117 protein-coding genes, 4 pseudogenes and 1 riboswitch (2 of these 122 only partly in view) are annotated in these 115,343 nt (G+C 34.0%); of the genes and pseudogenes, 27 read left to right on the top strand and 94 right to left on the bottom strand.

The features are described from left to right. On the bottom strand, nt 1–212 hold the 5' end (the start) of the coding sequence (locus ACONDI_RS09645; protein ID WP_241078332.1) for a hypothetical protein. The gene continues 670 nt to the left of window position 1, outside the view; 212 of the gene's 882 nt are visible here — the first part of the coding sequence; the start codon lies at nt 210–212; its stop codon lies beyond the left edge, outside the window. A gap of 182 nt (nt 213–394) precedes the next feature. Here ACONDI_RS09645 and ACONDI_RS09650 point away from each other — a divergent pair, with 182 nt between their 5' ends. Further along, a complete protein-coding gene (locus ACONDI_RS09650) occupies nt 395–1,405 on the top strand; it encodes a polysaccharide deacetylase family protein (RefSeq protein ID WP_241078333.1) in 1,011 nt (336 codons plus the stop codon). 9 nt (nt 1,406–1,414) lie between these two features. Here ACONDI_RS09650 and ACONDI_RS09655 read toward each other — a convergent pair whose 3' ends face one another. The 5 genes from ACONDI_RS09655 to ACONDI_RS09675 form a co-directional block, all read right to left on the bottom strand. After that, nucleotides 1,415–2,155: a sulfite exporter TauE/SafE family protein gene (locus ACONDI_RS09655; RefSeq protein ID WP_241078334.1), complete on the bottom strand. Its 741-nt coding sequence runs from the start codon at nt 2,153–2,155 to the stop codon at nt 1,415–1,417. Between the two features lie 53 nt (nt 2,156–2,208). After that, nucleotides 2,209–3,882, bottom strand: coding sequence for an FAD-dependent oxidoreductase (locus ACONDI_RS09660; protein ID WP_241078335.1), 1,674 nt, complete (start codon nt 3,880–3,882; stop codon nt 2,209–2,211). A 400-nt stretch (nt 3,883–4,282) separates the two neighbouring features. Then, a complete protein-coding gene (locus tag ACONDI_RS09665; protein WP_241078336.1) occupies nt 4,283–5,311 on the bottom strand; it encodes an ABC transporter permease in 1,029 nt (342 codons plus the stop codon). A 225-nt stretch (nt 5,312–5,536) separates the two neighbouring features. After that, on the bottom strand, nt 5,537–6,505 hold the full coding sequence (locus ACONDI_RS09670; protein ID WP_241078337.1) for a hypothetical protein: 969 nt from the start codon (nt 6,503–6,505) through the stop codon (nt 5,537–5,539). 147 nt (nt 6,506–6,652) lie between these two features. Next, nucleotides 6,653–8,212: a sugar ABC transporter ATP-binding protein gene (locus ACONDI_RS09675; protein ID WP_241078338.1), complete on the bottom strand. Its 1,560-nt coding sequence runs from the start codon at nt 8,210–8,212 to the stop codon at nt 6,653–6,655. 249 nt (nt 8,213–8,461) lie between these two features. On the opposite strand from ACONDI_RS09675, the gene ACONDI_RS09680 reads away from it, so the two are divergent. After that, a complete protein-coding gene (locus ACONDI_RS09680; protein WP_241078339.1) occupies nt 8,462–10,471 on the top strand; it encodes a methyl-accepting chemotaxis protein in 2,010 nt (669 codons plus the stop codon). A gap of 233 nt (nt 10,472–10,704) precedes the next feature. On the opposite strand, the gene ACONDI_RS09685 is transcribed toward ACONDI_RS09680, so the two are convergent. The 6 genes from ACONDI_RS09685 to ACONDI_RS09710 form a co-directional block, all read right to left on the bottom strand. Beyond that, entirely contained in the window at nt 10,705–11,376 is a 672-nt protein-coding gene (locus tag ACONDI_RS09685) for a DUF1638 domain-containing protein (RefSeq protein ID WP_241078340.1), read from the bottom strand. 33 nt (nt 11,377–11,409) lie between these two features. Beyond that, nucleotides 11,410–13,584 carry a sensor domain-containing diguanylate cyclase/phosphohydrolase gene (locus tag ACONDI_RS09690; protein ID WP_241078341.1) on the bottom strand — a complete coding sequence of 725 codons (2,175 nt, stop codon included), beginning with the start codon at nt 13,582–13,584 and terminating at the stop codon, nt 11,410–11,412. Between the two features lie 134 nt (nt 13,585–13,718). After that, nucleotides 13,719–14,504 (bottom strand): enoyl-CoA hydratase-related protein, encoded by a 786-nt coding sequence (locus ACONDI_RS09695; protein ID WP_241078342.1) that lies wholly within the window; start codon nt 14,502–14,504, stop codon nt 13,719–13,721. Between the two features lie 63 nt (nt 14,505–14,567). Next, the gene (locus ACONDI_RS09700; RefSeq protein WP_241078343.1) at nt 14,568–15,866 is read right to left on the bottom strand and encodes a DUF362 domain-containing protein; all 1,299 of its coding nucleotides are present in this window, start codon (nt 15,864–15,866) and stop codon (nt 14,568–14,570) included. Nucleotides 15,867–15,910: 44 nt separating this feature from the next. After that, complete coding sequence (locus ACONDI_RS09705; RefSeq protein WP_241078344.1) at nt 15,911–16,687, bottom strand: 4Fe-4S binding protein; 777 nt, start codon at nt 16,685–16,687, stop codon at nt 15,911–15,913. A 129-nt stretch (nt 16,688–16,816) separates the two neighbouring features. Further along, on the bottom strand, nt 16,817–17,260 hold the full coding sequence (locus ACONDI_RS09710; protein ID WP_241078345.1) for a DUF2889 domain-containing protein: 444 nt from the start codon (nt 17,258–17,260) through the stop codon (nt 16,817–16,819). 236 nt (nt 17,261–17,496) lie between these two features. Here ACONDI_RS09710 and ACONDI_RS09715 point away from each other — a divergent pair, with 236 nt between their 5' ends. The 4 genes from ACONDI_RS09715 (at nt 17,497) to ACONDI_RS09730 (ending at nt 21,835) form a co-directional block, all read left to right on the top strand. After that, a complete protein-coding gene (locus ACONDI_RS09715) occupies nt 17,497–18,555 on the top strand; it encodes a TRAP transporter substrate-binding protein (RefSeq protein WP_241078346.1) in 1,059 nt (352 codons plus the stop codon). 125 nt (nt 18,556–18,680) lie between these two features. Continuing rightward, nucleotides 18,681–19,190: a TRAP transporter small permease gene (locus tag ACONDI_RS09720; protein WP_241078347.1), complete on the top strand. Its 510-nt coding sequence runs from the start codon at nt 18,681–18,683 to the stop codon at nt 19,188–19,190. Continuing rightward, on the top strand, nt 19,187–20,488 hold the full coding sequence (locus ACONDI_RS09725) for a TRAP transporter large permease (RefSeq protein WP_241078348.1): 1,302 nt from the start codon (nt 19,187–19,189) through the stop codon (nt 20,486–20,488). The genes ACONDI_RS09720 and ACONDI_RS09725 overlap by 4 nt, the downstream gene beginning before the upstream one ends. A gap of 51 nt (nt 20,489–20,539) precedes the next feature. Further along, entirely contained in the window at nt 20,540–21,835 is a 1,296-nt protein-coding gene (locus ACONDI_RS09730; protein WP_241078349.1) for a CapA family protein, read from the top strand. Between the two features lie 131 nt (nt 21,836–21,966). Here the strand turns inward: ACONDI_RS09730 and ACONDI_RS09735 are convergent, their stop codons facing one another. The 4 genes from ACONDI_RS09735 to ACONDI_RS09750 all read right to left on the bottom strand — a co-directional run bounded on the left by ACONDI_RS09735 (nt 21,967) and on the right by ACONDI_RS09750 (nt 28,671). Next, nucleotides 21,967–24,441: a hypothetical protein gene (locus ACONDI_RS09735; protein ID WP_241078350.1), complete on the bottom strand. Its 2,475-nt coding sequence runs from the start codon at nt 24,439–24,441 to the stop codon at nt 21,967–21,969. 250 nt (nt 24,442–24,691) lie between these two features. Beyond that, nucleotides 24,692–25,342 (bottom strand): response regulator, encoded by a 651-nt coding sequence (locus tag ACONDI_RS09740; RefSeq protein ID WP_241078351.1) that lies wholly within the window; start codon nt 25,340–25,342, stop codon nt 24,692–24,694. Continuing rightward, nucleotides 25,311–26,732, bottom strand: coding sequence for a sensor histidine kinase (locus ACONDI_RS09745; protein ID WP_241078352.1), 1,422 nt, complete (start codon nt 26,730–26,732; stop codon nt 25,311–25,313). The genes ACONDI_RS09740 and ACONDI_RS09745 overlap by 32 nt, the downstream gene beginning before the upstream one ends. Nucleotides 26,733–26,772: 40 nt before the next feature. Then, nucleotides 26,773–28,671: an ABC-F family ATP-binding cassette domain-containing protein gene (locus ACONDI_RS09750; RefSeq protein ID WP_241078353.1), complete on the bottom strand. Its 1,899-nt coding sequence runs from the start codon at nt 28,669–28,671 to the stop codon at nt 26,773–26,775. Nucleotides 28,672–28,879: 208 nt separating this feature from the next. On the opposite strand from ACONDI_RS09750, the gene ACONDI_RS09755 reads away from it, so the two are divergent. Then, entirely contained in the window at nt 28,880–30,154 is a 1,275-nt protein-coding gene (locus ACONDI_RS09755) for a tetratricopeptide repeat protein (RefSeq protein WP_241078354.1), read from the top strand. A 93-nt stretch (nt 30,155–30,247) separates the two neighbouring features. Here the strand turns inward: ACONDI_RS09755 and ACONDI_RS09760 are convergent, their stop codons facing one another. The 12 genes from ACONDI_RS09760 to ACONDI_RS09815 form a co-directional block, all read right to left on the bottom strand. Beyond that, complete coding sequence (locus ACONDI_RS09760; protein ID WP_241078355.1) at nt 30,248–30,877, bottom strand: flavodoxin family protein; 630 nt, start codon at nt 30,875–30,877, stop codon at nt 30,248–30,250. A 102-nt stretch (nt 30,878–30,979) separates the two neighbouring features. After that, nucleotides 30,980–31,447 carry a helix-turn-helix domain-containing protein gene (locus ACONDI_RS09765; RefSeq protein ID WP_241078356.1) on the bottom strand — a complete coding sequence of 156 codons (468 nt, stop codon included), beginning with the start codon at nt 31,445–31,447 and terminating at the stop codon, nt 30,980–30,982. Between the two features lie 108 nt (nt 31,448–31,555). Beyond that, a complete protein-coding gene (locus tag ACONDI_RS09770; protein WP_241078357.1) occupies nt 31,556–34,174 on the bottom strand; it encodes a sensor domain-containing diguanylate cyclase/phosphohydrolase in 2,619 nt (872 codons plus the stop codon). A gap of 224 nt (nt 34,175–34,398) precedes the next feature. After that, nucleotides 34,399–34,854 (bottom strand): gamma-glutamylcyclotransferase family protein, encoded by a 456-nt coding sequence (locus ACONDI_RS09775; protein ID WP_241078358.1) that lies wholly within the window; start codon nt 34,852–34,854, stop codon nt 34,399–34,401. A gap of 97 nt (nt 34,855–34,951) precedes the next feature. Beyond that, nucleotides 34,952–36,853, bottom strand: coding sequence for an ATP-binding protein (locus ACONDI_RS09780; protein WP_241078359.1), 1,902 nt, complete (start codon nt 36,851–36,853; stop codon nt 34,952–34,954). Nucleotides 36,854–36,940: 87 nt separating this feature from the next. After that, complete coding sequence (locus ACONDI_RS09785; protein WP_241078360.1) at nt 36,941–37,885, bottom strand: phospholipase D family protein; 945 nt, start codon at nt 37,883–37,885, stop codon at nt 36,941–36,943. Between the two features lie 25 nt (nt 37,886–37,910). After that, nucleotides 37,911–39,710: an ATP-binding protein gene (locus ACONDI_RS09790; RefSeq protein ID WP_241078361.1), complete on the bottom strand. Its 1,800-nt coding sequence runs from the start codon at nt 39,708–39,710 to the stop codon at nt 37,911–37,913. After that, nucleotides 39,710–41,122, bottom strand: a complete 1,413-nt coding sequence (locus ACONDI_RS09795; RefSeq protein ID WP_241078362.1) for a DEAD/DEAH box helicase — start codon at nt 41,120–41,122, stop codon at nt 39,710–39,712. Before ACONDI_RS09795 ends, ACONDI_RS09790 begins: the two co-directional genes overlap by 1 nt. 366 nt (nt 41,123–41,488) lie before the next feature. Continuing rightward, nucleotides 41,489–45,199, bottom strand: a complete 3,711-nt coding sequence (locus ACONDI_RS09800; RefSeq protein ID WP_241078363.1) for a hypothetical protein — start codon at nt 45,197–45,199, stop codon at nt 41,489–41,491. Beyond that, nucleotides 45,196–46,116 carry a DUF4007 family protein gene (locus tag ACONDI_RS09805; RefSeq protein ID WP_241078364.1) on the bottom strand — a complete coding sequence of 307 codons (921 nt, stop codon included), beginning with the start codon at nt 46,114–46,116 and terminating at the stop codon, nt 45,196–45,198. The genes ACONDI_RS09800 and ACONDI_RS09805 overlap by 4 nt, the downstream gene beginning before the upstream one ends. Nucleotides 46,117–46,118: 2 nt before the next feature. Then, a complete protein-coding gene (locus ACONDI_RS09810) occupies nt 46,119–47,807 on the bottom strand; it encodes a phosphoadenosine phosphosulfate reductase domain-containing protein (protein ID WP_241078365.1) in 1,689 nt (562 codons plus the stop codon). Between the two features lie 164 nt (nt 47,808–47,971). Then, on the bottom strand, nt 47,972–48,298 hold the full coding sequence (locus ACONDI_RS09815) for a nucleoside triphosphate pyrophosphohydrolase (RefSeq protein ID WP_241078366.1): 327 nt from the start codon (nt 48,296–48,298) through the stop codon (nt 47,972–47,974). A gap of 298 nt (nt 48,299–48,596) precedes the next feature. Here ACONDI_RS09815 and ACONDI_RS09820 point away from each other — a divergent pair, with 298 nt between their 5' ends. After that, nucleotides 48,597–49,475: a glycine betaine ABC transporter substrate-binding protein gene (locus tag ACONDI_RS09820; RefSeq protein WP_241078367.1), complete on the top strand. Its 879-nt coding sequence runs from the start codon at nt 48,597–48,599 to the stop codon at nt 49,473–49,475. Nucleotides 49,476–49,583: 108 nt separating this feature from the next. Here the strand turns inward: ACONDI_RS09820 and ACONDI_RS09825 are convergent, their stop codons facing one another. Next, nucleotides 49,584–50,132, bottom strand: coding sequence for a DUF3793 family protein (locus ACONDI_RS09825; protein WP_241078368.1), 549 nt, complete (start codon nt 50,130–50,132; stop codon nt 49,584–49,586). A gap of 207 nt (nt 50,133–50,339) precedes the next feature. On the opposite strand from ACONDI_RS09825, the gene ACONDI_RS09830 reads away from it, so the two are divergent. Next, nucleotides 50,340–51,515 (top strand): fasciclin domain-containing protein, encoded by a 1,176-nt coding sequence (locus ACONDI_RS09830; protein WP_241078369.1) that lies wholly within the window; start codon nt 50,340–50,342, stop codon nt 51,513–51,515. A gap of 71 nt (nt 51,516–51,586) precedes the next feature. On the opposite strand, the gene ACONDI_RS09835 is transcribed toward ACONDI_RS09830, so the two are convergent. The 4 genes from ACONDI_RS09835 to ACONDI_RS09850 all read right to left on the bottom strand — a co-directional run bounded on the left by ACONDI_RS09835 (nt 51,587) and on the right by ACONDI_RS09850 (nt 53,045). Next, nucleotides 51,587–51,907, bottom strand: a complete 321-nt coding sequence (locus tag ACONDI_RS09835) for a DUF6199 family natural product biosynthesis protein (RefSeq protein WP_241078370.1) — start codon at nt 51,905–51,907, stop codon at nt 51,587–51,589. A gap of 29 nt (nt 51,908–51,936) precedes the next feature. After that, nucleotides 51,937–52,317 carry a hypothetical protein gene (locus ACONDI_RS09840; protein WP_241078371.1) on the bottom strand — a complete coding sequence of 127 codons (381 nt, stop codon included), beginning with the start codon at nt 52,315–52,317 and terminating at the stop codon, nt 51,937–51,939. An 83-nt stretch (nt 52,318–52,400) separates the two neighbouring features. Next, on the bottom strand, nt 52,401–52,610 hold the full coding sequence (locus tag ACONDI_RS09845; RefSeq protein WP_241078372.1) for a hypothetical protein: 210 nt from the start codon (nt 52,608–52,610) through the stop codon (nt 52,401–52,403). Between the two features lie 135 nt (nt 52,611–52,745). Beyond that, nucleotides 52,746–53,045 (bottom strand): DUF3343 domain-containing protein, encoded by a 300-nt coding sequence (locus ACONDI_RS09850; protein ID WP_241078373.1) that lies wholly within the window; start codon nt 53,043–53,045, stop codon nt 52,746–52,748. A gap of 246 nt (nt 53,046–53,291) precedes the next feature. Between ACONDI_RS09850 and ACONDI_RS09855 the strand changes: the two genes are divergently transcribed. After that, nucleotides 53,292–53,801, top strand: a complete 510-nt coding sequence (locus ACONDI_RS09855; RefSeq protein WP_241078374.1) for a GNAT family N-acetyltransferase — start codon at nt 53,292–53,294, stop codon at nt 53,799–53,801. A 56-nt stretch (nt 53,802–53,857) separates the two neighbouring features. Here the strand turns inward: ACONDI_RS09855 and ACONDI_RS09860 are convergent, their stop codons facing one another. From ACONDI_RS09860 to ACONDI_RS09920, 14 genes and pseudogenes are all read right to left on the bottom strand, one after another. Further along, complete coding sequence (locus tag ACONDI_RS09860; RefSeq protein ID WP_241078375.1) at nt 53,858–54,196, bottom strand: hypothetical protein; 339 nt, start codon at nt 54,194–54,196, stop codon at nt 53,858–53,860. Between the two features lie 54 nt (nt 54,197–54,250). Further along, a complete protein-coding gene (locus ACONDI_RS09865; RefSeq protein ID WP_241078376.1) occupies nt 54,251–54,754 on the bottom strand; it encodes a hypothetical protein in 504 nt (167 codons plus the stop codon). Nucleotides 54,755–55,173: 419 nt separating this feature from the next. Then, the gene (locus ACONDI_RS09870; RefSeq protein ID WP_241078377.1) at nt 55,174–55,806 is read right to left on the bottom strand and encodes a GNAT family N-acetyltransferase; all 633 of its coding nucleotides are present in this window, start codon (nt 55,804–55,806) and stop codon (nt 55,174–55,176) included. 231 nt (nt 55,807–56,037) lie between these two features. Then, a pseudogene (locus tag ACONDI_RS15835) lies at nt 56,038–56,199 on the bottom strand (type II toxin-antitoxin system HicB family antitoxin); the annotation flags it as partial. 8 nt (nt 56,200–56,207) lie between these two features. Next, nucleotides 56,208–57,812, bottom strand: coding sequence for an ABC transporter permease (locus tag ACONDI_RS09875; protein ID WP_241078378.1), 1,605 nt, complete (start codon nt 57,810–57,812; stop codon nt 56,208–56,210). After that, nucleotides 57,812–58,705, bottom strand: a complete 894-nt coding sequence (locus ACONDI_RS09880; protein WP_241078379.1) for an ABC transporter ATP-binding protein — start codon at nt 58,703–58,705, stop codon at nt 57,812–57,814. The genes ACONDI_RS09875 and ACONDI_RS09880 overlap by 1 nt, the downstream gene beginning before the upstream one ends. Nucleotides 58,706–58,757: 52 nt before the next feature. Then, complete coding sequence (locus ACONDI_RS09885) at nt 58,758–59,267, bottom strand: hypothetical protein (RefSeq protein ID WP_241078380.1); 510 nt, start codon at nt 59,265–59,267, stop codon at nt 58,758–58,760. Between the two features lie 211 nt (nt 59,268–59,478). Then, complete coding sequence (locus ACONDI_RS09890) at nt 59,479–59,859, bottom strand: GerW family sporulation protein (protein ID WP_241078381.1); 381 nt, start codon at nt 59,857–59,859, stop codon at nt 59,479–59,481. Between the two features lie 50 nt (nt 59,860–59,909). After that, complete coding sequence (locus tag ACONDI_RS09895) at nt 59,910–60,617, bottom strand: hypothetical protein (protein WP_241078382.1); 708 nt, start codon at nt 60,615–60,617, stop codon at nt 59,910–59,912. 449 nt (nt 60,618–61,066) lie between these two features. Then, the gene (locus ACONDI_RS09900) at nt 61,067–62,116 is read right to left on the bottom strand and encodes an RNA-guided endonuclease InsQ/TnpB family protein (RefSeq protein WP_241078383.1); all 1,050 of its coding nucleotides are present in this window, start codon (nt 62,114–62,116) and stop codon (nt 61,067–61,069) included. A 71-nt stretch (nt 62,117–62,187) separates the two neighbouring features. Next, nucleotides 62,188–62,589 (bottom strand): cation efflux transmembrane domain-containing protein, encoded by a 402-nt coding sequence (locus ACONDI_RS09905; protein ID WP_241078384.1) that lies wholly within the window; start codon nt 62,587–62,589, stop codon nt 62,188–62,190. A gap of 223 nt (nt 62,590–62,812) precedes the next feature. After that, nucleotides 62,813–63,619, bottom strand: a complete 807-nt coding sequence (locus ACONDI_RS09910) for a CPBP family intramembrane glutamic endopeptidase (RefSeq protein WP_241078385.1) — start codon at nt 63,617–63,619, stop codon at nt 62,813–62,815. A 55-nt stretch (nt 63,620–63,674) separates the two neighbouring features. Further along, nucleotides 63,675–64,316: a hypothetical protein gene (locus tag ACONDI_RS09915; protein ID WP_241078386.1), complete on the bottom strand. Its 642-nt coding sequence runs from the start codon at nt 64,314–64,316 to the stop codon at nt 63,675–63,677. A 166-nt stretch (nt 64,317–64,482) separates the two neighbouring features. Beyond that, complete coding sequence (locus ACONDI_RS09920) at nt 64,483–65,154, bottom strand: hypothetical protein (RefSeq protein ID WP_241078387.1); 672 nt, start codon at nt 65,152–65,154, stop codon at nt 64,483–64,485. Nucleotides 65,155–65,199: 45 nt separating this feature from the next. Here ACONDI_RS09920 and tnpA point away from each other — a divergent pair, with 45 nt between their 5' ends. The 3 genes from tnpA (at nt 65,200) to tnpC (ending at nt 67,480) form a co-directional block, all read left to right on the top strand. Continuing rightward, nucleotides 65,200–65,508, top strand: a complete 309-nt coding sequence (gene tnpA / locus ACONDI_RS09925) for an IS66 family insertion sequence element accessory protein TnpA (protein ID WP_241078388.1) — start codon at nt 65,200–65,202, stop codon at nt 65,506–65,508. Continuing rightward, complete coding sequence (gene tnpB / locus ACONDI_RS09930) at nt 65,502–65,858, top strand: IS66 family insertion sequence element accessory protein TnpB (RefSeq protein ID WP_241078389.1); 357 nt, start codon at nt 65,502–65,504, stop codon at nt 65,856–65,858. Before tnpA ends, tnpB begins: the two co-directional genes overlap by 7 nt. 65 nt (nt 65,859–65,923) lie before the next feature. Continuing rightward, on the top strand, nt 65,924–67,480 hold the full coding sequence (gene tnpC / locus ACONDI_RS09935) for an IS66 family transposase (RefSeq protein WP_241078390.1): 1,557 nt from the start codon (nt 65,924–65,926) through the stop codon (nt 67,478–67,480). 3 nt (nt 67,481–67,483) lie between these two features. Here the strand turns inward: tnpC and ACONDI_RS09940 are convergent, their stop codons facing one another. The 11 genes from ACONDI_RS09940 to ACONDI_RS09990 form a co-directional block, all read right to left on the bottom strand. After that, the gene (locus ACONDI_RS09940; RefSeq protein WP_241078391.1) at nt 67,484–67,678 is read right to left on the bottom strand and encodes a hypothetical protein; all 195 of its coding nucleotides are present in this window, start codon (nt 67,676–67,678) and stop codon (nt 67,484–67,486) included. Nucleotides 67,679–67,731: 53 nt separating this feature from the next. After that, nucleotides 67,732–68,319, bottom strand: a complete 588-nt coding sequence (locus ACONDI_RS09945) for a hypothetical protein (protein ID WP_241078392.1) — start codon at nt 68,317–68,319, stop codon at nt 67,732–67,734. Between the two features lie 39 nt (nt 68,320–68,358). Further along, on the bottom strand, nt 68,359–69,567 hold the full coding sequence (locus ACONDI_RS09950) for an InlB B-repeat-containing protein (RefSeq protein WP_241078393.1): 1,209 nt from the start codon (nt 69,565–69,567) through the stop codon (nt 68,359–68,361). A 119-nt stretch (nt 69,568–69,686) separates the two neighbouring features. Continuing rightward, nucleotides 69,687–70,133 (bottom strand): hypothetical protein, encoded by a 447-nt coding sequence (locus ACONDI_RS09955; protein ID WP_241078394.1) that lies wholly within the window; start codon nt 70,131–70,133, stop codon nt 69,687–69,689. Nucleotides 70,134–70,280: 147 nt separating this feature from the next. Beyond that, a complete protein-coding gene (locus ACONDI_RS09960) occupies nt 70,281–70,496 on the bottom strand; it encodes a hypothetical protein (protein ID WP_241078395.1) in 216 nt (71 codons plus the stop codon). 106 nt (nt 70,497–70,602) lie between these two features. Next, nucleotides 70,603–71,412, bottom strand: a complete 810-nt coding sequence (locus ACONDI_RS09965) for a TolB-like translocation protein (RefSeq protein WP_241078396.1) — start codon at nt 71,410–71,412, stop codon at nt 70,603–70,605. Between the two features lie 44 nt (nt 71,413–71,456). Then, the gene (locus tag ACONDI_RS09970; RefSeq protein ID WP_241078397.1) at nt 71,457–71,648 is read right to left on the bottom strand and encodes a hypothetical protein; all 192 of its coding nucleotides are present in this window, start codon (nt 71,646–71,648) and stop codon (nt 71,457–71,459) included. 37 nt (nt 71,649–71,685) lie between these two features. Then, nucleotides 71,686–73,050, bottom strand: a complete 1,365-nt coding sequence (locus tag ACONDI_RS09975) for a hypothetical protein (RefSeq protein ID WP_241078398.1) — start codon at nt 73,048–73,050, stop codon at nt 71,686–71,688. 301 nt (nt 73,051–73,351) lie between these two features. Continuing rightward, complete coding sequence (locus ACONDI_RS09980; RefSeq protein WP_241078399.1) at nt 73,352–74,521, bottom strand: right-handed parallel beta-helix repeat-containing protein; 1,170 nt, start codon at nt 74,519–74,521, stop codon at nt 73,352–73,354. Between the two features lie 171 nt (nt 74,522–74,692). Further along, on the bottom strand, nt 74,693–75,592 hold the full coding sequence (locus tag ACONDI_RS09985; protein ID WP_241078400.1) for a hypothetical protein: 900 nt from the start codon (nt 75,590–75,592) through the stop codon (nt 74,693–74,695). Between the two features lie 232 nt (nt 75,593–75,824). Further along, nucleotides 75,825–76,346, bottom strand: a complete 522-nt coding sequence (locus ACONDI_RS09990) for a hypothetical protein (protein ID WP_241078401.1) — start codon at nt 76,344–76,346, stop codon at nt 75,825–75,827. Nucleotides 76,347–76,628: 282 nt separating this feature from the next. Between ACONDI_RS09990 and ACONDI_RS15840 the strand changes: the two genes are divergently transcribed. Together ACONDI_RS15840 and ACONDI_RS09995 are read left to right on the top strand one after the other, a co-directional pair. Further along, on the top strand, nt 76,629–76,958 hold the full coding sequence (locus ACONDI_RS15840) for a DUF2975 domain-containing protein (protein ID WP_476739061.1): 330 nt from the start codon (nt 76,629–76,631) through the stop codon (nt 76,956–76,958). Nucleotides 76,959–76,975: 17 nt separating this feature from the next. Further along, nucleotides 76,976–77,188 (top strand): helix-turn-helix domain-containing protein, encoded by a 213-nt coding sequence (locus ACONDI_RS09995; protein WP_241078402.1) that lies wholly within the window; start codon nt 76,976–76,978, stop codon nt 77,186–77,188. On the opposite strand, the gene ACONDI_RS10000 is transcribed toward ACONDI_RS09995, so the two are convergent. From ACONDI_RS10000 to ACONDI_RS10040, 9 genes are all read right to left on the bottom strand, one after another. Further along, a complete protein-coding gene (locus tag ACONDI_RS10000; protein ID WP_241078403.1) occupies nt 77,185–77,913 on the bottom strand; it encodes a DUF3153 domain-containing protein in 729 nt (242 codons plus the stop codon). The two genes, ACONDI_RS09995 and ACONDI_RS10000, sit on opposite strands and share 4 nt — an antisense overlap. A 145-nt stretch (nt 77,914–78,058) precedes the next feature. Further along, nucleotides 78,059–78,271 carry a hypothetical protein gene (locus ACONDI_RS10005; protein WP_241078404.1) on the bottom strand — a complete coding sequence of 71 codons (213 nt, stop codon included), beginning with the start codon at nt 78,269–78,271 and terminating at the stop codon, nt 78,059–78,061. 223 nt (nt 78,272–78,494) lie between these two features. Further along, nucleotides 78,495–79,100, bottom strand: a complete 606-nt coding sequence (locus tag ACONDI_RS10010) for a hypothetical protein (protein WP_241078405.1) — start codon at nt 79,098–79,100, stop codon at nt 78,495–78,497. Nucleotides 79,101–79,329: 229 nt separating this feature from the next. Next, the gene (locus ACONDI_RS10015) at nt 79,330–80,232 is read right to left on the bottom strand and encodes a DUF7847 domain-containing protein (protein WP_241078406.1); all 903 of its coding nucleotides are present in this window, start codon (nt 80,230–80,232) and stop codon (nt 79,330–79,332) included. A gap of 124 nt (nt 80,233–80,356) precedes the next feature. Continuing rightward, nucleotides 80,357–80,524, bottom strand: a complete 168-nt coding sequence (locus tag ACONDI_RS10020) for a hypothetical protein (protein ID WP_241078407.1) — start codon at nt 80,522–80,524, stop codon at nt 80,357–80,359. A 74-nt stretch (nt 80,525–80,598) separates the two neighbouring features. Then, nucleotides 80,599–80,946, bottom strand: coding sequence for a type II toxin-antitoxin system death-on-curing family toxin (locus ACONDI_RS10025; protein ID WP_241078408.1), 348 nt, complete (start codon nt 80,944–80,946; stop codon nt 80,599–80,601). Between the two features lie 39 nt (nt 80,947–80,985). Then, nucleotides 80,986–81,153 carry a hypothetical protein gene (locus ACONDI_RS10030; protein ID WP_241078409.1) on the bottom strand — a complete coding sequence of 56 codons (168 nt, stop codon included), beginning with the start codon at nt 81,151–81,153 and terminating at the stop codon, nt 80,986–80,988. A gap of 286 nt (nt 81,154–81,439) precedes the next feature. Further along, nucleotides 81,440–82,063, bottom strand: a complete 624-nt coding sequence (locus ACONDI_RS10035; protein WP_241078410.1) for a DUF4367 domain-containing protein — start codon at nt 82,061–82,063, stop codon at nt 81,440–81,442. 173 nt (nt 82,064–82,236) lie between these two features. Continuing rightward, on the bottom strand, nt 82,237–82,509 hold the full coding sequence (locus ACONDI_RS10040; RefSeq protein ID WP_277397854.1) for an RNA polymerase sigma factor: 273 nt from the start codon (nt 82,507–82,509) through the stop codon (nt 82,237–82,239). Between the two features lie 108 nt (nt 82,510–82,617). Then, nucleotides 82,618–82,811: riboswitch (cobalamin riboswitch) on the top strand. A gap of 170 nt (nt 82,812–82,981) precedes the next feature. Between ACONDI_RS10040 and ACONDI_RS10045 the strand changes: the two genes are divergently transcribed. Both ACONDI_RS10045 and ACONDI_RS10050 read left to right on the top strand, forming a co-directional pair. Continuing rightward, nucleotides 82,982–83,305: a 4Fe-4S dicluster domain-containing protein gene (locus ACONDI_RS10045; protein WP_241078412.1), complete on the top strand. Its 324-nt coding sequence runs from the start codon at nt 82,982–82,984 to the stop codon at nt 83,303–83,305. Beyond that, a complete protein-coding gene (locus ACONDI_RS10050) occupies nt 83,298–85,175 on the top strand; it encodes an aldehyde ferredoxin oxidoreductase family protein (protein ID WP_241078413.1) in 1,878 nt (625 codons plus the stop codon). Before ACONDI_RS10045 ends, ACONDI_RS10050 begins: the two co-directional genes overlap by 8 nt. Before the next feature lie 130 nt (nt 85,176–85,305). Here the strand turns inward: ACONDI_RS10050 and ACONDI_RS10055 are convergent, their stop codons facing one another. Further along, nucleotides 85,306–86,073 (bottom strand): DUF975 family protein, encoded by a 768-nt coding sequence (locus ACONDI_RS10055; RefSeq protein ID WP_241078414.1) that lies wholly within the window; start codon nt 86,071–86,073, stop codon nt 85,306–85,308. Nucleotides 86,074–86,089: 16 nt separating this feature from the next. After that, nucleotides 86,090–86,962, bottom strand: a complete 873-nt coding sequence (locus ACONDI_RS10060; RefSeq protein WP_241078415.1) for a superinfection immunity protein — start codon at nt 86,960–86,962, stop codon at nt 86,090–86,092. A 197-nt stretch (nt 86,963–87,159) separates the two neighbouring features. On the opposite strand from ACONDI_RS10060, the gene ACONDI_RS10065 reads away from it, so the two are divergent. Then, on the top strand, nt 87,160–87,873 hold the full coding sequence (locus tag ACONDI_RS10065) for a hypothetical protein (RefSeq protein ID WP_241078416.1): 714 nt from the start codon (nt 87,160–87,162) through the stop codon (nt 87,871–87,873). Between the two features lie 80 nt (nt 87,874–87,953). Here the strand turns inward: ACONDI_RS10065 and ACONDI_RS10070 are convergent, their stop codons facing one another. The 3 genes from ACONDI_RS10070 to ACONDI_RS10080 are packed head-to-tail and all read right to left on the bottom strand — an operon-like array spanning nt 87,954 to nt 89,183. Beyond that, on the bottom strand, nt 87,954–88,403 hold the full coding sequence (locus tag ACONDI_RS10070; RefSeq protein WP_476739057.1) for a DUF8058 family membrane protein: 450 nt from the start codon (nt 88,401–88,403) through the stop codon (nt 87,954–87,956). Beyond that, nucleotides 88,334–88,972, bottom strand: coding sequence for a DUF998 domain-containing protein (locus tag ACONDI_RS10075; RefSeq protein WP_241078418.1), 639 nt, complete (start codon nt 88,970–88,972; stop codon nt 88,334–88,336). Before ACONDI_RS10075 ends, ACONDI_RS10070 begins: the two co-directional genes overlap by 70 nt. A 58-nt stretch (nt 88,973–89,030) precedes the next feature. After that, a complete protein-coding gene (locus ACONDI_RS10080) occupies nt 89,031–89,183 on the bottom strand; it encodes a heavy metal-binding domain-containing protein (protein WP_241078419.1) in 153 nt (50 codons plus the stop codon). A 138-nt stretch (nt 89,184–89,321) separates the two neighbouring features. Here ACONDI_RS10080 and ACONDI_RS10085 point away from each other — a divergent pair, with 138 nt between their 5' ends. Both ACONDI_RS10085 and ACONDI_RS10090 read left to right on the top strand, forming a co-directional pair. Then, nucleotides 89,322–89,534, top strand: a complete 213-nt coding sequence (locus ACONDI_RS10085) for a hypothetical protein (RefSeq protein WP_241078420.1) — start codon at nt 89,322–89,324, stop codon at nt 89,532–89,534. Further along, nucleotides 89,531–89,983, top strand: coding sequence for a type II toxin-antitoxin system VapC family toxin (locus tag ACONDI_RS10090; protein ID WP_241078421.1), 453 nt, complete (start codon nt 89,531–89,533; stop codon nt 89,981–89,983). Before ACONDI_RS10085 ends, ACONDI_RS10090 begins: the two co-directional genes overlap by 4 nt. A 58-nt stretch (nt 89,984–90,041) precedes the next feature. Here ACONDI_RS10090 and ACONDI_RS10095 read toward each other — a convergent pair whose 3' ends face one another. The 17 genes and pseudogenes from ACONDI_RS10095 to ACONDI_RS10180 form a co-directional block, all read right to left on the bottom strand. Further along, nucleotides 90,042–90,350 carry a YbjQ family protein gene (locus ACONDI_RS10095; RefSeq protein ID WP_241078422.1) on the bottom strand — a complete coding sequence of 103 codons (309 nt, stop codon included), beginning with the start codon at nt 90,348–90,350 and terminating at the stop codon, nt 90,042–90,044. Next, nucleotides 90,350–90,667, bottom strand: coding sequence for a hypothetical protein (locus ACONDI_RS10100; RefSeq protein ID WP_241078423.1), 318 nt, complete (start codon nt 90,665–90,667; stop codon nt 90,350–90,352). Before ACONDI_RS10100 ends, ACONDI_RS10095 begins: the two co-directional genes overlap by 1 nt. Nucleotides 90,668–90,717: 50 nt before the next feature. Next, a complete protein-coding gene (locus tag ACONDI_RS10105) occupies nt 90,718–91,038 on the bottom strand; it encodes an ABC transporter permease subunit (RefSeq protein ID WP_241078424.1) in 321 nt (106 codons plus the stop codon). An 89-nt stretch (nt 91,039–91,127) separates the two neighbouring features. After that, nucleotides 91,128–91,346, bottom strand: coding sequence for a hypothetical protein (locus tag ACONDI_RS10110; protein WP_241078425.1), 219 nt, complete (start codon nt 91,344–91,346; stop codon nt 91,128–91,130). A gap of 80 nt (nt 91,347–91,426) precedes the next feature. Next, nucleotides 91,427–91,588, bottom strand: a pseudogene (locus ACONDI_RS10115) (GntR family transcriptional regulator); the annotation flags it as partial. Nucleotides 91,589–91,624: 36 nt separating this feature from the next. After that, nucleotides 91,625–92,203: a hypothetical protein gene (locus ACONDI_RS10120; protein ID WP_241078427.1), complete on the bottom strand. Its 579-nt coding sequence runs from the start codon at nt 92,201–92,203 to the stop codon at nt 91,625–91,627. Between the two features lie 64 nt (nt 92,204–92,267). Then, complete coding sequence (locus ACONDI_RS10125; protein WP_241078428.1) at nt 92,268–92,660, bottom strand: DUF6608 family protein; 393 nt, start codon at nt 92,658–92,660, stop codon at nt 92,268–92,270. A gap of 127 nt (nt 92,661–92,787) precedes the next feature. Beyond that, nucleotides 92,788–93,627 (bottom strand): hypothetical protein, encoded by an 840-nt coding sequence (locus tag ACONDI_RS10130; protein WP_241078429.1) that lies wholly within the window; start codon nt 93,625–93,627, stop codon nt 92,788–92,790. Nucleotides 93,628–94,438: 811 nt separating this feature from the next. After that, nucleotides 94,439–95,302 carry an ABC transporter permease gene (locus tag ACONDI_RS10135; RefSeq protein WP_241078430.1) on the bottom strand — a complete coding sequence of 288 codons (864 nt, stop codon included), beginning with the start codon at nt 95,300–95,302 and terminating at the stop codon, nt 94,439–94,441. A 268-nt stretch (nt 95,303–95,570) separates the two neighbouring features. After that, nucleotides 95,571–95,882, bottom strand: a complete 312-nt coding sequence (locus ACONDI_RS10140) for a retropepsin-like aspartic protease (protein WP_241078431.1) — start codon at nt 95,880–95,882, stop codon at nt 95,571–95,573. Between the two features lie 68 nt (nt 95,883–95,950). Continuing rightward, nucleotides 95,951–96,211 carry a hypothetical protein gene (locus tag ACONDI_RS10145; RefSeq protein WP_241078432.1) on the bottom strand — a complete coding sequence of 87 codons (261 nt, stop codon included), beginning with the start codon at nt 96,209–96,211 and terminating at the stop codon, nt 95,951–95,953. A 259-nt stretch (nt 96,212–96,470) separates the two neighbouring features. Next, nucleotides 96,471–96,926, bottom strand: coding sequence for a YaiI/YqxD family protein (locus ACONDI_RS10150; RefSeq protein ID WP_241078433.1), 456 nt, complete (start codon nt 96,924–96,926; stop codon nt 96,471–96,473). A 44-nt stretch (nt 96,927–96,970) separates the two neighbouring features. Then, nucleotides 96,971–97,849 carry a protease complex subunit PrcB family protein gene (locus ACONDI_RS10155; protein WP_241078434.1) on the bottom strand — a complete coding sequence of 293 codons (879 nt, stop codon included), beginning with the start codon at nt 97,847–97,849 and terminating at the stop codon, nt 96,971–96,973. Nucleotides 97,850–97,924: 75 nt separating this feature from the next. Then, nucleotides 97,925–99,739, bottom strand: a complete 1,815-nt coding sequence (locus tag ACONDI_RS10160) for an InlB B-repeat-containing protein (protein WP_241078435.1) — start codon at nt 99,737–99,739, stop codon at nt 97,925–97,927. A 254-nt stretch (nt 99,740–99,993) separates the two neighbouring features. Then, nucleotides 99,994–101,044: pseudogene (locus ACONDI_RS10165) on the bottom strand (RNA-guided endonuclease InsQ/TnpB family protein). 207 nt (nt 101,045–101,251) lie between these two features. Beyond that, on the bottom strand, nt 101,252–101,977 hold the full coding sequence (locus ACONDI_RS10175) for a hypothetical protein (protein ID WP_241078437.1): 726 nt from the start codon (nt 101,975–101,977) through the stop codon (nt 101,252–101,254). A gap of 137 nt (nt 101,978–102,114) precedes the next feature. Continuing rightward, complete coding sequence (locus ACONDI_RS10180; RefSeq protein ID WP_241078438.1) at nt 102,115–102,354, bottom strand: 4Fe-4S binding protein; 240 nt, start codon at nt 102,352–102,354, stop codon at nt 102,115–102,117. A gap of 55 nt (nt 102,355–102,409) precedes the next feature. Here ACONDI_RS10180 and ACONDI_RS10185 point away from each other — a divergent pair, with 55 nt between their 5' ends. Continuing rightward, nucleotides 102,410–102,634: a hypothetical protein gene (locus ACONDI_RS10185; RefSeq protein WP_241078439.1), complete on the top strand. Its 225-nt coding sequence runs from the start codon at nt 102,410–102,412 to the stop codon at nt 102,632–102,634. Nucleotides 102,635–102,941: 307 nt separating this feature from the next. On the opposite strand, the pseudogene ACONDI_RS15845 reads toward ACONDI_RS10185, so the two are convergent. Continuing rightward, a pseudogene (locus ACONDI_RS15845) lies at nt 102,942–103,103 on the bottom strand (molybdenum cofactor biosynthesis protein MoaE); the annotation flags it as partial. A gap of 242 nt (nt 103,104–103,345) precedes the next feature. Between ACONDI_RS15845 and ACONDI_RS10190 the strand changes: the two are divergent. Further along, nucleotides 103,346–103,579 carry an LDCC motif putative metal-binding protein gene (locus ACONDI_RS10190; RefSeq protein ID WP_241078440.1) on the top strand — a complete coding sequence of 78 codons (234 nt, stop codon included), beginning with the start codon at nt 103,346–103,348 and terminating at the stop codon, nt 103,577–103,579. 98 nt (nt 103,580–103,677) lie between these two features. On the opposite strand, the gene ACONDI_RS10195 is transcribed toward ACONDI_RS10190, so the two are convergent. Beyond that, nucleotides 103,678–104,496, bottom strand: coding sequence for a hypothetical protein (locus tag ACONDI_RS10195; RefSeq protein ID WP_241078441.1), 819 nt, complete (start codon nt 104,494–104,496; stop codon nt 103,678–103,680). Then, nucleotides 104,486–105,073 carry an RNA polymerase sigma factor gene (locus tag ACONDI_RS10200; protein ID WP_241078442.1) on the bottom strand — a complete coding sequence of 196 codons (588 nt, stop codon included), beginning with the start codon at nt 105,071–105,073 and terminating at the stop codon, nt 104,486–104,488. Before ACONDI_RS10200 ends, ACONDI_RS10195 begins: the two co-directional genes overlap by 11 nt. Before the next feature lie 320 nt (nt 105,074–105,393). Between ACONDI_RS10200 and ACONDI_RS10205 the strand changes: the two genes are divergently transcribed. Both ACONDI_RS10205 and ACONDI_RS10210 read left to right on the top strand, forming a co-directional pair. Continuing rightward, the gene (locus tag ACONDI_RS10205) at nt 105,394–105,768 is read left to right on the top strand and encodes a desulfoferrodoxin (protein WP_241078443.1); all 375 of its coding nucleotides are present in this window, start codon (nt 105,394–105,396) and stop codon (nt 105,766–105,768) included. A 114-nt stretch (nt 105,769–105,882) separates the two neighbouring features. After that, nucleotides 105,883–107,853 carry a sensor domain-containing diguanylate cyclase gene (locus ACONDI_RS10210; RefSeq protein WP_241078444.1) on the top strand — a complete coding sequence of 657 codons (1,971 nt, stop codon included), beginning with the start codon at nt 105,883–105,885 and terminating at the stop codon, nt 107,851–107,853. A 6-nt stretch (nt 107,854–107,859) separates the two neighbouring features. Here the strand turns inward: ACONDI_RS10210 and ACONDI_RS10215 are convergent, their stop codons facing one another. Together ACONDI_RS10215 and ACONDI_RS10220 are read right to left on the bottom strand one after the other, a co-directional pair. Further along, nucleotides 107,860–110,229, bottom strand: a complete 2,370-nt coding sequence (locus tag ACONDI_RS10215; RefSeq protein ID WP_241078445.1) for a PAS domain S-box protein — start codon at nt 110,227–110,229, stop codon at nt 107,860–107,862. A 270-nt stretch (nt 110,230–110,499) separates the two neighbouring features. Next, on the bottom strand, nt 110,500–112,230 hold the full coding sequence (locus tag ACONDI_RS10220) for a methyl-accepting chemotaxis protein (RefSeq protein ID WP_241078446.1): 1,731 nt from the start codon (nt 112,228–112,230) through the stop codon (nt 110,500–110,502). 278 nt (nt 112,231–112,508) lie between these two features. On the opposite strand from ACONDI_RS10220, the gene ACONDI_RS10225 reads away from it, so the two are divergent. The 3 genes from ACONDI_RS10225 to ACONDI_RS10235 all read left to right on the top strand — a co-directional run. Beyond that, the gene (locus tag ACONDI_RS10225) at nt 112,509–113,051 is read left to right on the top strand and encodes a hypothetical protein (RefSeq protein ID WP_241078447.1); all 543 of its coding nucleotides are present in this window, start codon (nt 112,509–112,511) and stop codon (nt 113,049–113,051) included. An 89-nt stretch (nt 113,052–113,140) separates the two neighbouring features. Then, entirely contained in the window at nt 113,141–115,210 is a 2,070-nt protein-coding gene (locus tag ACONDI_RS10230; protein ID WP_241078448.1) for a molybdopterin-dependent oxidoreductase, read from the top strand. Nucleotides 115,211–115,243: 33 nt separating this feature from the next. Continuing rightward, on the top strand, nt 115,244–115,343 hold the start of the coding sequence (locus ACONDI_RS10235; RefSeq protein ID WP_241078449.1) for a GGDEF domain-containing protein. It continues 1,445 nt past the right edge of the window; 100 of the gene's 1,545 nt are visible here — the first part of the coding sequence; it begins with the start codon at nt 115,244–115,246; its stop codon lies beyond the right edge, outside the window.

The raw sequence follows: 115,343 nt of genomic DNA on the forward strand, positions 1-115,343 counted from the left end.
CTGGCAATACGAAATCCTGGATTTAATTCTCCAACCACAGTATTAGCATTAACCTCATAATCCCCTTCTCCCATAATATTAGGCAATCCTAACTTAATATTTTTTAAATTTTCCTCAATTCCAATTGATTCTATTCCTTCCCTAAAGTACTTAGGCATTAACCTTGACCCAATACCAATAGAGGCTTTGTCTATCATACCATGATAATTCATAATATTATCCCCTTTCTAAATTACGAAGAGATTCTAATTACAATATTCTAATTATGTTCTAGTTGGAATTATTTACTTTGAAAGAATTTTGTTTTCTTAGCGACAAAATAAATATATTTACGTTTTAATATATAGGAGTACAACAAACAAGGCAATAGATAATATAAAGGGGGGGAGCCAAAATGCATCCAAGAAAAAAAGTTCTTTTCATCCTTTCGCTAATACTGTTAATTATTTTAGTAACTACTAGTTATGTTATGGCTAACATGTTTAACAGGACAGAAGAGTCAGATTATGCTTCAAAGTTGGACGAGCTCTATCAGAAATACCAGTTGTTAAATGAAGAGAATTTGCTTCTTCAGGAAAAATTAGATTCACTAACAGAAGAAAAATATAATAGCACTAGCGTCTATGAAGAGAAAATAGAAGAAATAGAAGAACTAAGGTCAGGGAAAGAAAGTATCATTAACAAATTAATTCAGACAAAAGAAGAGTTAAAAAAGATCAAAGAAACTAATACTAATAAAAGTGATGATAATAGCAATAATCTAAATGAAAAAAATAATGTTGCATATTTAACTTTTGATGATGGACCAACCCACAATACAGAGAAAATCCTAGACATCTTAAAAACTTATGATGAAAATGCTACTTTTTTCTCTATCGGAGATGACACACCTTTTGGTATTAATATGTATCATAGGATAGTTGATGAAGGCCATGCTCTAGGAAATCATACCTACACTCATGATTACGAAAAAATTTATAACTCTCCTGAAGATTTTATGAAAGACTTTCGAGAAATGGAGGAGTTTTTAAATAACACAGTAGGTATAAAACCAAACATTATGCGGTTTCCTGGAGGCTCAAAAAGTGCAAGTGCTCTTCAAGCTGCAGGATATGATGTTATTGAAGATATAATCGAATTATTAAATAAAGAAGGTTATGTATACTTTGACTGGAATGTAACATCTGGCGATGCATCTTACCCTCCTCCAGATAAAGATGAGATTGTTAATAATGTATTAGAGGGAGCCACAAATCAAGAACACACAGTAATTTTATTTCACGACGGGCCATCCCAAGATGCCACAGTAAAAGCTCTTCCAAAAATAATTGAAGGTCTAAAAGAAATGGGCTTTTCATTTGATATTTTATCAGAAGACTCCTACAGAGCGCAGTTTAGTAGATAAAATGAAATATTAACTAAGAAGAAATCTTATAGCCATGGCTATAAGTACTAACCCAATAACAAATTTAACAACCCTATCTCCCTTTCTCACAGAAACTTTAACCGAAATAAATGCTCCTATAGCAGAACCTAGAGCAAGGGAGATAGCATAAATATAATTTATATTTCCTGTAAAGCCAAACAAAAACAAAATCGGTATATTGTATATTAAAACAATAAACACTTTGTGCATATTAATTTCCACAAAGCTTATCCCTTTAAGGTATTTCAAAACAAAAATAATTAAAAATCCTATACCGGCCTGTACAAACCCTCCATATAAACCAACTATGAACATGCCAAGCCATAACAAATATCGGCTTGGCTCTTTGCTACTCTTCTTAATCTTATCTGTTGGGACAAACAAAGAAATAATCACAAATATAATTACGCCAGACAATATGTTTTGAAAAGCATCATCACTTATATTAACAGCCAAAAAAGCTCCTATAACTGCCCCAGGTATTGTCAAAAGACCTAAGATTATACTCTCTCTTATACTCTTATCTAACTCGTAAGCATAGGTGCTAGCCCCGGAAGTACTCTCAACTAATAACCCTATTCTATTAGTTCCATTTGCAACCGGGGCATCAACACCAAGAAGCATCATAGTAGCCAGGGTAAGTGCCGAACCTCCCCCTGCCATCACATTTACAAAGCTTGCTACAACTCCTGCAAAAAAAATTAATAACATTCTTAGTAGTTCGTCCAATTTTTCCCCTCCTGAACGCCAAAGCTACTGACCATTGACCTTTAACCTTAAACCTATTTAGATTCTAATTTTCTTTTCGCATACTTATAGGATTGATAGCCACCGTCCAAATTATATACCTCATAATTATTCTGCAAGAGTATCCTTGATACAAGATATGAATTTAGCCCCTGATCACAGTATACTACAATTTTTTTGTCCTTTGGTATCTCTGATAATCTATCCCTTACTTCATTAACCGGTATATTTAGCGCCCCTTCAATAATACCATTTTCTTCTGCTGCATTCTTATCTCTCACATCAATTACAAGAATATTTTTTTCATCAATATCCATTGAAATAAAATCATTAGCATCTATTGATTTAACAAGATTATTAACAATATTTTCAGCTACGAAACCCAACATGTTAACCGGGTCCTTAGCAGAGGAATAAGGCGGTGCATAACAAAGATCAAGTTCCTTAAGAGTATACACAGATAATCTACCTTTAATTGCAGTAGCAATTACATCGATTCTTTTTTCTACACCTGTTTTACCCACAGCTTGAGCCCCATAAATCGTACCATCCTCAGGATCAAAAAGAAGTTTAAGTGACATTTTATTTGCACCTGGATAATATTTAACCTGGTTAAAAGGGTGAATATGAACAGTTCTATAGTTTTTGTTAAGTTCTTTAAGCTGTTTTTCATTTGCACCAGTTGAGGCAGCAGTTAGCTCAAATACTTTAATGACTGAAGTACCAAGGGTACTTTTTACTTTGTCCGTGTCACCATAAATATTGTTTGCAACCCCTCTCCCCTGCCTGTTAGCAGGTCCTGCCAGGGGTATAACTGCAGGTTCTGTATTTACATTTTCTTCAACTTCTACAGCATCGCCGACAGCATAAATACTAGGGTCACTAGTCTGCATGTATTCATCTACTTTGATTGAGTTTTTGACCCCCGCTTCTAGATTAGCATCAAGGGCAAATTTACTTTCAGGTACAACTCCTACAGACATTACAATCATATCCGTTTTAATTTCAGTGTTGCTATTAAGAATTAGAGTTTTACCATCTTCTCCTACTTCTTTTAGTGCATCACCCAAAATTAGCTTTATACCCTTTTCCTCTAAATGTTCTTCTACTATGGATGCCATCTCAAAATCTAAGTTAGGCAATACTTGAGGTAACATTTCTACAAGATAAACATCCAAACCTTTTTCTTTTAGGTTTTCGGCAATCTCTATTCCGATAAATCCTCCACCTACAACTACAGCTTTTTTAGCATTGTTATTTTTTAAATAATCCTTTATCTTGTCAGAGTCAGAGATAGTTTTCAAGGCAAACACGTTATTAGCTTTATCTAAGCCAGGAATTGGCGGCATAATAGGTTTTGAACCAGGCGACAAAACAATATAATCATAAGATTCTCTGTACGTTTCATCTGTTTCTAAATTTTTTAAAGTTAATTCTTTTTTGTCCCTATCTATAGATACAGCTTCAGTCTTTATTCTTACGTCCAGATTAAACCGCTTTTGCATGTTTTCTGCACTTTGAACCAGAAGATCCTCCCTATTTGAAATCACATCTCCAACATAATATGGCAAACCACAATTAGCAAAAGAAACATGTTCTCCTTTTTCGATGAGTAAAATTTCTGCGTTTTCATCTAATCTCCTTAATCTTGCTGCAGTACTTGCACCTCCTGCAACACCACCTACAATAATTACCTTTTTGTTACTCATGTTTAACCCCTCCTCTATTCTAATTGAAGTACTAATTCAAGATGTTATATACCCCCCAGGGGTATTATAAGATTATGTTATCATTCTATTATACTTTTGTCAAATCAAGGTTATATCAAGGTTATATCTAGTATCATAGTTTATGAAGGTTTAATTATATTTGGGATGGTCTAAATGCTAAGTCTAGAGCATTTTGGGAACGAATATGTTTTAGCGGGAGGCATAATAGGGTTTTCCCATTGAAGGGAAAACCCGGGGTGGCTGTTGGGGTAAGCGGAACAGGAAAATCTAGTTGCACGGTAGGCGGATATATAGAATAGCTGAGGCTGGACAAAAACTACTTGATAAGATTAGTATATACTAATTTCGAATAGAAGCTCCGGGTATTCCTTCAAGAGCATCAGTCATTATTACATTGTTTTATATTTTCACTCTCTTCAAGCTGTTTGGCCTGTTCTTTGTACAACAGGTTAGATCTAACCTTAATTTTTACCCTATCAATTATAATCGCAAGAAAAATCAAAGCACCTTTGGCAGCTTCAACAAGGGTCACCTCCACTCCAAGAAGGTTAAGTGAGTTTGAAAACATACCAAGCAAAAGTGCTCCACCTAACATTCCAATAGCAGTGCCTTTGCCCCCATGAAGACTTGCGCCACCAAGAATAGCACCCGCAAAAGATAAAAGTACATTGCCATCACCCATAGAATTAGTAACAGAACCCTGTCTACCTGCTGTCATTATACCAGCTATAGCTGCTAACACCCCAGCTACAGCATAGCCATACATTACCATCTTAGTCGTATTTATCCCCGAAATATAACTTGCCTTTGGGTTCCCACCTGTTGCTAAATACCTTCTTCCAATTGTAGTATATTGAAGCACCACGTGAAAAATTAAATATGTAACTAGCATCAAAACTACTGCAAAAGGAATATTGCCTGCAATCCTAGCACTTCCCGCAAACCTATATACATCAGAAAGGGGATATATCGAAAAAGGTACCAAAAATAATACTACCCCTCTTAAGATTATCATTGTTGAAAGAGTTTGTAACAAAGGATTCACTTTTATCTTAGAGATAAAATACCCGTTAAACATACCTACTAGAAAGCCTATTATTAGAGTTAAGATCAAAGTCAGCACAGGGTGAAGCCCAAAAGGAAGCCACCTAACCGCAAAAAGCATTGCCATCCCCGGCGCAAAAGCAAGAGTTGATTCTAATGATAGGTCAAGATTACCACTCATAAGTATTAGACCCTGCCCAAGGACAAGCATACTCATTATTGATGAATGATAAAGGATATTAACTAAATTCCCATAGGTTGCAAACTGCGGCGTGATAAACATATTAATAAGAAAAAAGCCTAACAATATTACCCAGATAAGATTGTCAAGCAAAAATAGTTGAGCTCTAAGTGTTCTAGACATTAACTTTTCCTGGTTACTAAAATATGCACAAATCTAAACATTGTGCCCTGAAACCACCGCCGCCGAACCAAGAAAAGGCGACTTACCGCAGAGATTTTCACTCTGTTTCGCCAGTATAGGGTCATCTATCTAAAGTAGAAGACAGACCAGCGACTCCCTGTTAGGGACGGCAGATGCGATAGGCCTTTCCTTCCCATGGTATTAACCTATCGCAGGAAAAGAACTTTAGTAACTCAGGATTTTCACCTCCTGCCTTTTTAGTTTATGATCGCTCAGATTAAATTCCAAAAACTTATTTGCCATGTTCCACAATGTCCAGAGATGATAATGTTTAAAGTTATCTATCTTTTGGATAATATCTTTTAAATATTTTATCTTGTTGGATTCTTCCTTTGATCCAATAAGATTTTGTAAATATGGTTTTAGTTCTTGTAATTTTTGAATTAGCTTCACTGGGAGCTTTTCTCTGTAGCCAAGACCCCTGCGGCCAATTACCAAGGCTGCAGCCTGGTGAACTGAGAGGACCCTGGATTTTATGAAGTTACCCTGTTTTGTCATAATGGTAACGGCTGTACGGTCAATATTTACGTCTATCCCGGCTATGAGTTGAGCACTAATTGGATGTTTTGGTTTTAAGTTACCTTTTTTAGTTTTGTCACCCCTTGAGTAGAGCTGGTTAGTTCGAAGGTCTTTCCATTCCTGGTTTGTTATATGGCCTTTTGTTCTTGCACAGAAGTTTTTCTTGCCACCAAAGATGGCTGGTGGGATAGTGTGATTATCTATATGATTTTCAAGTTCTGTTTGCTTTTGTTCTAGTTTTTTTACTCTAAACTCTAGTCCTTCTAGGCAGGTTTTTAAGTCAACTTTTCGGGGTGTTTTTTTGCCGGTTTTGTAAGTTTCGATTTTCCGCCGGGTTTTTATTAACTTGGCTTTGGTTTCTTCTAGATACAAAACCAAAAGCTCTTTTTGGCTCTGTATGATAGTTTTTGCCTGAAGGGTAGCATCTTCTGAGTAGCGTTTGTTTAGGCGAAAAACCCGCTGAAGTAATTTGTTTGTCTCGTTTTGATCTAAGCCATTTAGTAACCTGTTATAGCTGTAGCGTTTTGCTGCACAGAATTCCCTCATTAAATTATCTAGCTTAACCTTGAACTGCGGTGATATGTTTTTAAGTTTGAGCATCCTGGTGGTTTTCATATTTTGTAGCCTCCAATTTTATTATGGCGGTTATTGTTTGCGAACTGATGTTCTGGCTATATTATACTGTTTTTTCGCAGGATAATCAACTTAAATACAGAAATATTTAGTTTTTTCTAAAATTGTGCAGAAATTTTTAGGCTGTTTTCAACCTCCTCCTTTGTTTTCACGTTTTTTGCCCTGTATTGCTATATAAATATTTTCCTCATCAAATTCATCTTTAGTAAACTCGTCAATCAATCTGCCCTCATGCAAAATTAAAATCCTATCACACACTACCATTAGATCCTCCACTCCTGGTGCAGTAAGTATAATTCCAGCATCAGCTGACAACTCATCCTTAATTATTCTCAAGATACTCTCCTTAGCTCCAACATCTACCCCTTTTGTAGGTTCATCCAATAGGTAAACAAGCGGTTCATTTGACAATATCTTACCTACTACCACCTTTTGTTTATTACCACCGCTCAAATTCTCTATCTCCTCTTCAGGAGAAGCAACTTTTATTTCAAGAAGATCAATTAAATCCTGGACCTGTTTGTCCTCTTTTTTCTTACTTACAAATAATTTGCCAGCAATTTTGTGAAAAGCGTTCAAAACAAGGTTTTTGCGCACACTTAACACTTTTATTATACCTTCCTCTTCCCTATCTTCAGGTAGATAAACCACACCGTTACGAAAAGCCTCATAAGGTGTTTTAAATAAAGTTTTATTCCCTAAAATTTCAATCTCACCACTATCTGACGGGTCTATTCCGGAGGCAGCCTTCATTATTTCTGTCCTTCCACTACCCCTAAGCCCTGCAATCCCAACTATCTCATTTCGCCTTAATTCAAGATCTATATCCTGAAAACAATCTAGTTTATTAAAGTCCTTTATTTTCATAATCACTTCTTTTTCTTCTCTAGTAGGAGAAACCTCTTTTTCTGTAAATTCCTTTTCTTTTTTTATTTGGTCAATATTATTTTTCTTTTCACCAATTATCAAATGGGAAAACTTTTCTTCATCAAGATCACAGCAGTTTTCAACCCCTGCAATCATCCCATCTCTTAATACAGTGACTCTGTCGCAGATATCAAGTATTTCCGATGTAATATGGGAGATAAATAAAATACATTTGCCCAAGTTTTTATTTTTATTTATTATTTCGAACAAAAAACTAATATCCTCACGAGTTAGTGATGAGGTGGCCTCATCAAGAATTATAATCTCAGGCTCCTCCACATAAAAGGCTTTAACAATCAGAAGCAACTGCTGTTCACTAGGGGATAGGTCCCCTCCTGTAACCCTAACATTAATATTAAGGCCAGCTGTATCAATTATTTCTTCTGCTTTCTCGAAAAGGTTTTGCCAGTTAAGTATTCTGCCTTTAGAAGCATACTCAGGCAAGAATAGATTCTCTGCCACAGTTATATCCTCAATAATATTAGGTTCCTGAGGAACTATGGAAATATTTGCTTCTCTGGCTACTTCCCTAGATAAAGAACTGTAATTCTTATCTTTTATTACTATCTCACCATCAGTAGGTTCTATAATACCAGACATAATATTTACGAGGGTTGATTTTCCGGCACCATTTTTCCCTATTATCCCGTGAACTTCGCCTTTCTTTGCTTCAAAATTCACATTGTTTAAGGCAATAGTGCCCGGGTAAAATTTTGAAAGTTTATTTATCCTGAGGATTTTTTCGCTGTTATTGCTGCCCAAGCTTTTCACCCCTCTACTTTAACTCGAATTTAAACACCACCAACAATATCCTATTATTCATAAGAGTCAAAAAATCCTTCATCCATATAATAAAATATCCTTTTAAAACTTTCTTTTAAATATAGGACTTTAGAATCAAGGGAATTATACGGATTTAAAGAATATTTTGTCGTTGTATTGTCAAAGCATATTGTCATAATATTATTATTTTATAGAAAAATCATACACAAAAAAGGGGTTGAAGCCACATTGACTGGATTTTTTAACATCAAAAACAAAATAATGTTAAGTGTAATCTGTTCAGTTATAATATGTACCATTATTCTTGGATTCTTTTTAATCCAAAGAAGCGATAATTTTATTGAACAACAAGCTATGGAAGATGTACAAGCTGATTTGAATTCTTTTGAAACAGCTTTGGATCAAGAACACTCTATTTTAGAAACAATTTTCCAAACTTTACGTAGAGATGACGAAATAATTGAAGGTTTAGCAGAAGATGATACTAGAAACATAGCCATTATCTCTTCTGCATTACTCACGGATTTAAGAGGCAGTTATGACGTGACTCATTTTAGTTTTTATAATTCGGACCTAGAGCCCTTACATCATACTGAAGGGGACGACCCAGTTCTAGAGGAGACAGAAACTTTAAGAACTTCCTCTGCTCAAAATATGAGAGTTGAACAGGGATTTTATGCAAGGGAAGACGGGTTATACCTGGCAACAACAGGCCCTGTAAGAGATAGCGGTGGAAGTATGGTTGGCGTGATAGAGCTAGGAAAGTATATAGATAATCAGGATCTTGATATTATTTCAGAAAATATGGAATCTGAGTTAACAATTTTCATGGATAATGAACAAATCACTACCACACTACAAGATGAAGAGGGAGAAAGAACCATAGGAACAACTTTAGAACAGGAAGATATTATTGATCTTGTTTTGAACGAAGGAGAAGTTTGGACTGGAAGACAGCAGCAGTTACTTAATGATCAAGTGGGTTATTTTTCTGCTTACGGGCCTTTATCAGGACCTGATGGTGATACTATCGGAATGCTATTTGCCGGCATGCCTACAGCGGAAGCCGATAATTTAATGTTTGATAATATAACAACAGCTGCTCTTATAGGAGTTATAGTATCAATCGTAGCTGCCATTGCTGCATTTATTATATCTAAGAAAATTTCATCACCGATAATAGAATTAAGCAGTGCTGCCGAAAGGGTTGCAGAAGGCGACCTAAATGTGGAATTAGATGACAAATATACAAAAGACGAAGCAGGAAATCTAAAACGAGCTTTTAAATTAATGGTTAATAACTTAAATGAAATGATCCATAAAGTAAAAGACACCTCAACAAATATCTCTTCTTCTGCAGAAGAACTAAGCGCAACTACTGAAGAAATCACCAGCGGCATAAATGAGCTTTCGAGCTCAGGAGAGAAGTTAGCAGAAAGCGCTAACAAACAAAAGCAGAGTATCAATAACATAACAAGCGCTACAGAAGAAACTTCTGCTTCAATAGAAGAGATGTCAGCTACATTTGAGCAGGTTACAGCTTCGGCAAATGAAACCAGTGAAATGGCCAAAAGAGGACAAAAGGAAATGGAAAATGCTGTAAGACAAATGGAAGAAATAAGCAATGCTACTGGGAATGCTTATGAGAACATTGAACAGCTAAAAGATTATTCAAGTGAAATTGAACAAATTATCGAAATGATAAGCGATATCTCTGAGCAGACCAACCTGCTTGCCCTAAACGCAGCTATTGAAGCTGCAAGAGCAGGTGAGCACGGTCAAGGGTTTAGCGTTGTTGCAGATGAGGTCAGAAAACTTGCAGAAGAATCTAGAGATTCAAGCGAAAAAATATCAGGTTTGATAAGCAAAGTCAGAGCACAAACCACAGAAGCAGCAAGTGCAATGGAACAAAATACCAATAAGGTCAAAGAAGGTATGGAAGTTATCAAAAATGGCGCTAGCTCTTTTGAACAAATAACAAATTCAATAAATGAAGTTGCGGAGCAGATGGACAATACCACAAAAACAGCAGAAGAAGTTAGCAAGTCTGGAGAGCAAATAGCCAATTCAATTAAAGAGATTGAGGAGAGCACATCCGAAGTTGCCAATTCTTCAGAACTTGTATCAAACGGTATAGACCAACAATCTTCAGCTACCGATGAAGTAGCAAAATCGGCAGAGAATCTTGCTAACATAGGAGAAGACCTGCAGAATTTAATAGAGAAATTTAAGGTTTAAAAGTTCCACGATTGATTCAGCTGCAAAAAGTCTATTCACATATGTAAGTGTTTTTTATTGATACATCTAAGATTCGTCCGCAGTCGAAATAAGGTCTAACGACCTCCTGGTCATTAGACCTTATTTCTTATTTCGACTGATTTCTCATCAAGATGTATTGCAATTAAAAACAAAACTTTGCTCATATGACTTTTTGCAGTAGAATCACAGTTTAATTTCACAAAAAAGTTAAATCATTGTAATATATCTTGAAACTTTATCTCACTATTTGGCTCTAACACTACAAAATCGCTATCATAAGGACCTGTAAGAAGCTTCTTAAAATATTCTAAAGTTCCAGGTAAGATAAAATGTTCAAGCTTTAGAGCTTTTGCAATCTGTTTAGTCGTTTTTGAAAAGTCTTCAATATCATCAATCCCTGTATCAACAATGCCTAATCTACTATAATTTTTAAGCATCATCTCATATATCCTATCAGCTTTTTCTTCACCATATTTTTCTACTGTTTGAGAGTACTCATACCAGATATTTTTTTCATTATCTAACCATCCTCTAGTCAAAAAATATGTTCCACCAGAGTCACTAACCTCTTTTCTTTTGTCATCAGAACCTAACAGCAAAGTTATACAGTCTTCCACACCAGGTAATATTAATTCAAAGTTTCTAGACTTAAGACCAAGAACAGAATTGCCACAAAACCCAAAAGCAAGTAGTACCCTCTCAACGTTATTATTCTCATTATCAAGCTTATCTAGCTCTTCTTGTAATCTGCTCTTTAGAAATTCGGGTGTATTGTGAAGACCCGATTCCACCCAAATAATTTCATAATCAACTTCAGTCTCTTCTATAGAAGCCTCTAGTTCTTTTTTCAGGGTTTCACATGCAACTAGTACTGTATTATTCACTATTTATCAACTCCAAAAAAGCGGTATAACTACCTACCTCATCATTTTTTCAAAAGCCACAGCCAAATTTGGGTCAAATTGGGTTCCTGCACATGCTTTGATCTCATCAAGAGCCTCATCTTTAGACATTCTCTTTTTGTAAGATCTCCCATTTGTCATCACATCATACGCATCGATGATAGCTATTATTCTCGCCAAGTAAGGTATTTCTTCACCTTTTAAACCATATGGATAGCCCTTACCATCCCAGCGTTCATGATGACTCAAAATTTCCTCTGATATATATATTAAACTTTCAGAAGTTCTGGCAATTCTTTGTCCTGTCTCTGGATGTTCTTTTATTTTCTCCCATTCATCCTTTGTTAATTTTCCTGGTTTTTTCAATACTTCCTCAGATATAACTACCTTTCCGATGTCGTGCATTGTTGCTAACAACGATAGCTTATCAAGATCTTCTGCACAAAGATCCAGTACTTCCCCAAATTTAAAACTAAGCTCTGTCATCCTCCAGGCATGCTCTTCTGTTTCATCGCTTTTTTCTTTAAGAGTCCCCAATAGCGCCGAAATTATATTACTCCTAGCACTATTAGACTCTGTAAGTTTGTTCTGATACATACGATCTTCTGCTCTCTTAAAAGCATCCTCAAGAAGTTCATAAGTATTTCTTTTAGTTGCCGATCCAAGGGCTATCCTTACAGGCAGAGATTCAACCTGGAAATTCTCGCTTTCTTTTTTTATTCTTGTAAGAATTTCTTTTGCTTCTTCTTTATCTGTCTGGGGCAAAAATATAACAAACTCATCACCTCCCCAACGGACAATTATATCATCCTTGCGACAAGTTTTTTTCAATATCTCTCCGGCGCGTACTAAAAGCTCGTCTCCAACTTTGTGTCCATAGGTATCATTTACAAGCTTTAGACCGTTAACATCTGCCATAATAACACTTATAGGCAAATTTCTATTAACGTCAAGGCGCTTCTTTTCTTCTTCCAAAAAAGAACGATTATAAAGCCCTGTTAAATCGTCATGATAACTTAAATAAAGCAATTTTTCTTCTACTTTTTTTCTTTCAGATATATTTCTAGAAGTTACAACAAACCACTTCTCATAAGGCAAATCGGAATAGCGAATAGATATTTCAATAGGGAAAACATTACCGTCTTTTCTACAATGATAAGTTTCAAAAGTTACATCAGAATATTTCATTGACTGATAAAACTTTTCCTTCAATTCTTCATTGGAAATCTTTGATTTTATATCAAAAGGAGTTAATTCTAAAAGCTCATTCTTTGAATACCCAAGTTCAATACAGGCAGTTTTATTTACATCCAAAAGTTTAAAAGAGGGATAGTCAATAATAAATATATTATCTGCAGAACTATCTAAAGCATTTCTAAATCTTATTAAAGACTTCTCCGTTTTTTTCCGCTCTGTAATATCTATAAATGTCGCAACTATAGTAATAAGACTATGTTCTTTACTTTTTTCATCAGTATAGATAAGACTAGCAGAAAGATTAACTTCCATCATCTGACCATCTTTTCTTTTGATAGCCAGATCTCCACTCCAACTGCCTTCTCTAAAAAGATTTTCAATTATATTTTTAGCTTTTTCCTCTTCATGCCAATAATCTGACAATATAGTTCCAAGTACTTCATCCTCATCCTCATAGCCAAGCAGCTCCAAAAATGAAGGGTTAACATACGTGATCTTTCCTTCTGTATTGACAAGAGCAACAGCATTAATAGATGATTCTATAGCTTGTCCTTTGATATCTAGCTCCTTTTGTATATGCTGTTTTTGTTCGGCGACCTTCTTTCCGGTAATATTTTCATGAACAATTACAACTTTTCGTTTAGAAGATGAAATTGATCCAATATAAGGTGTAACACGCCCCACAAACCACCGTTCCGTATCAGGAGAGTGACAGGAATATTCTAATTCAAAGAAATCAATTTCACCATTAATCACAGCTCTAACGCCTCTGGCAAATTGACTAGCACTATCCATTTCATCGCCTTCTACCCTATCACAAACATCAATGTAATTAACTCCAGGACCTACTTTTTCGGGGTTAATACCATTGTCTTTAGCAAACTGTTCCCACGACTTATTGACTTCTTCTATGTAACCTTTTTCATCCAAAAGACAAATATTTGCGTTTAAAGAGTTAAGAATAGCCTGCATTTTATTATTTCTATTGCTCATACAAATCACCAATTAATATTCTATCACATATTGACATAATTTTGAATGAAAAAACCGGCAATTGATATCAGATTGCCGGTGATCAACACTTATTACTTATTAAATCCTTTACATATTACAATTTATCCCTATATTTATTTATCCTTAAATTCTGGTTTTCTTTTCTCCATAAAAGCTTTCATACCTTCTGTTTTGTCCTCTGAAGAAAAACACACTCCAAGGGCACTGCTTTCTATAACCGTACCAGACTCAATCGTTTCCTCATAAGCACTATTAATTGTTTCTTTGGCAAGTGACATTGCAACCATACTCTTTGATGCAATCTTCTTAGCCATTTTAGTCGCAGTCTCCATCAATTCATCTTTACCAACAACTTTATTAACTAGATTTAACTCTTTTGCCTCTTCTGCCCCAATAATATCCCCTGTGTAAATCAGTTCTTTTGCCTTAGCCATGCCAATTAGTTTAGGCATTCTTAAACAACCTCCAAAACCAGGGAAAATTCCAAGGGTAATCTCAGGAAGTCCCATCTGGGCATCTTCTGATGCTATCCTTATATCAGTAGCAAGGGCAAGCTCCGTACCCCCGCCCAGGGCATAACCGTTTATTGCCGCTATCACAGGTTTTTTAAGGTCCTCTATAAAATTCATTATCTCATGCCCATATAGAGAAAACTTCTTGCCTTCAGAAGCATCCATATCTTTCATAGCCTTGATATCCGCTCCACCTACAAATGCTTTGTCACCAGCACCAGTGATAATCACACATTTAATACTATCCTCATCTTTTATTTTCTTGAAGTTTTCATAAAGCTCATTCATAACATCAGCATTCAAGGCATTCATTGCCTCCGGGCGATTGATTGTCAAAAGTGCAATACTATCCTCAATTGTTTCTCTAAGAACCAGACTCTCTGACATTTTAAAATTCCTCCCTTTAATTTTTTATTAATATTTCAACAAATTTCTTGCTTAGCAGGTATCTTACAGCAAAAAATCTCCTTCTCTAAACTTGTCTTTATCTACTTCATATTGTTTAAACAGGCTTTTTCTATACTGGTAATATGCCTTTTCTTTTACTTCTATTCCATTTTCTTTTAGGGTGCTAGCAATTTTAGATAGAGTTGGAGGACACCCCTTGATCTCAATTTTTTCGTTTATTTTAGAATTATCTTTGTTAAGATTAACTGCACACTTACCAAGAAGTACTGTTTTGTCATATCCGCCTTCAGAAACCATCCTCTTACCAGACAAAAACTCCATATCCTGAAAAGGACCTCTTTGATAAGCATCAAGCAGTAATATAAGCATAGCATTATTTAAAAAGGAACATCCTGAACAAAGAGTATTATCATATTTAGGATAAAACAAGTCCTCTACGCCTAACTTTTTAAAAACAGGTGGACCAGAGTTATCCTCTAACCACTCCCAGTCCCACTCCAAAGGTGTTTTGACATCCTCTATGTCCTCACCGGTTATTTTTATTTCATCAAAACTTCTATCATAATTTTCTTGATAATCTTTCAGGTGAAAGATATCCTCTGGTGAAAAACCCAAAATCTCACTTCCCACTACATCTGCACCAAAGCAATCTTTTGAAGCAACCAAAATATCAGTCCTATGTGCTTTGCCATTTATGAAAGGCCCTTTTTCCAAACTGTATATTCCATCTATGATTGTAAGATCTGGTGATATCTTTTTCCCCAGTTTACTTATGAAGTGATCAAGAGAAATCTTATCATGGTGACAGAACATCTTAGAGCGGGTATCGATACAACCTTTTAGGTTCTTTAGGCCCAAAGAAACCTTTGTTGTGCTGTGAGTTTTTAGAACGGGTAGGTTAATTATAAAGTCCGCATTTAACACATGATCACTAACATCTAAGCTTATGTCCCCACCATCAAGGTCAACCTTTGTAAAAGGCCCATCATTAAAATCAATCAACTCGACACCATACTTTTCTTCTAATTTGCTATAGCCAAGACCATCAAAAGCCTCCTTAGTACTAGAACCTAGCTCCTTAAACTCCATGCTCCCTTCCCCAACAGTAATGTTAGAACAACCATGCTCCTTTAATAATTTAATAACTTCTTCAACCAATATAGTAGTTGTCAAAACACCATATTTAGGGAAAGGATAAACCCTATCCCAAAAAACTAAGTTTGGCTTAATAAGTACTTTATCGTCTGTTCTTAGCTCACTAAGACCATCACATTTTTCAACTGCTTCTTTTATGCTTTCGCTGTTTTCGTTGAATTTAACAACACTTACAGCAGTCGACATCTTTGAAAACACCCCACATAAATGCTTTGTTTTATTAGCTTTTTCTATTTCATCTCTCCTGCAGGACAATTCTTAAAACATTCAAAGCAAAAATATTGAAATCCTAGAAAACCTGCTTGGTAAAGGCGCCAAAAATGCACATCTCTTACCATCTTCTGCCTTTCTTCTACAGATGCCTCTGCAAAGCGACTCCAAAACTTAACCTGGCTTGCAATACCATATGGCTGGCTATTCTTTAGACATCTCATTGCATCTGTTTTTCCTTCTTTTTCAAGTGCATTTGCCGGGCATTTTTTTACACAAATATTACACCCGGTACAAAAGTCCTCCATAACATCAGGATCTGATGCAAGTTTCAAATTTGTTAATATTGCTGTGAAAACAACCTTACTTCCAAGCTTTGGGTGTATAATTAGGTTATGTCTACCAAAATTACCTAAACCTGCTGCTTTGGCAGCATGCCTAAGAGAAACATCTCCTACAGTACCTTTAGTTTCATAGCTCATCTCTAAAGGATAGGAAGGAGAAACAGTCATAGCTTTCACTCCGAATTCTCTCTCAATAAACCTGCCTAGCTTATAATTACAAGAACGTGAAAACTCCATCACATCCAAACGACCGCCAAAGGCCATCTGCATATTCTCGCTTTCACAATTACTTAGCTCTTTATAAGCCAAAACCACTATAGACTTAACATCTGGATAAATCGATTTCAAGTCAGGAGAATTAGGGCTTTGATAATCACTAACATCTGCTATACCAACATCATCCACCCCGAGATCCATAGCAACCTTTTTAATCTCTTCTTTCAGAACTAGCACCTCCTATCATATCAGTTTAAAAACATATTTTCGTTCACTTTTACGAAAGAGTTAATTTCCTCAAAATTCTTTCGATTAAAATTCTTCGTTAATAAAATGAAAATTCCTGCCAAGGAGTAATACAACTTTTTATTCTTTCACAGGATATGCAAGACAAGCCCCTCCAAGAACATCACTTAACAAAATTTCAAGTTCTTCTTTTGTTAAGTTTTCATTCTTTTTGTCAACTGTTGCATTTACATTCAAGGCTAAAGGAGCCGAAATTAAAAATAAGTTCACCAGGTTAGGACACCCCTTGCTTCCACCTAAAGTAGAAGTCACAGATTTGGTGAACCCTTGAGATACTCTAACCCCTTCCATCTTTTTTACAAGAGTTTTCAATTCTTCACATTCCTCTTTAGGTTTTTTATTTAATTTTAACTGAACATTCTCAATAATGAACTCAGAAGTCTCAACATCTAACGTCAACAAAAAATCATGATACATATCCTTCATAGTAACATCTAATTGATAAGTAGATGAGTCCTTTTCCTTAATATCGACATTAAAGTTCCTATTGAATAGGCTAGTCATATTTAACCCCCCTAGATATTTTAGAAGATAATTCTTATACATTTCTTTCAATTATATCCATTTTCACTCAACTTTTCTAGGACATAATTATTAGATTTTTGGCAGATTAATCAAGTTAGTAAAATTTTTTTCTAATAGGCAGGATTAGATGTAGCATTATAGAAGGTTATATTGTTTCAAAGAAGTAAATACATTAAATACAGGATATTATCCGAACAAGGGGGCTTGATTAGTTAATGAAAATTAGACTTTTACTTACCTTATCAATTGTAGCCATATTAACCCTAACACTACTTTCTTTCACTGGGTGTGATGGTGACGGTGACGGGGTTTATGAGCTGCAAATGGCTACATTTTGGCCAGCGGAAGATGCTCAGGTAGCAGAAGGCCATCAAGCATGGATTGATGAGATAGAAGAACGAACTGACGGACAAGTTCAAATAACGCTGCAGGCAGGAGAAGCTTTACTGGGAGCTGATGAAATTTACGAAGGTGTTGCTGATGGTGTGGCAGATATAGGTACAACCTGTCCATCTTATACTCCAGGGTTTTTCCCGGTAACAGAAGCTTTTGAGCTTCCTGGATACAACAATGACAACGCTCTTGTGGCTTCACTGACCATGCAAGAAGGATACGAAAGGCTTAAAGAAGAAGGATTGATGGATGAATATGATGACAGTAAAGTATTGATGTTTTGGGCAACAGGCCCCGGTGATATCAAAACCACAGATCCAGTAGAGAGCTTAGATGATCTTTCTGGAATGGAGATCAGATCTGCAGGAGGTACAGTTGCAACACTTAGAGCCCTTGGGGCCGAGCCTACAGGGATGCCTATGTCAGAAGCATATGAGAGTTTAGATTCAGGAGTGGTTGACGGCATTCTAGGTCCTACTGATACTCTTAAAGGATTTAGGCTTGCAGAAGTTTTGGATTATATTACTAAAACCCCATATTTGTATAATGTAAGCTTTATAAAAACCATGAACTTAGATACCTGGGAGTCATTACCTCCCGATATTCAAGAAGTATTTGAAGAGGTTAATGAAGAATTTGTATATGAATATGGGAAGTTAATGACCGATCTTACTAGAGCAGGACAGGAATACGGTATTGAAGAAGGTATGGAAAAAATTGAACTTTCCTCTGAGGAAGAGGAGAAGTTTTTGGACAGCATAGATGGTGTTGTCGAAGAGTGGATTGAAGAAAAAGAAGACGAAGGTTTGCCAGCTAGAGAAATAGTAGATATTATTGAAGAATTAGATGAAAAATATTCAGAGGAATATGGGGATTATTAATAAAACAGCTAAATTAATTAAACAGATAAATAATAATAAATCATGGAGAAGGGCTACCCCCTCTCCATGATTTAATGATAAAATAAACATTTCTAGGATACATACCAACACGGAGGCTAAAACATATGAAAAAATTCGAAAAGATTGTTCAAACGCTTACGTTGTGGGCATCTTACATCGGTCAAGTTGCACTTTTTAGTGCAACGGCTTTGGTAGTAGGAAATATTTTGCTACGCTGGTTGTGGAGGCCTATACCAGGAACTCATGAATTAACAGAAATCTTTGGAGCTATTCTTCTCGCTATGGGTATAGCTTACTGCGCTTTATTAGACGGGCATATATCAGTTGATTTTCTTGTAGAAAAGCTACCTCCGAAGCGAAGAGCTATTGTTGATAGTATTACAAGTTTAATCGCATTTGTTTTTATTACTTTAATGTCAGGTCAAATGATTAATTATGCTGGTAACCTACTGTCAAGAGGAGCAGCTAGTTCACATTTAGGTATCCCTAATTTTCTAGTTGCATACCTTGTTGCTTTTGGTTTTGTAATGTTATCATTAGTTCTTCTATTAAATTTTATAAAAAAAGTACTAATAATTGCAGATAAATCGCAGAAAGGAAGTGAAACACAATGAGCGATATAGGAATTGGACTACTATCTATAATAGTTATTTTTATTTTTCTCTTTGCAAGGATGCCTGTAGCTTATATTATGATTGTGGTTGGCATGGCAGGGTATGCTATAATAACCTCTATTCCTGCAGCACTCTCTGTAGGGTCATCCACTATGTTTAGCACTTTTACCTCCTATTCTCTCACTGTGATACCTCTTTTTGTCTGGATGGCATATATTGCATATTATGCTGGTATAAGCCGCAGAGTTTTTGATGCTACTTATAAAGTTACAGGCAGGATACCTGCAGGGCTAGCTTTAGCTACTATTGGAGCAAGCACCGCATTTGGTGCTATATGCGGTTCAACAACAGCTACTGCAGCTACTATGAGTACTGTCTCGCTTCCGGAAATGAAACGATACGAATATAATGATTCGCTAGCTACTGCAACTGTTGCTTCCTCAGGAGTCCTTGGCATAATGATACCGCCAAGTGTAATATTCATTATATATGGCATATCTACCGGGGAATCTATCAGACAGTTGTTTATGGCAGGTGTTGTACCCGGTATAATGCTAATGCTTTTATTTATGTTAGTAATTTTTGTCCAGGCATGGAAAAATCCATCTCTTGCTCCTAATGGCCCAAAAGTCTCATGGAATGATAAGTTCTCATCCATATTAAATGGTAGTGTAGAAGTTGTCATTATATTTATTGCTGTTGTAGGAGGGTTATTTGCTGGTTTGTTCACTGAAACAGAAGCTGGTGCAGTAGGTGCTTTTAGTACCCTGTTGGTAGCAGTTATAAGGAAGCAAATTGACTGGGAAGGTTTTAAAAATTCTTTAACCGATGCAATACAAATCTCGGCAATGATTTTGTTTTTGGTAGCAGGAGCTACAATCTTTGGGCGTTTTCTTGCTGTTACAGGATTACCTACTGCTATGGCCAACTGGGCAGTTGAGCTTCCACTTCCCTCTGTCGCTGTACTGGCGATAATACTGTTTATTTATCTAATTCTTGGATTTTTCATTGATGCCCTTGCCTTGATTCTTCTAACAGTTCCAATATTCTATCCTGTTGCTGTAGAACTTGGCTTTGATCCTGTCTGGTTTGGTGTAATTATCGTTTTGGTAGTTGGCATGGGAGTTATCACACCTCCCGTTGGGGCAAATGTCTATGTAGTAGCCGGTATAGATAAAGACACCCCGGTAATGACAATTTTCAGAGGTATCTGGCCATTTCTGGGTGCTATAATATTTTTGTTAGCTATCTTAATGGCTTTTCCACAGGTTGCGCTTTTTCTTCCTGGCCTTATCTGAGCCTAATTATCTTCTTTCAAAAAACTTTATATAAGGAGCTAGGATCTACAAATGATAATTCTATACTACAAAAAGGACAATATATATTATACCCTGTTATTGATGTTAGTAATAACACTATTCACTTTACCGGCCATATCGGGATGTAATGATGAACCAACAGATTATAACGAAAAAGACAAAAGTAAATCAGGGGAAAAAATAGATGAAAATAAAGCAGAAGACGAAGAGGAAATTAACGAAACCACCGAACTTACAATCTCTGCTGTTGGAGATATCATGGTACATGACCCTCAATTAGACGCTCAATATGATCATGAAACAGATAAATATGATTTCAAAGACAATTTTCAGCATGTTACCTCACATATACAAAATTCTGATCTGGCTTTAGCCAATTTGGAGACGGTTCTGGCTGGTGAAGAAGAGGAGTTTACGGGGTTCCCACTCTTTAATTCTCCTGATGCTCTAGCAGATGCTTTGAAACAGGCTGGGTTTCATGTTCTCTCTACAGCTAATAATCACAGCTTAGACCGGGACAAGCCGGGAATCAAAAGGACAGTAGAAGTAATAGAAGATAGAGGCATGAAAGCCATTGGTACTAGAAAAAACACCGATAAAAAAAGTTACATAATAAAAGAAATAGAAGGAGTGGATATTGGTTTATCCGCTTATACTTATGAAACTCCCCGTTACAACAATCAGAGAACCATCAATGGCATCCCTATGTCAGAGGAAGTTAATGAACTGGTAGATAGTTTTAATCCAGAAGAACTTGATAATGACATGAATGAAATGGTAGAACGAGTAGAACTGCTGCAGGATGAAGAGGTTGACCTGGTTGTATTTTTCTTGCACTGGGGGCAAGAATATCAACGCTATCCAGATGAGTATCAAAAGAAAATTGCCCAAGAATTAGTAGAAAACGGAGTAGATGTGATCTTTGGAAGTCATCCTCATGTAATTCAGCCCGTAGATAAAATAAAAACAGATTCAGGCAAACGTGGTATAATTATTAATTCCATGGGGAATTTCCTTTCAAATCAGCGTTCTAAATACTTGAATAATCCCTATACCGAAGATGGCATTATATTTCATATAGATATTTTGTCCGATGGTGATGAAGAAGTATCTATAGATAAAGTCAGTTATACTCCTACATGGGTACACAGATTCCAGGAAGATGGACAACGAAACTATAGCATTCTTCCTCTTCCCCACGCTTTAGAAGATAAGGAGGAATACGGTCTATACAACGAAACAGATATAGAAAGAGCAGAGAGAGCCTGGGATAACACCCGCTCTATTCTAGAAGAAGGTTCTTATGAACCCGAGCTATTAAAATAATTCGAATCGATTAATTATATTAAAAGCTTGCTATCCCTCAATTTGATTTCTCGAATGATATAATCAAAAAGGTTCCAGTCATTAAACTGGAACCTTTTTGATGTAATTAGTCTTATAACTTGTAAACCAAACTACTCTCTATAAACGCCTCTGTTAATTCCATCTACTATAGATGAAATAGTTTTGTTAGATCTCAAAGTAGCTCCAGTCACTGTATCATAATCTTCTACAATCCCGTCAGCATCGTATAAATCAACTAGTGTAACTCTTATATCTTCCCCTTCCAAATACTCTAGAAGCTGCTCATACTGCTCTGCTACATCGCCTGTTACTCCATCGTCATCTACATCGTATTCTTCTCCACCATAGTAGAGATGTCTATAACCCGCATCTGTTACTACATTGTCTTCTAAAGTAAACTGTACATTTACCTGCATATCTCCACCGTCGGAGAATATTCCTCTGTAAGTTCCATCTTCAAAACCTATACCTACAGGTGAATATCCTGCAGCTATTTCATCTTCACTATAGATACCACGATTAAGTCCATCCTTAATTGCTGAAAGTGTCTTATTAGCTCTTAGAGTAGCTCCTGTAACTGTATCATAGTCCTCTACTATTCCATCTGCATCATACAAGTCAGCAAGTTTAGCTCTTACATCTTCACCTTCTAAATGCTCGCCTAACTGCTCATACTGTCTTGCTACATCACCCAATGCTCCATCGTCATCTACGTCATACTCTTCTCCACCATAAGCAAGATGTCTGTAGCTAAAGTCAGTTATTACATTGTCTTCTAAAGTAAACTGTACGTTTACCTGCATCTCGCCGCCATCATTGAATATACCTCTGTACGTACCATCCTCAAAGCTCATTCCTACAACTGGTGAATACCCTGCGGCAATTTCGTCATCTCTATACAACCCGCGGTTAAGACCGTCCTTAAATGCCGAAATTGTTTTGTTAGCTCTTAGGGTAGCGCCGGTAACTGTATCATAGTCTTCTACTATTCCATCCGCGTCATATAGATCTGCTAAATTTGTTCTTATATCTTCACCTTCTAAATATTCTAGAAGCTGCTCATACTGCGCCGCTACATCTCCTAATGCTCCATCGTCTTCCTCATCATACTCTTCGCCGCCATAGGCTAGATGCCTGTAGCCTGCATCGGTTACTACATTATCCTCTAAAGTAAACTGCACATTTACCTGCATCTCGCCGCCGTCTTCAAAGATACCTCTATAAGTTCCATCTTCAAAGCTTAGGTTCAGAGGTGAGTATCCTTCTGGCACTCCATTTTCGAACCTATAAGCTCCTCTATTCAAGCCATCAACAAAAGCTGATATTGTTTTGTTAGCTCTTAGAGTTGCTCCTGTAACTGTATCATAGTCTTCTACTATTCCGTCTGCATCATATAAGTCAGCGATGCTATCTCTAATATCTTCACCTTCTAGATACTCTAATAACTGCTCATACTGCTCTGCTACATCGCCTACTGCTCCATCGTCTTCCACATCATATTCTTCGCCACCATAGGCTAAGTGCCTATAACTTGCATCGGTTACTACATTATCTTCAAGAGTAAACTGCACGTTTACCTGCATCTCGCCTCCATCTGCAAATACTCCTCTGTAAGTTCCATCTTCAAAGCTTAATCCAGCAGGCGAATATCCTTCAGATATCTCATCATCTCTGTATAGTCCACGGTTAAGACCGTCAACAACTGCTGATAAAGTTTTGTTAGCTCTTAATGTAGCTCCTGTTACTGAATCATAATCCTCTACTATACCATCTGCATCATATAGATCAGCTACTGCATCCCTTATATCTTCACCTTCTAGATAGTCTAAAAGCTGCTCATACTGCTCTGCCACATCGCCTGTTACTCCATCATCATCCACGTCATATTCTTCCCCACCATAATACAGATGCCTGTAACTTGCATCAGTTACCACATTATCTTCTAAAGTAAACTGTACGTTTACCTGCATATCTCCACCATCAGAGAATATACCTCTATAAGTCCCGTCTTCAAAACTTTCTCCTTTAATAGGAGAGTATCCTTCTGGTGCTTCATCTTCAAAGCTATAAGCTCCTCTGTTTAGACCATCAACCATTGCTGACAATGTTTTGTTAGCCCTTAGAGTAGCTCCGGTTACAGAATCGTAATCTTCTACTATACCGTCCGCATCATATAAGTCAGAAATACCCTCTCTAATATCTTCACCTTCCAAATGCTCTAAAAGCTGCTCATACTGCTCTGCTACATCGCCTGTTACTCCATCATCTTCAACATCATATTCTTCGCCGCCATAGGCTAGATGCCTGTAGCTTGCATCTGTTACTACATTGTCCTCCAAAGTAAACTGTACGTTTACCTGCATCTCTCCGCCGTCTTCAAAGATACCTCTATAAGTTCCATCTTCAAAGCTCTTGTTCTCAATTGCTTGCCAATCTAACATATCCTCTTCTACCGCTTCTTCTGGCAGCTCTTCTTTTTCTTCTTCCTTTTCTTCATCAATATCAATGTCATCAGGTTCACAACCAACAATAAAAGTAGCTGCGACTAATACAGCTAGCAAAATAAGTATTCCTTTTTTAAACAAAATTTGTCCCCCCTTGTAGCTATTTGTTGTAATATCGTAATTCTAACAATGCTCATTCTTAATTTTTGTTTATCCCCCCCTCCCTTATGATTCTTTTAACAATAACTTAAACAAAATTATCTAATTATAATTTCTAAATAATTAGTTGTTTGTGACAACATTATCATATCATGTAATTAAGGGGGTTTAACACTATGTTCTTTGTCCTAACAAAAAGGACAAATGTCCTTAGTGTGTAGGTACATTTGTCCTAGTCAGAATCTAAACTTCTACTACGAACCCAGTAGCTAGCAGCTTCTGTCCTGTTAGAAACATTAAGTTTTCTTAAAATGCTGCTCACATAGTTTCGAACCGTTTTGTCCGAGATGTCTAGTGCCTCTCCTATTTCTTTATTGGCTTTACCTACACTAATCATTTGTAATATTTCAACTTCTTTCGGACTTAACTTACTGCTTATTCGATTCTTGACATCTTTTGTTTTCAAATCGTTTATGACATTTTTCGTAACTGAGGGATCTAGTACAACTTTTCCTTCTTGTACCTGCTTTATTGTTTTTATTAACTCGTCACTATCGATATTCTTAAGTAAATAGCCCTCTGCACCAGCTTTAATGGTCTCTGTAACAATATGCCTGTCAGCATATGCTGTTAATATTATGACTTTAATCTCAGGAAACATTTTCTTAATATTACCGCAGCCTATTATTCCATCTGCATCCGGTAGTTTAAAGTCAAGTAGTATTACATCGGGGGCATTTTCTTCAATAGAGCCCATAGCTTCGTTTAATGTCCCCACTTCCCCACAGACTTCAATAGAATCATCTAGGTCTAGTATTAACTTCAAACCGTTTCTAACTATGCCGTGGTCTTCAACTAACAATACTTTTGTTGAGTTCTTCATCCTCTGTTCCCTCCCAGGGTATTACTGTTTCTACCATTGTTCCATTTTGCAATCTTTTTATTTTAAAAGAACCTTCAGCTCTTTCTGCCCTTTCCCTCATGGATCTTATGCCAAGCTGTTTATTTTTATGCAAATCATCCTTAGATATCCCGATACCATTATCAGTTACTCTAACTAATAGATAGTCATAATTACTGTACATGAAAACTTCAGCTTTAGTAGCCTTAGAATGTTTCAACACATTACTAATAGCTTCCTGCACAATATAGTAGACTTGTGTTGATTTTTCCGGTGATAATTGCCCTAGAGTGTAAGAGGGCATTTCGCTTTTCAAACTTATATCCATATCATGACTATTATTAAACTCATCCACTAACTTCTGTAGATTACTCTGCAAATCTTCAAACTCAACGGTTTGGGTAGCTGTGGATTCTAGAAACTCCCTTGTTTTATCAACAGCGCTGTTCAAGTCAGCCTTAACTTCCTTTAATAGTTCATCTGCTTTCTCCCCGGTTTTATTTTTCATGATATACTCAACTTTTAACCCTGCTGAATAAAGGACTTGAATAATACTGTCATGAATCTCCATTCCCAACTTTCTTCTTTCTTCGCTGATAGTTCTTTGCTTTTGTAACAAGTTGAGTTTTTCTTTCTGCTCCCAGCTAAAGGTTTCTATCACCTTAACTAACAAAATATTAATCCCTATACCTGTGGCAATTTTGCCTACCTGGATAGGAAATCTAAAAATATTTTCAAACAAGTCGTTGTTAATAACATTTGCGGGGAAAAAGTTATCAGGGCTAACAAAGAGACCATCTATAATTCCATAGATTAATATAATAACAGCTAACTTTTTATATTTACTTGCTATCTTACCAAGCTTTCTCTTCTCCATCAAATTTCCGTTCAAATATAAAGCTAGAGCGGAGCTAATACCCCCCAGAAAACTTAAAATATACCGCAGGAAAATTGTATTGTATTCGGGGTGAATAATATGGTAATCAAAACTGTAGTAGCTCATTAAAAAAATAAATCCACCAAACCAGCTTGCTAGTAGAATAAAAGGTATTTTGTTAGTCCATTTTTTTAACTTTTCCTTCAAAGGTAACAAGATAAAACCAAAATACATTAAAAATGCAAAAGAAACAGCTTTTAGTACTTGTTTAATAATAAAAATTGTTGTGTAGGAATCAGGGTATAAGTCAGCAATTACAACCATAGTAACCCATTCAGAAAGCCCGTGGGCAATGCCAAATATCCCTAAATATTTCATGGCTTTCACTAACTGAAAATTGCTCACTTTTACATCTTTTCTTTGTATGGCAAACAATCCCATAGTAATAAATACACTACCATATATTAAATATAAAAAGAAATATTCCTCTGGCATATAAAGATCTCCTTATTCATGAAAAATTTTTCAACATTATTTAAGCCAACGATTCCAATTTTTGATATTTCTCTTCCAAAAGATTTAAAGTCTCTTGATAAGCTTCATTAGTAGCTTTTGCCTTTTCCCCGTCTTTGTATAGTTCAGGGTCACTTAAGGATGCTTCTAAATCCTGCTTCTTTGCTTCTAGCTTATCAATCTGCTCCATTAATTCATCTACCTGCAGTTCTTTTTCTTTATTACTTTTTGTCTTAGTGGAGGTGCTATTAGCTTTTCTGGCTGTTTTTTTGCCTGCTTCTTTCTTTTGTTCTTCTTTTTCTCTTTCTTTTTTTATATCTTTTAACTTTTGGGCTTTCTCCATATATTCTGAATAATTACCCCCAAAGACATCTACTTCCTCCCTTGAAAGATAGATGATTTTATTTGCCACTTTGTCTAAGAAATAACGGTCATGAGATACAATAATTAGAGTACCTTCAAAGTTTAATAAAGCATCTTCTAGCGCTTCACGGCCCATAATATCGAGATGATTAGTAGGCTCATCCAAGAGAAGTAGGTTTGGCTTTCTCATAAATAATTTGGCAAGCTTCAAGCGTACCTGCTCGCCTCCACTAAGGTTTGAAACATATTCTGTCATTTGCTCTGCAGAAAAATAAAACCTACCAAGGATACTCCTAACGTACTCTTCTCTCCCAAAAGGTTCTTCAGTTCTTAGCTCTTCAATTAAGGTGTATTCAGGAGTTAAAAGTTCTTGTTCCTGGTCCAAATATCCAAGCAAAACACCACTGCCATATTTAACTTCTCCTGTAGTACTTTTGTCATAATCAGCTATTATCTTTAGAAGTGAAGTTTTGCCAGCACCGTTTGGACCAATTATACCTATTTTTTCTCCTCTAAAGATTTTACAAGACAAAGGTGGAAATAACCTTTGCTCTTTGATACTCTTACTCACCTTTTCTAATATAAGTGTCTCATCACCGCTTCTTTGATCTGTATCAATGCTAAGATTCATAGAGGAGTCTTTTTGGGGTTTTGCTGTTAGAGTCATTTTTTCTAGCTGTTTTCTTCTACTTTGGGCTTGTTTGGTCTTTTGGCCTTCGATATTTCTCCTGATAAACTCTTCTGTTTTTTTAATATATTTTTGCTGTTTTTCATATTCTTTTTCTTGCCTTTCTTCTAATAGCTTTTTTTGTTCTATATAAGAACTATAATTACCTTTATAAACCGTCAATCCTTGTTCAGACAATTCCCAGATTACATTAACTGTATTTTCTAAAAAATAGCGATCGTGAGTGATAATTATAAAGTTTTCCTGATAATTAGTCAGATAATCTTCAAGCCATGACAGTCCATCCAAGTCAAGGTAATTAGTAGGCTCATCAAGTATCAAGATATTAGGCCTTTGTAGTAGTTTCTTGGCAAGAAGTGCCCTTGTCTTCTCTCCACCGCTGAAGTTATTTAAGGGTTTACTGAATTCTTCATCACCAAAGCCAAGACCCTTTAATACACTTCTAATATTACGATCTACTTGATATCCACCTTTACTTTCAAACTCATCTCTTATTTTACTGTACTTATTCATAATATTATCTAATTTTTCACTGTTTGTTTCCTCTGCCATCTTATTTTCTAGGCGGATTAATTCTTTTTCTAATACATGGATATTTTCAAAGACCTGCTTTAGCTTATCATACAAAGTATCATCACTGCTAAATTCAGGTTGTTGAGGTAGATATCCAATATTAATATTATTACGTGTTTCTATATATCCTTCATCGGGTGATAGTTCTTCTGTCATAAGTTTTATTAAGGTTGTTTTGCCAATACCATTTTTCCCGACAAGTCCGATTTTCTCACCTGGATTAACCTGTGCTGAGATATCTTCTAGTATCCTGTTACCACCATAATCTTTGGTGATCTTATGAGTTTTGATTAACATGATTCCCCACCTTATAATAAAGCTATAATTAAATTTCGATATATATTTTATCATACCTGCAGCAGTTGTCTCCTCTTTTTAATGTAGTTGATTTATATTTAAGCATTTAACACTTTTAAGCTTATTGCCAACTAATGTATAATTAACTTAATAATTAACTATTAGCATATCTTTCGTAAATTTATTAAAGAAAGGACAGAACTTTTACATGACTTGTTATGTTTGCGGCAAAGAAGACTCAAAGTTATTATCATGTCATATAAAAAATAAAAAGATTTGCCATAGCTGCTGTATAGAGCTTCAAATAAACAGCGAGCCAAATTTTAAAAAGTGCCTTTCTTGTGTGGGCCTTGTAAAAGAGGAACCACTATTTGTCGATTCTTCTACAATATCTGTCGACAACACATCTGTTACTACTTATAGCTATAGGGGTGGCTTCGTTCACAGTAAACACCCTTCTCATATCCCGTTCAAAGCAATAGAACTTATTAACAGAAAAGGAGCTTATACAGCCAGGGATTATTTAGAACTTGGAGAAATGTATCTGCAGGTAGATAAAATTAAAGAGGCTATCTCGGCTTTTCTAGAATCTTTAACACTTAAAGAAGATGGATACACTTATCTACAGTTAGCAAAAGTATATCATCTAAACCCGGATTTTGACAGTGCCATCGATTGTTATTACAACAGTATTAGAATGATTAATAACAGTGAATTATTATATGGAAAATTAATCGACGAAAAAAAGTTAGAAGAAATGGCCAAAGATAGGAACCCAAAAAAAGATAAAAATCAAAAAGTGGATTTGGTTAATGAAAATACAAACACCGACGAAAAAAGAATTAGAGAAAAGTTAAAAAAAGAATTACAGAAGTTAGAGAGTGAAGCATATAGAGATCTGGGCATTATTTACAGGTTACATGACAAACCAGAACAAGCTATTCTTTATCTAAAACGAGCCAAAAAATTAAACTCAGCCTGTAATTTGACTCTATTAGAACTGGCTTTTACAAATTATCTCCTTGAAAAATATGAAAAAGTTATAGAACACACAGAATGGCTAATAAAGAAAAATTCATTTGTCATAAAAAACGTAAAAATCTCATGCTACCATAGCTTATTAAATGAATACAAAGGTTTGGAAGAAGGTCCTCAAAGCTCAGAAAAAGCCTTCAGTGAGTTAATGTCAGAAGACTATAAAGGTTATTATGATATCATACTAAGCCTAGCATTATCTTTACATGCCCTTACAAACTTGAAATCATCTGAAGAGATGGAAACAACAAATGAAGCAAAGATAAATGAAGCATATGAATCGCTTAATATAGCTTCAGTTATATGCCCTAATTACAAACAGATTATTTTTGCAAAAAAAGATCAAAATGAAGTCCTAGAAGATAGTGCAATTGAGCTAATAATAAGAGATCTCAACTTTTTGAAGAAAAGAGAGTACACATTTAGGAGAAGTTTGGTAAGGACATGAATAATTAACACCCCTGTATAATAGGAAAAGTCGCAGTTAAAAAAATACTGCGACCTTAATGGTTTTAAATCTATTTTTTTCAATCTATTTTCATCAGTTTTTTAGTTCTTCTGCCAGCTTAACACCCAAATTATATGCCTCTTCTTGAAGTTCAGGGATATTCTCAAAGTTTCTAAACATGCTTTCATCAATTTTATCACAACCGTATACCGCAGGTACATTAGATACTTTGCATGTTTCACCAGAACCACATACTAGACAGGTTGCATTACCACAGGTGTGCATACTCCCTACCACATCCATTTGCTGAGCTTTACAAAATAACTTTAACCAATCTTCTACCGGTTGATTACCTTTAAACCCGCCTGCTACAATGGCTGCTTTTTTTCCAGCAGTCAAAATTTCATTATGTCGTAAAGAATATGTCCGCTCCAAAAATGTTTTGGTACCTGCATCAACCGAGGCAAATGTTGGATAAGCCCCAATTATTAAAGCATCTGCCTCCCTAAATTTCTCTTCTAGTTCTTTGCTATAGTCATCTCTAAGTACACATTTATTATCATCCACACAACCAAGACAGGCCCGGCAGGGTTTTACATCATGCTGGCTTAGTTTTACAAATTCACCCTCTTCTCCTGAACCTTCTAAGACTTTCTTGATAGTTTTGTCAATGTTACTGTCTTTAATCGGACTCCCACTGACAGCCAAAATTTTAGCACTCATAAATACAAAGCCTCCCCCTATTCTCCTCCCCTTGGAAAGAAAATATTATTTATTGCATATCATAATCCAACGTGTACGTTTATGTCAAGTTTGGGCAAAAAATTATAAAATTGCTTTAAGAGGTAAAGGAATCCTATCCTTTTTAAGTAAAACACTACACCCAGAACAAGTTTCTCTAGTTGGCTTATTAGTACAGCCAAGGCAATTCTCTACAAGCTCTTTAGTTTCCATAATCTCTTTTTTTAGCTGTTTGTACTCCTGAATTTTTTGATCAATCTCTTCAACTTGTTCTTCTAGGTTTTCAAGGACTTTAGAAGCAGCTTCATTCCCAGAATCACTGCTATTTCGTATAGAAAAAAACTCTTTTATCTGTGATAGAGGATAATCCATCTCCTGTAAATTCCTAATAACCTTTATCTTAATCAAATCATCACTAGTGTAATATCTAAATCCACCTGAGCTTCTATCAGCAGGTGAGATAAGCCCTATTTCTTCATAATACTTTATTGTCCTGGTGGAAACACCAGCCATTTTGGCAAGATCCCCTATTCTTATTAGTTCATTATCCATTCATAGTCACCCTTTATCTAAGTTGATTCTACTACCGATATTAAATTATAATTCATTGTATATCTATAAAACCAGAATAAAATAAAAAAGTCAAGGTCTAGGGCTAAGCTATATTTTCATTAATTTAATAAATTCCTCGACCAAATCAGGGTCAAACTGACCACCAGAACAGCGTTTTATTTCCTCTAACGCTTCTTTTTTTGATTCAGGAGATTTGTAAGCTCTTCCGTTAGTTATAACATCATAAGTATCTATAATTGCTATCACACGTGCAAGGTATGGTATTTCTTTTTCTTTCAATCCTCTGGGGTATCCCTTACCATCAAAGCGTTCATGATGGGACAAAATTTCCTCAGCTATGTGTATAAGGCTATTAGATGATTGTGCAATTCTATATCCCCTTAGTGGATGCTCTTTTATTATTTGCCATTCCTCTTCTGTTAATTTTCCAGGTTTTTTTAGGATGTCTTCTGAGATAGCAACCTTACCTATGTCATGCATAGCGGCCAATAGTGATAATTTATTCATTTCCGTATCCGACAAACCAAGTACCTTGCCAAAGTCCAAACCAATATTTTTCATCCTCAAGGCATGTTCTTCAGTTTCATCACTTTTTTCTTTTAATATTCCTGATAGAGCCCAAATAACATCGCTTCTTGCACTTTCTGTTTCCATAAGCTTGTTTTTATACAAATCATCTTCTGTTTGTCTTAATATATCTTTTAAATTTTCTTCAGAATCTATCTTTGTAGCTATTCCAAAAGCAATCTTAACCGGCAGTTTAGTATTAATATTTATGTTCTTACATTCTTTTTCTACTGTAGATATAATTTTTTCTGCTTTATTATAATCAGCACCCGGCATCAAAACTACAAATTCATCACTACCCCAGCGCCCAATAACATACTTTTCTCCACACACCCTTTTTAAGGTTTTACCAACCTCAATCAACAGCTCATCCCCTGTTTCATAACTATAATTTTCATTTATTAATCTAAGACCATTTATGTCTATCATAACGATACTCACTGGAAGATCTCTTTCTTTCTCATAACGCCTTATTTCTTCTTCCATATAAGCTCTATTGTAGAGACCGGTCAAGCTATCATGCAAACTCATATGTCTTAACTTCTCTTCACGTTCTTTTCTTTCTGTGATATCCCTGACTAAGGCAAGCATATAATAATCTTCACCAATGATGACTTTATTAGTAGTAACCTCTACCGGGCAAAGCGAACCATCTTTGTGCTTATGTTTCGTTTCAAGGGTTAGAGGCTTGTCTTCAGCTTTCATTTCTGACCACCTATTTATTATAATTTCTGGGGTGTTTTCTTCACCATGAGGGTGTAAATCAAACACGCGCATTTTTAAAAGTTCCTCTTCTGTATAACCGGTTACTTTAACCGTCTTGTTATTTACTTCTAAAATATTTCCCTGCAAATCATGTAAAAATAACATTTCTGAAGACTGGTTTACCAAAGCTCGGTATTTTTCTTCTCTTTTTCTTAGCAGTTCTTGTTTTTCGTACTTTTCTGTTACATCTGCAAAAACTAAAACTACTCCTTTTATTTTCCCTTTTTTATCAATTATAGGTGAAGCGCTATCAGCTATTTGATATCTATCTCCACTAGAAGAAATCAAAGCAGTGTGATTAGCTAGGTCTTTTCTTTTTCCTGTTTTAAGTACAGTATTTACTGGGTTGTTGACAGGTTCATCTGTCTTTGAATTTACAATATTAAATACTTCTTTAAGGGGCTTTCCTACAGCTTTATCAAGCGGCCACCCAGTGAGTCGCTCTGCCTGAGGGTTCATAAAGGATATAGCACCGTTAGAGTCTGTCGATATCACTCCATCACCTATAGAGCTAAGTGTGATATACAAATTTTCTTTAGTATCAGCTAATTCTTCTTCATTTTCTTTCCTCGTAATCACATTTGCTAATTGGTTAGCTACCGAACTTAGTAGTTTTTTCTCTTCTTCTAAAAAAGAAGTCTTCCCATCAAATTCAAAATCTTCAGAATACAATATCTCTATCTCACAACTTGTCTTATTATTGATATCAGCATTAACTTCAGCTCTTTTAGTAAGTTTTAGTTCACTTTCAAAAGTAATCTCAGAAGTAAATACCTTTCCATTATATTCGATCTTAGAGCAGGCTTTTTCTGGACACTGCCAGTACATAGGAAGCAGATTAGCGGTTTTTTGTAAAATTTCATCGAGTGAGTAATCTTGTACTATTAATGAGCTAAGTTCATTAATACAGTTAAGCTCTTTTATTCTTTCCCTTAACAAAGATAAGTTTTTTGTTTGTTCTCTTTCTAATAGCTTTTTCTCTGTTATCTCTTGGTGAGTAACGATCACTTTATTTTTAGATTTGTTATTAACTTTGTAATAAGGGGTTACTCTAGCATTAAACCACCGTTCTTTAGTTGGAGAATGACATGGATATTCCATCTCAAAATTATCCATGCGACCTTCTATAACTTGTAAAAGCCCTTCATTAAATTTAAAAGCATATTGTTTATCATCATAAGCGGCGCTGTTACAAATCTCAATGTAGTTAACACCCTGTTTAACTCTATCTATGTTAGCGTTATTTGCCCTTGCAAAATCTAGCCAAGAATTATTAACCTGTTCGATATATCCATCCTCATTTAGCAGGCAAATATTCTCTTCAAAAGCATCGATGATAATACCATATTGATCTAAATGATGACCTGAAAACATAAGACCCCTCCACTATAAAGTTAATTATATTGAATAGCTTATTGTTAATATTTTCTTGTGGGTTATATTTATTGTACCATATGGATTTTCTTTTTTATACAACAGAATTCGACAATGTTTTGAAATAAAATCAACAAATTCATTCGGAGTGAAACAAGCAAATAAAAAAAGTCGGCTGTTATACCGACTTAGGATTTTATATATTTTTTAACGAGATAACGTTTTTAAGCATTGTCACCTTTAGAAGGAAGTTTCTCTAAATATTTTATATAGCCTTCCGGGAGGTTATGTTCTTTTGCACCATCTACTATATACTTTTTGTACCACTCAAAGGCAGGTTCATCAGTATACTTATCTGATTGATATAACAGTGCTTCGTGTTCTTTTCCTTCGCTGTCTATAACAGTCTTTAACACCCTATCGTAACCTGCTTCAGCTCTGTCAAGATTACTAAGTTCTGACTCATTAAGTTTAAATAAAACACCCCATACTTCATCACTCTTTGATTCAATTATATTTCCTTTTCCAGAACCGTCAGATCTACTGTATTTACTAATCTCAAGTTTATAATCTTTTAATTTAGCAATACCAACTGGATTAGCTGATGGGGTCCTCGCCTGTAATCTAGATGTTTTCATGTTCGAGCCAAAGGCGAAGTAGAGGATTTGGGTTTTGGGCATTAGAGGTCTCCTTTAATATGCGTAATTAATTATATTAAAGCTATAAAATGCTAATTTATAGCTTTAAGTGTGGAATAATACATCATTTACATAAGCTTTATTCCACAGTATAAACATTTAAAAGATCTTTTAGCAAAACGACCTGTACTTCAGAGCCTTCTCTGGCATCATATATGAATTTTGTAACATTTGGAAATACTTTTTTGGGAGAGACTCTGTACGCATTACTTTGGTCAATATCATAAATACTATAATTTTCACTTCCTGAATAATTACCTTCTTCCCAAGCGATTAACAAATCCAGTTCTTTTGCATCTTTTTGTTCTCTATCAAAATCACGTATGACTTCTGTTGCTTCTTTTTTGAATTCTATTTTTCTCAATTTTGCGTCATCAGTTGGATTAAAATATTTTTCTTCATTATCTTCATCGGCTTCTCTTATTATAGCCGCCCTTCCATCAAATGTATCAATTTGAGAAAGACCAAAAATCTTATAACCCGGAAATAGACATTTCCCTGCTAGTTCAAAGAATAATCCAATAACATCATTTTCATCATGGGGCTCTTTTTGGGAAATCAAATCTATACTTAAGTCACCAACTATATCTTCTAAATTCTTTCTCCCAACGTAGGTGACTTCATCATCTTCATCATCAATCATCGCCGGAAACTTTCCTACCCAGATTCCTGCTGCTTTTTGAAGCACTCTAGTATAAGCATCATTAATATAATCTCTTATAAGCTTTACTAAATGCATATTTGTTAATTGAGTTTTTCCATAATTTAAATTCGCTTTTACATCTATTACCAAGTCAAGGCATCTTACATAATGTTGGTTACTCCCACTAGTAATATCTAAATCATGATTTGTTACTACTCCATTACAAGATATAACGCGACGACTTGAACCTGGTAAGTAAATTTCAAACTCTGGAATTCTGCCTATAGTTATCATTATACCATTTATACTAGGAAATAATTTTTCTTCATACTCTTTTAATTGTTCAGGTAATTTCCCTCTACTATTACGTAATAGCTCCCTATAATCTTCAATCTTGTCTAATTTCAAATGGTTAAAACCATCAGTACGCTGTACACCTTTGCCTCCTCTCCCTAGTTTGTCATCAAATATACTAGGAGCCTTCTTCCCTTTAGGCACCCAATTTAAGCTATCTTCTACAGTAAAATATTTCGGTTCAATTTTAAAAGTTTGTTCTTCTTTATCTCCAAACCATTCAGATAAACGCGCTGGCAACCGATTCTTTGAATCCCTACAGCTTATTGTTAAGTTAATGTCAATTCCTTCTTCCGGATAGTTATCTTGCATATTCAAAGTGTTTAGAACATCTCCTATATAAGTAAATCTCTGTAAATAAGCAGCTAATAACGCAGCAAAAATGGAAGGATAACTAGTGTTATACTCACTTACAGCTTTATCAAATTTGCTATCTTCTAAGCAAGACGTATATAATTCGTTAATAAAATTATCAAAAGTTTTTTTCTCTAGCTTATAAGCCAGCTCTGTTCCTTTTTCTTCTAATGGTTCTAAATCTTTAGGCAATTCCTCAGGAATGTTTAATTCGCTCATATCCTCAAAGTTGTTTGCATTATTTATTTCAATTTTCCAATTATCATCACCTAGATTACTTCTAATACAAAAAAATTCACTAGAAAATAGAGTCACTTTAATCCCTACTCCTATTTTACCTTTTCTGTTTTTTGTAGTTTTGTCTGTTCCGCCTAAAAATAACAAAGAAAGCTCATTGGGAAATCCAAGCCCATTATCTCTAACCTTAACTAAATTATCATCAAAATCTAATAGTATATCTACTTTCCCCTTCTTAATATTAGGATTATCACAAACAGCATCGACTGCATTTTGTAAAGCTTCTCCCAAAACTATCATTGAATCTGAGTAAGCTTCTATTGTTTCTCGTATTTGATTTATATAATTTTCTCTCATAAATCTAGAAGGGTTGAGCAAGTCAATTTTTGACAATTAAGTTCACCTCTCGATAATAATAACCTATTAATTATTTAACTTTTTTTAAATTGTTTACTTATTTACATTTATCCAAAAGTTGGCTTATTGATTATCTTTTAAATAAAAAACTTCCGTATAATTAGGAACAAAGTAACCATATCTATTAGGTAAGAAATAAAGCAACCATCTCATGAGGTTTTGCCATATAAAAGTACAATTTAACTCTAACTCACGATAGTGGTCTTTTATAAAATGTTTCATCTCCCCAAATTTTCTAGGTTTCATTAAAAAATTATCAATTTCTCCAACAATAGGTTTTTGCATTATTTGACTTGCAATATACTTTTCAAAACCATATTTGTCCAAGCCTTTGGGGACAACAAAATTCTTCAAATCATTTTTCCCTGCATTAACTTCAACTTCAGTTAAATCTTCAAAATTCTCAATATAGATATCGTATAAATATTTAGGCTCACGAAGTTCCGGAGACCACATATCATACTCTTTATTTGGGGTAATGTTAAGATTCCCACATTTACTAGATCCTAAATCTCTAAAGCTTATATTCGTACAATCAAATTCATCCACTATATTTTTCATTTGTTCGTAAATATTCTGGTTTACTTTTATTGACGAATCAATTAACAAATTTTCAAATTCATAAATTTTATTGTCTACTGGTATATCTATCATCAATTCAAGATTAGAACGGTCTGACCATTCCAATGCAGAAGCCGTCAAATTTGCCGAACCTATAAAACATTTAGAATCAACTCTATAATATTTTGCATGTAAAAAACTATTTAATAATAACAACGAATTATTTCTTCTTGTAATTACATCCCAAACTTCCATGTCACTTACTCCACTAATTATTTCATCCGGTCTCCAGCGTGTAATGCAAGTTACTGTAATATCTTCTGAAACATCCTCTAATAATTTTTCAATAACTCCTCTTTTAATAAAAGGTGCAGCAATCACTAAGTTTTGCTGCACAACGTTAAATTCTTGTAGTAATTTATCTCCAACTCTTTGAAAGTACACCATATTAGATCCTCTTCTCAGTTATAATTTATGATTTTTTTAGAAATCTTTTAGCAATTCTTCCCCAGTCATTACGTATTTCTTGAGCTTTTTCTTTATCAGGTCCATCAGGCAACTCATCTTCATATCTAGCCCAAGCCATTAACAATAATTTCAGTCCTTCAGAAGCATTATGCAATCGAGTTTGAAGCTCATCTTGGTCGTTCTCATTAATATCACTTAATAATACCTCAACTAAGTGTTTATAGGCATCATGTTTCATATTCAATTTCACGTGTATTGCTCCTCCTCGAGGCCTAACAGTAAAAAAAGCATCACTTTCTAAATCATCTTCAGTAAAAAAATATTTGAGATTATTTGAAACTGTTGTAGCAGCAAGTTCTGAGGCAGTTTTTTCATCATATCCTGTAGAAACAAAGGCTTCTTTAATATCTTTTTCTCTATCTTTTGGTGGTTTAATTTCACCTTCATCACTAGCACCCTTATATCCTTGTTCCATTCTCTCACGGGTAATCTGCGATGCAGTTTGTTCCGGTTTTATTTCATATCTTTTCTTATCACTTTGAGTCCCTTCTTTTTGTTTACGAATAATATCCATCATTGATGAATGGTTATTTTTAATAATATTCGCTATTTCAATTAATGGAGCCCTAGGATCTCCCTCTTCTTCCATCTCTTCTTTGGTTTGATTATAAGTTTTATCACTTCTAAAGATATTTTCTGAGTCATTTGCAACCATATCGATTACATCGGAAAAATTTCTAGCATATTGTTTGTTATTTGTTACACCCATTAATTCATCTAAAGCGGGAGGAAACTCTACCTCAATCCCCCACCACCTTTCTCTTGGCTCGGATGCACTTACAATACTTTGATTAAGTTCTAATTCTCTACCAGCTCTCACAATTGATATCCCTACATTTTTTGCAGCATGTTTACCGTGAGGAGTTGCTCCAGCTTGCCTGTTTGCTCTAGCTTCAGGCTTTGCAACAGAAAATCTTATAGTTATTTCATGCTCTATTCCCTGAAATTGGATTGTTTCTTTTCTAGCAGGCCACTCTTCAAACATAGGTTTGTCATTAAAAGGCTCGGGACAACTTGAATGCTTCATAAGATACATTGGATCATTAGGCTTTGCTTTTTGCTCAAAACTACATTTATTATAATTGTCTGAATCAAAGCTAGCTAGGCGAATATCTAAACAACCTTTATTTATAAATTTTCTATACATACGTCCAATCAAGTGTTCAGAGTTTTCAATTAGTGTCTTTGCTTTACTCCACATTAATCTATCTAAATTTGACCACACAACTAAGGTACCTGTTTCCCCAAAGTTCGCTCCTCTTTCTAGCCATTCCTCTGGTATACTCTTATTAACAGGTTGTGGCACTTCTTGGACTTGCTCATTCTTAATTTTATCAACATCCAAGTAGGAATATAACGCATTCTCAATGCCATTTTGCCAAGACCAAATTTCAACACACTTACACTGTGAAATTGATGAAGCTGGTAATCCCATGCCAAATCTTCCAATTCCATCTCGTTTGTCACGCGTAAGACGAGTTCCATTTCCAAATTGCAAAGCCATTTTAAGAACCTCATTATTCATCCCTTTTCCATTATCAAGCACAGCTATTTGTGATATTCTTTTTGATTTTCGATTAGGTAATAGTATTTCTTCCTCGCTACATAATAATTCAATTTTATCTGCTTCTGCTTGAACAGAATTATCCATTAGTTCTGCAATAGCATAAGCAGAATTCTTGTAACCATTATCTCTCATAGCTTCAATGGCTAAATGTGCAGGTACATAAGTTTCATTTTGCATTACCATACATCCTCCCAATTTTGAAAGTATTCTGAAACGCCTCCAAACCCAGGCAATTCATTGTCAATTAAAGTAACAATCTCAGCTTCTTGATTACCTCCTGCTCTTTGACCTCTAATAGCTCGTCCTACCATTTGGCTATATAGGACAAGTGATAAGGTAGGTCTCGCAATTATAGCACCACTAGTTTTTGGGGCATCAAATCCAGTAGTTAAAACACCAAAATTACATAAAACTTTTGACGTCATATCATCATTTTTAAAATCTTCAATAATCCTTTTCCTATCAGTTTCCATAGTCTTACCAGTTATAAAGTTCGCATGAAAACCTCTCAACCGTAGCAACACAGATAATAATTCTGCATTATAAACCGAAGGGGCAAATATTAATATCCTCTGATGCTTTTTTAATAATTTTTCTGCTTCATTTAATATTTTTAAATTTCTCTGTTTATCTTGTCCTAGTTTTTCTAATGTTTTTTTAGGTATATCTATTGATGTAGATAGATCTTCCAAATCTTTTCCAGTTAACACTTCACTATCATGAAATAGTTGTCTAAAGTTCACTTCTGCTAAATACCCATTATCAGTTAAATATTCTATTGGGTTATCATATCCTTTTACTTCTAGCCTGACTTTCTTTTTTGCAAAAAAGTTGGCTAATTTTTCATCTTCATCAATGTCATTCCATGTTCTTCCAGGGGTTGCGCTTAATCCTAATAATTTTTTGTTTCCTCCTCCTACATATAAAAGATCTAAAACCATTTTATATGAAGGTGCTATTGCTTGATGAGCTTCATCCATTACTATAAATGTTGTCTTGCTAGCTAGTTTACCAATAGAGCTTACACCTTCTGATTTGTTGATAAGATTATATATTTTATTAAATCCCGCAACTATAAAGCCATCATTAATTTCTTTAATGTTAACCTCGTGTTTTCCCCAGTATCTATAAACATTTACGCACCTATTACCTAGGTATGACCAAGACCTTTTAAACTCCTCTATAGCTTGCTCACAAAGTTCTTCACTTGTAGCAAGCCAAACAATGACCGTTGGTTCAAAAGATCTTAAGTGTTCACATATAACATTCATAGTAGTTCGAGTTTTACCTGAACCTGTCGGCATATGAAGCAAAACTCTACTAGGTTCTACGTTTAATTGACTAATCACATTTCTTACAGCTAGCCGTTGATGTTCAAATAACATGTATTGACCTTCAGATTTTTCCTGGATTGGAACATCAAATTCTTCATCTTCTGGAGGATTAAGCCCAAAAAAATTAAACAATTTTTTTTCTCTTTTAGACCCTCTGCTAAAACTACTATTCTTAAGGTTTTTATATAAATCTGTTGTACTATTATATTTTATATCTAGCAGTGTAGCTAAAACTTCTGCTTCATATTCTTTCAATAAATCAAATAATTCAGCTCTAATTTTTTTGTCTAATAGTAGTCCTTTTTCACCATATAAATCAAGGACAACCTTTTTAAGATATTTATTTTTTGAATAGGAATCATTTAGAAATGAGGCCCATTTAATTATATCTGAGCCTAATATTGTTTTAAGTAAATCTTCCTCTACTCGACTAATTAATTGTTCAAATTTTAGAATTTAAAACACCTCAACTATTTAAAAATGTGCAAATTTTTATATTTGATAAATTTCTCCACATAACTCTAATTTCCTTCAAAATTGTTAAAAGCTTTGATTTTTTCCTAAACAAAAACAAATAAAATAGGCTTACTCTCAAATCGAGTAAACCCTAGATAAATTAAACTACAACAAATTGTTAACTATCTCTATCACCAACGACCTTTTCTCTGCTGCACTTAACGAATTGCCTCCAAATTCAATGGTGTTTTTAATATTTTCAAGTAGCATATTAGCATTACTTGAAAGCTCAGTTTTCTTGAACGTTAACTTCCTTTCACCACTATCAGGTAGATATATCGATATCTCCGCTAGTTCGTTTGAATCTTCTTTTTCTAAGGATACTTCTTTTTCAATGCCTTCTTTAGCTCTGCTCAACATTTCATAAAACTCTTTTTCTGTATTATCATTCCAATCCACTGGATTTAGCCCGGTTATTTTTTTTGCTAGTTCCATAATAACTTCTGTTGAATTTTCTATCTCTTTTTTGTTGTACTTTTTGATAGCTTCAACTAAAGACTGTTGGTAAACATCAGGAAACAAATACTCTTCTACATCTGGATTTTCAGTTTCTATTCCCTGCCACCAATTAACAACGGTTTCTAATACATTTCTGTTATTAGAGCTTGTTTTACTGCTTGAAAAAGTTTTATAGATTTCATTTTCAATTCTTAATAATAATTCATAATAAATTCCATTTAATTCTTCTATAAGTCTATTGATTAAATCTACAAACTCATTTTTACCTAAAGTTTTATCACTATCCTCATTTTTTTGACTTTCTTTTACAAATGGCAGAAACTCTTCAAACAATACTTCCGAAGGACTCGTCCCTACTTTGCGCACAATTTTTCTTAATTTTTTCCCTTTATCGCTAAGTTGTTTAGTTTCTCTAGTAAATTTAGGCAAGCTTTGAAACCATCTAACTAAAGCATATCCTGTTTCTTGTATCGAAGGTGGATAACCATAATCTTCTGAATAAATATAGCCTTCTAAAGTATAATTTAACGCTTCTAAAAAATTACTTTTCTCTTTCGTAATTGCTTCTACTTTTATTGAATATTTTTCTGAAGCAAAGCACATGTGTACTATATCTACTCCTTTTATGGGCCAGATATCATCCTCCTTATACTTTATATTTACAAAAGGCATAAATTCTCTAAGAGATAAAGCTAAAAATATCGGTAAAACTCCTCTTCTTAATCCATAAGGTTCTTTTCTGAATGTAACCAAAATATCTTTAAAATTAGTTACTTCGCCTCTAGACTTTACTAGTTCCTCTCTAAAGCCTGATAAAATAGCACGTAAACTACCGTCAACAATTTCTTCAAAAGGTTTAACCATGTCCTCATTCTTTTCTGCTACCTCTTTTTCATCTTTATCTACAACTATCCCTGGTTCTTCTAACATCATTCTATATATTGCTACGTCAGGACCGTATCCTTTTAAACCTAATTTTGGTTCTGCTGGCTTTTCTAACAATCCATCTATTACTTTTTCTAAAGCTTTAAGCTGCATATTAGATGGGTTATTTTTGTTTAAATTTTCGTGAAGTAGTTTAGGAGTTTGATCAAATATATTTTCACATACATCAGAAACTTCTCTAGATAGTTCTGAATTGGATCTTGCTTCTAAATCTATTCCGGCATTAAACCACTTTACGTTACCCAGATCTGGATCAATAACAGGACCAATCACCGACTTAATTCTATCAACTGTATCTTCCATAAGTAAATTAAGTTCTAATTCTGCTTTAGGGTCCTCTTCTAAAAAGCTAGTATCAGATTTCATAAATTTCAAAGCATACAATTCTTTTAGAGTTTCAAAAATATCTAGAGGGTGGTTAGGTAAGGCAAAAACAACTCTGTTGTTATTATTTTTTTCAATATAATCTTTTGCCTTTTCTAACTCGAATGAATTTTTAGGCAACACATAGATTACCATTCCATCTTTAAATTCCTTTTCTAGTTTTCTGTTTATTAATTGTTCACTTTCTAACAGTTCCTTGACAGGCAAATACACACCTTCAAAAAACCTTATCATTCCCTTATCTTCATTATACTTTTTTGGAATCACTGAAGGAGGGGGATAATATTCTTGAAGGATCTCCGTCAAAGTTATCTCTTCTATGTTTTTACTTTCGATGATCTCATTAATTTCTTTTTCAAAATCTATATCGCTACCTTCAATTATCTCCCACTTATTTTCCACACTTCTAAAAAATATAAGTTTCTTTTTTCTTAATTCTTGTAATTGAGAAGTTATTTGTTTATTTTCATCATGTAAATTACCATCACTTAAAGCAGTTGTTAACAATGAAGTAGAAGCAGTTAGTTTTGGGTCATTTAAAATATTAACCACTGCTATTGTTTTTAAAATTTTTCTAGCAAGATCATTTTCTGTTTCTACTTTGCCAAGGGCATTTTCAGTTTTTAGCCACAATTTATAGGAACCACCGACCCCTTTATCTGCTTTTATTGACTCTTCAAAATAATCATATAGCTGATAAATAGGGACTAAAGGAATTTTGTTGTTTTCTATACTTTTGTTTTTTACAAACGACTTCAGACTATTTGCATCATCACTGGACAAAAAAGTAAATAAGGTTCTTTCATTTTGTGATATTTTTGCAGACAGTTTTGGTAAACAGTACACTGTTAATGGATGTAAGGGAAAACAGCCTTTGACAACTTTATTTTCTATTATATCAGCACTATAGTTCCTAAATACCTCTAACGTTCTCGATCTATTATATAAACTATTAAAAAACTCTTTATTGTCTTCTACAAAGTCAGACCAAAGTTTTTCATCCGGTCTTTCAATAGCTTCATCTAGCAATCTAATAAAAATATCATTATCACTGGTAAAGTGATGGAGATTAAACCTGCCCTCAATCCTTCTCCATTCCTTTTCAAGTTCTTCTTCCAAACCATAAGCATATTGACCAAAGGTTTTATGTGTTAATAACACCTGATGCATTTCTGTTTCACTCGAATTACAACATTCTTCAGCTATATCCTGTAGTAAAGCCATATCTTCTCCACTCGGTTTGATTAGATTATTCTCTAAAAATCTACCAAATTCGTCATGGATGATTATTATTCCATCGTATCCTTTTTGTTTAATCTCTTTATTAACTTCTTTAAAAGTCTTTACTACACTTCCATTATTAAAGTATTCAAATTCCGCTCCTGCGGCTAATTCAGGATATACCTTTATAAACCAGTTAAAGCTATCTTCATCAAAAGAGTCTATCTTTTTATAAAACTCTTCAATAGTCATATTACCTTTATCTTGTAACAAATTTATAAAATCAAAATAAACATTCTCATATTGTTCTTTCCATAATTCAATAACTTCTTTTACCTTTTCGTAAGCAGAAGGTATTTTTATGTCCTCTAAACCGTTTTTAGATAATGAAAGTTTTAATGAATAAAGCATTTCTTTTTGCAAATCATCAGTATTCCCATGTAAGATCACAGGTAAATAGCTAGTATTATTATTTAGATACTCTATTATCTTAGGATAATTAGAAGCTGGAAAATCTTTTTTAATTCTTTCTTCTAATCTTTTAAGTTCTTTACAGTTGTTTGCATTTTTGGTCAGTATATTAATTAATATAACTCCTAAAATTGACTTCCCAACACCATAAGGCCCATAAATAACATGAGCCCTTTGATTGTTAATAGTCCCATTTAATACATCCTCTAAAATTGATAAAGCTTTTTGGGAAGGTATGTAATTATTAAGTTTACTTGCGTCATTAAAATCTAAATATATATTAGTTGCTCTTTGGAAATGTTCAGCGGTTTGTACCAGTTGACTTAGGGTTGTCACACTCTTGTCCCTCCTGTAAGAGTAGTTTTACTCTCCCTTTGATATATCAGGTTTAAAATTTTATTTTTTATACCATCTTCAATAGGAACTTTCACAATATCTAATCCAGCTGTCCTATCAACTTTAAAGCCAAGCTCAGGATATTCATTATCTAATTGAAATAATATATCCGTTAGACTAGTAAAATCCAAGTTAAATATCAAACCCACTGTCTTAGGACTTCTTAATAATTCATCTAAAGTAACTTCCCCACTATTTTTTATATTAATAGCCCAGTCACAGATACAATAAGCTACAACCAAAGGATTGATTTGGCTTTTATCTACACTATTAAAATGATAGACCTTTCTATCATTTAGATCTTCTTTTAATAAATTTAGGCTTGTCAAAGGACATTCCATTGTATCTTCTGGTGATAGTTGTTTGTTTGAGGGTAAATAAGTTCTTATAAAACAATCTACATCTCTGTTCAGGGACGTCTCTGCAACTTTTTTATCAAAAGTATTTTCTGCCCACATTGACAACTTTTCTATTATATCTTCTTTCTTAAATGTTTTTTCTTTAAAAATATTAAAAAACCAATACCATGTTGAGGCTTCATTTTCATTACTGGCAAGATGATAATGAATTAGCCACAAAGTATTTTTATTTTCTATATATTTATCATTTTCTTTTATCTTTTCTCCAAAGTCTTCAGTGAGATAATTTACATTTTTGCTTCCTTTTTTCTTTTTTTCACCGGCAAGCCCTGTAGCTTGCATCCACCATCTCAAAGCTTGTACCATGTTTTTCCCCAGCCCTAGTTTGACAAAGGCATCTTCTCTATGAAAAAAGCGTTCATCTTTATCAATAGCCTTAATACCTTTAGTTAGCCAACCTTCTCTAATATAAAAACTTTGATGTTTAGCAAAAGCCAAAATTACCCCTCCCCATAAGATCCTATACTTTTTGCTATCAAGCATCCATTTGAGTCAAAATAAGTCACACATTTCAAGCAATTATTACACATTGTCTCGTCAATATAATATTTACCTTGTAAAGGATCCACCTTAATAGCACCTTTAGGACAAGCTGATGAGCATGTAGTGCAATAAATGCAATTTTGAAATTTTGTTATTTGATATTTTATATATCTTTGGTACTTTTCTTTTTCTGCCACCAAAGCATTCATTACTGAAACTCTTATATCTTTTGACCCTTTAAACACTTGAATATATATTTTCAATTCAATATTGCCGCCATTAATTTTGGGAATTAAATAATATTCCCCTAATGCTTCATTCTTTATTTCTAAATTTCCAAATGGTTTTAAAAACTCAAAAAACTGATCATTAATTTCAGAGTTCAAATTAACTCGCTTCATACCTTTAACTTCGCCGCATGCCTCAATTTCAAGTCCTGTAAAACGATTGTCTAACCCGGCTCCCCCAAATCTATTAGTCCACTTTTTATCAAAAACATAAACTTCGGGATCGCTTTTACCAATTTTTTTAGCAAAATCAATGAGTTTTTCATTCCATTTATTAAACCTTTCAGGATAAAATAATTCAACTAATATATCAGACCAGAAAGAATTCATAGGACAAAGCCAACAACCCACTCTGGTAAAACCTAATTTATAAGCTTTATTAAAATTTAATTCATTCATTAGTATATAAAGCCAAATGTCAAATTCAAGCCAATCCATTATAGGTGATACTGTAGTTTGATTTACCATTTTCGCTCCATCTGTATCTGCATCATACTTACTTCGTTGCTGGGATTCAGCTTTTCTGACTCCGTAAAAGGCTAAAATTTTACCCAATGAGTCTTCCATTTTTTTGTATATGTCGTCAATTGGAGTGGTCTTGAAAACAGAACAACACCACCTCATAACCCTACTAGGCGGCCCTATTTCATCTACTAATTCATAAAAATCATGGTTAGTTTTAGCTATAAAGAAAGGAATAAGAGGATTTTCTTGGCGAAAACTCTGTATATAATCATATGTATATTCTTCCTCAAGGGTGGTATCAGAAAAGATATGGGGAATTTTACTGCTTCCCATTTTTCTTATTACCAAATCTGATACTACAGTAGAGTCTTTGCCACCACTAAAGGAAACAACAGCAGTTTTGTTATGATGCTTAGCTAATTTCTCTTCTATAAATTCAAATGCTATCTCCTCGATACTCTTCAAATAATCATCACAGTACTTTAATGTTCTTTTATAATCAGACATTATTTTTGAATCCATATTTTCAAAATCTTCTTCTGAATACTTGGTAATATAGTTTCTAATATCATCTATCTTTTCTCTTATAACAGACATATTAGGAATTTCTAGGCTATTTCCATCAACAAAATATTGCTTAGCTTTTATTGATTTCCACACTGTCTTATCTATACAGTCTATACCAAAAAACTCCATTAACTTTCTCTCTCTAGCGAAAACAGGACGTAAGTCACTTGTTAGTTTTTTTACTACTGTATTACAATTAGTACAAGTTTCTATTCTGTCTTTTATAGTAACAACCGTCAAATTACAGTTGAAACACCATCCTATTTTTAATTTTTCTTTTTTCCCTTCAAAGTCTAACTTATCTACAAGATTTCGACTGATTCTCAAAATTATTATCCTCCCTCTAATAATTATTGGAGAATAACAATAGAACTAAGCTTCTTTCTCCAAGAACAATTTAATATAATGATTTCTTCTTAAAGCTTGTAAATCCTTCTAAATCACTAAAAAATATTTCTATCTATTTTTCGACTTAATTCGACTCTGACCCCTCACTCCCACACCCTCTTTAGAACTAACCTCTTCTCAAATCCGCCCCGTTCTTTTTGTTTTTTAAGTCTTGTTTTCTCTATTTCTAATACACTCATATTATGCACTTTATCGATAAGAGTGTAGAGAACTTCTAATATATCAGCTATTTCATCAGGATCTCCTGAGTTATAATATTCCATTACTTCTTCTTTCAATTTGGCCATCAAACGAGTTCTATATTCTTTCTCACTTTCTATAACAGTAGTTTCAGCTATCTTTCCCTGCTTCTCTATAATTTCAGGGATTTTATCTCGAATAAGCTTATTGTATTTTGTTTCCTCTCTCAAAAAAACACCCTCCCAAAGTTTTCTCTATTATTTATCTTCTACTATTTCTAGACATAGTTCTATATTTTGCCAAAAAATCCTACTCAAAATGAATAGCCAACTAAATCGCTCAATTTGCTAGAATATATGAATTATATTCTATATAGCATTTACAATTTGGTACATCTGTGCTAATTAGCCATACAAGCACATATAGGCAGACAAAGGCTTTTTGCTATATACTATTTTTTCATATATAATTTTAACCTATCAAGCCTGTCATTAGCTTGACAAAAATAAATCAGGAGGGGAGTTAGCCTTGCAAAGAAAGCTAAGCATACTACTTATTTTTACTTTTTTAGTAGGAATTACTCTAGTTAGTTTTACTGGTTGTGATGAGGCAGAAGGACAGGAAGAAATACAGTTACCCTATGCCGATTGGTCATGTACAGCAGCCAAGACTTATGTTGTAACGGCAATACTTGAAGAGGAAATGGGTTATGATGTCAATCTAACTTTAGCTGACCTTGGTGGAATTTTCACTGATGTAGCTGCAGGTAACCAGGATTTTTATATGGCAGCCTGGCTTCCAATAACTCACATGGATTATTATGAAGATAACGAGGAAGGGTTAGTTGATCATAATATTGTTTATGAAAATGCCAAAATTGGTCTAGTTGTACCAGAGTATATGGATATAGACAGCATAGATGAACTTGAAGAGTACAAAGAAGAGCTTGAAGGCGAAATAACAGGTATAGAACCGGGTGCTGGATTAATGCAGGCAACCGAAAGTGCTCTTGAAGAGTATGATAGCTTGTCTGAATTTACTTTGCTAGATAGCAGTGAATCAGGTATGGTAGCAGAGCTTCAGAGCAGATATGATAACGAAGAACCTATTGTAGTTACTGGTTGGACTCCCCACTGGAAGTTTGCTGAGTGGGACCTAAAATTCTTAGAAGACCCAGAAGGTACTTTTGGTGAAGCAGAAATGATCCATGCTATAACTAGAACTGGATTTGAAGAAGAACACCCAGAAGTCGCAGAACTACTGAGTAATTTTTATGTAGATGATGAGACCTTAGGAGAGCTTATGCAGATTACAGATGGTGTAGATAATGAAGATGAAGCTATTGAAATAGTATTAGAATGGATGGATGAAAACGAAGATATAGTTGAAGGTTGGTTGCCTCAGTAATATGTATTTGTAAAATAAAATGAAAGAAAAAAGTGGGGAGATCGTATAATGTCTCCTCACTTTCTCTTTATGCTACAACTAGCCCCTTTTTAAATTTATATTCAAATTTTAAACATAGCTATAGTTAATAGTTATTGAGTTAATCATTTGTTCCTTTGCTTTGTCATAAGAATCAAAGAGTTTCTTAGCCCTATCAGGCCTGTGATATACCTTCCAGTACCTTTTGAATATATAATCTTTCCCTTTATTCTCAATAAAACCAATAACATCTTTAATAGGATATCCCAAAAAGATTCCTATTTCATGATAAAAACCTTTATCTACGTTAGTTCTCAATAATGACAAAGATTCTTCTAGCGATGAATTAGCATGATACCCATAGTTCTCCAAAAAAGCAATCCTTTTAGGGTCAGAGAGATGACGTGATAATTCATCTATTTTGAAAAATAAAACAAGCACACTTTGCGAAGTTCTTCTAAGCTCATAATATTCTAAACTTAGCTCGTTTTTGATATCTTCTTTATACATATCCCAGAGCAAATAAAGGTCTCTATTCCCTTTGGTAAAAGAAATAAGCGAAGAGGGTTTATTAAGTAAAATTGTAGGCGCAGTTTTATATGCGATTGTAGTTAAAAGATCATAAAATTCCGTTTTCATATGTAAAATCTCCCATCTATTTTGAAGTGTTTGCTATTTAATAGTTTTTCCTTATTTAACAATGTTTTTGAAAGCCATTATGTAGAATTTTTAGAAGATAGTAACTTTAATGTTGCACTTTATAAACTTTTTTACAGCAGCATCATAACTTTTATTAGCTTAAATCGTCCTGATATAAAGAAAAACACAAAGCAGGAGGGGATAAATTTGGGTAAGCGAATTATATATTTATTTATCATAATTGCTATTATTGGATTAACAATAGGATGTGAAGGTACAGTTTTTGAGGAAATCAAGCAAGATCTTGATGGGGAGAAAGAAATTAATGAAGATATTTATGATACGAGCCTTTCAGCAAAAGATCTAACTGAAAATCAGTTAGAAAGAATAATTACTAAACTAGAAGATAAATGGGAAGAAGAAGTTGAAAAACTTAATTACCCTGAAGAAACAGAAGCAAAACCTGAAGGTTACGATAAAGTAATTGATGCCACTTACTCAGAAAACGAAAAGAAAATAGCTTTTGCACTTGCGGGCCCTTATACAATGGCTACGACTAGTTCTGCAACAGGGGTAATAGACATGACACGTGACGAAATTATTATTACTAATGTAGCTATGGGAGAAGCAGGTGTAAGTGATGCCATCACCTGGCACTATGATAATAATCATTTTGCTTATACCTTGACTTCAGCTTCAGAAGAGGGAGAATTGTTTATCGATAGTTATTCAAAAGGCAAAAACATTGAGGAAATCGATAATGAATCAATAGGTCACAGTGAGTTGACTAACTTTAGAAATTTAAGCTGGGATGATAAAAAAGAACAATTATCTTTTACTTCATATAGTGCAGGTGCAAAAGAAGTACAAGAAGCTAAGTGGATATATGATTTGGATGAGGGGCTTTTAGATTTCAAAGGGGAAGAGATTGAAGATACCAATGATTTTGAGCCTTCTACTTTAGATGTGATAATGGAAGATCCAGGTTTTAGTGTTTTCGCAGAAGCAGTCCAAAAGTTTGAACTATCAGAGAAAATAGAAAAAGATAGATCAACTGTATTCGTACCTACAAATGAAGCTTTTGAAGAATTAAAAGAACTGCTGGAATTTTCATCAAAAGAAGAACTTTTAGCACAAGAAAATCTACCTGAAGCTATCTCAAATCATATCGTCCCTGAAAAATTGCTTTTAGAGGATATTGAAGAAGATTTGGAATTTGAAACCCTTGCAGGAGATAATATTACTATTAGTACTGAAGATGGTTCGGATTTTAAGCTGACTTATGCCCAATATGAAATAAATATTAATAAAGCGGACATAAAAACTTCTAACGGAGTAATTCACATTGTAGAGGATGTGTTAGTTCCAAGTAGGTTTGATTAAAAAACCCGGCATATAAGCAGGTATTCATCCCACGGTTTAAAACCGTGGGATGAATACCCTAATACTGTATTTTAAGAAAACATCAGTCCCAAGCCTATTATTAATAAGATCCCACCTATAACTCTATTCGCTATTAAAGCTAACTCTGAAGGTTCAGTATCTTTTACTTTCCATCCAATTTCTAAATACCATACGGTTTTGGGCCTAAATACCCCCAACAAACCTAAAGCAAAGATAATTACTCCCAAAGGGTTTAGTCCCATCTCAGCAGATTCACCATTAGAATGTCCACTATCTGTGACTGTACTATATATTCCCACAGCAAACACAATGATAATAACCACAGCTATTACAATTAATTTTACTTTTACATTGCTTAGTTTATTAGTCAATATTATTCACCACCATATAATGATTAGTCCTATTTGTCTTTACTAAATACGCCTTTATCTCCCCAGCTTTTGTGATGAGCATTAATTGTATCACCTAGTATTTTCTCTTTTAATAAAGCCGATATTTTGTTTATTATGGTATTTTTTCTGATAGTTACTATATAAATATTATCGTCAGTTCTAAACATATGTTCTCCTGTTACCTGGTTAAAATCAGATATTTTTTTAACTTCACTTAAAACTTCGACACCTTTAGGGCCTTGCAATGAATTTTTCATATAAGGTGGGTCCCCATTATATATTTTGATCTCTGCTATAGAGTCATCAGGAAAGATAACTGAATGTTTTTTAATTACTTCATTCTCACCATAATCCGGTAATTTATTTTTCATAGACAAGAGTTTTTCCATTTCATCTAACTCATTTTGATCAAAATAAATAGATTTAACATATCTCAGAACTAACACCTCCAATTTTTAGGAATAAATTAAGATTAACTAAACAGCATTGGAATAACTATTATTACTAGTATAATCAAGCCGATATAGATAAATAAAGCTTTTTTGTCAGGGAAGAAGATTTTGCCAAAGAAGTTACCTTTCATTTCTCCTAATTCAAAATCAGATACTTCATATCTTTTTTCCTCATTATTTTCTTCATTATTTTCCTCATTATTTTTATTTTCTTTGTTATTTTTAGTCATTTTATCACACCCTTTAATCCTATAATTAAAATCTTCCTTTTCAAAACTACTTTTGTAATATTATACCATAGGATTAATATGGAAGATAGTATGCTCCCTGGAAAAATGTTATGTGACCTAATTGTGGGCTAATTCTTATTTTCGATTAAATTCACTCATTAACTTTAACGCTTTATCTTCATCTTCTTTGTATACCAACAGAGTCACGCTGGTTGTATTAGAAGTAGCATATCTATTTGGGGGTGGGGTGTTAGATTTTAGTCTGCATCTAATTCCATTATCTTTAAGATAGGAGTATCTTGCCTGGACTTCACCTAGATTTTTGTTTGTCCCTCCATAAAGTTCTACCCATTTGTTCTTTTGAAACACAAAATAATAAATAAGAACTACAATTACTAAGGATACAAATAATAGTTCCCAAAAGTCTAAAGTCATCTTATCATCACCCACCTACTAACTTAATTAATAAACTTGAATCAATGCCTAAGTAGCAATTCAGCAATTCTTAATTTTTCTCCTGTAAAATTTGCTAGTTCAATCAACATATACTACAGGTTATCCTTTGTCTCCTGCCTCTATGACAATATCAAAAGCTTGTTATTAAATTTTAATTATAGTTCGAAAAATCGATTATAAATTGATATAATGTAAAATATTACTTAAATATGGGGTGGAACAGCTTTGCCTAAAAATATCAGCGAAGAAGTTAAATTTGAAGAAATAAAGGAAAGGCATTTAAAAGAAGTTTTAGAAATCTATAATTATTATGTTTTAAATACAACCGCTACCCTTCATATAAACTCTTTATCAATTGACGATATGAGAGAACTGGTCTTTTTCACTGATCCTAAATATAAAACATTTGTTATTACAAAAGCAAATAAAATATGCGGTTTTGTTATGATAGCACAATACAAAAATAGAGAAGCTTATGACAAAACAGGTGAAGTAAGTATCTATTTAAAGCCAGAGCTAATTGGTCAAGGCTTAGGAAGCAAGGGTATTAAGTACATAGAAGATTATGCCAAGACTAAATCTTTTCATGCCTTAATAGCAACAATTTGTGGGAATAATCAAAAAAGCGTTGATATGTTTGAACGAAATGAATACATAAAAAGGGCTCACTACAAAGAAATTGGCAAAAAAGCAGGACGCTATTTGGATGTAGTAGCTTACCAAAAGATTATTTAGGAATTAATTCTATTGTTTTTTCGATTAAAATTACAATTAGACTAATGGGCTTATTATTAACCGGAAAATTTGGGCATTATCTTTTTATTCTTTTCTTTTTTGTTATTTCCTTTGTTGATTCTCCTTCTTTCCCATACAAAAAATACATAGGCAAATAGCAGAGTTTGCACAAATATTTCGGGTAGACCTACAAATGAATCCTGAAGCTGCTGAGTTAGCTCACCGTAGGTAGCAGGAATCGAGATAGAAATAAACAAAACTTTGAGCCCTAACAACAAGCCAAAAAGCATCAACCAACCGCGTTTATTCTGTATAAAATAACGGTAGAAAGGATAAAGCAGCAGTGCCAGTATACCACCTCGGAGAATTTGGCCACCCAATATAACAAAAGGCATGTAAATATTCTCCAGGTCTCTCCAGATTTCGAAGTACTCCATTGTTTCTAAAGCTTACTGATATCCGGAAATTTCATAGAAAATGCCTCCTACAAGCATATAGATGATTACGTGAAATATAGTAAAACGGCCTACGTACCCCCTTATTGTTTTTGAGGTACTTTTATCAAAAGTTTTAATAATCCCGATTTCGCTTTTTTCCATAAAACCCACGCTCGATCTCTCCCACCGAAGAAACAAAAGGGCAAAGATCAACATTTGGACAGCTCCCGCTGCTAGCACCAGAGCATGTTCCCCAAAAGTTATCTCCGTATATAACATACCCTCAATGGAACCAGGCCTAGGCTCCAGGGAACCCAGGATAGCTATACCCCACAAGGCTGCAAATAGGTACAACCAACCATAGTTACCTTTTACAATAATTTCATAGAAAGGATACAGTACGAGGGCCACTATCATCCCAATAATTATTTGAGCCAGAATCCCTCTTAAACCCACACTGTATGGTTGAAAAAAGTCCAGAGAAACACGTCCAGTTGCAGGTAGTGCATTTTGCAAATTTATAAAAATAACGCTAATAAATGCATAAAAAAACACATAAACACCGATGAATCGAGCTAAGAACCCCTAAATTTTACTATTTTTCATTTTTGTCACCCCTCGTATTTTTTACTTCCCATGGGCGGTCTTTTACTATTCTTTCCTGTATAATTATACCATGGAATAATTGATTGAGCAACGATTATTTGCGATTATGCAGAGTGTGCCTGCCTGTGAAGCAAATAAGACTTATATGCTATCTGTTTTGCTTGTATGCACCTTAATGCACCTTTACTAATTCGTCAACATTTTCTTGAATAGTTATATAAAACTTTCTGTAAACTAATTATAAATATACCAAAGACAAAAAAGACAGGGAAAGTGCTTGGCTCCCTGTCCTTTGATCAATTTATTAACTTATCTATTATATTAAGATTTTAAAAGATAATTTGATTTTTTAATAATAGCTTCTCAAAACGTGATGCGGTTTCTGGACTAACTCTATCACCGACCCTGACTAGTAACATATTTGCCATGTGTTCTATGACTTCTGGATCGTCAGTATCTCTAGGATTTAGTCCGACTAGACCCATTATATGTTTCAACATACTTCTGTGCTCCCATATTGAATTATGCTTTATTGTCTTCCAGTTATAACAAGTTTCGATGCTAATAACAATTCTACTTTCGAAGTCATACGTTCCAAAGGTCCACTTTAACAAATTTTTACCAATAACAAGCCCTCTGTAATTAGTAGAAACTTCAATCCCGCCCAGTTCTAATAATTCTGGAATTCCTGAATCGGCCCATCTTCTAAACTCTGGAGGGTGAAAAGTAACATAACCTACTATGGTCTTATCATGACAGGCAGCAAAAACTTTACCTTCATCAAATTCACTTATAGTCATCAAAGCTTCATGCTGTTTATCAGCTTCTCTAAAATTATTTAAACCTTCTTCCATATTAAGTTTTGATAATTCTTCTCTTGTTAAAGGCCCAAAAAACTCAATAATTCCTTTTTCAGTATTTATAAAGTTATCATTTAAATTTTCAAGAAATGCACTTGACATTATAACCACCTCTGTAGTTAAAAATATTATTCAATCTTCTTCCTAGGTTTAATTATACACAATATGCACCCTTTGTTCAAGTTTTCACAAAATTAAAGTAAGATTAAAACTAAAGACAAAATTCCAACAATTTGTTTAACCCGGTATGATGGATGACTCCTGTAATACACCATCCATGTCAATAAAAATAAGGCAGCCCACTTAAACTAGAGGACCCACTATTGTGTAAATTTACTTTTGTAAGTGTTTTTGTTTCTTAATACCTAAACGCTCTTTTATAGCAAATTGAAGTAAGTGTGAAAAATTTATACCTTCAGTTTCTGCAGCATCGTTAAGCCATTTTGGAATGGTTAAAGTCTTCTTAATAGCTTTATTTTCTAATTCTTCTCTTATAAAATTCCTTATCCTTTTATATCTCTTTTGTTATATCCCATAAAACCAACGATAGTTAAAACTATTGAAATAGCCGTTACTATTAAAAGACTTAGATAATTCATCTCTTCAATTGGCAATTGGGGCACAATACCATAAGGTGACAAGTTAGCCAGCCATTCAGGGAAATCTAGTAGCCCACCCAAATATACTACCAAAAAAGAATAACCAAGATATAGCCAGATAAAACTTGTTCCTTGAGGCAAAATACCAATTAGTAGCACTGCAATACCAATCATCATCCACATTGAGGGCAAATAAACCATTGCAGCACCAAATGTTGTACTAAAAGAAATTGGATCCTCCATTACTGCGCTCCCAGCGGACCAAAGGCCAACTACAGTAAGAAAAAGCATTATAAAACCAGTTACAATGGAAATTGCAAAAAAACTACCCATTAACTTAGTGCGTGGTACTGCCCTGGTTAATAGATTTTCCGTACGTTCTTGCTTTTCTTCCCCTCTTAGTTTTAAAATCATAATTAAAGGTGGTACGGTAGCAAATATAGCAATTACAGACATTAACATAGTCAAAAATTGTTCAGTTAGAGAATACCCTTCAGATGGTGGTAACATCTGTTGTATTATCTCGTTATCTACAAAAAAAGTCTCCAAATCACCAAATACTGATCCATAAGAAGCACCTAAAAGCAACATACCTACTGCCCAGGCTATTATAGCAGTACGCTGAAGCCTCAACCCAAGCCCAAGGGGACCTTGCAAAAATGCAGTAGCGGTTTTTCTACCTGGTTTCGACGGAATAAATCCAGCTCCTAGATCACGAATAGAGTTTAAATAAAAAGCAATACCCAATATTACAAGAGATGCAGCTAAAGTTAAAATAACCGGCCACCAATAATTATTAACATAAACTTCTGTGCGTAACACCCATCCAAGGGGCGACAACATAGAAAGAGCTTCACTGCTTACATCTCCAATAGCACGAATAAAATATGCAAGCCCCAAAAAAGCTAACGAAAGACCAATTGTTCCCCGGCTATTTGATGAAATTTGCGCAAATAATGAAGTTAAAGCTGTAAAGAAAATACCGGTTACACCCAACACAGCTCCATACAATATTGAACCCATTAGATCCATACTTTCAATACTTAAAGCAAATAACCCAAAACCAACAATAAGTGCTAATATAATATTCGTTCCAAAAGAAACCAAGGTAGTCCCAATAATATTAGACAATCGACCAACGGGAAGTGATCGAACCATCTCTATCCTACCTTCTTCTTCATCTACACGAGTATGACGTGCAACAAATAATATACTCATAATTGCAACAGCAATTGCTGTGAAAAGAAGCATTTGATGACCCATCATTGCCCCAATAGTATAGTTGTCTAACCCATATCCTGGACCAACCATTGCAGTCATAGCGGGGTTTTTCATGGTTTCGGCAATTGCTTGCCTTTCCATTGCTGTTGGATACAGTTCTGTAAAAGCTGGAGCAACAATCATCGTAATTAAAGTTATAGCAATTATCCAGGTTGAGATGCGAACTCTATCTTGTCGCAATATAAAGCGGGTAAGCTTTCCTGTATTACTGTATATTTTGTTAGACATTATGTTGCACCTCCATCCCCTTCATAATGTCTCATAAATAAATCTTCTAATTTGGGTGGTGCACTTTCTAATTTCAAAATTTCAAATTGAGTTAAATATTTAATGACGTTTCCTAGCTCTTCTGTATCAACCTGAAAAGAAAGTTTGTTTTCTTTTTCTTGTATATCATGAACACCAGTCACTTCATTTAAAGAAGCAACTGGTTTTTGAGTTTCGACAACAACGTTTGTCCTGGTTAAATGACGCAATTCTTCTAAAGTACCTGATTCAATGATTTCACCCTGTCGAATGATACTAACCTTATCACATAATCTTTCCACCTCAGATAATATGTGACTAGATAGTAGAATACTTTTCCCTTTATTTTTTGCTTCCCTTATACATTCTTGAAAGACTCTTTCCATCAAAGGATCAAGACCTGACGTTGGCTCATCTAGTATATATATATCTGGTTCTGCTGCAAAGGCAGCAATCAAAGCAATTTTTTGCCTGTTACCTTTTGAATAAGTTCTGCATTTCTTGGCAGGATCTAGGTCAAATCTTTCAATGAGCTCTTCTTTAAGACTTCTATTATAAGAACCCCTTAACTTTAAAAACAGATCAATTACTTCTCCACCAGTGATATTTGGCCATAAGTTTACATCACCTGGGACATATGCAAGTTTCTGATGAATCTCAACAGCCTCCTTCCAAGCGTCTTTGCCAAATATCTTTGCTTCGCCCTCAGTTGCTTTAAGAATACCCAATAATATTCTTAGGGTAGTAGTTTTACCTGCACCATTAGGACCAATGAATCCATAGATTTCTCCTTCCCCTACTTCAAGGTTAACTTTATTTAAAGCTCTAAAATTGCCAAATTTCTTTGATAAATTTTTTGTATATAAAATTGTCATTGCTTGCCCACCTTTTGCTTAAAGTAAATTTTCTTTAATGCATCCAAATAGTTTACACAAACAACTCTGTTGGTACTAATAAAGTCCAGGGTGCTGTTACAATAGCTAAAATTACAGCTAATTTAAATTTTAACGTTTTATCTTGAATGTATTTAAAGGAGATTTTGTAATTAAAAACATAAATCAAAATACCAGCTATGAAAATACTTAACAGCACAATTACAAACCCCCATATATTTGAGAAAGGGTTGTATGAAATAGCATGTATCACTTCATTCGGGAGTTCAAAAACAGGTAATACTGCCCAAGTTGAAACCATCAATGGTATTACTCCTAAAGAATCTGCCAAAAAGCCTAATATCCAAACCTTTAATATTGTCATTTTATAAAACTGTTTAGTAGATAGATTAGTTGCATCATATCCATTAAATATTTTGAAACCTAATATTAAAATTACACTGTCAATTAAAAAATTACCTAGTATCGAAATAAAAAGAATTGGTGGTACAAAAATAATTAACCAAATAGGAAATATAACATTATAGAGTTTAGTGTTATTCAAGATAAGGCCCCCTTAATATAGACTGTTCATCCTAAGTCTCAAATATAAAACCCTGTATTCATTTTATTTTTTCGACTCCAACTCTTTTTTAAATTTATCTACTTCTTTTTTCAAAATTAAAAAACCCTGCTCGGCTCAACCAAGCAGGGATCACTGCCATCCTTTTTGAACCGGATATTTGGAAAACCCGATAATTTATTTCAAATGTTTTCTACTCGTCAGATTCTTGAGACTGATTTCTTTGCTTAGTTTTGTAAGATTCAACTTTTTGAATTATTTCTGGTACCATATCTACAAGCCTTTCCGCCGAACCCTTACTGGTTAAAGGAAATACACTGAATTCTCCATCTTTTATCACTAAAATAGCATTTGGCGTTATCTTACAGCCTGCGCCGCCTCCTGTCCCTGTTCCATCGTTTCCTTTATCATCTTTGCCTGTCCCTTCTCCTCCACCAAGGCCAAGGGAGACTGATACTATAGGTACCATGGTCACATTTCCTACTACAATCGGTTCTCCAACTACGGTTTCTGTACGGACAAACTTTTCTAACTTCTCTAACAAGTTATTAAACAATTGGTTACCACTGCTCATGTTCTCTTCCTCCTGTCATTTATTTTTAAGAAAAAGCTACCGATTAAGTTTTAAACAGCTTTAGAATCGAGCCTTTTAGCTTTCTTTAAATCTTTTATAAATTGGCGTGATCTTTTTGTTAATAAAAACCTGGCAAGCTTAAAAAGAAGTACACTTAAAACAATCTTGCCTTTAATAGTTAAGTGCAAATCGTAATGTTCCTCTTTCCAATAGGGCTCTATATTTACCTCTATCCCTCGAATATTTTCTTGTATCATATAAATTATAGCAGTAAGATAGCCGTTTAGATGAGGCTCAGAAAAACCAAGTTTTCCTTCTAGCATACATTTATCTGGCTTTAAGATATATATAATTTCCTTAAGCAATTTTATTGCATTTCCTATCAATTCTGAGTCCAATGAAGAAAAAATTTTGCTTAAATTGTACTTTCCTTGTTCCTTTTCCTTTTTCCCTGTTTTTTCTTTTTTCTTCTTTTCTTCTTTTTTCTCTTTTTTCTCTTCTTTGCGCTGACGAGTAAATGGAATTGAAAGGCCAAATAATATAATGTGGGTTTGGAAGGGCTTATCCATTTCGTTGGTCCAATTTCCTTTAATTCCAAGTACGATAAGACTGTTCACCTTAAAACTAAACCATAAATAATCCTTATATCCCCCAACGAATCTGTAATTAACAGGGATAACCAAAAAAAATAAAATTATTAGACCAATAATTAATATTATTGCTTTTATGAGAGTGAGCATAATAATTAATATCTCCAAAAATAATCCTCTACTTCATTGCTGAAGCGCTGAAGCAGGGCATGTACATAGAAACTATAAAATAATTGTCTATTATGATCTAAGGACTAATTAGTGCCATTTACTATTCTTTCCTGTATAATTATACCATGAAATAATCCAGTGAGCAACGATTATTCGCGTTTAAGTAGAGTGTGCCTACCTATAAAGCAATTAAAACTAACATGCTATCTATATTGCTTATATACGCCATAGTGCTATATTACTTTTCGAAGGTATGCATCCCCCTCATTTTTTTACACCGCCCATTTCCTATCACCATTGACACTCCAACACGCATAAATGCGTAGGATTCTTGGGTAGCTTACCGTCCTCAGTCCATTTCTGCTTTGGACAGCTCCCAAGCTAAGGGTATGCCAGTACCCTTCCCATACCAGTGCATATAGCAGTATGGGCTGATAGACTGCAGCTTAAGCTGCTCCATCTATCACAGGTGCATGAATGATATTCATTCCTGCTACCCGGTCTCTGTGCGAACTAAAACCGCAGGTGCATTGATATTTTCTATCTTTAGCTTGATTTAGTACTTCACATATAGGACATGTTTGACTGGTGTATTTAGGGTTTACATATTCTACTGCTATGCCTGCTAATTTCGCTTTGTACTCAATGTATGATGCCAGACGATAGAATGACCATGTATGAAGGTTCTTTTCGTTTTTACGGCTTGTTCTTGCCGTGGTTCTGATATTAGATAGTTTTTCTAATTTAATGATGGAAACTTTATTATGTATTGCAAAATCAACCACTTTACGGCTAATTTTATGATCTTGGTCTTTCATCCAGCGTTGTTCTTTGTCATTGAGGTTTTTGATGGCATTTAATTTTTTTGCTTTTCCTAGTTCACGTCGTTTTGTTTTGAATTTTCTGCGGATATATTTATTTTGTCTGCCGTTACCAGTGAATTTTGTTTTTCCGGTACTTGTTACTGCGACTGCTGGAGTTTTTAAGCCTAAGTCTACGCCCATAATGATATCTGTTTCTTTAGGCTTAGGGTCTGGTACTGTTACACATATTTGGGCAATCCACTTGTTTGATTTCTTTGTGATGCGCAGTGTGCCCAGTTTGTTTTTAAGTAGCTCGTTTTGATATTCGGTTAATACGGCTTTTATGGCTATACGCTTTGATTTAGTATTGATACATACTGGAAATTCTATGGTATTTTCTTTGATTTTGTAGTTTTGATTGTTCCATATACAGACAGGCTTTTTTAGAATAGGGACTCTTTTTAATTTTTTGGATCTACGGTAGACACTTTTGGCATCACGGATTGCTTGATTTTTGACGGCACTTGGCATTGATACTTGGACATCTTTTGATGATAGTTTTAATGCTTTTTCTGCTTGTACCATTTTAGATACTAGGGTATTGACGGTTTTTATGTATTCTTTTGATATATTGATCAGGTGTTTTTCTTGCTCTTTTGTCGGCAGTAGTTTTATTTTGGCTGTTTGTTCCATAAGTTCACCCTCTTGTTTAGTTGATTAATGATACGGTAGTTTTAGTTGTTCTATATTCTTGTTTCATAATTCTATTGTATATGTTTTTTCTTTGCACTGCACGATAATTTATAAAAAAATGGGCTTTCATCCCACGATTGAAAACCGTGGGCTTTTCGCCCTAATACTGTAAAAACTGCACTTATTATAGAACCTGCAACAAGGAGCAAAATTACAAAATAGTTTATCGTTACTACCAGGGGCTCGATTATATCTTTCCCAAAAGGAAAGCTTCGCCAGTCTTCTTTCCCTATAAAACTAACAGCGTACAAAGAAAAATAAGACATACCTACTCCAATCAAAGAATAAAGCCCATCAAATACAATAACCTGGGAGTGAAACAACACTCCCAAAACAAAGGACAATAATGCAAATGCCGCTGTAACCCATAGTGAAATAGTTAGTAGTTTTTTCTCTATTTTTAATTCGCTCATTGTTTTAGTAGATTCACTCCTTTAACGGATCTAAGAATTAAATCTATTATTCAGATTAATGGGCTGATGGTTAACCGGAAAATTTGGGCATAATCCTTCTTTCCCAAACAAAAAATAGATAGGCAAATAGCAGAGTTTGCACAAAAATTTCAGGTAAACCTACAAATGAATCTTGAATCTGCTGAGTTAGCTCGCCATAAATGGCAGGGATACTCTCCTGTCCCTATACCATCGCCAGAAGACCTGCGATGAAAAAACCCACATGAGTAAAAGCATGAGCAATCATAGCAGTCTCCAGGCTGTATCGCCAAAATAGCCAGCCAAAAACAACCCCACCAATGGCATTTAAAAGAACAGTACGAATAATAATAATCGCATTAAGAGGGACCAATGATGCCATTGCAGGAAGATGCCCGATGCCAAATACAATAGCGGAAAGGATAATTGCCGTCCAAACCAGACTTACTGGAGGGTAACTCCCCTTTCGTCGTATCAATAGCCATCCAAGCCAAACCAAGAACGTCATGAACCCCCAACGAAGCAAAAGTTCTTCGGTAATACCTCCATACAAAATACCAAGGCCCAATTGTGCAAATATATTTGCTCCCTGGAGTTCTAAAGCCAAAAATTCTTCCCCCATGAAATTTAAAAAAGCCATGTCTAAAACGATAGCAACTACTGAAAAGACCAATCCGAGGCTAAGTGCCAGTAGCAATTGTGGTTTTAGGCGAGAGAGCACTGGCTTTTCATAGGCAGCTTTTTCGTATATAAAAGAGACAAGTCCAACTCTAGGGGCAAGCAAACATCCCACAGCAGTGGCAATTATCACCAGAAAAATGACCTGCAAAAGCTGTAAGGCAATAATTAGCTGAACAGGTATTGCTGCTAGTTCAGGTTGAAGCTCGCTAATTTGATCAACTTGGGGAATGATATTGAACAAAAGTGAGATTGCCCCGATAAACCCAAAAATAAATAAAGCAAAAAACGGCTTCCAAAAGGGATACTTCTGTTTAGCAATAATTACTCCCATGCTTATCTCTCCTCATAAAACCATATTTTAAAGTTAAAAAAACTACGTCTTCATACTATTGTGGATTAATTATAATTTTAATATCATCTACTTTTTCACTTTCTAGCCACTTTTTAACATCTTCGATTTGCTGTTTTGTTATATAAAGAAATTCTTCTTGTGTGAGCACTTCCTCTCCAAGCGATGTTAGTTGAGGACTATCGGCAGGTAGATTCTCTGATTCAGGAGGTTTATACAAACCGTGTACATTAGATTTTCTTTCAATTATTTTAAAGCCGGACATTTCTTTTACTTTTAAAGTTTTATTATTTTCTAGACCAGTTATTAAATATGGCAATAAATTTTTATTTATCAGCTTTAAAGCTAAAAATTGGCCTCTACCTTTAACTATTTTATAAAAATCATTATTGTCGTCCTTAACCCAATTACCCAAGTAATCTGATAGTTCTTTTTCCATTTGTGTATATTCTTTTAAAATTTCATCTTTTTCCCGCCAGTCTATATTTAGAAATTCTTCATTTTCGGCTAATTTCCCACAAAGATTACATCGATACTTATAAGACAATACAAAAGGTAACCAGGCAAATAAAAATCCAAAAGGAATTATAAATATAAGTACAAGACAAGCAAAAACTCTTAGCCCTAATGAAGAAGCATTTTCTATATTATCACTTTTACAGTCTGGACATAGCTTCATTACGCTTCCTCCTTGCAGATTCCCTTAAAGCACTTTTGGTTCTCCCTGAAAGTTTGATTCTCTTTTCCAATTTCAAAATTTTGTCCTATAAAATTAGCTAGCTCTATCATCAATTTGGTTAATACTATAAAAGCAAATATTATAAATACATTATATATCATTTAGTTTATTTAAATAACGACTGATATTCACCGTGATATTTATACGAATTTGTTTGCATCTCCTCAATCATATTTATCCAATCTTCTGTTGTAACCATTACACTGACATTGTTTTCATCTATATAGTGATTCCTATATTCATCGTCAATAGGTTTGCCTTCATCTTCAGAAATCATAATTGTACCTTTGTAACGTCCTTCATCAACGGTCTTATAATATTCATCTTTTGGTTCAGGTACATTAACACCATAAATGTTTTCTGCTATTACCTCAAGCCATAATTGGTTTATTCTTTTCATATACTCAATTTTTTCTATTTCTTCTTGTTCTAGTTTAATATCGGTTTTGTCTTCATTATTAAAATCATCAAGCATATTCTTAACACTGACACTAAAATTACGAGCCTTAATTATAGGATAAGAATTAGTTGCTAAAGAATTAGGAGGTTCACCACGATTTAAATAAGTTCGGGCTAAATCAAAAGGTCGTCTGAATCCGTAAATAGAACTAAAGTTTCTTTCTAATTCTTCTAAATAATTAAATTGTATTCTTTGTTGTGAGCTTATTTTGTCTAGAATATATTTATTTATAGCCAACTTGTTTGTAATGCTAGCAATGTCATTTTGTATTTTTGAGGTAAGCGTCAAACAGTACCCACCTAGATTTTCTTCATACAATATGCCATAATCTTCCCCAAATAACCACGAAGGGGATGATTTTTTATGGCAAAAACAAATGAACAGTTAAGAGCTGAGTGGAAAGAGAGAGTCTCAGCATTTCGGGCCAGCGGCCAAACAGCAAAAGATTGGGCCAAGGCTAATGGTGTTAAACTCAATCGATTACGCTACTGGTGTAGAAAATACAAAGAAGATGCTCCTTCCAAAGAAACTAAATGGTCACCAGTAGAAGTAGACTATTCAGATGAAAGTAATATTACAGTAAAAGTAGGTAAAGCCTCAATAGAAGTAAAACCTGGCTATGATAAAAGTCTTTTAAAAGACTTAGTTAATACATTGTCTGGACTATGTTAAATGAAGCTACCATAGAACGAGTTTACCTGGCAAGGGGCAAAACGGATCTTAGAAAATCAATTGATGGCTTAGCAGTAATTGTAAAAGAATCCTTTGATTTAGATCCCTTCTCTCCCTGCCTTTTTGTCTTTTGCAACAGGAAAAAAGATAAATTAAAAATACTCCACTGGTCAAACAACGGTTTTTGGCTATATTATAAGCGTTTAGAAGAAGGCAAGTTTAAATGGCCAGATGAAGGTTCTCCTGTTCCTATGAAAATAACCTACCGCCAGCTACGCTGGCTGTTGGATGGCCTCTCCCTTGATCAGGGTGATGCCCATAAAGAAGTAAAGGCAAGAACAATATTATAAATTTTTTTCTCCAAAAAGCCCTGATATTAAAGGGCTTTTTACCATTTAAGTAGAATTAATTAAATATGGAAAATAAATCAGAAACCATTAACCAATTAAAAAATAGATGTGACCAACTGGAACGCCAAAATGCTGATTTAAAAGAACAAAACGACTGGCTAAAGGAACAGTTTCGTCTTAAGCAAAAAAAGCAGTTTGGAAGTTCTAGTGAAGCCACCCCTCCAGATCAGCTGCAGTTCTTTAACGAAGCTGAAAAAGAATCTGATTCTAATTCTAAAGAACCCGAACTGGAGGAAATTACATACAAGCGCCGTAAAAGTAAAGGGCACCGTGAAGACCAGCTTGACGGTTTGCCTGAAGAGACTATCGAGCACCGCCTTTCCCCCGAGGAGCAGGTGTGTTCCTGCTGTGGTGACGAGCTTCATGAAATGAGTACAGAAGAGAGAAAAGAACTAAAGATCATTCCTGCTAAGGCAAGCGTAGTTAAACATGTACGCTATGTTTATGCTTGTCGCCGCTGTGATAAGGAAGGCACTGAGAACTCCATAATTACAGCTTCCATGCCTAACCCGGTTTTACCCGGCAGTGTAGCATCCTCTTCTGCCGTAGCTCATATCATGAACCAAAAATACGTAGATGCTCTGCCCCTTTATCGTCAGGAACAACAGTTATCTCGTTTGGGTATAAAACTGTCAAGACAGACTATGGCTAACTGGATGATAGAATGCTCAAATCGCTGGCTCACTCCTTTATACAATAGATTACATGAACTATTAGTTGAAAAAGACATTTTGCATGCTGATGAGAGCAATCTTCAGGTACTTCGTGAAGATGGTAGGTCTGCAAAGAATAAATCATTTCTTTGGCTTTACCGTACCGGACGAGAAGATGAACCAATAATACTTTATGACTACAGAACCACCAGGGCAAGTAAGCACCCCCGAAAGTTCTTGGCTGATTTTGAAGGATTCTTACAGGTTGATGGCTACTCAGGGTACAATGATTTATCTGATATCAGCCTTGTTGGGTGTTTAGCTCACGCTAGGCGTAAATTTGATGAAGCATTAAAAGCGCTCCCAAAAGACCAACAAAATGCTCAAGTAAGTGCTAAGAAAGGACTGGAGTTTTGCAACCAACTCTTTGCCATAGAACATGACCTTCGGGATAAAACGCCCGAAGAGCGTCACAAAATTCGGCACGAGCGTAGTTTGCCGGTATTAGAAGAGTTCTACGCATGGCTTAAAGAACAAAAACCTAAAGTTCTTCCTAAAAGTGCCTTTGGTAAGGCTATCAACTACTGTTTAAATCAGTGGCCTAAACTTGTGAAGTTTTTAGAAGATGGTCGCTTAGAGTTAGATAACAACAGAGCTGAGCGTTCCATCAAGCCTTTTGTAGTGGGTCGAAAAAACTGGTTGTTTGCCAATACTCCTAAGGGTGCTAAGGCCAGTGCTACAATTTACAGTATTGTAGAAACAGCCAAAGAAAACGGTTTGAAACCATTTGAATACCTCAAATTCCTGTTTGAAAACCTTCCTAATATTGATCTTCAAGACCAAGAAGCTATTGATGAGTTACTACCATGGTCTGATGCTATCCCTTCAGAGTGTAAAATCCAAAAGTAATCTTTATTTCAAGGTGGGCGCTATTTGACGCTCACTTTTTGAGGATAGATAATTTGCATAAGGCGAATTATCTTTATGGTTAGATACTCCATAAACTACTGTGAGTATATTTGTTATTATTAATATAGTAACTATAATTTTAACTTTTTTGGGGTTTTCAAAAAAGATATTAATTTTACTCCATATATTTTTAACCATAATTAGATAACCTCCAAGCTTAAATACTAATTCGGATTTATGTTTATTAATTATTAATTTTCACTAGATTCTTCTTTAATCTCGATCTTTACTGATTCAGTAACTATTTCATCTTTTATAATTGCTTCTTCGTCACTATATTTATCTGAAAACTCTTTTTCACCGTCTATAAGAGTTGTTGTCTTAGCATAAATTTCATATTGTCCTGGATTTTCTATAATTTTCCTTGAATCTTTTACTATTTCATTTAAATTCCTTACTATTTCAATTTTTTCACCAGGTTTAAGATTTGTTTGAGTCTGAACAAGAGGAGGTTCATAAGTGTCAAAATAGTTATCCTTTTCATCAATTATCCGAAATCTAATTATCGACTCTCCATGTAGTAATTTAAGCTCTTCTTCTCCTATATATTTAATTGTACCTTTTAATTCGAATTCTTCCCCAGCCTCAACCTTCTTAGGGCCTTCTATTGACAAAGCAAAATTTGATGTTTGAACTTCCTCCGAAAAGTTAGAGTTAGTATCCTTATTAACATTAATACTGCATCCAAGCAGAGAAAAAGAAAAACATATTAGTAAAAAAATCACAAAAAATGGATGGTATTTTTTAATTTTTACCACCTCCATTTGAATAAGAAACAATAAATATCAACTGCATAGCAGTTAGTTCCATCTCCACTACTATCTCCTTACATCAATACCTGCATCTTCTAGTTTAGATATTATTTCATCTTCTATTATCTTTCCTCCAAGGTCAAGTTTTTCTAAATTGTCAGTTTCTTTTAAGTGTTCTATTCCTTCATTTGTTATTTGGTTATGCCCAAGAGCAAGCTGCTTTAAATTGTCAGCTTCTATTAGATACTTTATTCCTTCATTTGTGACTGAGGTTCCCATAAGACCAAGGTTTTGTAAATTATCAGCTTCTGCCAGATGTTTTGCTTCGTAATCTGTTATATTATATCCGTGAAATTCAAGATGTTCTAAGTTATTAGCTTTTGCCAAGTGTTTTACTTCATGATCTATTGTTCTATACCCATGAAGTTCAAGATGCTCTAAATTATTAGCTTTCGCTAAATATTCTAATCCTTCTTCACCTTGAATAATAAGTCTCTCTAAATTGTCAACTTCTACTAAGTGTTTTATGCCCTCATCTGTCACTTTTCTACCAAAATCAAGCATCTTTAAATTATCAGCTTCTGCTAAATTTTTTACTCCTTCATCTGTTACTTCAGTTCCGTTAAGCCAAAGCTCTTCCAAATTATCAACTTCTGCTAGGTGTTCTACTCCTTCGTCTGTTACTTCGGTTCCTCTAAGATTAAGCACTTTCAAATTATCAGCTTCTGCCAGATGGACTACTCCTTCATCTGTTACTTCCGTATTGTTAAGATCAAGCACTTCCAAATTATCAGCTTCTGCTAGATGTTTTACTCCTTCATCTGCTACTTCGGTTAAACCAAGGTTAATTTCTTCTAAATTGATTGCGTATTCAATTCCATCGGTGTTAGTTATATCTTCAATACTTGCATCCAAAGTTGTTAACTCTTCAATGTTTTCTTTAGCTACTTGATCTGTTTCTAATTCTTCCTTAATAGCTGCTTCTAAATTTTCATCTGAAATTATTGACTCTTCAAATTCAGCAACTAATTCTTTGTTTTCTTCAATTTCAAATTCAAATTCTTTATCTTGACTTACTCTTTCTTCATCCCTATACCAACCTTCAAATTTGTAACCTTCTTCTGACTCAGCATCTACCTTTACCTCTTTACCTTCTTTATAAATTCCCGCACCTGTAATCTCTCCAGCATCTTCAGGATCAACTTGTATTTCAACTTCGTATTCTGAAGTACAACCTGCTATAAAGACTGTTAAAACTACCAAACTTGCTACCATTACTAAATAAGCTAACTTCTTTACTGAAATTTTTTAACACCTCACATTTCTTCAAAATAATTAATGCATATAAATCGGAATATGTTAGACAATATCTTAATAGAATAAATAGAGACTATTTAATTCAGTAAAGTAGCTATTTTATTCAAATTACTTTTCATCTCTGTAAATTGTTCTAATCTTAAATCAGGCTGTTTGTCCTTTGCAAGCATATGACTATATTCCTCTAATTCTTTGTTAAAATACTCTACCTCTGCTTTTAAATTTTTAAGTTCTTCCTTTTCCATTATCTCTAATTTGGCTTTTACATCTAAAAAGGTTTCATCCCACATCTGAAAAAATTCATAATAATCTCCTATTTCAGGTACAAGCTCACGAGGCAAAGAAGAATTATAGGTAAAATCATATTTTGTTAATTGACTCTTTATTGTGGTATTTATAAATGTTTTATCAGTGTCACTATATAAGTCGCCGTCTTTTTGCTCAATAATCTCAATGTATGTTATTAAATTTTGTAGCTTATTACTTTTTTCTCTAAATTGATTTTCAACTATAGAATAGGCCATATCCTGTTGTTCAAAGTAACCTTGGTAATCCCGATAACTAAAACCAAAAAAAATACCCACTATAAAAATAATAACTATAAAAGAAATAAAATAACCCTTTTTAATAAACTCTCATCCTTCCTTCTTTTCTCAAATAACAATAGTGAATTATTCTTTATTTTTATTTTCATAAGTTTTATCCCTTATGGCATCAACAACATCAACAATAGAGTATTTTGTTTCGCCAAACCTCTCACCTTCCTCTAACTCCTTTACAATTTGATCTTTAAATAAATGTAGAGCATCAATAGTTGCATGTTTAACAACATGATAAATTAACCACAAAAAAACAGAAAGTAAAATAAATATCAATGCAATGCCCAAAACCGACCCTCTCCTCTCTAAATCTAAAACTGACACTAAGGTAGCAATCGTTCTAAGATACATAAATAATCGACTGTGACACAATAATCGGAGAATTACGTCTAAATCAATTATGCTTTTCTAACCACGACTCTACTTCTTTGTAGTCTAATTTTTCAATTATTCCATATTCTTCACCTATTCTAAAATCTTTTTCATTGACTAGATCTGTATCTATTTGATACAGATCTATAGATGTTTGGTATAGATCATACTTGTCTTGATCTTTTCTAGTTGCAACATAATATATAGCATCGCCATCCGTATCCCACCTTACCCCGTAAATCTCTTCCTCAAGGAAAACTCCTCCAGCGACATCTTGTAAATCTAGTTCAGGATGATATGCATTGATTCTTGACGAACTTTCATAATCAGAATCACCATTAGTATCTTGATGTCCCTCAACAAAAACAAGAATATTTTCTTTTGGCGACCAGGCCAATCCATGAGGTTTTTTGTAAGGTTTATAATTAAAATCTTTGCGTTCTACCACATTAGCTAAATATTCATAATTTCCAGTTTCAAGATTAACTACGAACATTCTTACATTTTCCTTGTTAGCTACATCAAAAGCCAGGTGTTGTTTATCATGTGATAATTCAATGCTTTGAATATCCTTGTTTGCTGGAAGCTTAATTTCTGTTTTAATCTCCTGATTTTTAATTTTTAGCTTTTCATTTTCTTGGATAAGCCTATTACCTTCTATTTCAATATCATCACTGAAATCTCTTCCGTATAAAACTTTTGGGTTTGTATAGTATTCAACATCTATATCTTCATCATCGGAAAAATTAGAATACCAATATATAGATATAAGTATAATTACAATTATACTGGTCATTTTTATTATTTTAATGGGACTATTTTCATAAGTCATATATAAAGGTCTCCAATCTAAGTCACAACATAATAATGCTGTTTTTAAAAATTACTATTAAAGTAACCTATTATAATAACCAGGGCAAAAAATAATAACACATATAAAAGTTTTTTAGGATCTTTATTGTTTTTCTTTCTTCTTTGCTTTCTATCTTTTTGATTAGTTTTAAATATTTTCATATTCCTGCTTTCATCTTTACCAAAAGGGCCAGGAGCAGGGCCGCCAACTATCATAGTTCTAAAGCCTTTAATTATATCACCTCCAATTTAATCACTCATTGTTTTTACTTTGCTTACTAACTACAAATTCTTCTTCTCCACCAGACCATTCGATTGAAAATTCTACCTCTTCTTTTCCTATTGGTTCTCTTATCCGCGCTCTACTTGAGTAAGTTTTATCTTCATCTAAGACACCTTCTTCACTTTCCCTGCTTGAGCCTCCTGTCGAAATTGAGCCTTCGGTATCAAATAATTCTCTTAGATAATAAGAATAATCAAGCTCAGTTATCTCTGAGGGATTATCACCCAAATATTCAACTTCCACATCATAGTAACCAAAGAATTCTAAATGTTCTTCACCATCATCATCCATCCACTCATAGTCGTAAAATTCGAACTCAAACTCTACATCCCAGTAATCACCCTGACCTCGATAAACGACTTCATTTATATCGTGCAATTCGTAAAATAAAGTATCCATAAATATATCAGTAGCTTCTCTTGTCTTTTCAGGGTGTTCATTTGGATCAACCACATAATATGCTAAAACTATATTATTCGAACTTCCAAGCATTGTGTTATCATCACGTATCTCAGAAAAATAGTCCATATCAGACATAACAACTCGATAGTCCATAGGAAAGTATTCTTTACGCTCATAAACGCTGTCAAATTGATAGATAAAAAAAGGGTCATTTTGTTCTCCTGCTTTATAAGATTTTGGTGATATAGGTAAATCTATGTCTAGCGGGCATTCCAGGCTTTCTTTTTCATCTAGGTTTAACCCTTTTTCTTCAAAAACATTTTCTACATGTTTGTACGTAAGTGATTGTTCATCAATAGCTTTTTCTAGATTATCATCATATTTCAACGGCAATTCTTGAATTTTTGTGTTATTATCCTCTGTACATCCATTAGCAGTTATTTTTATAGATCGAACTCCTACACTACTTTCTAATCTCTCTATTTCATCACTTTTTTCTTGTAAAGTTGTAGTCTTAGCTCTTACCTCAAAATCCCCTGATTTGTTTAACTTCATGGTTTCCTTTACTTCTAATTTATCTCCAGGGTTCAGTAATTTTATTTGGGATAATGGAAGTTCAGTTGTAAATGCCTTCTTACCTTCAATAATCTGACTATCCTCATCCAATATTGCAAAACGAATTATTGGTTTATCATGCTTTAATTTTATTTCATCTTCTCCTATATACTCTAGAGTGCCTTTTAAGCTAAATTCTTTTCCAGTTTTAATTTGTTCTGGCCCTTCGACAAATAGATAAAAGTTATCTGTTTTTACTCCACTTCTAAAATCGGATTCTTTTGCAGCTTGCTCATCATTATTACACCCAACCAAAAAAATTAATCCAATTAATAGAACTATTAAAACAACTGATTTAAAATAGCTATCAGATTTCAATATTTCACACCACTTTCTTAAGTTTATCTTAACAAAGGCTATGACTTATTCTTTTTCTAAATATAATTTATTATATAATTTGTCTAAAACATCTAAAGCTGGACTTAATGAATAAGAACATAGCTACAGGTATTAAGTTATAAAAATAAGTAGAACTTTCGTTTACAATCAACTATGTTTACCCTTCTACCAATATAACTTTTTAAACATTAAAATGTTGCACCAAATATAAATTTTCATTAAAAAAATCAAGGGGTACTCCCTCAAAATAGCTGCCCCTTGATTTTTCGTGACAATGGTTTTATTCCTCATATACATTATCGGGTTCATTGTCATCGATGGTATTTGTTTCGAGAATTACTTCAGAATCTTGGACATATATTCCTCCTCCATCAAACCCTGCTCCAGCTTTATTATTATTTATTACATTATCTTCTAAGCTAATATTTGATTGACCATATACATAAATTCCTCCGCCTCTTCGTTTGGAACTATTTTCATTAAGATTATTATTTTTTAGAGTCACGTTAGAACCGCTAACTGCTAGCGCTCCCCCATCATGTTCAGCAGTATTCTCATCGATTGTATTCTCATTTATCAAAGCATCAGAAGATGCAACCAGAACTCCTCCACCTTTATAATCAGAGCTATTTTTGTATATATCATTATTTTCTAATTCTATATCAGAGTTTGTCACAGTGACTCCTCCACCACCGAGCCTTGTTGCATTTATACTATTCTCGTTGATATTGTTATTCTTAATAACGGCATTAGAATCACTTACACTAATACCACCAGCCCATTCTTCTGCACTATTTTCTTCAATAATATTGTTATCTACAAATACTTCAGATCCCACACCAGCAGAAATAGCTCCACCTACATCATCGGCCTGATTATTACTAATCATATTGTCCTTAATATCTACCTGTGAATCGCCTACATATATACCCGCACCAAATTGGCTACTGTTTTCACTAATGATATTATTACTTATAGTAGGAGATGCACCATCATATACAAATATACCTCCTCCGGCAATTATCTCACTACCTACAGGTTCTATTGTCTCACCACTTCCTTCTTTAATGGTGAAACCCTTAATAACAGCTTCTTGCTCTTGATTTTGAAAAGCCACTACCGCTCCATTTCCGCTACCATCAATAATTGTATCTTTTACAATTTCATCATCATAAGGGTTAGTACTTCTAAGTTTAATGTCTTTTCCTCCAAAGTCTATATTCTCTTCATATGTCCCAGGTTCTACTTCTATTACATCGTTATTGTCAGCTGAGTCAATAGCATCTTGGATGCTTTCATAGTCACCTGGAACTACTATATCAGCCCCGGCTAACTCTACCTCTTCTTTCTTGTCATCAACCTCTGCACTACATCCTACGAAAATTAATATCCCGGTCAAAAGTAACATTGACACCATAACAAGTGATAATATATTTTTTCTAATTAACATCCCTCCTCGTCACTCCTCATTATTAATTTTAATAATAAACCTTTGGTTCTACCAGTAATAAATATACGAACCCAATAAAAAAAAGTACAATTCCCATTATAAATCCACTCAAACTCACCAACAATATTTACCTTCCTTTTCAAAAAAATTGAACCAAATACTAAGCTTCTACTATTCCATTTTCCCTCTAAATTTTTTCCACAAATATAAGTTTGAAATTATAAGTGCGACGATTACAATACCGAAAATTTTGTTTAAATAGTGCTGATTATGAAATTGATCAATTTTTTCAAATTTCACCCCATCAGGTATATCATAAGATAAGTTAAGACCAACCCTTGTTATTTCATCCATAAATTCCTCATCAAAATCTTCATCATCAACCCTAGCAGTCCAGCTAATTGATGGTAGTCTTCCTTCACTTTCATCAGGATGAAGAGTAGTTACATCTTTTAGTTTCCTGCGTTTGTTTTCTTTAGACTCTTTATGTCTATACAGAATTATCTCTGTTTCCCCCATATTGACAGCTGTCTGGCTGAAGCTAATAAAAATACCGATTCTTTTTAAAGGCAGGGAATTATAATCATTAATTCTATCAAAGACATCTGCCATGAAGATAAAGTTTTCCCCGTATCTTCCTCCCCGTCTATTGAGAAAATTCCTGTATTCTTTTTTTAAGGTTACTGACTCATCTATCTCACTGCTTTCTCCTGTTATCTTCAAGCCTTCACTACCCTCATTATCTACCTTTTCTATATCTAATCCCTCAGATACATTATTTACATCTTCCATTTCAAAATCTTCTAATCTATCATTTATTTCCATCTCCTCATTCGAAGGATTAAAGTAATGCCTGGTAATCAAAATATAAAACCTGCCGTCCCTGTCGCCATATCCTCTAACAGTTATTGTCATATACGGTTCTTCTGACAAAAATTTATATTGGTCCTTGGATTCCTCTTGAGAATGGGGGCTTCTGGCTGCAGTTTTGGAAAAATTAACGTTTAATATCAGAAAAAATATTAGAATAAAAATTGTAACTTTATCTATTCTGTTAGTGTTACTAACCATAATTATTTACCCTCTTTCTGCTGAAATTTAGCTGATATTTTTCCACCAAAATACTCACTAAAACTTTTTAAAAACCCTTCTACCAATATAACTTTTTAAACATAAAAATGTTGCATCAAAACTAAAATTTTTTATAAAAAAATGGAGGGGCATCCCCCCTCAGCCTGTAGTTTCGTCTGGATTAACCCACCCAACCTTGTTGCTAGGATAAAGGTGTTAATTTATGGCTTTCTTAACCTAAATAATTTAAACTAGCTTTTAATAAAATTAAAGAATCAATAAATAGAGCCAGATAATAAACCATAGATAGAATTGAAATGACAAAGGAAAATGTACCACCTACACCAGACTCTATCAAAAGATAAGTTGAAAAAAACAGTAGGCCTAATGAAGATAACATAACTACAAGAAAAGTATCTTTTTTATCTTGATCAATTAATATCTGCTTCCGCTTTTCAAGTGTTAGTTTTTCTGTGCTTTTTGGGCTTTTTAAAACTAGTAGTCTATTAACTATTATCCCTAGAGTAATCCCAACAAAAAAAGCAGATGTAATATTCAGTCCAAATACATATGGCTCCCTTGTACCAAGTTGTAGGATTAAAAGTACTGATAAAACACCCATATATATTTTTTTAAACTCTTGAAGTGTATATTTTTTGCTCTCATCTACTATAAAACCGCTACCTAAGATACCAAAGGGAAAAAACAAATATCCTGTATTTACTTTTTTAAAATAAGTCCACAAACCTAGCATATCAGCTCTCCTCACAATTTCACCAGTAATATAAAAGTAGTGAAAAATAAAATTATTTATTTGCTTTCTCTATTTCTCCTATTTTAATTCCAACAACTGCAGCAGCTGACTGTGAAGTTTGCATACGGCTAATTGCCTGGATTCGGTTTCTCATCCTGCCATTTTACTCCATTATTTCTCAGATAAGAATATACTTCGTCGACTTCTTCAATTACAGTTTAGCAAACGAATGTAAGATAACTCAAAGGTAGCATTAAAATTTTTGGAAGCTTACTGAACGCTATTCAAGGATTATTTAGTAGTATTTTGTTAGGAACCACGACTTTTTATCTGAGGAGCATATTATCTACTATTACTAATAACAATCCATTTTGTCCTAAAAACGTTTTAAGATTTAGAATAATTGGATATGCAATATTAGCATTTTCAGCATTAGACTTTCTGTTTAATATACAAGATTTTACGGGCACCATGTTGCTGGCTTTTATACCGTATTTTACTATAAAACTTTCGACCCTGATCTTTTTACTACTAGGACTATTGGCTTTGACTTTAGCAGAAATTTTTAACTTAGGCTTCAAAATTAAAAAAGAAAATGAACTAACGATTTAAAGTTTAGGTGGAAAGTAATGAAAATAGTAGTTAACTTAGATGTTATGATGGCAAAAAGAAAAATCTCTCTTACTGAACTTGCTGAAAGAATTGGTATTACTAAGGCAAATTTATCTATATTAAAAAATAATAAAGCTAAAGCCATTCGTTTTTCTACTTTAGAAGCAATATGTAGAGAATTAAATTGTCAACCAGGAGATATATTAGAATACCAAGATAACAACAACTAAGGGTTTACAATTTTATTTTTATACACTTTTCTTATTTTCTTAAACAACAAAACAAGAAGTACTATAACAACAATATAAACACTAAATACCCCAAACCTTATATTTGCTGTATAATGAAAATTAATTTCATTTCTTCTTTCATAAGGATCAATATACCAAACTAAATTACCATCAGATATTTTATCTGCATTATGACTTCTTAACACTCCAGGTGTATCAACTATTACTTTTAAATCAATATTATTACTATATTTTTCTAGGTCCTGTAAATCCAAGTATCCGTCCAACATGTTATCAGATATTCCAAAGTTGTATTGCATATTTATATCATTATGATGGAATGTTCTATGACTTCTTGCACCTGAAAGTATTGAACCCGATTCCTGTACACCAAACAAATGTCCAAAGTGAACATCATTAAAGGATTTATTATTAATACTTTCTAATAAGAATATATAATACTGGTCATCTTCAGTTAAATTGTATATATAACCTTCATCTTGTGCATTTTCTAGGTTTCTATAAAAATTATTTTTAATATATTCTCTGACCTCTTCTTTGTCTTTATCTATTTTGCTTTTATCTATTTTTACAGTTAATGTAATTTTGTTGCTATCGTCAGAATTTATTTGTACATGGTAGTTTGCATCTATAAAACCACTAGTTATTATAAATGTAAATAATAAGAATAGAATGGATATACACTTTTTATAATTGAATTCCACTTATCCAGCTACCTCCCCAATGGTACTATGATATTCATTAATAATCAACTGTGCCGCAGTAATCAGACTATATGTATTAATATTCATTACAATGAATATCTATCAATTCATAAGTAGTATAAGTGCTTGAATCTTTCATATTTAATCATTCTTTCATTAATATAATAATCTCTTCTAATTGCTCACTGATTTTTTCCCACTCAACAATTACTTCTGTTTTCTCATCACCTAAACCATCAGGTAAAGTCTCACCTGTAAAATCTAATTCCACAGGTTCCCCTTCCTCTAAGAAAGGTTTCCCCCCACCTCTGCCTCCTCCTCTTTTACCTATACCATCTTTATACGGATAATATAACATCAGATTAATAACTTCATCATGATTATCACCTGTATAATGTATTTTGTATGTCTTTACTTTTATCCGGTTGTGTATCTACATCCTCTAATTAGAATTTTTACTTTTTGATAGATGGTTTTTTATTCCAGTTTTGACACCATATATCCCAATAGTTAAGCAAAGTAAACTAATCGGTAGATTTAAACGTCCCTCTAAATCATCAATATAGATAGGACATAGTTTTTCAGTTTAATCTTTCTTCAACTTCTTCTGCATGGGATGTTAAAGCAATTATTCTGTAATCTTCCAAAAGGTTTTTAATTAAATTTTCATCTATATCATTTTGGGTTTCGATATCTGCATCATCTATAGTGTAAAATATTGATTTTATAGCTTGTAATTTCTCCTTCTTATCAGAAGAAATTGAGAATTCTTCTTTTAGTAGGAATTCTTCATTTAAGTGAAGTAATTTTCGTCCTGAAGTATCTAATATAATTACAAAATCATTTTGGTTTACATTAAGATCAGGTTTACTGCTAATTAACTGAGTACCATCTGATATATTCCTGCTATTATGTAGACTAGAATTCCAGGCCTTTATCCTTTCTTCTAAATCATTATCGTCAGACATAAAGTCTTCAAGGTGATTAACAATGCTATCAGAACTGTTATTTATTTTTCGCATGCCACCTTTTTCGACTGTATCATAATGATCTCTCACTGACTCAGTGACAGTAGCGTTATAATTATTTAGTCCAATTAGAGCTATTATTATTAGAAGCAATAATATTTTATATTTTCTTTCTATAGATGATCTATAATAAATAATTAAAATTGCTGATAACGCCAAAACAAATGAAAGAATACCTAAAATAATAAATCACCCCAAATCTTTTCAAGGCTTTAATCAAAGGAAACAAAACTTTTTACTATTCCACTGAACCAAATCACTTAACCTTCAAGCTTAGCAATAATACATTGTCGTTTTTCTCTATTAATCATTTCTTCTTCTGATACCAAATCGGATGAGATTTACTGTTTATTATTTATACTTTCAAGCCATCTACAATTCCCCTTACTTAAAAGTCTTCTTCCCCAAGAGCAATCTTGGTTTTGATAGTACTTATTAAATCTTTATAAAGACTATAGATCACATATATCCCAAGAGTTCCAGCAGGAATATAGATAAAAATAGACAAAAACAATGACAGCCTTGCAATTCCCTGAGTAACTGCTCCTACTACAGCTATCATAAAAGCTACTTCTAGTAAAACTCTAGCTACTTTTAAAAAGTTTGTTTTAACAGTTATATAAGATCTCCTGATACCATCAATTACCCCGGTGTCATCTTCAACTATTGAAAATTCGTGAAAAACTAATAAAACAAATATAACTAAAAAAACTATAAATAAAATTGCCAGTACTAGTAAAATACCTCCAGCTGCTGCAAAATGAGGAGGCGCACCGGCACTACTTCCAGGCAAAAACATGGAAATTACAAGTAAAATAGCTAGAAGTGCAATGACAAAATAGAATATCTTAGTTAAAAATAATCTCACAAGAAAATAGCGAGCATTATTAATAAACCCTTGAAAACTTGCTTTGTTTCCCAAAAAGTCATCTTTTATCAAGCCCAAAAAACCCGCCTGAACAAAACTAATAATTATCCCCAAAATCAAAAGTGGCACAACTAAATACATCACATTTGTTAAAGTAAGCGTCTGAAATAGTTCTTCAAAAGCTAAATCGTTAGAAAGATTAAGATTTCCCAAAATTAATTCCTGAAGCCTGGGCAGTTCTACCTCTACCACTTCAGTTATATTTGGAGGAATACCAGGTAAGGTAAAGTTTAAATTAAAACCCCCTACAAGGTTGAATCCCCCTATTAGAAAATAAAAATAAAGAATCAAATTATATGGTAAAGGTATTACTAAGATTTTTGGATTATTTTTGATCCTCTCCATCGAATTACCAAAAAACACTATTCTCTCTCCTCTCCTCAAAGTCATTGTATTTAATTTCCTAGTTAATTAGTCGACTTTTTCTATTTTAAACATATCTTTATGAGCAAAATTGCTAATTTCATTTCTGTTAGGAGATGGGGCTTCATTCATTTCTATTTTTAATATCAATGTCTTCCTCCTTGGCTTCGGCCTTTCCCTTTTTTACAGCACTCTTTACTAAAAAATAACCTCCTATGACAACAACAGCTGCAATAACAATTAAAATTATGGAAACAATAATTAGCTCAATCATTCCAAACCTACCTAACATCTAAATACCTCCTTTTAATAATAATAAAAATATCAACAGTGGCACTTCTATCGGAATATATACTAGTTGAATTGTTATTCATTATTTGATATAGCATGATCCGTAAACCATTTACATATTTGTTTATAACTTAAACTGCCTCTAGCTACACTTAACATAAATGAAACAACTTCCTCCTGAGTAAATTCAATCTCATATCCATTTGCTGTAAAAATTGTTAATGCTACAACAAAAGCAGTTCTCTTATTTCCATCTAAAAAAGGGTGATTATTAGCAATCCCAAACAATAAAACAGCTACTTTCTCAAAGATTTCAGGATATAATTCCTGATCATCGAAAGTAGCTAACGGTGAGGAAAGAGCACTTTCTAAGGCATTTTTATCTCTCAGTCCATAACTACCAACCAGTAGATTCAATAACACTTTTGTGAATCTCTAAAACCGTTTCTGATTCAACCCATTTCATTTTGCTAATTCCTCTAAGGCCGGCTTATATTTTTTTATGATTTCTTCCGCCATTTTTAATTGATTATCTTTCTCCAAACGCTTTTCAAGCCTTTCTAAAACATTTTTTAACTCTTCTGGAGAAAGACTAGCAAGTTCTTTCACTAAGTCTTCATGTGCTCTCAATTTGATTCCCCCTTTGCTACTATTATAACCTATTGAATACTCATTTTACAATTTCGCATCTATAATCTACTGTGACACTTATGTCAAAATTAAAACCTGATAATTAAATTAAAAAAGGCACCTACAATTGTAATCACAATAAAAAGAATAAGGATAATCACACTAAATTTTTTTAAAAATCCCTGACTTTTAAATTTTTGAATTATACTCATAAACATAAGTCCCTCCTACCCAAAAATGGGTTTCCCCATCTGTTTTTGAACTTTAATTTATCCATTAACTCCTGTTAATGAATAGATTCAGCAATATTAATTATTTCTTCTTTTGCTAATTTACCAGTGATAGAGTGTTCTATTAATTTATGATCAATAAACAAGACGGTTATATAATCATTTTTATGATAGACAATCATACCTTCATATCCATCTATTTCTACATCTTCATCAATCTCTTCTGCATTTGGGTAAGCACTAGCTCTTTCTTCATTTTCAGATAATTCTCTTTGAGTCAACCTCAATAATAAATCTTCATCGTTCTTAAATGTTATATGGGCGTTATAAACTTCAGGGGAAATATCAAATTCATCCAACTCATACCCAGGCGGCAGATATTCTGGTAAATATACACCTTCATCTTTTAATTCTAACTCAATCTCATCTAATTTTTCCTCAGGTAGCCAGTTGTATTGTACGTAGTGCCCATCCTCTTCACGGCTAATATCTAAAACAACCGACCTTAGTGCCTCTGAAGGAGAAGTAAAGAAAGCACCAACAGAAAAATTAATAAATATTAGGCCTAAAATTACAAAAGAAATACTTTTGCCGACTTTTTTTAATCTCTTTTTTCCTCGGTGCTCTTCTATGTCCATAAGTAATTTGTCCCATTTTTCTTTTTCGAAGTGTTCATTCATTAAATATCACCCTGCCTCAGGATATTTTTCTCTATTAGACTTTTCCTCAAAAATGCCTTCTACCAATATAACTTTTTAAGGATAAAAATGTTGCACCAAATTTAAAATTTTTTATAAAAAATTGAGGGCATCCCCTCAATTTAATTTTAGTATATATAGCAATCTGATATAGTTTAAAAATGTCTATTTTCTCCAAACATACTTCTTAACTTATCTAAAGCCCTCTTGTATCGTGAGCGAAGAGTTGTTTCTTTTTCATCTAACTTTGCACCAATCTCTTCAAAGGTAAGCTCCTCGATAATTTTATAGTAAATAACCGATCTATCTTTTAAACGCAGCTTATCAATATATTCATTAATCAACTCTTTTTCTTCAATTTTTTCTAAATAATCTTCTGGATATTCTTCTGGTTTTTTAACCTTCTTATAATTGTAATCTACTTGAATTTACCCTTGCATTTTTTTAAAAAGAAATATAATATAATTATAGAAAATCAACTTAGTTAAGTCTATTAATACAATATTTCTTTGATATTTGATCTAAAATCGTCTAAAAGTTAATAGTCAACAGTAGGTGCCCCTTTTGGGGGAGAATAGGGAATCAGGTGCAAGTCCTGAGCGGTCCCGCCACTGTAACCGGGGATGACTCCTGTAATACACCACCCGTGTCAATAAAAATAAGGCACCGGGGAAGGTACAGGATAAGAGGATCCGGGAGCCAGGAGACCTGCCTGCTGTGGGCGTGTTAGTGATGAGAGATGATGGTAAAGTCTCCAACTGTATTTTAGTTGGAGGCTTTTTTTATTACATTATTTTAATTTAAGATTCTACTGCAAAAAATCATATGAGCAATAAGCAATGAGCAAAGTTTTTTTCTAATTTCAATACATCTTTATAAGAAAACAGGAGGGATAGAAAAATGAACATTCCAATTAAGATTAACAGTGATAATTGCCGGGGATGTCGTCGCTGTGAGATGGCATGTTCCTGGCAAGAGAATGGTATGATTAATCCAAAAAATGCAGGGATTAAAATTCATATCCTTGATGAAGTAGGCAAACATCTCCCAGTCCTAAATCAACAGTGTTACGAAGCTTTTTGCGGCAAAGAACCAAAAGAAGCAGCTGGTCAAGGCATTCCTAGCTGTGTCTTTGCCTGTGCATTTGATGCCCTAACCATGGGCGATACGGATGATAACCAAAATGAAAGTATAGAAAATGAAGGGGGAATGAATCATGCCTAATGATGCCTGGGCAGGACAAATTCTATGGGTGGATCTAACAAGCAAAGAAATTACTAAGAAAGATCTTCCTGAAGAGTTGGCTGCTAATTATCTTGGTCAATCAGGGGTAAATGCTAAGATTTTGTATGACTCGATAAATGAAGACACTCGCCCCTTTGATCCAGAAAATCCTTTAATATTTGGAACAGGGCCTTTAACAGGAACACTTGCGCCTTGTTCTGGAAGATATACTGTAACGTCCCTCTCCCCTTTAACTAACTTGTTTGGCGATGCCAATTCTGGAGGACATTTTGGGCCTGAGCTAAAATATTCAGGGTTTGATCACATAGTTATCACTGGTAGTTCAGAAGAGCCAGTGTATCTATGGATAAATGAAGGTGAAGTAAAAATAAAGTCAGCTTCTCATTTGAAGGGACTTGATACATGGAAAACAGAAGATAAGATAAAAGCAGAATTAGGACAAGAGACAGCACAGGTTGCTTGTATAGGCCCTGCAGGCGAAAACCTTGTCCGCTTCGCAGCAGTTATTAATAATAAATGTAGGGCTGCAGGAAGGACTGGTATGGGAGCTGTGATGGGGTCAAAGAATCTAAAAGCTGTAGTTGTTAAGGGTTCGGCAGGTACTACTGTAAAAGAGCCAAGCTCCTTTCTTGGTGCAGTTCGAAAGAGTGAAAATGACATATTTAATGACCCCTTGTATCCCAATGCTTCTAAATATGGTACAACTGCCATTACAGGGCTTGCCCAACATTTAGGTTTTTTACCCACAAGGAACTTTCAGTACTCATCTTTTGAGGGAGCCGATAATCTAAGTGGAGATGTAATCCTAGACAACTATACTATCAGGCATAAAGGTTGTTTTAACTGTCCAGTAAGCTGCAGTCGCTTTTACAAAGTTGAAGACGGAGAATATTCAGGAACATTCGGTGAAGGGCCAGAATATGAGAGTATATCAGCATTAGGTCCAAAATGCGGTAACGATAATTTACCTTCAGTGTTAAACGCCAATACTCTCTGTAACAAACTTGGATTAGATACGATCTCCTCGGGTAATATGGTTGCCTGGGCTATGGAATGTAGAGAAAAGGGGCTTTTGGCTGACAATCTTACAAACCCTGAAGGTGAAGTCCTTGAATGGGGTAATCACCGGGCAATAGTAAAACTTATTAAAATGATAGCAAACCGCGAAGGTCTAGGAGATATCCTGGCTGAAGGAGGAGTAAGAGCTAGTGAAAAAATCGGCGGAAAAGACTATTTGGTTCACTCAAAAGGATTAGATTACCCTGCAGTTGATGTCCGAGGGACAAAAGGCATGGCGCTAAGTTTTGCAGCATCACCCAGGGGCGGTGACCATCTAAAAGGACTTCCTTTATACGAAGTTGCACCCGATGTTTATAAAGATGACATAAAAGAAGAACTAAATATTGAAATTGGTGATGAGTACTGGAAAGAATACAATACAAAAGCAGAGCTTATAACCTGGCATGAAAACTGGCACTGTGTGGTTGATTCCCTTGGGCTTTGTAAACTTGAGGGCATAGCCCTAAAGCCGCTAAAACCACGTCATTTTGTCAGTCTTTATAAGACTGCGACTGGAATGGATATTACTGAAAAAGAGATGGAACAAATAGGAGAGCGTATCTATAATTTAGAAAAACTTATTAATATAAAGGTTGGAGATGTTAAACGAGAAGATGACTTACCACCCAAAAGGCTCTTAGAAGAACCTATTAAGAATGGCTTAAATAAGGGTGAGAAGTTAAAATCTGAAGACTTCAATAATTTGTTAGATGAATATTATAAGCTAAGAGGATGGGACCTGTCAGGACGCCCACTAAAAGAAACTCTAGAGAAACTAAACTTGGCTTAGAAGATACATCCTATGTTCACCTGCTATAGTGTGAGTGTGTGGTGTGTGTGAGTATCACACTATTGCAGGTGAATTAAATACATTTTGCAAATGTATACCAACAGCTCATTACTAGATCTGTAAGGAAAATTTAAGCAAATTCCGTAGACTCTCTTTCTACTAATTTTTTGTAAACATGTGCCGTAGCTAGAAACGATATAGGCATAGTAACCAAAAGCCCTATTCCCAGCAGTAAAATTCCGCCAAAATTAATTAATACAACTGCAAGAAAGAAAACTATTAATTTTAATAATCGACCTTTGGTCAGTCTAAAGCTTGCTTTTAGCGACTCTATTATTCCCATGTCTTTATCTACGATAAAATAATCGAAAAAGAAAAGCTTTATAGCTAGTAGAATCCCTGGAATCATTCCAGGTAATCCCATGATAACTAAAAAACCAACAATCAGAGGTTGTGTGCCATCTGTGATTCTGTACAATGTATCAAAAGCAAGACTTGTTGCAAATAAAATAAAGGGCATCACAACTATTAAAGTAACAATCAACACTACTGCAAGATAAATTATAAATGAGATAATATACCTAATTAAATACTTGAATACATTTAAGAAGTCTGAATAACTATAAGCTTCATTTTCGTAAGCTTTCAATGTAATCTTAATCATCCCAAGGGAAAAAATCAAAGATAAGGCCATGCTTATTAAATCAAACAAAAATGATACAGGAAGATCCCTAACCAGAAGGCTCCAAAAATCTACCCCAAATATTATTACAAAGTACAATAGCATCAAAACAACCCAAAAACCAACCTTCTCGACAAATTTCCCCCAGCCAAATTTAATAGCCTCTCTTGTAGAAAAAATAAAAATCCTTCCTTTCTTTTTATAAATCTTCTCCATCTTTTGAAACAGGAGATTAAAATTCTTTCATTTCCACGACTCTAAATCTATCATCTTGATGAAAATTATTTACCCTAAAAACATATTCACCATTTATTTCTTCGGCATTTTGTTTACCTTCTATCCGGTATAAAAACTGGTATTCTAAATAATCCGTCATCCTATCTTCTGCCATTTGTTCAGTAACTTTCACTTTAAGATTGTCATCATCTTTTTCTAAAATGTTTTTTTGACCATAATCGCTAATTACTGCTTCTTGAAATTTTTTATAATCTGTAGTTTCATATAATCCTGATAATCTATAATTAGATGAAGTATAATTTTTAGTTTCTCCTATAAGAGAATCAAATGTTTCTTTTTTGGTTTCAGTGTCAAGTTTTTTAATGAATTCATAATTTTCTACTTCAATAAGTAATTCCTCTTCTAATTCCTTGTGATCAAATGTAATACTTGGTTCAGATGGGGCTATATAATCCAAAGTTCTTAAGAGACCTTGTTCATTTTTGAGAACGGATAAATAGTTTTCAACTGTACTTCTTGCCTGTTGTTGTGGATTAGAGCTATAAAAGTGATAAGAAAGCAGCCCCAAAACCAATACCACTATTGAAATTCTTCTTACTATTTGTTTGGTTTTTAATTCTTCTTTTTTTCTAAATAAGCTAGCCCAAACAAACGTTATAATCCAAAGAATAGAAGGCATAGCTTCTGGTATTAATATAAGTTCAGTATAGTTATACAATATATAGCCAATAGATCCTAATACATTTACCAAGATAATTAAATTAGCATCTGCGTGATTTTCCGTCTTTGCCATAAAAGATGGTACAAAGTATAAAAATACTACTAGCAAAGGAAATATCACTTGAAATATATTAATAATTACACTCACGATCATCCCTTCCTTTTACCTCTAACTCTCACATCTATCAAGCCCAGATGGAACACTCACAGTAACATAATACCATAATATCAATACCCTGCCAATTGATAGTTAAGGTGTTTTAAGAACATTGCTACATTATATTTTTGATGTTAATATTAAGAAACAGATTCTACAAAATACATTACCAAAAAGGAGTAATTAAATTGAATAATATCAACCAACTAAAATTATCATCTTTAATATTAAATAAAGCAAAAGAATTTGGTGCTGACATTGTAGGTATTACTAGTGTAGGTGAATTAAAAGACTCTCCTTCACATAAGCAAGCTAGTAAAATATCTAGATTAGAAATAGGCAAAAGAGAACAAAACTTAGAACCACTAGAAGTTAAATGGCCTGAAGATGGCAAAAGCGTAATTGTATTTGGAATATCCCATCCAGAAACCAAACCCGAACTTGACTGGTGGTATGGAGATCACTCTCCACCGGGTAATCAGAAGTTAATGAAAATAAACAAAAGATTAGCTGAATGGGTTAATACTAATTTCCCAAAAGTGAACACTTACAAACTTCCATATAGTGTCGAACAAGGGGGTATTTTTTTTAAGGATGCCGCTGTTAAGGCAGGACTAGGATGCATAGGACGAAGTAATCTTTTGGTTACACCTGAATATGGCCCCAGGGTAAGATTCCGAGCTATGATAGTTAGTGAAGATTTAGTTAGTACAGGCCCTATAACTTATAATCCCTGTACAAGCTGTGAAGGGTTATGTATAAAAAGCTGCCCTCAAAAGGCTTTTTACGAAGGCAGTTACGAGCGCTTTACATGCAATATTGAGATGGAAGAAAACATTAAAACGTCAAATAAAAAAACGAAAAAGATATTTATGAACCAACAGGAGAAGAGCTTCAGCTAGTTAAGTATTGCCGCAGGTGTGAATTTGCCTGTCCTATCGGCAAATAGGAATTTGGATAAAATTCCTATTTGCATTAAATATTATATGTCCTTACCTTCCCTCACCAACCCGATAAGGCTAGTTACAGCCAGGACGAACAGTACTGCAAACATAGCCACAAAGCTCCATTCGCCATTTTGGGCATAATAGCCAGAACTGTTGATAACAGTATATAGTAGCATACCAATAGAGGCTAAGTAGATTTTTACACCTAAAAGATGCTCCAGGTAGAGCATTACTCCACCAACAATCAAAAAAAATGCAGTAACAAATTCCGCAGCCAGGTGAAAAGCAATACTAAAAGGACTTGTTACTAGTTCAGGCACCTGGCTCGTAAAAAGCAACATCGTCCATAGTCCTATCATAGAGATACCCACCAAAATAGCAAAACTTGCGTACACTTTCCTGAAATTATTCTTTTTCACTTCACCCATCCCCTCTTTCTTTCGGGTAAAAACAGATAAAAAAACATTGCTGTAATCGCTAACCATTGTTGGTAAGAGCCTATGGTTAGTCGTGCAAAAACCCCCATATAAGCCGATTCGTTTTGGGCACTGAGGGCAGCTATACCCCCTGTTACAAGTATAATAGCCGCAGTAGCCAAGCAATAAATACTATAACCTTTGAATCTGTTAATCTTACGAAAACCTAGTCCAACTAGCATCGGACAAATTATGGTTAGCGGAGAAACAATTCCGGCCAATATCAAATGAATTGCTCCCTGGATGGTAGTATCGGCTCCGCGGAGATCCATAGGGAAAAAGGCCCATAACAAGCTTAAAACACTTATAGTCAAAAGAATCCACATGCTTATATTTAGCAATCTATTTTTAAATTGTTTAATATATTGGAGCGAAGTTATCGCGAAATAAGCAGCTAAAAGAAGAGAAATACTAAATAAAATATTTAGTGTAAGCCTAAAAGGAGCACCTGCAGCTGTTAATTCACTGATAGCCTGGTTTGCATGGTTATAACCATCTGACAACACTCCTCCCAGGATTACAGTAAAAGCATAAAGAAATGGAGAAACAACACCGGAAAGTAGATAGACTCTTTTCACACCAACACTCCTCGCAAAATAGTAATTCTAAGAATTTCTTCATCTCTAATTGGTAATGTTATATTTTTATAGCAGTACCATAAACCATTATTTCTGAAGAACCAGAAGCTATCTGAGAAGAACTAAATCTGATTCCGATAATAGCATTAGCTCCCAACTTTTCAGCTTCTTTTACCATATCATTTATAGCATTTTCACGTGTATCTTCCATGAGCTTTGAATAAATTTAAAACACTGCGCGTATGCCCTTAAAATTTTTGTAAATCAAAATTAACTTATGGTAGAATATAAACAAGAAGGCTTTGGGAATATTGTTTTTATGATCCTTAGATAGAAGGAGGAAAAGCAAATGGATTTAAAAGAAAAAATTAAATCTAATATAGATGAGTTAGAACCTCATTTGTTACAAGATGTATTAGAATATATTAACTCATTAAAGCAAAAGAAAGATATTAAAGGTTATAATGCAAAAGTTTCCCATAAAGAAGTTCAGAAAATGCTATCTTCGTCAGAAAGCTCATGGGCGGATGATATATCATCTGAAAGAAAGGAAAGAATATGAATTCTTATTTTTTTGATACTTCTGCTATAATTAAAATATACCACAAAGAAGTAGGAACACCACAAGTCGAAAAAATATATGAAAACTTAAAAAATAAGATTTTTATATCACAACTTACAAAACTAGAGTTTATTTCAACATTATACAAAAAGTATAGAACCCATGAAATAAATCAAAAGGCTTTAGGTACAGCCAAAAATATTTTTTTGCAAGACTGTGAAAAAAGATTTACTTTAGTAGGTTCTTTTGTATCTCACCATCTGAAGGATTCATCAATGGAAATCATCGAATCTTATGGTATGAAAATGGGAATTAGAACCTTAGATGCTTTACAACTTGCAGCTTTTAAACAAATTAGTGAAAATAATTGTTATTTCGTTTGTGCCGATAAAACACTTAATAAAATTGCTGAAGATATAGGAATAAATATATTTTTTAAACTTAAATAAATGCAAATCCTAGCTCTTTTAAAAGCGACTATCATTAATTAGGTGGTCGCTTTGCATGTTATATTTTTATAGCAGTACCATAAACCATTATTTCAGAAGAACCAGAAGCTATCTGAGAAGAACTAAATCTTATTCCAATAATAGCATTAGCCCCCAACTTTTCAGCTTCTTTTACCATGTCATTGACGGCATTCTCACGTGTATCTTCCATTAGCTTTGAATAATCCGATACATCTCCTCCAACAATCCCTTTCAAAAAAGCTCTGATATCTTTGCCCAAATGGACAGCTTTCACTCTACTTCCTCTAACAATTCCAAGAACCTCATAATCTGTTTTCACATCTGTGGTTGTTAATAACATTTCCATTAGAACTCTCTCCTTTCAAAACTTTTATATCCAACATAAAAAATTAATAGTGAGACCACTGCCAACAAAAACAAACTTAAAAATGGAAAACCTTCACCGGCAAAATAATTAGAAGCCCGTATATGATAAAAAGGAGATAAAAATTCTGTCCTTTCAAAGAAACCAAAAAGTGAAATCCCTCCCCATATCAAAGCACTAAAGAGTCCAGCCTTTATTGACTCATCAAACTTATTTGAAAAATAGATAGCCGTAAAATAAACAGGCAAGAACCCAATAAGCGAAGGGACAATTCCTATAATTAGCCTTGTTTCATCCACTTCTAAACCAGTTAACATAGCCAAATAAACAATTATTAATGTAGTTGTTATTATAATTCCATAAAGTATCTAACCCCTGTTGCCACTTTTGTTGTAAAAATCTCAAATCTACTTACTGGTTTGCTGACTAGAAAGCTTATTGTCCCTTTGGAAGTTTCTTTTGCTATTACACCCATCCCAAGTATTATAGATAATATTGCACCTATCTGCACAAGGTTATTCCCATGCCACTGGCTCCAGATATAAGTGGTATGATCTCCAAAAAGTAGCGTAAATTCTTCGATTATGCCCCCAAGAATCCCAAAGTCCCCTTCAAGCTGCTCTGAAATCCCCTCAATATTTAAAAGTTCAACAAAATTATATGAATACACTATTATCACACCGCTTGCTATGGTAAATAATAGTCAAATAATCAAAATCCATCTATTTTCCTTTAGTTCTTTTAGAAAAAGGTTTTTCTTCATCTACTCTGCTTCCCTCCTTTGGTACCTCTATCAATTAATATCTCCTCAAGGCTTTGGTCGATTATTTCTATGGTGAAAGTAGGTCTCTCCTTACACCGCTGATATATCTCATCAAAGTTTTCTGAAACAGTAATTATATAAGAGCTGCCTTTGGTTTCTACTTTTTCTATACCAGGGTACTCGAAAAATTCCGGTTCTACTTTCCCCTGAAACACCACTCTAATTATCTTTTCATTGGTTTTAATTTCATCAATGTTTTTTAGCTTTATAAGTCTTCCTTTGTCAATAATCCCAACAGCTCTTGATAAGCTTTTGAAACAGTATTAGGGTTAACAGTCAGGTCTTTAGATAACTCCCTGACAGAAGGAAGTTTTTCACCTTCTTCAAGGACTCCTCCGGCTATTGCGTTTTTAATCTGTTCTTTTATATGTACAAAAATCGGCACTCTTTTCATCATTAGGTCGATCACTTAAAACTTCTAATTCTTCTAGCATTAAATTCCAACGGGGCACATGCCTTCAAAATAACCAGATTCTCCTCCCGGAATTCTCTGTTTAATAACAAAACTATCATTTTGAGGACCATCCACTAGATAATAATACTCCCAAAAAGTATCAAAACTCCCCCCACTTAGTCGTATACCATCTACAGGGCTGTTGACAACCTCAACTTTTACTGTATCACCATGGGTATCCTTTAACTTATTCTCTAATTTATTTGAGAAGACTTTTGGCTCTGTTTCTTCTCTCCATATTTCCATATAAACCTCAGGCAAATGTTCAGGTCTATCTTTACTCTGAATTCTTTCTGTGCTGTTATGTTCTATTAGTTCATATCTTTCCTGATCAATATAAATAATATAGCCCATATCACTGATATAACGGGAGTGCTCTATCTCGTAGGAGATACCTTCTAACTCCAATTCTAATATCTTTTTTTCAGGTGCTTTTACTTCATCTTTGGCTTCAGCTAATCCCTCTCCTACAAATATCACTGACAACATCAAAGAAAATAAAAACACCAGAACTACTGATAAACCTTTCTTCTTGTTAAAATCCTCTTTGAATCTCATCTTAAATCTCTCCTTGTAATGTACTCCTGGCAAAATAGTATAATTCCTGTATTATAATCAAACCTTACTTTCTAAATTTGTTTCTAATTACGAAGATAGCTGCAATCAACAAATAAATTGGAGTAAAGTTAAAAAAAATGTCGCGATAAGCATCAGGGTGCAGTTCTATAAAAAAACTACTAACCCACATCAGCAAAAAAATGATACCCATGGTTGCAGTATAATGCAATGCAAACATTACCCACAGAGGCCAGCGGGGAAATAAATTAAACATGAGAATACTGCCAATTCCGATAGCTGTTACTGCAAAGCGGGCCAATAAGTGAAAATGCGTCGCCGTGGTAATTCCAACCAAAAGTGCATAGCCAGAGCTAGTAATGGTAAGCAGTGTATAAACAACACAGATAAGAATTAAGGTGCTTTTCAAGTTAAGGTTAATGCGCATAACGCTAATCATCTCTCCTATTGAATTTATCCTTAAAAAGCTATCTCCACCAGTTCAGTGCCAGGAAAATTCCCGATTAAAAACTACTTTGAGTTAAACAAATAGGGTCCTGTAGGACCCATATGTGGAAGAATTGTCTTTAGGATTTAATATTTTTTAATAAGATTACTAAAGATATTAAGCAACCTATAGCGATAGGTCCCCATAATGCTAGTTCAGCAATACTATCTGATGCACCGGCCCAAAAGCCACTCACAGTAGCTGCGGACAGTGCAGCCAAATAAACAGCACTCTTAACATTCCATATCACTGCTATAACATATCCCCATGGTTGACCTTTCCAAAGCAACACAGCTCCTAAGAAACCAAATGAAACTGTTAGTGACAAATCCAATGCAGATATTAAATTAGTAGTCTGTTCTAGATTAATGATGAACTCTGGAACCTGCCCGGTAAAAACGTATCTAAGTGATAAAACGACATGAAAAACAGCTAGCAAAAAAGCAACAATCGCCATAAATCCACTTATTTTTTTCACTGGAGTATTAGGGGAAAACCGTTGTGCAATAACCTTAACATTAATAGATGATACACCAAGGATTAGAGCAAAAATCGAAAGAGTAAATAGTGCAACATAAATCAAAAACATACTGTTATAAGCTGCACCAAAAAGATAAAAAGCATAGTTATAAAGGGTATAAAATAACATCCCTAACCATACCAACTGTGCTCGTTCTGAGCCCTTCTCTGAAAGAACTAATGATAAAGTTAATAAAGGCACTGCTAAAAGTAGCGTTACTAAATCATTTCCAAACCATCCTGAAATAACCAAGAAGTTATCTTGGTAAAGGTCATTTATGAAGATACCTCCCATAGAAGCAAGAGCCATCAAAATGACAATAATGACGGAAAGAATAAAGGCTGGTTTATATTTTGTCTTTTGCATTATAGTTTTATTTCCTATTATTTTTTTCTGCATTTTTATTCCTCCAATTATACTTCTATAGGCAATTTAAGTATCCACTTTTAGCTATTTTTATTTTCATCAGTTCTCTCTGTTCTCTTCTTTTTCCACTGAATATATAGATAGACAGCCAAAAATCCTCCTACTATAGCAGGAATATTGTCCACTATAATACCACCTCCTCCAAAAAATGTGTCCCATCATTACAAAAATAAATACACTAATTGGATTTTTTTAATCTCTAGCATTTTTGGCATAAACTCTTCAACTCCGCTGTTAATTCTTACAGTATTTTACTTTTTAATGAATATATTTCCTTTGCTTACATTTATAATCATACCACATAATTTTGCTGCGAGCAACGAAATTTAGCAATTATAAATCATTTATTTCCCTGAGAAGAAAATATAATCAATATTCTTATAATTTCATATATTTGCGCCCTCATGCTACGCTTTTCTAGTCGCTCACCATGTTTTTCACATAAAATAATTGCAGTTCTCCTACTATGAGAACTGCAATTTTGTAAAGATTTTTACCACAAATTTAATAATAAAATATATGATTAGTATATTAATTAGTAGAATCGCTGGATTTATAGACAATCCTGCATTACCGTTAAAAAAGTTACCCCCAAACCATATACTTGAAGATTCAGTCTGAAAAAATGTTATATAGTTAATAGGAAAGCCATATTGATATCGCAATATAGCTGTTGATTGCTCTGGGTTACTTGGTATGATTAATGTAAAGATTAGTGTAATAATAGTGCTTAATACAAAATATCTTCTAATAATATCCACCCCACCATCAAAGTTTCTCTTAATTAATTATACCTAATCCATTTAATTATCTCAGGGATAGTTGCATTTTTGCCATACATTAGCATGCCAACCCTAAATAATTTTGCTGCTATAGACATGACCAAAACTATCGAAATTATCAACAATATACCGCTTAATAGAAGTTCCCATAAGGGTATTTCAGTTATTCCCATCCTCATAATCGTGATAATCGGTGAGGTGAAAGGAAATAAAGATGCACCGGTGGCAACTGTTCCAGTAGGGTCACTCATTACAGGCCCCATAATTATTAAGGAAAGTGCAGGAAGTGCCATAGCTACCCCTTGAAAGTTATTTGCACTCCCCATATCTTCCATCGTGGCACCAAGCCCAACAAAAATTGCAGCATAAAACAGATAACCAGATAAGCCAAAGAAAAGTATCAAGGGAATATTAACTCCCAAGATCATCTCAAGGACCGGCCAATCAGTAAAATAAATCACTATAGGAAGCGCTAACAAAATCCAAACACCCATCTGGAATATCCCCAGAAGAAAATCACCGATAATCTTACCACACATGAATTGATAAGGCTTTGCTGAAGAAAGAATTATCTCTGACATTTTATTTTGTTTTTCCTGCAGGGCACTTTGAAGCAGCATAGAACATGTCATCATAATTAGAACAAATAACAAAATACCAAAAAATAAAGGAACTAAGTTTTCTCCCATTAGAAATCCACCATCAACTGTTTCATCATTATCAGCTTCTAAATCAGTAGTAGTAAGCTCTACACTCCCTGTTAAATATGAAACCTCCCCTTCATCTAAACCAAGCTGCTCTCCCCTGTATTGCTGTAGAACTTGTGTAAATATAACTCCAAGATGTTCAATTGCCATCATATCCATATTCTTTTGTAACACCATTCACATTTAATACTATGCTCACTTATCATATCTCCTTTTTTGTTGACTTAACCTTTAATATTATAGCACAAGATATACTTAATTTTTTAAAAAATTAAGCGACCTTGTAGCTCCTTAAAAAGTTAGAGCTTTGGCCGCTTAAATTATAAAGCTTCATTATTAACTTATAACTAAAAAATATTTATTCTTTATTTATCCAGCCTGGATATTATCTCAAACTTGTTATGTAAAGTTATCAAAGTTATCTCTTTCAATTGCTACTTGAAATATATAAATTATATGTATCAATCACTGATTTACTTTGTATTAGATAGTCCATTCCCAATATACCATCTATTTCAAGACCATAATCCATGGCACCAATTTGAACTAAAAATTCTGTAAGTATAAGATTGCATAACTTTATTTCTTCTATCTTCTTTTCATATACAAACTCATTGCCTCCAACGCCACTAATAGTGTATATTTTGTCTTCGGGATTTGGTCCTAAACCTAGATTCATAGCTACATCTGCTGATAATAAAGTAGACGCCGCTCCAGTATCTACTAAAACATTAGACAATAATTTATTATTGTCTCCTTGTTTTAAATCAACTTTAACAAACGATAGTCCATACTTCAATTTCATATTCATCTCGCTGTCCTAACTCCTGTCCAAGTTAACTCTTCTATATCCAATTCAATACGAGAAGTATGAACAACATACATCTCTTTATCTGGATATTTTTTATGCAATTGAATATATTCTTTTAATGCTTCATTACTGTCATCGAATGAGTTAATCACTGTCAATTCTTCTACAATTCTTTTATTATCTTTTGTTCTTGCTGATATAGACTCAATAACTAGCCACTTCTCAGGGTAGCTATCTCGAACTTCTTTCCATTTCATTAGGTTCTCCCCCTTTTCTTTATACTATTCACCTTTATTATATCATCTTATTTAAACATAGAAACCTATTATATCATATCCTTTTTGGGAATCCGGGCAATTATTATTAAAAATACCCATCTGAAATATCTAAACAAGAAGGAGACAATTTTTAGAAGACTACTACTAAAAAATCAAGCGGCCTTGTAGCTCCTTAAAAATTTGGAACTTTAGCCGCTTAACTCATAGAGCTTATTGTTAACTTATTGCTAAACCATATCTATTCTTGATTTCCTTGACTTTGCAATTTAGATATTATCTCTCTTAACAATTTTTCAAATTTGATAGTATCTTCTTTTTTCCTCTTTGGTGTTTTGGTATGTCTGCCATTTTTTCGGCGTACTTGTTGGTTAATATATCTATTCATCAATAAGCTTTCTATATTCTCGTTTGTGTACTTCCAACCATTTGGATGAATAACTATAGCATCTTTTGATAGAGCAAGTGAAGCCAATCCATAATCACCGGTTACAACTATATCACCCTTTTTAGTTTTGTTAACTATTACAAAATCCACAGAATCTCTACCTTTATCTACTGTAATGATTTCTGCATAGTCGCTATTAATATCGTGGGATAAGTTTTTTACAACTACCAGTTCGACAGAGTATTCCTTAGCCACTTGAAACAAAATATCTTTTACAGGGCAGCTATCTGCATCCACTAGTATCTTCATAAAAGCATCAAATCCTTTAAAAATTCCATATTATCCTCCGGTATCTATTTTAGATCAAAAGAAAGTAAACGAAATAACTTTAATATCAGGCTAAATAATTTATTCTTTTCTTCTTTTATTTCTTTTTCTTCTTTTTCTTCTTCATCCAACTTTTCTTCTTCATCTAATTTGTTATGCTCTAGAAGATTTAGTTCTATTTCATCAAATTCTCTCATCTCTGATGGTATAGTTTTAGTATCAGTAGGGTGTGTTATAACTTGTATTACGGGAGCATCCCCCGGAGATGTGAGAGCATAGTCTACTATAAGCTTGTCATCATCTATAGAAAAATCTTCAATTGATATCTCATATCCCCCTGTGTTTTTTTCTCCCCAATCTAGTTTTAGTTCTCCATTTTTGTATATATAAGTAATATCGTCCTGGGTCCCTTCGATGGTTTCATCTTTTGATGTTTTGGGGATAATTTCAAATTCTTCCTGCAGCTCAAATTCTTTTCCCGTATCAAAGCATTGAATATCTTTGTTGATTCTGTACAAACCTTTTTTAGCCTCTTGGGCAAAGTTGTCCTGATTAAGTGTTTGAGTATGGCTTTCTCCCGGGAGCAGCATAATCATATCTTGAGGCCAAACAATATCTAATTCTATAGCTTCCCAATTTTCACTTTCTTCGTTATAATATTCTACTTCAAACATCCTGGCAAATGTCAATTCCGTTTCCCCTACATTTTTAATATCAAATTTTATCTCTTTCCCTTTTTCAAATTCTTCAGTTTTCATTTCTAAAACTGCACCTGGTTCTAAATCTTTCTCACCCTCCGCTTCAAGTGATTCCCCATAGGCAAATGCCCCTTGCGAAAGCAAAACTAGTACTAATACTAATACTTTTATACACAGCTTGTTTTTACTTAGAATAATTTTACCCATAAAAATTCCCCTCCTATAAGATTTGTCATCTATCAAGACGAATAAAATTAAAAAAAGTTGCTTTAACACTTATTTCTAATGACTAAACAAAGAATCATACTCTATCTGATAAACAGATTCGTCTCTCTTTAAGTAAATATCATGATCTTCAGGGTCAACTTGGATAAGCTTAGTATTATCTTTAAGATAAACCAATTCTATATCTAAGCTATTCTCTTCTAGATTAGCCAACGCAAAAATTGGTGCTTCAATATAGGGGCGAGAATCGTCAAATGTATAGTGTAAGTGACCTTTATCTGTATCTTTTGTAATAACCGGAAGTTGGTCAATCTCTCCATTATCTAAAATTTGGGCAAAATCCAATTCTTTGTGTAGATACTCACTCAATTTAGAATTATTTTCACCAACATCTTTCATCACTTCATCATTATCTAAACTTACAAAAGCAGATATCTGTAATGAAGATCTTCTTTCGCCTTCCTCAATTTGCTCAGATTCAGTCATATTAGTAGGCCATAAATTGTTTTTAATCCCTTTCTCATCTGGGATGGCACCTACCAGCATTACATCATCCTTTTCCTCTTCAAAGCCACCGGGAAGGTGCTGTACAGTGCTCGCTGTTAAATCAAGAGATTTATTGCTATCCGGAGCCCATATTTCTATACTTCTAGCGGAACAGGCATGTATTGGCACTTCACTTTTAGTAAGTAAAATGCCATATTCATTGCGCCCCATAATTTTATGGGACACAAAGTTTGAATCACCTTCGTTAGGGACTTCACCCTCGCGTTTAGTGCCACCTGCTTCTAAATGTTCTAAAGAGAAATTGTTTAAATCTATTAGGCTAAATCCTTTATCACCACTAGCTATAATAGCGGTATTATCATCATATTTTGCTATATCTGTAATTAACGGAGCCACTTCAAACTCCTCTTCAAAATTAATATCTTTTTCTTTAAATCCATCTTCAGATATTTCGAATACTTTTAAAAAAGGTTTTTCAGCCCTGGGTGGCTCTTCATGCCTTACTATCCAAGAATGATCTGCGTAAAGAAATAGGTAATTTTCTATAACACTAGTTTGAAAGTGTAGATTGTCATGTATGTTTATAAAGAATTTTCCACTCTCGTCTTTCTCTAAATCCTCTGGTATGTCCCATTCTAAATCTTGTATATTTAATTTATTTTCTTTTAAAGCTTGACCCTCTTCGAGACTATAAAAATGCGCTTTTTGACCGGTATTTGGGATATAAATCAACTGATCTTCAATAATTAGACATTTCTCATTATTTCCTTCTTTTGTAACTATTCCTTCTACAGTATCAAAATGTTCTAAACTATCTTTTTGGTAGATGACCAAGTCACCTTCTTCTTCATCAGATTGAGCAATATAATTTTCCCCTACATAAAATGGCTCGTCAGTTAATGCATTTGATTTAACAGGGTCTAATTCATCTAATAAATTTGCTCCCATGATAGTTTCTTTAATAGTACCATCATCTGTTTCTGTTGTTATTTGTTCAAACTTATCCGAATCATATTCTGTCTCAAATACTGCCTGTAACTTTATATCTTTTTCCATTGTAAAATGATATTCTTGATCCTCACTAACTTCTTCCCCGTCTTCTTCCCATTTTAAAAATTCATAACCTTCCTTTGGTTCAGCTTCTACAGTTACCTCTTCTCCCTCTTCATAAGTTCCTTCACCTTTAATTTCTCCTGCATCTTCTGGACCAGCTTTTACTTCTACTTTGTATTCATTTGGTTCATCTTCATCCTGTTTAGCTTGTTCATCTTCTGCTTTTTCCTCTTGAGCACAGCCTGCTATAAAGATTGTAAAAACTATTAAACTTATTACTATTGATATATAAGCTAATTTTCTTACTGACACTTTAACCACCTCACCCCAAAGTATTCAAAAAGATCATTTCTATACACCAGTTATTTATCATCTCCAAAACTTCTAACTCTCTAAAATATATTCTGTTAATACAGGTTGACACTCCAACACGCATAAATGCGTGGGATTCTTGGGTAGCTTACCGTCCTCAATCCATTTCTGCTTTGGACAGCTCCCAAGCCAAGGGTATGCCAGTACCCTTCCCATACCAGTGCATATAGCAGTATGGGCTGATAGACTGCAGTTTAAGCTGCTCCATCTATCACAGGTGCATGAATGATATTCATCCCTGCTACCCGGTCTCTGTGCGAACTAAAACCGCAGGTGCATCGATATTTTCTATCTTTTGCTTGGTTTAGTACTTCACATACAGGACATGTTTGACTGGTGTATTTAGGGTTTACATATTCTACTAATATGCCTGCTAATTTCGCTTTGTACTCAATGTATGATGCTAGACGATAGAAAGACCATGCATGAAGGTTCTTTTCGTTTTTACGGCTTGTCCTTGCCGTGGTTCTGATATTAGATAGTTTTTCTAATCTAATGATGGAAACTTTATTATGTATTGCAAAGTCAACCACTTTACGGCTGATTTTATGGTCTTGGTCTTTCATCCAGCGTTGTTCTTTGTCGTTGAGGTTTTTGATGGCATTTAATTTTTTTGCTTTTCCTAGTTCACGTCGTTTTGTTTTGAATTTTCTACGAATATATTTGTTTTGTCTGCCGTTACCGGTGAATTTTGTTTTGCCGGTACTTGTTACTGCGACTGCTGGAGATTTTAGGCCTAAGTCTACGCCCATTATTATATCTGTTTCTTTAGGTTTAGGGTCTGGTAGTGTTACACATATTTGGGCTATCCATTTGTTTGATTTCTTTGTGATGCGCAGTGTGCCCAGTTTGTTTTTAAGTAGCTCGTTTTGATATTCGGTTAATACGGCTTTTATGGCTATACGCTTTGTTTTAGCATTGATAAATACTGGAAATCAGGTGGTGTTTTCTTTGATTTTGTAGTTTTGATTGTTCCATATACAGACAGGCTTTTTTAGAATAGGGACTCTTTTTAATTTTTTGGATCTACGATAAACACTTTTTGCATCACGGATTGCTTGATTTTTGACAGCACTTGGCATCGGTACTTGGACATCTTTTGATGATAGATTTAATGCTTTTTTTAGCTTGTACTATTTTAGATACCAGGGTATTGACGGTTTTTATGTATTCTTTTGATATATCTAGTAGGTGTTTTTCTTGTTCTTTTGTTGGTAGTAGTTTGATCTGCGCTGTTTTTTCCATAAGTTCACCCTCTTGTTTAGTTGATTAATGATACGGTAGTTTTAGTTGTTCTATATTCTTGTTTCATAATTCTATTGTATATGTTTTTTCTTTGCACTGCACGATAATTTATAAAAAAATGGGCTTTCATCCCACGATTGAAAACCGTGGCCTTTTCGCCCTAATACTGTAAAAATCGGATAAAATACATCATCCCAACAATCTATACTATTTTTCAACATTAATGATTAAATTGCTTGTATCCAATCCAAAATAATCCTTCACTTCTGATGTTATCTCTACCTCGATACTACTACCATCTGAAATATTTTCAAATTCATAACCTATCGAAAATCCAGTTGCTCCTTCTGCAGCCTTTTCATCATGGACTTTTTCTTCATCCAAAATTTCAATATCGTTTAAACTATATAACCAATTTTCATGTGATCCAATTCCTGCAGCACTTAAATCAGCGTTAGATGCTGGTGCTATATCCCCTGAAAAATGTAAAACAAATTCAGAACTGTCGATTGTTATCTCTCCATCGCTTGAAAATTCTTTCTCTTTGCTTTTGTCATTTTCTGGAACATTAACCTGAAGTTCAACATCCCACAAATTACTTTCATGCTGTAGTTCGTAAATTTTTCCCTCCGATAACACCTCATGAGCTCTTACACCTTCAGTTTGAGCCATTTCAAGCAAAACACCTGAATAAAATCTAGCTATATTAAGTTGACGCTCTTTCGACTCTAACTCTTGTTCTAGATTTTCTATTCTAGACTCTTTTCTAGATAATTCATCTTTAAACTCTTCTTTTGTTTCTTCTTTTATCTCTTCTTTATCATTCTTTCCGTACTCTTCACCTTTTTCCTCTGGAGCACAGCCTGTCACAAAAACTGTTAAAACCATTAAGCTTATTACTATTACTAAATAAGCTAATTTTCTTCCTAACACTCTTACCACCTCGCTTAAAATCATCAAAAAATATACCCTGTTAGCTCAGGGATAGAAACTTAAAGATGACCAATATTTAACAATAAGTTTTAAAGACATTATTTTGTTGGACTAATTTTTTGATTTATAACTTTCCCTTAGTATTTTTTCTTGTTAGGGTTTGTCTTTTCACAGGGTACAGCCGTCTGACATTTTCCGCAGCCGTAACGTGGGAAATATTCAGGATATATTTTTTCATCAAAGTATTTTTTACAAACATTACTATCCTTACCTTCTTCTGTTATTGCTTTTTCAGGGCAACGAGAAATACATACACCACACATTGTACAATATTCATATACTTTTTCGTATTCTCTTGTAGTAGGAGTTATTTCCAAAGTTGTTATAACACTACCAAAACGGCCTGCAGACCCTTTTTGAGTAATAAGAGATTTGCTTAAACCAAATGTTCCTAGTCCTGCTATAAATGCAGCATGTCTTTCAGACCAGTTGCTTTTGACACCCTCATCTCTAAAAGTAGTATCTAATATAGGGGCTACAGCTTTTTCTCCAGAATTATTTAATTCTTTAGTGAGATATTTTAGTAAACCTATATTACAGTCTTCACCTTCAAAACGTCCATATAACCATTCGGCTGCAGGAAGTCCTGATTTGTGATTGGCTTTACGTATTTGTGAGGAAAAAGGTAAAAAATATGTTATTACAGACTTTGCATTTGTAAGCCATTCTTTAGGAGACTTATGATTAGGGCCAATTACCTGAGAATCTTTAAGTTTATCGAATAATAAATCATTAGCATCTGCAACACCGATTAACAGCTTTTTTCATAAATCTTTCCTATGTCTTTTTCCTCTACTTTATTAAGATTAGTTTGCTCAATAAATTTAGATAGCATATTATTTATATCAATTAATTTCATAATTTTTCTCCTAACATTAGAGTATTTGGTGAATCCCGTTTATGTTTATTTTTGTTCAGTTTCGCTAACACATTCATTTTTTAGTTTTCCCACTAAAAGTTCCAAGGCATCAATGACGTGCGGCCTAATATCTCCCCCTATCATCACATACATGATGTCGTCACCAACTTCGAGCTGACCTTTATTAAGCCAAACCCTGACATGGAAACTAAGATATTGAAATTATCCGCCTTAAATATTTCTAGTTAAAACATATCTCACCTTGCAGAAATAATGAAGTTGACAAAAATTTGACTGTCTATAATCAACTAGATAAATCTTCATTTTTTTTAAAAATTTTAATAAAACCTATTGCATAATAGCCTTCGCCTTGTTATAATACAGCTTACAATCAAAATATAATCATCAATGGTTATTGAGATTGTATAAATTAAATGGAGGTGCTTAAAATGAAAAGGTTTTTAGATAGGTTGGCAAAGGCGAATGAAAGGGAGTTTGGGAAAGGAAGAATTAATTATCAAAAAATGTACAACAGCAGTGCGAGAGTTGTTTCCGAGCTGCCAAGTCATGAACCTACAACCCCACCAAGTACTTCTGTTATTCAGGCAATGAAAGCTGCTGATTCAATCAACACTCCAAAGTGCGATATCTGCTACTTAGGCGAACCATCCGCCCAGTGTTAATCTAAAGTAACTCGGGATCAAAAATTTATAGTAATAAAAAAATCGGTGTGAAAAACACCGATAATTTTTTGTCATTTTTACTCTACTGGTCTTAATATTTACTCTACTGATCTTACTATATTTTTTAGTTCTTCTTTTGATAATCCACTCTTATACTCCCTAAACTCAAATTCTTGACCATCTTCCTGCCAAACCAACTGATAGCCGATTTCTACTTTTGGTTCATCTTTTCCCACTTTGCCTGTATCCAAGATTGGATATTCAATTATTCTCACCTTTTTGTCATTGATATAAACTTCATCAATCACTTTATCTTCGTCCACATCCGCTCTTCTTGGATAATTCGAAATAATAAGGGTCAGTCTCTCGGCATCATCACTTTCGGTATTTTCATAGCGCATCCGTACATTTTCTCTTTCAACAGATGAATTATGATCTCCTCCTGCAATATACTCTAGAGAATAGTCTTCTGGCAGTTTTTGTGGAGATTTTATATCAAGGGAAGTATTTTCCCTAGCCTCTTCGAAGGTATCATATTCTGGCACTTTTGCTGATTCAACTTTTTCTTCATTAATTTCTACTTTATTAAATTCTTGTTCGGTTTTTTGGGCTTCGTACCCATCGTCTGTTTCTTCTATTTGATAGACAACTACACTCCCAAAAGGTAAGTTGTTACTAGCCCATGTCCTAGCTTCACTAGACATTGCAAAAATAGACCCTGTCATAAGAATTGTCAGACATGCTGCCGCAGAAGCCTTTTTAAGAATAGTTTTAGGATTCTTTTTGGGCTTTTTTTCTATATTGTTTTTCACCTTTTCCCATGAAATATCAGATATATATTTATCATCGACTTCTTCATCCATTGTGCTTTTCAGTTCCTCTTCAAGTCTTGGGTCAAAATTATTATTATCTAACATTAATATTCCCCTCCTCAAAATAATTTTCGCCCAGTTCTTCACTATAGGGGTTCACCCCTTCATTTTTAAGTAGATAAGCAAGTTTCTTACGAGCTCGGTGTAGTCTCGTCTTAGCTCCTGCCGTACTACAACCAAGAACCTGTGACATTTCTTTTGTTGTTAGTCCATTAAAATAATAAAGGACTAAAGCTGTTCTATGAGAAGGTTTTAGTTTCCCCATGGACTTGCGGATTATATCCCTAGTGAGAAATACATCTACATCACTAACTTTTTTTGAAACCTGAATGTTTCCTTCATCCAAAGGCACATATTTCTTTTCTTTTTTTACCAAATCCCAGCAGGTCCTAACTAGAGTTCTATATAACCAGGTCTGAAAGGCATCAGGATCTTTTAATTGATGAATTCTGTTAAAACATTTAATAAACGCCTCCTGCACTGCATCTTCTGCAATTTTTTCATTTCGTATTATCAAAAAAGCTGTCCTATAGGCTTTATCGCTAAACTGCATAAACAATCTTTCAAAAGCATCCATGTCTCCATCTTTGCATTTTTCAACAATAAATGCGATGTCATCCATTTTATTCCTCCTTTTATTTTTTATTGTCCTTTTTCTACACTATAGAGGAATTAAAAAGTAAAAAGGTTACACTAATTAAAAAAGAACCTTCATAATTTTTATTTTTAAGAATGTATTTTCACTTCATTCGTTGATAAAATATAATTTTCCTTTTCAATTATACCTACATTTATACAAAATTAATTCTTTATCCCAAGGAAAATTAGAAATCTGTTGATATTTTTTACATTATAAAAAGGTTTTTCTTGATTTATTTAGAATTATTATTTAGAATAATTATTAATAAGTTTGATTTTTGAAATTTAAAGGAGGAATTTTAATTGGCAAAGCTTAATGAAGTTTATAGGTGTAACATCTGCGGGAATATCGTTGAGGTATTACAGGGAGGTAAAGGTCAGTTGGTCTGCTGTGGCGAGAATATGGAACTTTTAGAAGAAAACACTAAAGATGCTTCACTAGAAAAGCATGTTCCTGTTAAAGAAGTTGAGGGAGATAAGGTTACTGTTACGGTAGGAAGTGCCGAGCATCCAATGGATGACGATCATTATATTACCTGGATAGAAGTCTTAGTAGATGACAAAGTATATAGACAAAACTTGAAGCCTGGAGACAAACCGGTAGCTGTATTCAATGTTTCAGGTAGCGATATTAAGGCAAGAGCATACTGTAACCTGCATGATCTTTGGAGCACGTAAGAAAAAGTCTACAAAAACCCCTCGCAATGAGGGGTTTTTCTTTGTATAATATAATTAAAGAAAATATATTTTACCAAATATTTTAATATTTTAGTCCAGAGAGGAGATAGCTATGTGAAAAAAGTTATGAATTATCCCAAGTTATTTTACTTATTTATAATAGTAATTCTTATATTTGTTTTCACAAGCTATCTAATTATTAATAATTCTAACTATACTTTGGCATCAAGCAGTAATGGTAATGACCCGACAGCAGCCACAGCTGCTGTCTTAGATTTGAGCAGCTGGCAACCAGGTGATAGTTTAATCTCTATAGACGGTGAGTGGGAATTTTATTGGAATGAGCTATTAGAGCCAAAAGATTTTGCTAGCTTACAAACAACTCAAGAAAAGAGTTCGGAGAATTCTCATCAAAAGTATATCAACTTTCCAAGAGCCTGGAATGGTATTTTGATAGATGACCATGAGCTAGAAGGCACAGGCTATGCCACATATAGACTTAATCTAATTACAGATAATACAGGAACTGCAGGCGAAAGCAACCCCCTCTTAGGCCTAAAGATTCCCAGAGTTTTAACTTCTTATAACATTTGGGTAAATGATGAGTTAATTGCATCTGCTGGTACTGTGGGTAGTAACATACAAGACAGTAGACCGCAATATCTTCCCCAGGTAGCTTTTTTTGAGCAAAGAGAAAACAACGAGATAATAATTCAGGTATCTAATTTTAGTCACCGTAGTGGAGGTGTCTTAGAAAGTATAACTCTTGGCAGTACTGAAGATATCATTTCTCTTAGAAATTATAATATAGCTGCAGAAATCTTTATCTTTGGAAGCTTATTAAGCATGGGACTTTATCAGATCTTTTTGTTTAGCTTTAGAAGAAAAGAATTAGCATCGTTATATTTTGGTCTTTTCTGTATTTTAGTTGCTTTGAGGACAGTTTTGGTGGGAGAGATATTTCTCATTGAGCTGTTTCCTGATTTGGACTGGGAGCTAGCCCATAAGCTTCAAACCCTTAGCTACTATCTTGGTGTGCCTTTGATTTTTATGTTTTTTAAGTCCGCTTTTCCTGAGAATATTTCAACTTTTTTCTTAAGAATATGTCAGGTTATGGGGGTGCTTTTTGGTCTTTTAGTACTTTTTACTTCTGCAAGAGTTTTTACTAACTACAATATGATATATCAAGTTTTCACCGTTGTAATGATTATTTACTTAACTTATGCCCTTGCAAAAATAATCTCCAAACAAAAAGAGGGAGCTAATTACATTGTTATTGGTGCACTTGCTTTATTTATAACTACTTTTCATGATGCAATTTTTTTGAGCACCTGGTTTAGTGATCAAAGTAATAGTATTGCAAGATCTATAATTACCAGGGGAAATTTATCTTCTTATGGACAACTTATTTTTGTATTTTCCCACTCTTTAGTTCTTGGCAAAAGGTTTTCCAATGCTTTGATCAAAGAAGAAGAAATATCAAATTACAGAAAAGAACTAAATGAAAATCTAGAAAAACAAGTAAAGGAAAGAACCGAAGAGCTAGAAGAGGCCAACAAAACCCTAAAGCAGCTTTCTACTATAGATCCTTTAACAGGTATTTCGAACCGCAGGCATTTTGACGAAGTTTTGAATTTAGAATGGCGAAGAGTTCTTCGAGACAAAAACCCTATTTCACTTATTTTCGTAGATCTTGACTGTTTTAAATATTACAATGACTATTATGGACACAGTGCAGGGGATACATGCCTTAAAATGGTAGCAAAAGTTCTAAAAGATTCGCTAAACAGAGCAAGTGATTTAGTAGCACGCTATGGAGGCGAAGAATTTGTAGTTGTTTTGCCGAATATGGCTGAAGATGAAGCTTTGCAGGTGGCAGAACATCTGAGGAAAGATATTGAGAAGCTAAAAATTGAACACATCAGCTCTCCAGTATATAAATATGTCACTGCAAGTTTTGGCGTGTCGACTATGATCCCAGACGAGAACCTTTCACCAGAAGATTTGATCAACACAGCAGACAAAGCATTATACATGGCCAAAGATGAAGGGCGAAACAGGGTGAGATATGTAGCTATAACTTAAAAAACATTATCTGTATCTTTCCAAAATCAAATATGCTTTATTACCTTTGGTGTTATAAAACAAGCCTTCACACATTATCCGAGTCATTTTTATCCCTCGACCTCTTTCTCCTTCACAGTTTAATTCTTTTTTGCAGTAGATTTTCTCTGTCCAATCAAAGCCATCACCTTCATCAGCAACACTAGCGTAAATATATTTATCTGCGATTATCACTTCTATATGAACTTTTTTGTCAGGATGAAACTTGTTCCCATGCTCGATAGCATTTATGACTAGTTCTAGTAACCCTTGAAAGCAGGCAGAGTTTTTGGCATAAGCCTGAATTCGGGGAAAGATCACAGAGTTATATTCGGCTATCCCTTGAGGGCTGCTATTTATCTCCCAATAATAATACTTTCTATCTTTTGGTTCTATTTGCATAATAACGTAAGTTATATCATCTTCACCCTGAAGGGAACCATCATTAAACTCCATAAAATCTTTATTAATGGCGTTTTTTAATAGCTCGGGTGGATAATCACAGTAATTATAAAAAACATCATTTAATTTTTTTTCGTAAGCTTCACCATCAGAATTTACCTGTTCTGAAATTCCATCAGTGTTAAATAGTATTGTGGAGCCAGGTGTTAAAGTAATAACCTCGTTACTAAAGCTTATCAACTCTTTTGGAATTGCTGAAGATATTGGAAGCCCCTGGCTTTTCAAGGTGATTTTTTTGCCATCTCCTAGTTTTGCCATTGGTGAGAATTGCATCCCACCTGAACTATAGCTTAACTCATATTTTTCTAAATCTAATACCGCCAAAAAAACACAGACAAAATAGTCATCAGGATAATTATGTTTGCGGTATTGCCTATTAATATGATGCATAATTTTATCAGGGCATATATCATCAGGTTTTAACGTGACATAACTCTCAATTGTTTCTTTTACAAAAACACTTATTATAGTTCCATCTAGGCCGTGACCAGAAACATCTGATAGATAAATAATAAATTTGTTGTTATCTGTTTTGATAAAATTATAAAAATCGCCACCTAGACTTTGAGCTGGGTAAAAATGGCTTTCTAGGGTCACTTCTTTAGGTGAGTCTACTTCAGAATAATCACCCAAAAGCATCCTTTTGTGAATATGTTTAGCTTTATTAACTTCTTCATCAAGCATATTATAGAGTTCTTCAATCTCCATATTCTTTAGTTCAGTTTCTACGATGTATTCTGATAGTTTTTTGTCAGCTTCTTTTCTATTTGTTATATTTCTAACAGAAGCTACAAACAAATATTCACTCTCCTGTGTTTTTGTCTCAGATAGATGTATGGATACTTCTACAGGGAACTCACTGCCATCTTTTCTTTGATGATAAGTTTCAAAGCTTCGACCGTGCTTGAGTTTACCCGCTGCATTGCTATTTTTAATGTTATTTATAACTTCATCGAATTCTTTCTTCAATTCGCTCTCCGACATATATGGTTTTATATCAAATGGGGTTAAATTAAGTAGCTCTTCTTTACCGTAGCCAAGTTCGTAACTGGCTGTTTCATTTACATCGAGAATTTTTAAGGAAGGGTGACTTATTAAGAAAATACTATCCCCTGAGCTATCTAAAGCATTTCTAAACATTGTAAGTGACTTTTCTGCCTTTTTGCGCTCGGTAACATCAAACACCGTTTCTATCACTTGTATTAACTCACCATCATCATTAAACACTGGATATGCAAGTACTTCAACTAAGCGTTCTCTTCCTTTGCTATCATAGTGGATATGTTCTACTCTTGTAGGTTCTTTTGTTTTTTTGATAATCTCTACTGGACAGGGGTGCTCATCTCCACTACAGGGCACTTCACTATCGTGAGTTAATTCATGACATGTTATACTCTCTTTATTTTTTATCCCTGAAGCTTTGTTTGCAAGAAGTATAGAATAATCTTTTATATCTATTAACAAAAACGAATGTTTAAAAGCTTCTATTGCACCATTAAATAATGTTTTTTGATAATTTATTTCCCTTTCAAATTGTATTTGCTTTGTTATATCCCTTGCAAAACCTATATACTGGCTATCATCTATCTTAACAGCTAACATATACTCCCAAAAAAGGCTCCCATCTTTTCGCTTTGCCATAAAAGTTCTCTCCGAACGACCCGTCTCTACCAACTCGTTAAAATGCTCCATCCCCTCAGCAAAAGTCTCAGGAGCAGTTACATCCTTTATTGTCAGGTTCAAAAGTTCTTCTCTAGAGTAGCCTGTCATGTTGCAAGCTTCTTTGTTAACTTCAATATAATTACCTTCTCTATCCACAACAAATACACCAATCGGAGCTTCATCTATATAAGCTTTAAATTTCTTTAAGTTATTGTTAATTTGTTCACCAGACATTTTAATCACCAATCCTTAAAAACTTCTTTACAAAAAATCAACAACAAATAAAAAACTAGAAATACAAATTTTATTTATTTCTATAAGATGTATTTCTAGTAATAACATTCATTCTCCTTTTTATCTCTTCATTTGTAACAACATAAAAAGACTTCAGCAAATTCTATGAAGTCTTTTTATATTGAAACTAAATTATCAAGGTTTAATATCACTAGACCAACTCGGTCTATAGGATCAATTTTAGTAATAAATTAGCCCTTTAGTTATTATTTATAATTTGAACTTTGAAATTTCTTCCTGCATATTTTGAGCTAGTTCTGCCAAATTTTCACTTGCTTTTGATATTTCCTCCATAGAAGCATTTTGCTCTTCCATAGAAGCAGATGACTCTTCAGTATTAGATGAGTTTTCTTCTGCAATTGCAGTTAAATTTTGTATTTTTTCTACAATTACGTTTTTATTATCTAACATTTTGTTGCTAACTTCATTCAATTGATTGATTAACTCATTGGTTTGTTCTATAGATTTTGAAATACTTTCAAACTTTTCTCCAGTATCCTTTACGCTTGCATTTTGTGACTCAAATGTTTCACTCATTGTATCCATAGTAGATACGGCTTTAGTTGTTTTGTCCGAGAGATCTTTAACTATCTTGAAGATATTATCCGAATACTCATTTGACTGTTCTGCTAATTTTCTAATTTCATCAGCTACAACTGCAAAGCCTTCACCATATTCTCCTGCTCTGGCAGCTTCAATTGAAGCATTAAGTGCAAGCAAGTTGGTTTGTTCGGCTATATCAGCAACCTGCCCACTAGCCTCTTCTATTTTTTTGGTGCTTTCATTGGTATCGTTTATAACTTCTTGTATTTCACTTGTAGCTTCATTACTTTCTTTAGTTTTTTCATAGAGGTTTTGTAGCACTTCTGTGCTCTCTGCTTTTAATTTATCAACTTCTTCAATTGCTTTGTTCAAATTTGTTAAATAGTTTTGGCTCTCTTCGATAAATGAACCAAGTTCTTCGGTTTTTTGGGAGGTTTCCTCTGTTTCATAAGCTTGATTTGATGCTCCTTCAGAAATGTCTTCTATTGCCTTTGATACTTCATTTGCAGCCTTAGATGTTTCCTGGCTATTTGCTGTAAGTTCTTCAGAAGAAGCTGCAACTTGCTCTGCCTGACTATTAATTCCTTTAATTAAATTTGATATATTGTAGACCATATTATCAAGTGCTTTAGAGATTAAGCCAATTTCATCTTTTCTTTGATAAAATTTCTTTGTTTCTTGAATCGCCTCTGCAGAAAAATCGGAGTTAGCCATCTTATCAATAGAGTTTTTCAAAGCATTTATTGGATTTGAAATATTTCTACTTATCATAACAGCAGCTCCTATACCAATGATCAAAGAGGCTATAGAACCAATAATAATTACAGTTTGGGCAAAGCTTTCCTGGCGACTCGCCGACTGATTAAGCTCATCCCTCTGGGCATAAAGAATTTCCTCTAGCTGATTTAAATTTTGTCTTATCTCTTCAAGAGCTGGCTGTGTCTCATTAGTATATATTTCCCTCGCATTCTCCTGTCCTACCTCAGAATCAGGTCCATATTCATTGTATATTTGCACTATATCTTCGGCAGAGGTGTGCAAATTAACATGAGGTTCCTCCAAAGCTAAAAAAGCCTCTTGAAAATCTTGAGGTGTTTGCTCGAACTCATCAGAATCAATTGTCTCATAAAACCAAACTCCAAAAGTACACTCGGTATAATCTAGCTCACCTTCAAATTGTTCTTCTAGAATAAACGTATCAGCCAGCTCATTAGTCCAAGAAAGATGGGCTACCTCGGTTTCTACTGATTGAACAATTGTTTCCATACTTTCTGCTGCTTCTTCATTAGCTTCAGTAACACTTGAAAGCATATAATAACTTACTATGCTTATTATAAAAAGTAGCAATAGAACTAATCCGAAACCAAATAGAAGCTTTCCTCTAATATTAAAACTCATAAAATTAATACCCCCATTAAAAAATAATTTATTATAATTAAATTTTTAATATGTTACAAAAAAATCAACGCCCGATATCACAAATTGAAAACGTCTTTACATATTTTTCGACAAAAACCACTTACTTCCTTTTAATTTTTATCTTTTTATAAAAACAAATTGTAATATCTTATAATATTTATAGAAGCTAGACTAGAAAGGCCAAAAAAAAGGTAAAGGAGAAATTAGTTTCAGCCGATATAAATATTAACAACCAGATGAAAGTGAGGTGAAAATAGTTGATTAATTCGAAGCTAAACCTTAACAAAGAATCAGGCTCGAGTTCAAGTATGGTAGATATGATCAAGTTTCAAAGTACAAAGTTAAAATATCAAAAAACTTCATTAGCTTCAAAACAAGTTTTTCCTAATAACAAAGGAGAAAAGACACTTTTAAAGACTTCTAACACTTATGCTAATTTAAGCTTCACCCAAAACAAGATCAAAATGTTTCAAGACAAAAGCACTGAATATATTTATATACAGAGCAGCACTTTGAATATCGAAATCGAAACTAGTGAGTTACACTTAGAAAAAAATATCGAGGATACAAATACTTTCCCTTCTTCAAAAGAAATAGCAGAGAGGATTATAAACTTTGCCAAAAACTTAGCAGGCGATGATAATAACAAAATTGATCTTTTAGAAGAAGCGTTCGAAAAAGGTTTTTCACAAGCTAAAAGAATGCTTGGAGGCTGGCTTCCAGATAGATGTTATGATACCTATGATATTGTGAAAGAAAAATTTGACAACTGGAGAGAAGTTACTGAAACAGAAATTTAATTCAGATAGGAAATGTGCATCCGGTTGCAGAAATATAGATATAATTCAGATATTTAAGTTCTCTATAATTAATTTTGGAGGTTATAAATATGTGTGATATGGAGGTCAAAAATCCAGCAGTATGCCCAAGAGACTGCCCGGATGTATGCAGCATAAATGTAACCAAAGAGAATAATAAATTAACCAAAATATCGGGAAACAAAGAGCACCCCATTACCAAAGGGTTTCTCTGTAACAAGGCCTATCGCTATCTTGATAGAACCTACAGCAAAAAAAGACTAAAAAAACCACTTAAGAGGATTGGTACAAAGGGAAATAAAGAAAATTTCGAAGAGATAGAGTGGGATGAAGCCCTTGATATTATCGTAAATAATTTTAAAGAAATCATAGAAAAATGGGGAAGTGAAGCCATACTACCCTATAGCTACAAAGGTACTATGGGAATGTTAAACTCCGAAGGCATGGACCGTAGATTTTTTCATAAGTTAGGCGCAAGTAAACTAGAAAGAACTATCTGTTCTGAAGCAGGAAAAGAAGCTTTCAAAGACGTCATGGGAGATCTGTGTGCAACTGATCCAGAGAATACCAAAGAAGTGGACCTGATGATTCTATGGGGGGCTAATTCTGCAACAACAGGTATCCATCAGATGGCTTATGCCAAAAGTGTCTCTCAAAAAGGCGGCAGTGTTATCTGCATTGATGTCTACGAAAATCTTACCGCCAAAAAATCTGATCATTTTATTAAAATAAATCCTGCTACTGACGGGGCTCTTGCCCTTGGTTTGATAAATATTATTATAAATGAAGAGCTATATGATAAAGATTTTGTAGATAGATGGACCTATGGTTTTGACAAGTTAAGTGAAAGGGTTAAAGATTATCCTGCAGAATATGTTTCTAAAATAACCGGTATAGATATAAAGACTATCAGATGGCTTGCCCATGAATACGCAAATAACCCCCATTCTTTTATCATGATTGGCAACGGACCACAGCATTATCTTAACGGAGATTTGACTGTCAGAAACATCACCTGCCTTCCTGCTCTAACAGGCTCCTGGAAATACAAAGGTGGAGGTGCAATTAGAAGTAACGGCGGGTATTTCAAATTAAATAGCAGATCTTTGTATAGAGAAGACCTACTACCAAAAGAAACAAGAAAAATCAACATGAATCAGCTTGGCCATGCCCTTCTAAAAGTTGATGACCCACCTATAAAAAGTCTAGTAGTATACAGTGCAAATCCCATGGCATCAGCTCCAGCCGGAAGGCTTATCCGTGAGGGGTTAAAAAGAGAAGATCTTTTCACTGTGGTAATAGAGCAGTTTATGACCGATACTGCAGCTTACGCTGACGTTGTACTTCCTACCACTACATTCTTTGAGCATACAGATATATACAAATCATACTGGCACACATATCTTCAACTTGGAGAGGCAAAAATACCTCCTCTTTATGAATCTAAATCAAATTTCGATATATTCAAAGAACTTGCACAAAAGATGGGATTTGGAGAAGAGTGCTTTTATCAAACTGAAGAGGACGTTATAAAAGAGATTATAGATTCTGAAAGTCCTTATCTTGAGGGTTTAACATTTGATAAGCTAAAAGAAAATGGCTTTTTCAAATTAAATATAACCGGCAATTACCTAAAAGATATAGGGGGGATTTTTTCAACTCCTTCAGGAAAAATTGAATTTTATTCTAACAGAAGAGAAAATGACGGGTTAGACCCTCTCCCTGCTTTTAAATATGACACTGATGTGGACATTGAAACGATTAATGTTAGCAGCACTAACAGTTTTCGTCTGGTAAGCCCACCTAATCATTATTTTCTTAACTCAACTTTCAATGAAGTAGATAGTCTTAGAAACAAAGCTAAAAACCCAACAGTGAAGATACACCCAAATGATGCAAAAAAACTAGGGATTATTTCAGGCGAGATGATAACATTGAAGAATGAATATGGAGATATAGATATTGAAGCTAAAGTTTCTGATGTGTCAATGCCTGGGGTGCTAATTGGCGAGAGTATCTGGGGACCCTCCTACTGTCCTGGCGGCAAAAACTTAAATGAGCTAACTTATGACAAGCTATCTCCTCGAGGGAGGGGAGCTGTATTCTTTTCAACATTTGTTGAGATTGAAAGCGGGCGTTAAAATCAAACCACCATATGAAAGCAGGAATGTTAAGTGAAAAACTTTTTAGTAAAGTATAAAAATATTTTTGTAGTTTTAACTTTTGTGTTCATAACATATCTATTTTATTTAAGTTATATAAACACAAGAAGTA

The organism is Natranaerofaba carboxydovora, from assembly GCF_022539405.1.
Lineage (GTDB): Bacteria > Bacillota > Natranaerobiia > Natranaerobiales > Natranaerofabaceae > Natranaerofaba > Natranaerofaba carboxydovora.

Bases quoted from the DNA above. Each gene is read 5' to 3' on its own strand.
- ACONDI_RS09650 (WP_241078333.1), top strand. From the start codon at position 395: ATGCATCCAAGAAAAAAAGTTCTTTTCATCCTTTCGCTAATACTGTTA.
- ACONDI_RS09660 (WP_241078335.1), bottom strand. From the start codon at position 3,882: ATGAGTAACAAAAAGGTAATTATTGTAGGTGGTGTTGCAGGAGGTGCA.
- ACONDI_RS09665 (WP_241078336.1), bottom strand. From the start codon at position 5,311: ATGTCTAGAACACTTAGAGCTCAACTATTTTTGCTTGACAATCTTATC.
- ACONDI_RS09670 (WP_241078337.1), bottom strand. From the start codon at position 6,505: ATGAAAACCACCAGGATGCTCAAACTTAAAAACATATCACCGCAGTTC.
- ACONDI_RS09690 (WP_241078341.1), bottom strand. From the start codon at position 13,584: ATGAGCAATAGAAATAATAAAATGCAGGCTATTCTTAACTCTTTAAAC.
- ACONDI_RS09695 (WP_241078342.1), bottom strand. From the start codon at position 14,504: ATGTCAGAGAGTCTGGTTCTTAGAGAAACAATTGAGGATAGTATTGCA.
- ACONDI_RS09700 (WP_241078343.1), bottom strand. From the start codon at position 15,866: ATGTCGACTGCTGTAAGTGTTGTTAAATTCAACGAAAACAGCGAAAGC.
- ACONDI_RS09710 (WP_241078345.1), bottom strand. From the start codon at position 17,260: ATGACTAGCCTATTCAATAGGAACTTTAATGTCGATATTAAGGAAAAG.
- ACONDI_RS09715 (WP_241078346.1), top strand. From the start codon at position 17,497: ATGAAAATTAGACTTTTACTTACCTTATCAATTGTAGCCATATTAACC.
- ACONDI_RS09720 (WP_241078347.1), top strand. From the start codon at position 18,681: ATGAAAAAATTCGAAAAGATTGTTCAAACGCTTACGTTGTGGGCATCT.
- ACONDI_RS09725 (WP_241078348.1), top strand. From the start codon at position 19,187: ATGAGCGATATAGGAATTGGACTACTATCTATAATAGTTATTTTTATT.
- ACONDI_RS09730 (WP_241078349.1), top strand. From the start codon at position 20,540: ATGATAATTCTATACTACAAAAAGGACAATATATATTATACCCTGTTA.
- ACONDI_RS09740 (WP_241078351.1), bottom strand. From the start codon at position 25,342: ATGAAGAACTCAACAAAAGTATTGTTAGTTGAAGACCACGGCATAGTT.
- ACONDI_RS09745 (WP_241078352.1), bottom strand. From the start codon at position 26,732: ATGCCAGAGGAATATTTCTTTTTATATTTAATATATGGTAGTGTATTT.
- ACONDI_RS09750 (WP_241078353.1), bottom strand. From the start codon at position 28,671: ATGTTAATCAAAACTCATAAGATCACCAAAGATTATGGTGGTAACAGG.
- ACONDI_RS09755 (WP_241078354.1), top strand. From the start codon at position 28,880: ATGACTTGTTATGTTTGCGGCAAAGAAGACTCAAAGTTATTATCATGT.
- ACONDI_RS09760 (WP_241078355.1), bottom strand. From the start codon at position 30,877: ATGAGTGCTAAAATTTTGGCTGTCAGTGGGAGTCCGATTAAAGACAGT.
- ACONDI_RS09765 (WP_241078356.1), bottom strand. From the start codon at position 31,447: ATGGATAATGAACTAATAAGAATAGGGGATCTTGCCAAAATGGCTGGT.
- ACONDI_RS09770 (WP_241078357.1), bottom strand. From the start codon at position 34,174: ATGTTTTCAGGTCATCATTTAGATCAATATGGTATTATCATCGATGCT.
- ACONDI_RS09775 (WP_241078358.1), bottom strand. From the start codon at position 34,854: ATGCCCAAAACCCAAATCCTCTACTTCGCCTTTGGCTCGAACATGAAA.
- ACONDI_RS09785 (WP_241078360.1), bottom strand. From the start codon at position 37,885: ATGGTGTACTTTCAAAGAGTTGGAGATAAATTACTACAAGAATTTAAC.
- ACONDI_RS09790 (WP_241078361.1), bottom strand. From the start codon at position 39,710: ATGCAAAATGAAACTTATGTACCTGCACATTTAGCCATTGAAGCTATG.
- ACONDI_RS09825 (WP_241078368.1), bottom strand. From the start codon at position 50,132: ATGAAAACGGAATTTTATGATCTTTTAACTACAATCGCATATAAAACT.
- ACONDI_RS09840 (WP_241078371.1), bottom strand. From the start codon at position 52,317: ATGGAAAAACTCTTGTCTATGAAAAATAAATTACCGGATTATGGTGAG.
- ACONDI_RS09845 (WP_241078372.1), bottom strand. From the start codon at position 52,610: ATGACTAAAAATAACAAAGAAAATAAAAATAATGAGGAAAATAATGAA.
- ACONDI_RS09850 (WP_241078373.1), bottom strand. From the start codon at position 53,045: ATGACTTTAGACTTTTGGGAACTATTATTTGTATCCTTAGTAATTGTA.
- ACONDI_RS09860 (WP_241078375.1), bottom strand. From the start codon at position 54,196: ATGCCTTTTGTTATATTGGGTGGCCAAATTCTCCGAGGTGGTATACTG.
- ACONDI_RS09870 (WP_241078377.1), bottom strand. From the start codon at position 55,806: ATGTCAAGTGCATTTCTTGAAAATTTAAATGATAACTTTATAAATACT.
- ACONDI_RS09875 (WP_241078378.1), bottom strand. From the start codon at position 57,812: ATGTCTAACAAAATATACAGTAATACAGGAAAGCTTACCCGCTTTATA.
- ACONDI_RS09880 (WP_241078379.1), bottom strand. From the start codon at position 58,705: ATGACAATTTTATATACAAAAAATTTATCAAAGAAATTTGGCAATTTT.
- ACONDI_RS09890 (WP_241078381.1), bottom strand. From the start codon at position 59,859: ATGAGCAGTGGTAACCAATTGTTTAATAACTTGTTAGAGAAGTTAGAA.
- ACONDI_RS09900 (WP_241078383.1), bottom strand. From the start codon at position 62,116: ATGGAACAAACAGCCAAAATAAAACTACTGCCGACAAAAGAGCAAGAA.
- ACONDI_RS09905 (WP_241078384.1), bottom strand. From the start codon at position 62,589: ATGAGCGAATTAAAAATAGAGAAAAAACTACTAACTATTTCACTATGG.
- ACONDI_RS09910 (WP_241078385.1), bottom strand. From the start codon at position 63,619: ATGGGAGTAATTATTGCTAAACAGAAGTATCCCTTTTGGAAGCCGTTT.
- ACONDI_RS09915 (WP_241078386.1), bottom strand. From the start codon at position 64,316: ATGAAGCTATGTCCAGACTGTAAAAGTGATAATATAGAAAATGCTTCT.
- tnpA (WP_241078388.1), top strand. From the start codon at position 65,200: ATGGCAAAAACAAATGAACAGTTAAGAGCTGAGTGGAAAGAGAGAGTC.
- tnpB (WP_241078389.1), top strand. From the start codon at position 65,502: ATGTTAAATGAAGCTACCATAGAACGAGTTTACCTGGCAAGGGGCAAA.
- tnpC (WP_241078390.1), top strand. From the start codon at position 65,924: ATGGAAAATAAATCAGAAACCATTAACCAATTAAAAAATAGATGTGAC.
- ACONDI_RS09940 (WP_241078391.1), bottom strand. From the start codon at position 67,678: ATGGTTAAAAATATATGGAGTAAAATTAATATCTTTTTTGAAAACCCC.
- ACONDI_RS09950 (WP_241078393.1), bottom strand. From the start codon at position 69,567: ATGGTAGCAAGTTTGGTAGTTTTAACAGTCTTTATAGCAGGTTGTACT.
- ACONDI_RS09955 (WP_241078394.1), bottom strand. From the start codon at position 70,133: ATGGCCTATTCTATAGTTGAAAATCAATTTAGAGAAAAAAGTAATAAG.
- ACONDI_RS09965 (WP_241078396.1), bottom strand. From the start codon at position 71,412: ATGACTTATGAAAATAGTCCCATTAAAATAATAAAAATGACCAGTATA.
- ACONDI_RS09970 (WP_241078397.1), bottom strand. From the start codon at position 71,648: ATGATAGTTGGCGGCCCTGCTCCTGGCCCTTTTGGTAAAGATGAAAGC.
- ACONDI_RS09980 (WP_241078399.1), bottom strand. From the start codon at position 74,521: ATGTTAATTAGAAAAAATATATTATCACTTGTTATGGTGTCAATGTTA.
- ACONDI_RS09985 (WP_241078400.1), bottom strand. From the start codon at position 75,592: ATGGTTAGTAACACTAACAGAATAGATAAAGTTACAATTTTTATTCTA.
- ACONDI_RS09990 (WP_241078401.1), bottom strand. From the start codon at position 76,346: ATGCTAGGTTTGTGGACTTATTTTAAAAAAGTAAATACAGGATATTTG.
- ACONDI_RS09995 (WP_241078402.1), top strand. From the start codon at position 76,976: ATGAAAATAGTAGTTAACTTAGATGTTATGATGGCAAAAAGAAAAATC.
- ACONDI_RS10005 (WP_241078404.1), bottom strand. From the start codon at position 78,271: ATGTTATATTATCCGTATAAAGATGGTATAGGTAAAAGAGGAGGAGGC.
- ACONDI_RS10020 (WP_241078407.1), bottom strand. From the start codon at position 80,524: ATGTTAGGTAGGTTTGGAATGATTGAGCTAATTATTGTTTCCATAATT.
- ACONDI_RS10035 (WP_241078410.1), bottom strand. From the start codon at position 82,063: ATGAATGAACACTTCGAAAAAGAAAAATGGGACAAATTACTTATGGAC.
- ACONDI_RS10045 (WP_241078412.1), top strand. From the start codon at position 82,982: ATGAACATTCCAATTAAGATTAACAGTGATAATTGCCGGGGATGTCGT.
- ACONDI_RS10050 (WP_241078413.1), top strand. From the start codon at position 83,298: ATGCCTAATGATGCCTGGGCAGGACAAATTCTATGGGTGGATCTAACA.
- ACONDI_RS10055 (WP_241078414.1), bottom strand. From the start codon at position 86,073: ATGGAGAAGATTTATAAAAAGAAAGGAAGGATTTTTATTTTTTCTACA.
- ACONDI_RS10070 (WP_476739057.1), bottom strand. From the start codon at position 88,403: ATGGTTAGCGATTACAGCAATGTTTTTTTATCTGTTTTTACCCGAAAG.
- ACONDI_RS10080 (WP_241078419.1), bottom strand. From the start codon at position 89,183: ATGGAAGATACACGTGAAAATGCTATAAATGATATGGTAAAAGAAGCT.
- ACONDI_RS10085 (WP_241078420.1), top strand. From the start codon at position 89,322: ATGGATTTAAAAGAAAAAATTAAATCTAATATAGATGAGTTAGAACCT.
- ACONDI_RS10090 (WP_241078421.1), top strand. From the start codon at position 89,531: ATGAATTCTTATTTTTTTGATACTTCTGCTATAATTAAAATATACCAC.
- ACONDI_RS10095 (WP_241078422.1), bottom strand. From the start codon at position 90,350: ATGGAAATGTTATTAACAACCACAGATGTGAAAACAGATTATGAGGTT.
- ACONDI_RS10120 (WP_241078427.1), bottom strand. From the start codon at position 92,203: ATGAGATTCAAAGAGGATTTTAACAAGAAGAAAGGTTTATCAGTAGTT.
- ACONDI_RS10125 (WP_241078428.1), bottom strand. From the start codon at position 92,660: ATGATTAGCGTTATGCGCATTAACCTTAACTTGAAAAGCACCTTAATT.
- ACONDI_RS10130 (WP_241078429.1), bottom strand. From the start codon at position 93,627: ATGCAGAAAAAAATAATAGGAAATAAAACTATAATGCAAAAGACAAAA.
- ACONDI_RS10135 (WP_241078430.1), bottom strand. From the start codon at position 95,302: ATGGATATGATGGCAATTGAACATCTTGGAGTTATATTTACACAAGTT.
- ACONDI_RS10145 (WP_241078432.1), bottom strand. From the start codon at position 96,211: ATGAAATGGAAAGAAGTTCGAGATAGCTACCCTGAGAAGTGGCTAGTT.
- ACONDI_RS10150 (WP_241078433.1), bottom strand. From the start codon at position 96,926: ATGAAGATACTAGTGGATGCAGATAGCTGCCCTGTAAAAGATATTTTG.
- ACONDI_RS10155 (WP_241078434.1), bottom strand. From the start codon at position 97,849: ATGGGTAAAATTATTCTAAGTAAAAACAAGCTGTGTATAAAAGTATTA.
- ACONDI_RS10190 (WP_241078440.1), top strand. From the start codon at position 103,346: ATGAAAAGGTTTTTAGATAGGTTGGCAAAGGCGAATGAAAGGGAGTTT.
- ACONDI_RS10195 (WP_241078441.1), bottom strand. From the start codon at position 104,496: ATGTTAGATAATAATAATTTTGACCCAAGACTTGAAGAGGAACTGAAA.
- ACONDI_RS10200 (WP_241078442.1), bottom strand. From the start codon at position 105,073: ATGGATGACATCGCATTTATTGTTGAAAAATGCAAAGATGGAGACATG.
- ACONDI_RS10215 (WP_241078445.1), bottom strand. From the start codon at position 110,229: ATGTCTGGTGAACAAATTAACAATAACTTAAAGAAATTTAAAGCTTAT.
- ACONDI_RS10220 (WP_241078446.1), bottom strand. From the start codon at position 112,230: ATGAGTTTTAATATTAGAGGAAAGCTTCTATTTGGTTTCGGATTAGTT.
- ACONDI_RS10230 (WP_241078448.1), top strand. From the start codon at position 113,141: ATGTGTGATATGGAGGTCAAAAATCCAGCAGTATGCCCAAGAGACTGC.